At 42.3% G+C, this 113,371-nt stretch carries 138 protein-coding genes and 1 pseudogene (2 of these 139 cut by a window edge); 126 read left to right on the forward strand and 13 right to left on the reverse strand.

The features are described 5' to 3' along the window. Positions 1-216, reverse strand: the beginning of a protein-coding gene (locus D6855_RS10185; protein WP_120740654.1) for an HAD family hydrolase. Its footprint begins 561 nt before the window's first position; 216 of the gene's 777 nt are visible here — the first part of the coding sequence; it begins with the start codon at positions 214-216; its stop codon lies off the left edge, out of view. 90 nt (positions 217-306) lie between these two features. Between D6855_RS10185 and D6855_RS10190 the strand changes: the two genes are divergently transcribed. Both D6855_RS10190 and D6855_RS10195 read left to right on the forward strand, forming a co-directional pair. Then, the gene (locus D6855_RS10190; RefSeq protein ID WP_120740656.1) at positions 307-1,185 is read left to right on the forward strand and encodes a TIGR01212 family radical SAM protein; all 879 of its coding nucleotides are present in this window, start codon (positions 307-309) and stop codon (positions 1,183-1,185) included. 21 nt (positions 1,186-1,206) lie between these two features. Beyond that, positions 1,207-3,123: an EAL domain-containing protein gene (locus D6855_RS10195; RefSeq protein ID WP_120740658.1), complete on the forward strand. Its 1,917-nt coding sequence runs from the start codon at positions 1,207-1,209 to the stop codon at positions 3,121-3,123. Between the two features lie 38 nt (positions 3,124-3,161). Here D6855_RS10195 and D6855_RS10200 read toward each other — a convergent pair whose 3' ends face one another. The 5 genes from D6855_RS10200 to amrA form a co-directional block, all read right to left on the reverse strand. Further along, positions 3,162-3,503 carry a hypothetical protein gene (locus D6855_RS10200; RefSeq protein ID WP_120740660.1) on the reverse strand — a complete coding sequence of 114 codons (342 nt, stop codon included), beginning with the start codon at positions 3,501-3,503 and terminating at the stop codon, positions 3,162-3,164. Between the two features lie 66 nt (positions 3,504-3,569). After that, complete coding sequence (locus tag D6855_RS10205; protein WP_120740662.1) at positions 3,570-4,352, reverse strand: hypothetical protein; 783 nt, start codon at positions 4,350-4,352, stop codon at positions 3,570-3,572. Positions 4,353-4,356: 4 nt separating this feature from the next. Further along, a complete protein-coding gene (locus tag D6855_RS10210) occupies positions 4,357-5,028 on the reverse strand; it encodes a DUF4230 domain-containing protein (protein WP_120740664.1) in 672 nt (223 codons plus the stop codon). A 16-nt stretch (positions 5,029-5,044) separates the two neighbouring features. Continuing rightward, on the reverse strand, positions 5,045-5,890 hold the full coding sequence (gene amrS, locus D6855_RS10215; protein ID WP_120740666.1) for an AmmeMemoRadiSam system radical SAM enzyme: 846 nt from the start codon (positions 5,888-5,890) through the stop codon (positions 5,045-5,047). Between the two features lie 10 nt (positions 5,891-5,900). Further along, positions 5,901-7,343, reverse strand: a complete 1,443-nt coding sequence (gene amrA, locus D6855_RS10220; protein ID WP_120740668.1) for an AmmeMemoRadiSam system protein A — start codon at positions 7,341-7,343, stop codon at positions 5,901-5,903. Positions 7,344-7,448: 105 nt separating this feature from the next. Here amrA and D6855_RS10225 point away from each other — a divergent pair, with 105 nt between their 5' ends. From D6855_RS10225 to D6855_RS10250, 6 genes are read left to right on the forward strand one after another with little or no spacing between them, the layout of a single operon-like run. Continuing rightward, positions 7,449-7,979, forward strand: a complete 531-nt coding sequence (locus tag D6855_RS10225; protein ID WP_199712436.1) for a helix-turn-helix domain-containing protein — start codon at positions 7,449-7,451, stop codon at positions 7,977-7,979. A 9-nt stretch (positions 7,980-7,988) separates the two neighbouring features. Next, complete coding sequence (locus tag D6855_RS10230) at positions 7,989-9,554, forward strand: MBOAT family O-acyltransferase (RefSeq protein WP_120740670.1); 1,566 nt, start codon at positions 7,989-7,991, stop codon at positions 9,552-9,554. Next, a complete protein-coding gene (locus D6855_RS10235) occupies positions 9,541-10,605 on the forward strand; it encodes a hypothetical protein (RefSeq protein ID WP_120740672.1) in 1,065 nt (354 codons plus the stop codon). The genes D6855_RS10230 and D6855_RS10235 overlap by 14 nt, the downstream gene beginning before the upstream one ends. A 2-nt stretch (positions 10,606-10,607) precedes the next feature. Continuing rightward, positions 10,608-12,146 (forward strand): amino acid adenylation domain-containing protein, encoded by a 1,539-nt coding sequence (locus D6855_RS10240; protein WP_120740674.1) that lies wholly within the window; start codon positions 10,608-10,610, stop codon positions 12,144-12,146. After that, a complete protein-coding gene (locus tag D6855_RS10245; protein ID WP_120740676.1) occupies positions 12,143-13,384 on the forward strand; it encodes a diaminopimelate decarboxylase family protein in 1,242 nt (413 codons plus the stop codon). The genes D6855_RS10240 and D6855_RS10245 overlap by 4 nt, the downstream gene beginning before the upstream one ends. Positions 13,385-13,414: 30 nt before the next feature. Continuing rightward, on the forward strand, positions 13,415-13,642 hold the full coding sequence (locus tag D6855_RS10250; RefSeq protein ID WP_120740678.1) for an acyl carrier protein: 228 nt from the start codon (positions 13,415-13,417) through the stop codon (positions 13,640-13,642). Positions 13,643-13,693: 51 nt separating this feature from the next. Here D6855_RS10250 and hflX read toward each other — a convergent pair whose 3' ends face one another. After that, positions 13,694-14,998: a GTPase HflX gene (hflX, locus tag D6855_RS10255; protein WP_120740680.1), complete on the reverse strand. Its 1,305-nt coding sequence runs from the start codon at positions 14,996-14,998 to the stop codon at positions 13,694-13,696. 135 nt (positions 14,999-15,133) lie between these two features. Between hflX and D6855_RS10260 the strand changes: the two genes are divergently transcribed. The 9 genes from D6855_RS10260 (at position 15,134) to D6855_RS10305 (ending at position 21,543) form a co-directional block, all read left to right on the forward strand. Beyond that, positions 15,134-15,379: a hypothetical protein gene (locus D6855_RS10260; protein ID WP_120740682.1), complete on the forward strand. Its 246-nt coding sequence runs from the start codon at positions 15,134-15,136 to the stop codon at positions 15,377-15,379. A 206-nt stretch (positions 15,380-15,585) separates the two neighbouring features. Continuing rightward, on the forward strand, positions 15,586-16,080 hold the full coding sequence (locus D6855_RS10265; RefSeq protein ID WP_120740686.1) for a hypothetical protein: 495 nt from the start codon (positions 15,586-15,588) through the stop codon (positions 16,078-16,080). Positions 16,081-16,477: 397 nt separating this feature from the next. Further along, positions 16,478-16,867, forward strand: a complete 390-nt coding sequence (locus tag D6855_RS10275) for a DUF4342 domain-containing protein (protein WP_120740690.1) — start codon at positions 16,478-16,480, stop codon at positions 16,865-16,867. A 96-nt stretch (positions 16,868-16,963) separates the two neighbouring features. Continuing rightward, the gene (locus D6855_RS10280; protein WP_120740692.1) at positions 16,964-17,581 is read left to right on the forward strand and encodes a sugar O-acetyltransferase; all 618 of its coding nucleotides are present in this window, start codon (positions 16,964-16,966) and stop codon (positions 17,579-17,581) included. 27 nt (positions 17,582-17,608) lie between these two features. Then, positions 17,609-19,051, forward strand: a complete 1,443-nt coding sequence (gene xseA / locus D6855_RS10285; RefSeq protein WP_120740694.1) for an exodeoxyribonuclease VII large subunit — start codon at positions 17,609-17,611, stop codon at positions 19,049-19,051. Positions 19,052-19,062: 11 nt separating this feature from the next. Beyond that, the gene (xseB, locus tag D6855_RS10290; protein ID WP_120740696.1) at positions 19,063-19,260 is read left to right on the forward strand and encodes an exodeoxyribonuclease VII small subunit; all 198 of its coding nucleotides are present in this window, start codon (positions 19,063-19,065) and stop codon (positions 19,258-19,260) included. Positions 19,261-19,281: 21 nt separating this feature from the next. Next, the gene (locus D6855_RS10295) at positions 19,282-19,752 is read left to right on the forward strand and encodes a methylglyoxal synthase (RefSeq protein ID WP_120740698.1); all 471 of its coding nucleotides are present in this window, start codon (positions 19,282-19,284) and stop codon (positions 19,750-19,752) included. A gap of 22 nt (positions 19,753-19,774) precedes the next feature. Continuing rightward, positions 19,775-21,187 (forward strand): GGDEF domain-containing protein, encoded by a 1,413-nt coding sequence (locus D6855_RS10300; protein WP_120740700.1) that lies wholly within the window; start codon positions 19,775-19,777, stop codon positions 21,185-21,187. A 131-nt stretch (positions 21,188-21,318) separates the two neighbouring features. Next, entirely contained in the window at positions 21,319-21,543 is a 225-nt protein-coding gene (locus D6855_RS10305) for a PspC domain-containing protein (protein ID WP_120740702.1), read from the forward strand. Positions 21,544-21,798: 255 nt separating this feature from the next. On the opposite strand, the gene D6855_RS10310 is transcribed toward D6855_RS10305, so the two are convergent. Next, entirely contained in the window at positions 21,799-22,845 is a 1,047-nt protein-coding gene (locus D6855_RS10310) for a M42 family metallopeptidase (protein ID WP_120740704.1), read from the reverse strand. Between the two features lie 130 nt (positions 22,846-22,975). Here D6855_RS10310 and D6855_RS10315 point away from each other — a divergent pair, with 130 nt between their 5' ends. The 7 genes from D6855_RS10315 (at position 22,976) to D6855_RS10345 (ending at position 28,808) form a co-directional block, all read left to right on the forward strand. Next, positions 22,976-23,851 carry an aldose 1-epimerase family protein gene (locus D6855_RS10315; RefSeq protein ID WP_120740706.1) on the forward strand — a complete coding sequence of 292 codons (876 nt, stop codon included), beginning with the start codon at positions 22,976-22,978 and terminating at the stop codon, positions 23,849-23,851. A 156-nt stretch (positions 23,852-24,007) separates the two neighbouring features. Continuing rightward, positions 24,008-24,325, forward strand: coding sequence for a PadR family transcriptional regulator (locus D6855_RS10320; RefSeq protein ID WP_120740707.1), 318 nt, complete (start codon positions 24,008-24,010; stop codon positions 24,323-24,325). Continuing rightward, positions 24,318-24,917: a DUF1700 domain-containing protein gene (locus D6855_RS10325; protein ID WP_120740709.1), complete on the forward strand. Its 600-nt coding sequence runs from the start codon at positions 24,318-24,320 to the stop codon at positions 24,915-24,917. The genes D6855_RS10320 and D6855_RS10325 overlap by 8 nt, the downstream gene beginning before the upstream one ends. After that, positions 24,907-25,698 carry a DUF4097 family beta strand repeat-containing protein gene (locus D6855_RS10330; RefSeq protein ID WP_120740711.1) on the forward strand — a complete coding sequence of 264 codons (792 nt, stop codon included), beginning with the start codon at positions 24,907-24,909 and terminating at the stop codon, positions 25,696-25,698. The genes D6855_RS10325 and D6855_RS10330 overlap by 11 nt, the downstream gene beginning before the upstream one ends. Before the next feature lie 231 nt (positions 25,699-25,929). Further along, the gene (locus D6855_RS10335) at positions 25,930-26,433 is read left to right on the forward strand and encodes a YgjV family protein (RefSeq protein WP_120740713.1); all 504 of its coding nucleotides are present in this window, start codon (positions 25,930-25,932) and stop codon (positions 26,431-26,433) included. Next, the gene (locus D6855_RS10340; RefSeq protein WP_120740715.1) at positions 26,430-27,104 is read left to right on the forward strand and encodes a YczE/YyaS/YitT family protein; all 675 of its coding nucleotides are present in this window, start codon (positions 26,430-26,432) and stop codon (positions 27,102-27,104) included. Before D6855_RS10335 ends, D6855_RS10340 begins: the two co-directional genes overlap by 4 nt. Positions 27,105-27,278: 174 nt before the next feature. Then, positions 27,279-28,808, forward strand: coding sequence for a flotillin family protein (locus tag D6855_RS10345; protein WP_120740717.1), 1,530 nt, complete (start codon positions 27,279-27,281; stop codon positions 28,806-28,808). Positions 28,809-28,861: 53 nt separating this feature from the next. Here D6855_RS10345 and nagE read toward each other — a convergent pair whose 3' ends face one another. Continuing rightward, complete coding sequence (gene nagE, locus D6855_RS10350; protein ID WP_199712437.1) at positions 28,862-30,301, reverse strand: N-acetylglucosamine-specific PTS transporter subunit IIBC; 1,440 nt, start codon at positions 30,299-30,301, stop codon at positions 28,862-28,864. 29 nt (positions 30,302-30,330) lie between these two features. Next, positions 30,331-30,813: a PTS sugar transporter subunit IIA gene (locus D6855_RS10355; RefSeq protein WP_120740719.1), complete on the reverse strand. Its 483-nt coding sequence runs from the start codon at positions 30,811-30,813 to the stop codon at positions 30,331-30,333. 177 nt (positions 30,814-30,990) lie between these two features. Here D6855_RS10355 and D6855_RS10360 point away from each other — a divergent pair, with 177 nt between their 5' ends. Genes D6855_RS10360 through D6855_RS10380 form a run of 5 tightly spaced genes read left to right on the forward strand, consistent with a single transcriptional unit; the run spans position 30,991 to position 35,402 of the window. Continuing rightward, positions 30,991-31,812, forward strand: a complete 822-nt coding sequence (locus tag D6855_RS10360; RefSeq protein ID WP_120740720.1) for an MBL fold metallo-hydrolase — start codon at positions 30,991-30,993, stop codon at positions 31,810-31,812. Then, on the forward strand, positions 31,775-32,593 hold the full coding sequence (locus tag D6855_RS10365) for a prolyl oligopeptidase family serine peptidase (RefSeq protein ID WP_120740722.1): 819 nt from the start codon (positions 31,775-31,777) through the stop codon (positions 32,591-32,593). The genes D6855_RS10360 and D6855_RS10365 overlap by 38 nt, the downstream gene beginning before the upstream one ends. A gap of 15 nt (positions 32,594-32,608) precedes the next feature. Next, positions 32,609-33,610 carry an asparaginase gene (locus D6855_RS10370; protein WP_120740724.1) on the forward strand — a complete coding sequence of 334 codons (1,002 nt, stop codon included), beginning with the start codon at positions 32,609-32,611 and terminating at the stop codon, positions 33,608-33,610. A gap of 12 nt (positions 33,611-33,622) precedes the next feature. Continuing rightward, a complete protein-coding gene (locus tag D6855_RS10375) occupies positions 33,623-34,798 on the forward strand; it encodes an MFS transporter (RefSeq protein WP_120740726.1) in 1,176 nt (391 codons plus the stop codon). Between the two features lie 4 nt (positions 34,799-34,802). Continuing rightward, positions 34,803-35,402: an SGNH/GDSL hydrolase family protein gene (locus D6855_RS10380; RefSeq protein ID WP_120740728.1), complete on the forward strand. Its 600-nt coding sequence runs from the start codon at positions 34,803-34,805 to the stop codon at positions 35,400-35,402. Here D6855_RS10380 and D6855_RS10385 read toward each other — a convergent pair. Beyond that, positions 35,386-36,303 (reverse strand): magnesium transporter CorA family protein, encoded by a 918-nt coding sequence (locus D6855_RS10385; protein WP_120740730.1) that lies wholly within the window; start codon positions 36,301-36,303, stop codon positions 35,386-35,388. The two genes, D6855_RS10380 and D6855_RS10385, sit on opposite strands and share 17 nt — an antisense overlap. 166 nt (positions 36,304-36,469) lie before the next feature. Here D6855_RS10385 and D6855_RS10390 point away from each other — a divergent pair, with 166 nt between their 5' ends. The 95 genes and pseudogenes from D6855_RS10390 to D6855_RS10865 all read left to right on the forward strand — a co-directional run. Continuing rightward, positions 36,470-37,834, forward strand: a complete 1,365-nt coding sequence (locus D6855_RS10390) for an MATE family efflux transporter (protein ID WP_120740731.1) — start codon at positions 36,470-36,472, stop codon at positions 37,832-37,834. Between the two features lie 66 nt (positions 37,835-37,900). Beyond that, on the forward strand, positions 37,901-38,935 hold the full coding sequence (locus D6855_RS10395; protein WP_120740733.1) for a LacI family DNA-binding transcriptional regulator: 1,035 nt from the start codon (positions 37,901-37,903) through the stop codon (positions 38,933-38,935). Between the two features lie 203 nt (positions 38,936-39,138). Beyond that, entirely contained in the window at positions 39,139-40,779 is a 1,641-nt protein-coding gene (locus tag D6855_RS10400; protein WP_120740735.1) for an ABC transporter substrate-binding protein, read from the forward strand. 72 nt (positions 40,780-40,851) lie between these two features. Then, entirely contained in the window at positions 40,852-41,781 is a 930-nt protein-coding gene (locus D6855_RS10405; RefSeq protein ID WP_243111877.1) for an ABC transporter permease, read from the forward strand. 24 nt (positions 41,782-41,805) lie between these two features. Then, entirely contained in the window at positions 41,806-42,702 is an 897-nt protein-coding gene (locus D6855_RS10410) for a carbohydrate ABC transporter permease (RefSeq protein ID WP_120740737.1), read from the forward strand. A gap of 12 nt (positions 42,703-42,714) precedes the next feature. Beyond that, entirely contained in the window at positions 42,715-44,226 is a 1,512-nt protein-coding gene (locus tag D6855_RS10415) for an alpha-N-arabinofuranosidase (protein ID WP_120740739.1), read from the forward strand. Between the two features lie 123 nt (positions 44,227-44,349). Continuing rightward, a complete protein-coding gene (locus D6855_RS10420; RefSeq protein WP_120740741.1) occupies positions 44,350-46,548 on the forward strand; it encodes an HD-GYP domain-containing protein in 2,199 nt (732 codons plus the stop codon). A 217-nt stretch (positions 46,549-46,765) separates the two neighbouring features. Then, complete coding sequence (locus D6855_RS10425) at positions 46,766-47,278, forward strand: GNAT family N-acetyltransferase (RefSeq protein ID WP_120740743.1); 513 nt, start codon at positions 46,766-46,768, stop codon at positions 47,276-47,278. Beyond that, entirely contained in the window at positions 47,271-47,951 is a 681-nt protein-coding gene (locus D6855_RS10430) for a hypothetical protein (RefSeq protein ID WP_120740745.1), read from the forward strand. Before D6855_RS10425 ends, D6855_RS10430 begins: the two co-directional genes overlap by 8 nt. 382 nt (positions 47,952-48,333) lie before the next feature. Further along, positions 48,334-48,777: a GNAT family N-acetyltransferase gene (locus D6855_RS10435; RefSeq protein WP_199712438.1), complete on the forward strand. Its 444-nt coding sequence runs from the start codon at positions 48,334-48,336 to the stop codon at positions 48,775-48,777. 37 nt (positions 48,778-48,814) lie between these two features. Beyond that, on the forward strand, positions 48,815-49,837 hold the full coding sequence (locus D6855_RS10440) for a S66 family peptidase (protein WP_120740748.1): 1,023 nt from the start codon (positions 48,815-48,817) through the stop codon (positions 49,835-49,837). A gap of 153 nt (positions 49,838-49,990) precedes the next feature. Then, positions 49,991-50,650: a hypothetical protein gene (locus D6855_RS10445; protein ID WP_120740750.1), complete on the forward strand. Its 660-nt coding sequence runs from the start codon at positions 49,991-49,993 to the stop codon at positions 50,648-50,650. 26 nt (positions 50,651-50,676) lie between these two features. Then, the gene (locus tag D6855_RS10450) at positions 50,677-51,348 is read left to right on the forward strand and encodes a methyltransferase family protein (RefSeq protein ID WP_120740752.1); all 672 of its coding nucleotides are present in this window, start codon (positions 50,677-50,679) and stop codon (positions 51,346-51,348) included. 85 nt (positions 51,349-51,433) lie between these two features. Next, positions 51,434-52,036, forward strand: a complete 603-nt coding sequence (locus D6855_RS10455) for a CPBP family intramembrane glutamic endopeptidase (protein WP_243111898.1) — start codon at positions 51,434-51,436, stop codon at positions 52,034-52,036. A gap of 92 nt (positions 52,037-52,128) precedes the next feature. Then, entirely contained in the window at positions 52,129-52,749 is a 621-nt protein-coding gene (locus D6855_RS10460) for a class I SAM-dependent methyltransferase (protein WP_120740757.1), read from the forward strand. A gap of 22 nt (positions 52,750-52,771) precedes the next feature. After that, complete coding sequence (locus D6855_RS17095; protein ID WP_120740759.1) at positions 52,772-54,289, forward strand: methyltransferase domain-containing protein; 1,518 nt, start codon at positions 52,772-52,774, stop codon at positions 54,287-54,289. Between the two features lie 177 nt (positions 54,290-54,466). Beyond that, positions 54,467-55,048 carry a TetR/AcrR family transcriptional regulator gene (locus tag D6855_RS10470; protein WP_120740761.1) on the forward strand — a complete coding sequence of 194 codons (582 nt, stop codon included), beginning with the start codon at positions 54,467-54,469 and terminating at the stop codon, positions 55,046-55,048. Between the two features lie 21 nt (positions 55,049-55,069). Continuing rightward, complete coding sequence (locus tag D6855_RS10475) at positions 55,070-55,561, forward strand: hypothetical protein (protein ID WP_120740762.1); 492 nt, start codon at positions 55,070-55,072, stop codon at positions 55,559-55,561. A 166-nt stretch (positions 55,562-55,727) separates the two neighbouring features. Beyond that, positions 55,728-56,804, forward strand: coding sequence for an acyltransferase family protein (locus D6855_RS10480; protein ID WP_120741053.1), 1,077 nt, complete (start codon positions 55,728-55,730; stop codon positions 56,802-56,804). Continuing rightward, entirely contained in the window at positions 56,801-57,235 is a 435-nt protein-coding gene (locus D6855_RS10485; protein ID WP_120740765.1) for a helix-turn-helix domain-containing protein, read from the forward strand. Before D6855_RS10480 ends, D6855_RS10485 begins: the two co-directional genes overlap by 4 nt. 17 nt (positions 57,236-57,252) lie before the next feature. Continuing rightward, entirely contained in the window at positions 57,253-57,690 is a 438-nt protein-coding gene (locus D6855_RS10490) for a GNAT family N-acetyltransferase (RefSeq protein WP_120740767.1), read from the forward strand. Positions 57,691-57,860: 170 nt separating this feature from the next. After that, positions 57,861-58,466, forward strand: coding sequence for a helix-turn-helix domain-containing protein (locus D6855_RS10495; protein ID WP_120740769.1), 606 nt, complete (start codon positions 57,861-57,863; stop codon positions 58,464-58,466). Between the two features lie 70 nt (positions 58,467-58,536). Then, positions 58,537-59,007, forward strand: a complete 471-nt coding sequence (locus tag D6855_RS10500; RefSeq protein ID WP_243111879.1) for a GNAT family N-acetyltransferase — start codon at positions 58,537-58,539, stop codon at positions 59,005-59,007. A gap of 127 nt (positions 59,008-59,134) precedes the next feature. Beyond that, entirely contained in the window at positions 59,135-59,797 is a 663-nt protein-coding gene (locus D6855_RS10505; protein ID WP_120740771.1) for a TetR/AcrR family transcriptional regulator, read from the forward strand. Further along, positions 59,794-60,510: a flavodoxin family protein gene (locus D6855_RS10510; protein ID WP_120740773.1), complete on the forward strand. Its 717-nt coding sequence runs from the start codon at positions 59,794-59,796 to the stop codon at positions 60,508-60,510. The genes D6855_RS10505 and D6855_RS10510 overlap by 4 nt, the downstream gene beginning before the upstream one ends. Before the next feature lie 7 nt (positions 60,511-60,517). Then, positions 60,518-60,661 (forward strand): CPBP family glutamic-type intramembrane protease, encoded by a 144-nt coding sequence (locus D6855_RS17175; protein ID WP_442861349.1) that lies wholly within the window; start codon positions 60,518-60,520, stop codon positions 60,659-60,661. 9 nt (positions 60,662-60,670) lie between these two features. Then, positions 60,671-61,087, forward strand: a complete 417-nt coding sequence (locus D6855_RS10520; protein WP_120740777.1) for a hypothetical protein — start codon at positions 60,671-60,673, stop codon at positions 61,085-61,087. A 197-nt stretch (positions 61,088-61,284) separates the two neighbouring features. Continuing rightward, positions 61,285-62,046, forward strand: a complete 762-nt coding sequence (locus D6855_RS10525; RefSeq protein WP_120740779.1) for an alpha/beta hydrolase — start codon at positions 61,285-61,287, stop codon at positions 62,044-62,046. 171 nt (positions 62,047-62,217) lie between these two features. Next, positions 62,218-63,081, forward strand: a complete 864-nt coding sequence (locus D6855_RS10530) for an ABC transporter ATP-binding protein (RefSeq protein WP_120740781.1) — start codon at positions 62,218-62,220, stop codon at positions 63,079-63,081. Next, positions 63,066-63,752, forward strand: a complete 687-nt coding sequence (locus D6855_RS10535) for an ABC transporter permease (protein ID WP_120740783.1) — start codon at positions 63,066-63,068, stop codon at positions 63,750-63,752. Before D6855_RS10530 ends, D6855_RS10535 begins: the two co-directional genes overlap by 16 nt. Beyond that, entirely contained in the window at positions 63,753-64,193 is a 441-nt protein-coding gene (locus D6855_RS10540; RefSeq protein WP_120740785.1) for a LytTR family DNA-binding domain-containing protein, read from the forward strand. Then, positions 64,190-64,663, forward strand: coding sequence for a hypothetical protein (locus tag D6855_RS10545; RefSeq protein WP_147368137.1), 474 nt, complete (start codon positions 64,190-64,192; stop codon positions 64,661-64,663). The genes D6855_RS10540 and D6855_RS10545 overlap by 4 nt, the downstream gene beginning before the upstream one ends. A gap of 41 nt (positions 64,664-64,704) precedes the next feature. Then, the gene (locus D6855_RS10550; RefSeq protein WP_120740789.1) at positions 64,705-65,523 is read left to right on the forward strand and encodes a 4Fe-4S binding protein; all 819 of its coding nucleotides are present in this window, start codon (positions 64,705-64,707) and stop codon (positions 65,521-65,523) included. 66 nt (positions 65,524-65,589) lie between these two features. Beyond that, a complete protein-coding gene (locus D6855_RS10555; protein WP_158589507.1) occupies positions 65,590-66,252 on the forward strand; it encodes a GNAT family N-acetyltransferase in 663 nt (220 codons plus the stop codon). A 4-nt stretch (positions 66,253-66,256) separates the two neighbouring features. Next, complete coding sequence (locus D6855_RS10560; RefSeq protein ID WP_120740793.1) at positions 66,257-67,027, forward strand: class I SAM-dependent methyltransferase; 771 nt, start codon at positions 66,257-66,259, stop codon at positions 67,025-67,027. Positions 67,028-67,059: 32 nt separating this feature from the next. Next, positions 67,060-67,446: a VOC family protein gene (locus D6855_RS10565; RefSeq protein WP_093243825.1), complete on the forward strand. Its 387-nt coding sequence runs from the start codon at positions 67,060-67,062 to the stop codon at positions 67,444-67,446. A 143-nt stretch (positions 67,447-67,589) separates the two neighbouring features. Beyond that, positions 67,590-68,432, forward strand: a complete 843-nt coding sequence (locus tag D6855_RS10570; protein WP_120740795.1) for a DegV family protein — start codon at positions 67,590-67,592, stop codon at positions 68,430-68,432. A gap of 166 nt (positions 68,433-68,598) precedes the next feature. Then, on the forward strand, positions 68,599-69,519 hold the full coding sequence (locus D6855_RS10575; RefSeq protein WP_158589508.1) for a glycosyltransferase family 32 protein: 921 nt from the start codon (positions 68,599-68,601) through the stop codon (positions 69,517-69,519). Beyond that, entirely contained in the window at positions 69,516-70,289 is a 774-nt protein-coding gene (locus tag D6855_RS10580) for a class I SAM-dependent methyltransferase (protein ID WP_120740798.1), read from the forward strand. The genes D6855_RS10575 and D6855_RS10580 overlap by 4 nt, the downstream gene beginning before the upstream one ends. Before the next feature lie 200 nt (positions 70,290-70,489). Then, the gene (locus D6855_RS10585; protein WP_120740800.1) at positions 70,490-71,155 is read left to right on the forward strand and encodes a phosphatase PAP2 family protein; all 666 of its coding nucleotides are present in this window, start codon (positions 70,490-70,492) and stop codon (positions 71,153-71,155) included. Beyond that, entirely contained in the window at positions 71,152-71,775 is a 624-nt protein-coding gene (locus D6855_RS10590; RefSeq protein ID WP_243111882.1) for a helix-turn-helix domain-containing protein, read from the forward strand. The genes D6855_RS10585 and D6855_RS10590 overlap by 4 nt, the downstream gene beginning before the upstream one ends. An 18-nt stretch (positions 71,776-71,793) precedes the next feature. Beyond that, complete coding sequence (locus D6855_RS10595) at positions 71,794-72,417, forward strand: GNAT family N-acetyltransferase (protein WP_120740802.1); 624 nt, start codon at positions 71,794-71,796, stop codon at positions 72,415-72,417. Between the two features lie 40 nt (positions 72,418-72,457). Beyond that, complete coding sequence (locus tag D6855_RS10600) at positions 72,458-73,006, forward strand: GNAT family N-acetyltransferase (RefSeq protein WP_120740804.1); 549 nt, start codon at positions 72,458-72,460, stop codon at positions 73,004-73,006. Positions 73,007-73,025: 19 nt separating this feature from the next. Next, a complete protein-coding gene (locus tag D6855_RS10605; protein WP_120740806.1) occupies positions 73,026-73,856 on the forward strand; it encodes a hypothetical protein in 831 nt (276 codons plus the stop codon). A 27-nt stretch (positions 73,857-73,883) separates the two neighbouring features. Then, positions 73,884-74,333, forward strand: a complete 450-nt coding sequence (locus D6855_RS10610) for a GNAT family N-acetyltransferase (protein ID WP_120740808.1) — start codon at positions 73,884-73,886, stop codon at positions 74,331-74,333. Between the two features lie 25 nt (positions 74,334-74,358). Beyond that, positions 74,359-74,793 carry a GNAT family N-acetyltransferase gene (locus tag D6855_RS10615; protein WP_120740810.1) on the forward strand — a complete coding sequence of 145 codons (435 nt, stop codon included), beginning with the start codon at positions 74,359-74,361 and terminating at the stop codon, positions 74,791-74,793. A 217-nt stretch (positions 74,794-75,010) separates the two neighbouring features. After that, positions 75,011-75,577, forward strand: coding sequence for an HD domain-containing protein (locus tag D6855_RS10620; protein ID WP_120740812.1), 567 nt, complete (start codon positions 75,011-75,013; stop codon positions 75,575-75,577). Positions 75,578-75,604: 27 nt separating this feature from the next. Then, the gene (locus tag D6855_RS10625) at positions 75,605-76,378 is read left to right on the forward strand and encodes a hypothetical protein (protein ID WP_120740814.1); all 774 of its coding nucleotides are present in this window, start codon (positions 75,605-75,607) and stop codon (positions 76,376-76,378) included. A gap of 36 nt (positions 76,379-76,414) precedes the next feature. Next, positions 76,415-76,954: a flavodoxin family protein gene (locus D6855_RS10630; protein WP_120740816.1), complete on the forward strand. Its 540-nt coding sequence runs from the start codon at positions 76,415-76,417 to the stop codon at positions 76,952-76,954. Then, the gene (locus D6855_RS10635) at positions 76,955-77,368 is read left to right on the forward strand and encodes a GNAT family N-acetyltransferase (RefSeq protein WP_120740818.1); all 414 of its coding nucleotides are present in this window, start codon (positions 76,955-76,957) and stop codon (positions 77,366-77,368) included. Positions 77,369-77,381: 13 nt separating this feature from the next. Continuing rightward, positions 77,382-77,903, forward strand: coding sequence for an NUDIX domain-containing protein (locus D6855_RS10640; protein WP_120740819.1), 522 nt, complete (start codon positions 77,382-77,384; stop codon positions 77,901-77,903). A gap of 71 nt (positions 77,904-77,974) precedes the next feature. Then, a complete protein-coding gene (locus tag D6855_RS10645; RefSeq protein WP_120740821.1) occupies positions 77,975-78,367 on the forward strand; it encodes a GNAT family N-acetyltransferase in 393 nt (130 codons plus the stop codon). Positions 78,368-78,398: 31 nt separating this feature from the next. Continuing rightward, a complete protein-coding gene (locus D6855_RS10650) occupies positions 78,399-78,713 on the forward strand; it encodes a TfoX/Sxy family protein (protein ID WP_120740823.1) in 315 nt (104 codons plus the stop codon). 91 nt (positions 78,714-78,804) lie between these two features. Beyond that, complete coding sequence (locus D6855_RS10655; RefSeq protein WP_120740825.1) at positions 78,805-79,401, forward strand: NAD(P)H-dependent oxidoreductase; 597 nt, start codon at positions 78,805-78,807, stop codon at positions 79,399-79,401. 51 nt (positions 79,402-79,452) lie between these two features. After that, complete coding sequence (locus tag D6855_RS10660) at positions 79,453-79,911, forward strand: GNAT family N-acetyltransferase (protein ID WP_120740827.1); 459 nt, start codon at positions 79,453-79,455, stop codon at positions 79,909-79,911. 148 nt (positions 79,912-80,059) lie between these two features. Further along, positions 80,060-80,506: a hypothetical protein gene (locus tag D6855_RS10665; protein ID WP_120741059.1), complete on the forward strand. Its 447-nt coding sequence runs from the start codon at positions 80,060-80,062 to the stop codon at positions 80,504-80,506. Positions 80,507-80,573: 67 nt separating this feature from the next. Further along, positions 80,574-81,410 (forward strand): CPBP family intramembrane glutamic endopeptidase, encoded by an 837-nt coding sequence (locus tag D6855_RS10670; RefSeq protein WP_120740829.1) that lies wholly within the window; start codon positions 80,574-80,576, stop codon positions 81,408-81,410. A 29-nt stretch (positions 81,411-81,439) separates the two neighbouring features. After that, complete coding sequence (locus tag D6855_RS10675) at positions 81,440-82,054, forward strand: DUF6796 family protein (protein WP_026663075.1); 615 nt, start codon at positions 81,440-81,442, stop codon at positions 82,052-82,054. Between the two features lie 79 nt (positions 82,055-82,133). Then, complete coding sequence (locus D6855_RS10680; RefSeq protein WP_120740831.1) at positions 82,134-83,033, forward strand: alpha/beta hydrolase; 900 nt, start codon at positions 82,134-82,136, stop codon at positions 83,031-83,033. A 20-nt stretch (positions 83,034-83,053) separates the two neighbouring features. Then, a complete protein-coding gene (gene crcB, locus D6855_RS10685) occupies positions 83,054-83,419 on the forward strand; it encodes a fluoride efflux transporter CrcB (RefSeq protein WP_120741061.1) in 366 nt (121 codons plus the stop codon). Between the two features lie 84 nt (positions 83,420-83,503). Continuing rightward, positions 83,504-84,181 (forward strand): Fic family protein, encoded by a 678-nt coding sequence (locus tag D6855_RS10690; RefSeq protein ID WP_120740833.1) that lies wholly within the window; start codon positions 83,504-83,506, stop codon positions 84,179-84,181. Between the two features lie 217 nt (positions 84,182-84,398). Continuing rightward, positions 84,399-84,608: an aspartate dehydrogenase gene (locus D6855_RS10695; protein ID WP_243111884.1), complete on the forward strand. Its 210-nt coding sequence runs from the start codon at positions 84,399-84,401 to the stop codon at positions 84,606-84,608. A gap of 77 nt (positions 84,609-84,685) precedes the next feature. Continuing rightward, the gene (locus D6855_RS10700; RefSeq protein ID WP_120740837.1) at positions 84,686-84,994 is read left to right on the forward strand and encodes a hypothetical protein; all 309 of its coding nucleotides are present in this window, start codon (positions 84,686-84,688) and stop codon (positions 84,992-84,994) included. Positions 84,995-85,045: 51 nt separating this feature from the next. Then, complete coding sequence (locus tag D6855_RS10705; RefSeq protein WP_120740839.1) at positions 85,046-85,879, forward strand: alpha/beta hydrolase; 834 nt, start codon at positions 85,046-85,048, stop codon at positions 85,877-85,879. A gap of 163 nt (positions 85,880-86,042) precedes the next feature. Beyond that, positions 86,043-86,549 carry a GNAT family N-acetyltransferase gene (locus D6855_RS10710; RefSeq protein ID WP_120740841.1) on the forward strand — a complete coding sequence of 169 codons (507 nt, stop codon included), beginning with the start codon at positions 86,043-86,045 and terminating at the stop codon, positions 86,547-86,549. A gap of 107 nt (positions 86,550-86,656) precedes the next feature. Beyond that, positions 86,657-87,118 carry a GNAT family N-acetyltransferase gene (locus D6855_RS10715; RefSeq protein ID WP_120740843.1) on the forward strand — a complete coding sequence of 154 codons (462 nt, stop codon included), beginning with the start codon at positions 86,657-86,659 and terminating at the stop codon, positions 87,116-87,118. A 64-nt stretch (positions 87,119-87,182) separates the two neighbouring features. Further along, positions 87,183-87,602 (forward strand): pyridoxamine 5'-phosphate oxidase family protein, encoded by a 420-nt coding sequence (locus tag D6855_RS10720; RefSeq protein WP_120740845.1) that lies wholly within the window; start codon positions 87,183-87,185, stop codon positions 87,600-87,602. Positions 87,603-87,647: 45 nt separating this feature from the next. Continuing rightward, on the forward strand, positions 87,648-88,181 hold the full coding sequence (locus D6855_RS10725) for a flavodoxin family protein (protein ID WP_120740847.1): 534 nt from the start codon (positions 87,648-87,650) through the stop codon (positions 88,179-88,181). 297 nt (positions 88,182-88,478) lie between these two features. Continuing rightward, positions 88,479-88,799 (forward strand): putative quinol monooxygenase, encoded by a 321-nt coding sequence (locus tag D6855_RS10735; protein ID WP_120740849.1) that lies wholly within the window; start codon positions 88,479-88,481, stop codon positions 88,797-88,799. A 28-nt stretch (positions 88,800-88,827) separates the two neighbouring features. Further along, positions 88,828-89,448 (forward strand): nucleotidyltransferase domain-containing protein, encoded by a 621-nt coding sequence (locus D6855_RS10740; RefSeq protein ID WP_120740851.1) that lies wholly within the window; start codon positions 88,828-88,830, stop codon positions 89,446-89,448. 42 nt (positions 89,449-89,490) lie between these two features. Beyond that, the gene (locus tag D6855_RS10745) at positions 89,491-89,940 is read left to right on the forward strand and encodes a GNAT family N-acetyltransferase (protein ID WP_120740853.1); all 450 of its coding nucleotides are present in this window, start codon (positions 89,491-89,493) and stop codon (positions 89,938-89,940) included. Positions 89,941-89,982: 42 nt separating this feature from the next. Next, the gene (locus tag D6855_RS10750) at positions 89,983-90,363 is read left to right on the forward strand and encodes a TIGR04076 family protein (RefSeq protein WP_120740855.1); all 381 of its coding nucleotides are present in this window, start codon (positions 89,983-89,985) and stop codon (positions 90,361-90,363) included. 8 nt (positions 90,364-90,371) lie between these two features. After that, positions 90,372-90,833 (forward strand): GNAT family N-acetyltransferase, encoded by a 462-nt coding sequence (locus D6855_RS10755; protein ID WP_120740857.1) that lies wholly within the window; start codon positions 90,372-90,374, stop codon positions 90,831-90,833. Positions 90,834-90,893: 60 nt separating this feature from the next. Beyond that, complete coding sequence (locus D6855_RS10760; RefSeq protein WP_120740859.1) at positions 90,894-91,754, forward strand: alpha/beta fold hydrolase; 861 nt, start codon at positions 90,894-90,896, stop codon at positions 91,752-91,754. 27 nt (positions 91,755-91,781) lie between these two features. Then, a complete protein-coding gene (locus D6855_RS10765; protein WP_120740861.1) occupies positions 91,782-92,027 on the forward strand; it encodes a DUF3781 domain-containing protein in 246 nt (81 codons plus the stop codon). Between the two features lie 6 nt (positions 92,028-92,033). Continuing rightward, positions 92,034-92,636, forward strand: a complete 603-nt coding sequence (locus D6855_RS10770) for an SAP domain-containing protein (protein WP_120740864.1) — start codon at positions 92,034-92,036, stop codon at positions 92,634-92,636. 12 nt (positions 92,637-92,648) lie between these two features. After that, positions 92,649-92,867, forward strand: coding sequence for a GNAT family N-acetyltransferase (locus tag D6855_RS17180; RefSeq protein WP_120740866.1), 219 nt, complete (start codon positions 92,649-92,651; stop codon positions 92,865-92,867). Positions 92,868-92,892: 25 nt separating this feature from the next. Then, positions 92,893-93,693 carry an MBL fold metallo-hydrolase gene (locus tag D6855_RS10780; RefSeq protein WP_158589509.1) on the forward strand — a complete coding sequence of 267 codons (801 nt, stop codon included), beginning with the start codon at positions 92,893-92,895 and terminating at the stop codon, positions 93,691-93,693. A 103-nt stretch (positions 93,694-93,796) separates the two neighbouring features. Further along, positions 93,797-94,855, forward strand: coding sequence for a DUF3795 domain-containing protein (locus D6855_RS17100; protein ID WP_120740870.1), 1,059 nt, complete (start codon positions 93,797-93,799; stop codon positions 94,853-94,855). Positions 94,856-94,992: 137 nt separating this feature from the next. Next, complete coding sequence (locus D6855_RS10790; RefSeq protein ID WP_120740872.1) at positions 94,993-95,388, forward strand: hypothetical protein; 396 nt, start codon at positions 94,993-94,995, stop codon at positions 95,386-95,388. 53 nt (positions 95,389-95,441) lie between these two features. Further along, positions 95,442-95,798 (forward strand): hypothetical protein, encoded by a 357-nt coding sequence (locus tag D6855_RS10795; RefSeq protein ID WP_120740874.1) that lies wholly within the window; start codon positions 95,442-95,444, stop codon positions 95,796-95,798. A gap of 92 nt (positions 95,799-95,890) precedes the next feature. After that, on the forward strand, positions 95,891-96,892 hold the full coding sequence (locus tag D6855_RS10800; RefSeq protein WP_243111889.1) for an alpha/beta fold hydrolase: 1,002 nt from the start codon (positions 95,891-95,893) through the stop codon (positions 96,890-96,892). A 12-nt stretch (positions 96,893-96,904) separates the two neighbouring features. After that, entirely contained in the window at positions 96,905-97,357 is a 453-nt protein-coding gene (locus D6855_RS10805) for a GNAT family N-acetyltransferase (RefSeq protein ID WP_120740878.1), read from the forward strand. Positions 97,358-97,592: 235 nt separating this feature from the next. Further along, the gene (locus D6855_RS10810; RefSeq protein ID WP_120740880.1) at positions 97,593-98,681 is read left to right on the forward strand and encodes an MFS transporter; all 1,089 of its coding nucleotides are present in this window, start codon (positions 97,593-97,595) and stop codon (positions 98,679-98,681) included. A 75-nt stretch (positions 98,682-98,756) separates the two neighbouring features. Next, positions 98,757-99,182, forward strand: coding sequence for a YjdF family protein (locus D6855_RS10815; protein WP_120741063.1), 426 nt, complete (start codon positions 98,757-98,759; stop codon positions 99,180-99,182). Between the two features lie 15 nt (positions 99,183-99,197). Next, positions 99,198-99,983: a PhzF family phenazine biosynthesis protein gene (locus D6855_RS10820; protein WP_120740882.1), complete on the forward strand. Its 786-nt coding sequence runs from the start codon at positions 99,198-99,200 to the stop codon at positions 99,981-99,983. 39 nt (positions 99,984-100,022) lie between these two features. Beyond that, on the forward strand, positions 100,023-100,793 hold the full coding sequence (locus D6855_RS10825; protein ID WP_120740884.1) for a class I SAM-dependent methyltransferase: 771 nt from the start codon (positions 100,023-100,025) through the stop codon (positions 100,791-100,793). A gap of 12 nt (positions 100,794-100,805) precedes the next feature. Then, positions 100,806-101,426 (forward strand): flavodoxin family protein, encoded by a 621-nt coding sequence (locus tag D6855_RS10830; protein ID WP_120740886.1) that lies wholly within the window; start codon positions 100,806-100,808, stop codon positions 101,424-101,426. 83 nt (positions 101,427-101,509) lie between these two features. Next, the gene (locus D6855_RS10835; RefSeq protein WP_120740888.1) at positions 101,510-101,980 is read left to right on the forward strand and encodes a hypothetical protein; all 471 of its coding nucleotides are present in this window, start codon (positions 101,510-101,512) and stop codon (positions 101,978-101,980) included. Then, positions 101,977-102,216: a helix-turn-helix transcriptional regulator gene (locus D6855_RS10840; protein ID WP_120740890.1), complete on the forward strand. Its 240-nt coding sequence runs from the start codon at positions 101,977-101,979 to the stop codon at positions 102,214-102,216. The genes D6855_RS10835 and D6855_RS10840 overlap by 4 nt, the downstream gene beginning before the upstream one ends. Positions 102,217-102,236: 20 nt before the next feature. Continuing rightward, complete coding sequence (locus tag D6855_RS10845; protein WP_120740892.1) at positions 102,237-103,277, forward strand: DUF3089 domain-containing protein; 1,041 nt, start codon at positions 102,237-102,239, stop codon at positions 103,275-103,277. 160 nt (positions 103,278-103,437) lie between these two features. Then, positions 103,438-105,696, forward strand: a complete 2,259-nt coding sequence (gene pflB, locus D6855_RS10850; protein WP_120740894.1) for a formate C-acetyltransferase — start codon at positions 103,438-103,440, stop codon at positions 105,694-105,696. Positions 105,697-105,741: 45 nt separating this feature from the next. After that, positions 105,742-106,476 carry a pyruvate formate-lyase-activating protein gene (gene pflA / locus D6855_RS10855; RefSeq protein ID WP_120740896.1) on the forward strand — a complete coding sequence of 245 codons (735 nt, stop codon included), beginning with the start codon at positions 105,742-105,744 and terminating at the stop codon, positions 106,474-106,476. Between the two features lie 208 nt (positions 106,477-106,684). After that, on the forward strand, positions 106,685-106,867 hold the full coding sequence (locus tag D6855_RS16630; RefSeq protein WP_147368138.1) for a hypothetical protein: 183 nt from the start codon (positions 106,685-106,687) through the stop codon (positions 106,865-106,867). An 86-nt stretch (positions 106,868-106,953) separates the two neighbouring features. Then, positions 106,954-107,778, forward strand: a pseudogene (locus D6855_RS10865) (tRNA 2-thiocytidine biosynthesis TtcA family protein); the annotation flags it as partial. A 9-nt stretch (positions 107,779-107,787) separates the two neighbouring features. Here D6855_RS10865 and D6855_RS10870 read toward each other — a convergent pair. Next, complete coding sequence (locus D6855_RS10870) at positions 107,788-109,092, reverse strand: sensor histidine kinase (protein ID WP_120740902.1); 1,305 nt, start codon at positions 109,090-109,092, stop codon at positions 107,788-107,790. 9 nt (positions 109,093-109,101) lie between these two features. Beyond that, positions 109,102-109,818, reverse strand: a complete 717-nt coding sequence (locus D6855_RS10875) for a LytR/AlgR family response regulator transcription factor (RefSeq protein ID WP_120740904.1) — start codon at positions 109,816-109,818, stop codon at positions 109,102-109,104. A gap of 177 nt (positions 109,819-109,995) precedes the next feature. Here D6855_RS10875 and D6855_RS10880 point away from each other — a divergent pair, with 177 nt between their 5' ends. Together D6855_RS10880 and D6855_RS10885 are read left to right on the forward strand one after the other, a co-directional pair. Beyond that, the gene (locus tag D6855_RS10880; RefSeq protein ID WP_120740906.1) at positions 109,996-112,998 is read left to right on the forward strand and encodes a glycoside hydrolase family 3 protein; all 3,003 of its coding nucleotides are present in this window, start codon (positions 109,996-109,998) and stop codon (positions 112,996-112,998) included. A gap of 4 nt (positions 112,999-113,002) precedes the next feature. Continuing rightward, positions 113,003-113,371, forward strand: the beginning of a protein-coding gene (locus D6855_RS10885; protein WP_120740908.1) for a glycoside hydrolase family 3 C-terminal domain-containing protein. Its footprint extends 2,049 nt past the window's final position; only the first 369 of its 2,418 coding nucleotides appear in the window; its start codon is at positions 113,003-113,005; its stop codon lies off the right edge, out of view.

Consider the following 113,371-nt stretch of genomic DNA (forward strand, 5'->3'; position numbering starts at 1 on the left):
TCCCTTATATTCGATCATGCATCCGCAGGCGGATACAATCCCATCAAATCCAATACTGAGAAGGTCCTCGTTGTGTACGAAGGCTCTTGCACGTCCTGTGTTGATAAAGCAGTGATGCCCGTTTTCCTGGGCAATCTTTATAGCTCTCCTTGTGCTGTCCGGGATGTAGTTCTTGTAATCCCACAAAGTTCCGTCGATGTCAAAAAACAAAATCATAAATAAATCTCCAATATTTCTATGCTATGATTATTATAGCCTAATATATGGTCGGAAAAATGTAAAATTTTTACGCGGGAGCATGTTAATTTGAGCGGGAAAGTTACTCTCTTAAACGAATACCTAAGGGACAGATTTGGCTGTAAGGTCTATAAAATAGCCCTAAATGGCGGTTTTACCTGCCCCAACAGGGATGGGAAGATCGATACGAGGGGATGTATCTTTTGTTCAGAGGGCGGAAGCGGAGAGTTCGCCCAAAGTGCCAGGTTGTCTGTAACTGAGCAGATCGAGCTTGGGAAAAGAAAAGTCGAAAAGAAGATAAAGGATGGCAAATACATAGCGTATTTCCAGGCCTATACGGGAACATACGATAAAGTGGAACGGCTCAGAGCTCTTTTTACTGAGGCTATTGATCACCCTGATATTGTGGTGTTGTCTGTGGCCACAAGGCCAGACTGCCTGCCAGAGGAGGTTCTGGACCTTTTAGAGGAGCTAAACAGGATAAAACCTGTGTGGGTGGAACTGGGGCTTCAGACTATACATGAACAGTCTGCAAGATACATCAGAAGGGGATATGAGCTTTCTGTGTATGATGAGGCGATAGCTGCCCTTAGAAGCAGGGGAATAGAAGTCATAACTCACCTTATCATCGGACTTCCGGGGGAGAGTAAGAGCGACATATTAGAATCTGTGGACTATGTCTGCAAAAGCGGCGCAAATGGCATAAAGCTTCAGCTTCTTCACATACTTAAGGGGACAGATCTGCAAAAAGAGTACGAACAAGGCCGCGTAACTGTTCTTTCAGAAGATGAATATGTCGATATATTGAAAGAGTGTGTGGAAATAATCCCGGAAAACGTGGTGATCCACAGACTGACTGGGGATGGGGATAAAAAGATACTGATCGCCCCTATGTGGAGCGGAAATAAAAAACATGTTTGGAATCACATTCAAAAAGACGTGTTATAATGTTTTTAGGAGAGAAACATTATGCTAGTTGCTACAGACGTGCTGAACAATAGCAGTTATACTCCAGTCGGGGATATACTTGTTATGGCGATAATAGGTATTTTCCTGATACTAATTCGTGCGGCCTTTATCAAGAAGACCAGAGAATTTAGGATATTCAAGCATATCCTGATCACTCTTTGTCTTGCGGCGGTTGCGGATATCCTCTATCACGTATTTTTAGTGAATGTAGGTCATGTCCCCAATTATGCCATCTATATTCTCAGATTTGCTTACCATTTTCTTTTATTCCAGGAATTTGTTTTATACGTAAGGTACTTTGAGTATACGCTTCAGCTCACCAGAAAGGGCGAGAAGATATACTGGTATCTGGCTCTGGCTGGATTTGTGATCTTTTGCTTGATCGATATCTTTGGAAGTATCTTTGGATTTGGCTTCCGTATCACGAACGATTTCGTGGCTGTTTCTGGTGTAAATATCTTTGCCCTTGAGTACTTCTTCTTTGTGGGAATTGTGATCTTTGAGATGCTATGGTACAGAAACCGCGTGTACAAGCCTATCATCGGAGCTTTTGTGGGCTCTGAGGTTGTGGCTCTTATTGTTATGTACCTGCAGGGATCACATCATCAGCAGTCCTTTACTACTGCGACATTTCTTTTCCCGGCGTTCTGCATACTGTACCTCTTGCATGCAAACCCATACGATCCGGAAATGGGCACGCTGCGCCTGGATTCCTTCGAGGCTGCCATATCCTATGCCTCACAGCACAAGCATAAACTCATTATCCTAAGTCTCTTCCTTCATGAGTTTGACGAGGCGGGGCGCAAGTATCCAAAAGAGATCAAGGACACCATAAGGAAATACATAGAGAATTACTTCAAAAATGCCACCATTTTTCAGATTTCAGGCGGAAGACTTATCCTTACTGCAGATATGGCGGCAAACCCCGACCACGAGGCAAAAACCGAAGAAATCCTCGGGGTATTCAGGGGCCAGTACAAGACCTATGGCCATGACTACAAGGTGGTTATCCTTCGAAGCTTTGACAGCATAACTGATCCTGATGACTATATAAGCCTTATCCAGTACGTTGAGAACAGGATGTTTGAAAATGAGATAAAGTTCGTAGATGACACTGATCTGGACAAGTTCTTCAGCCACAAGTATATAGTGGACGAGCTTGTAGATATCAACGAAAAGAAAGATCTCTTCGACGACAGGGTAGTGGTATTCTGCCAGCCTGTTTATAACTTAAGGACCCACAAGTTCGACACAGCTGAGGCCCTTATGAGGATGAGGCTTGAGAAAACCGGAATGGTATTCCCTGACAGGTTTATCCCTATCGCGGAAAAGCACAACAGTATTCATCAGCTGAGTTTGATCATCCTGGCCAAGACCTGTAGGGAGGTAAAAAGACTTCTCGATGAAGGTTACGATGTTCAGAGAATTTCAGTTAACTTTTCCATCATGGATGTCAGAGAGAGGCAGTTTTCTGAGAATGTAAGAAAGATCGTGGCTGACAGTGGAATTCCATTCGAGAAGATAGCCATAGAAATTACAGAGAGCCAGAACGAGCGAGATTTCTCCATCGTAAAAGAGAAGATCTCAGAGCTTAAGGCAAGTGGAATCACCTTCTATCTGGATGACTTTGGAACAGGATATTCCAGCTTTGAGAGGATCATGCAGCTGCCATTTGATATCATCAAGTTCGATAAGTCCATGGTCAGCGCCAGCAGGCAGAGCCCCAAGTCAGAGACCATGGTATCTTACCTGGCTCATATGTTTACAGATATGAACTATGCAGTTCTGTACGAGGGAATAGAAGATGAGGCTGATGAAGAGCTTTGTAACCGCATGTATGCAAGATATCTGCAGGGTTACAAGTACTCTAAGCCGATACCTATCGAAGAGCTAACAAACTTTTTTGAGAAAAAATAAACGGTAACTGATCTTTAGATCAGTTACCGTAATTTATTTTAGAGAACTGCGCTGTTTATTGCGCTGTGAACCTTAGCTGTCATCTCGTCGGAAAGCTGGATGTTCAGCATATCTATCACTCTGTTGTCTATAGAGTATCCAAGCCTGTTGGCATGGAATCTGAAATCGTCTTGGTGGGCAGCTTCATAGCTGTTTTTCATGCTATCGCTGAGTGCCTTGGTAGCAACCATTGAATCATAGGCCTGCTCAAAGGCTTCACCAAACTTTCTTTTGGTCTCTTCATCAAGTCCTGTAAGTTCCTTCACAGACTGAGAAGCAACGTTCTGATTGAGATATTTACTTGCTATTCCGTTAGCAGTCGCCAAGAAGTTAAAATCCATTTTATACCCTCGCTTAAAACATTGTCGAAATATATATCGGAGGGCTCAGGAAAAAATTAAGGGGTTTTAGTTGTCTTTTTTTAATGTCAGTTTCTTCACCAGATTATCAACACTGGAAGCGTCGATAGTCAGTACATTTGTGGAGAAAATGGTCTTAACAAGCCATACCAGGAACACAAAAACAAGGATCGGAACCACGCAGGCTGTGACTATCATTACAGCCAGAGATTCCAGTAAACTTGTGGCAAAATCAGTAATCTTCTGAACGGTATCAGTTGTTATTGTTGTGAGATTTCCAATGATTCCGTCGTCTGAATCCCCATCGATTTCCAGTTCGTTGTATTCATTTATTGTGCTCTCGACCTGCTTTGCCTGGGTTTGATATATTTTATCCGACAAAAGAACGCTTGCAGGTACGATAAGGTAGATAACAAAGCCGATGACCATGATCTTTCCTGCCACTGAGTAGAACTTCTCCTTGCTAGATGCGATACCTACGCAGATCAGGATACATGCTATTGGGATAAGTACTGCAAAGGTGATGTATCCGGCGATGGTGATAAGGAATTTCTCCAGATACAGTGCGCTTAAGATCAATAGGAAATACTTGGCAAGCTCAGCCATCTGCTCAGCAAGTGGTGTGCAGAGGTCTCCTGGAAGAAGGGACAGGGTTGCTGATGTTCCTGCTGCGCCTCCAGAAAGTGTCATGACTGTGGCGATCTTGTCATCAGTCTGCTCTATGGAATGAGTGTGGTTAGCCGGGTCAGCAGACCAGGGCGCAACCTTGGTCAGGGATATAACTGCGATCAGCAGTATTATGGCGATAAGGGTTATTTTCTTAAGATTCATGAGCTTACTCCTTAGTGCGGAAATCTACCTGGTAATCTGATACTGAGGCGAAATTCTTGATAAAGTTTGTAATAAGGACTCTGGCGTGGTCATCGCTCTTTTTAAGGATGCCATTGTCCAGGGCCTTTTGCTTGGCAGCTTCTTCAAAGTCCGTGAGAGAAGCGTTGAAATCCTCAAGCTTCATGGGATTCCAGATGGAATCCTTTTCTGAATACACCTGGAAGGTGTTTGTATCTATGTTTACTGTCTGTATCTCAGACTCTGGGATATCCACAGTGATGGTCTTGTTTTCGTCGTCCTTAGTCAGTGTAATCCCGCCAAAATCAATGCCTGCAGATACACTTCCGTCGTAGCTGTAGATAAATTCTGAGGAAGAGTTGATCATGTTGAGGATCTTCTTTTCCTTGGTGTACTTCTCAACTTGGGTAAAGTAGTACTCCTGGGTTATGAGAACGCCCATGTCCCTAAGGCCGTCTTCGATAGTCTCTGTGCTTGTGGTCACAAGGACTTTTTCCTTCTTTGGTGCCAGGGTAGCGTGGGCCGTGGCAGAATCTGTATCGCTACCTGACTTATCCTTCAGGAACCCTGTAAAAAGAACTATCATCGCGATTACAGAGATCCCTATGACGCTAAGATAAAAGATATTCTTTGGTGATCTGAAGTCAAAATCTTTCATGATGCTTCCTCCAAGTTTAGTTTCCTACAAAGACGTGGTCCAGATACTTCGATGCAGCAGCTTTAAGCTCTGCCATTTTCTCGTAGGTAGGGGCAGGTATATCCGTTAAGTGAAAACGCGGGAAATAGCGGGTTACGTGAAGGGCGATGGACTCTTTTCCCTTGCCATGGTTAAGACCTGCTATCCACTCTGCGATCTGGGCTATCTCTTCTGGATTATCGTTATGGGTTGGGACGATGAGGGTAGTGACCTCTACGTGGCACTTTTCAGAGGCCATTTCGATAAAGTCCATGACCATCTGCCTGTTGCCCTTTAGGAAATCCGTGTAATAGGTATCTGTAAAGCCCTTAAGGTCGATGTTCATGGCATCTATGTGGGGAATGACCTTTTCTGCGATCTCCTTTGTCACATTTCCGTTGGAGACAAGGACAGTTTTCATTCCCTTTTTGTGCACCTGTAGCGACGCATCGATGACATATTCATAGCCTACAAGGGGCTCATTATAGGTAAATGCAACGCCTATATTGCCGTGAGGCTTGTACTGCTCCGCGATGTCCGCCAGGTCCTGTGGCGAAATGTAGCGATAGCCCATGTCGTACTCCTGACCGAACCCGTAAGAGATCTCATGGTTCTGGCAGAAGGGACAGCGAAGGTTACACCCGTAGCTTCCCACAGATACGATATTTGAGCCCGGGAAAAAGAGATTTAGAGGCTTTTTCTCTATCGGATCTAAGGCAATGGATGTTACAAGCCCGTAGTTTGTGCACTTTATCTCGCCGGCATCGCAAATGCGAGCCCGGCAAAGACCAGTGTCTCCATCATTAAGATAACAAGCGTTATGGCAAACATTACATCTGGGCATGGCTTTCCTCTTAGTAGTGTCTTATAACTTCGAATCTCTCAAGGCTGTAATCTTCGTCCTCTGATATGCCTGCTTTCTGGCGGGCGATATCAATCTGATCTTCGATGGTGTCTACTCCGTCAAGATTTGGAAGAAGGAGACCCCGCTTACGACCGTGGGTTACGATGACTCCGTAGCGCTTAACATCCAGTTGATCCGGGCTGTCTATAGGCTCCGGGGTATCAAGAACGTCAACGCTCATCTCAAGACTTGCCAGCTCATCTTCCCTGATCATAGGAAATCTTGGGTCATTGGTGCCTGCACTTATGGCGTTTTGCATGATCTCATCAGCAACGTTCCTGCAGGTTGGAAGGATAGTTCCAATGCAGCCCCTCAGAGCTCCGTCTTTATGGATAGAAACAAAGGCTCCAGCCTGCTGCGAAAACATTTCAGAAGGCATATCTGCCCATTTTTCCCCGGTCAGGTCTGATTTTGAGATCCTTTTTCCCATGGTGATAAAGCTCTCTAAGGAAAATCTTGCAAGACGAACGTAAGGGTCTTCATCGGCTTTCCTTTTTTCAAGTTCCTCAGCCTTTTTGGCTCTCCAGACCTCCAAAAAACGCCTTGAATCGTCGGCTTCGCCGACTTCAAATCTGCAGATGCCATATCCTACGCCAAAGGTAGCCTCGTGAGAGAGCTTTTCAGCTCTTACAGAAAGCCCGTCAAGAGCCCCGGCCATCATGACAAAGGACCTGTGTCCGCACTCAGCAGCTCTTTCACAGAAGATATCATCAAAATCAAGGAGCCTGTCAAACTGGCCACTGGCTAGGGTTTCCATAATTCGGTCGTCGTATTCAGGGCCTTCCTTGGCAAAGCCGTAAGGGCCCTCTGCCTTCATCTTGTGGGAGAGGTCTCCGCTTGCTACGTAAACAACCCTTCTGCCAGTGTTTTCTATAGCCTTTTGCATTATCTGGCCCATTTCATAGTGCATTGGGAGAGTAAGGCCTGAAAGACCGATCCTTACGATCTTAAAGTCCTTGTAGAATTTTCTTATGTAGTAAAGAGGGATCATGGTTCCGTGGTCCAAGCTAGCATCACGCTCGCCAAGAGTTCCAGCTGGGAATTCCTGGATCTCGGAGTACTCAGAAGGCGCATCGGCGCCGTAAGATGCAGCGATATCACAGATCTCTTTTACCAGTTCTGTGTCGTACTGCTCGTTAAAAGAAACAGAGGGCGCATTGAACCTTCCCATATCGCCTCTGGCTCCGTCACCTGGAGAAATATGGAAATAATCCCCATACATAATGCTGTGAGGACTTGAGATTATGATGGTTTCAGGCGCAAGGTCCGCTATCTCTTTTGCCACCTGCATGTATGCATCGGTGGTAGCCTGGATCTCTTTTTCCTGGCCGCCTCCAACTTCAGGCAGCATAATAGGTGGATGTGGTACGGCAAAAGCTCCAAGTATTGGCATATTTCCCCCTCCATATAGTCCTTATAGATAAAATATACTACTTCTTATTTTATACTAAATTGGCGATTTTCTGTTATAATCTTTCTGTAAAGGGAGGGCGGTTTTATGCCAAAGGTATCGAATAAAGAGAATAAGAATCCATATTTTAAGAGGAGGGAGGAGCTCAAACTCACCAGAGATCAGGCCAGCGACTTACTTGAGTCCATTCCACCTGAGAGAATAGAGAAGATCGAGAACGAGAGAGTATCTCCACATCCTGACGAGATCATGATCATGGCGGACAAGTATAAGTCCCCGGAGCTTTGCAACTACTACTGTTCCAATCAGTGTCCTATCGGAAAGAGGTACGTTCCTGAGATCAAGATGCAGGACCTGTCCCAGATAGTGCTCAACACTGTGGATTCACTTAATACAGTTCAGGACCAGCAGCGCAGGTTCATCAATATTGCGGCTGATGGTGTTATTGACGACGCTGAAATCGACGATTTCGTGGACATCCAGAACGAGCTTGAGAAGATCTCAATTGCAGTAGAGACGCTGCAGCTGTGGTCAGAGCAGATGCTTGCTAACGGATCAATCAACGTTGACAAGTACAATGCAAGGAAGAACCTTAAAAAGAAGCCTGGTCAGGAGTGATAGAGGGATATGGATTTTTTATCCTTAGGATATATTGCTTTTACAGCAATTTCTTTAGTTTTATATTATAAGCTTCCAAGGCTTCATCAGTGGAAGGTTCTGCTTGTGGCAAACCTGGTATTCTACCTTCTGGTTGGCAGGCAGAATATCATTTTTATCCTGTTTACAGCATTTACAGTCTGGTACGGAGCCCTTGTCCTTGATAAGTACAAGGCTTCTTTTGCGGAGGAGAAAAAGGCTGCAGAGAGCCGCGAAGCCAAGAAAGCTCTTAAGACCAGATATCAGAATAAGAAAAGACTTGTATTGTTCCTGGTGCTGATCCTTAACTTCGGAGTGCTGGCGTTTATGAAGTACTTCCGCGTCATGGGATCGTGGGGCCAGGGACTTTTGGTGCCACTTGGAATTTCTTTTTACACCTTCCAGGCAACTTCATACATCGTAGATATCCACGGTGAGAAGTACGAGGCGGAAAAGAGCTTTTTCCGGTTCCTTTTGTTTGTCTCCTTCTTTCCACAGCTTATTCAGGGCCCGATTAACCGCTATGACAAGCTGGGAGTTCAGTTTGGCAAGGAGCATACATGGTCAGGAGAGAGGGCAAAAAGAGCTATCATCTTAATCCTCTTTGGTCTAATGAAGAAGTACGCTGTTGCCAACATGCTTACAGACAGCATTGCAAGGATATTTGATTCGCCGGCAGATACGATCCCTGGATCTTTGGTGGTCTGCGGAATCCTTCTGTACTCAGTTCAGCAGTACGCGGACTTTTCCGGCGGAATAGACATTGTTCTTGGTGTTGCACAGCTCTTTGACCTTGAGATGATGCCAAACTTTAGACAGCCATATTTTGCTGTATCTCTTGGAGATTTCTGGAGAAGATGGCATATTTCCCTTGGCGCGTGGATGAGAGACTACGTTTTCTATCCATTTGCGCTTCTTAAACCCATGCAGAACTTTGGAAAGTGGTGCAGTAAGCACCTTGGCAAGCACTTTGGAAGGGTGCTTCCAGCTGGAATAGCCAATATTCTGGTGTTCTTCCTTGTTGGTGTGTGGCACGGAGCTGACATGCACTATGTATGGTGGGGACTTTATAACGGAATTATCATCGCTCTTAGCGATATTTTAGAGCCTTCCTTTGGACGTCTTTCAGAGATATTACACATCCCTGTAAAGAGCAAGGGAATGCATGTTTTCAGGGTTATAAGGACATTTATCATCGTAAACATTGGCTGGTACTTTGACAGGATCGAGGATATGGCCCAGTGTATGGCATGCTTTGGAAGGACTCTTTTCCATTTTCATGGGGATGAGTTCCTGTTCAGCTTTAAAAACGTGTGCCTCAACTCAGATACTGTTAAGCCCATGTACGTCCTTGGCGGAATGGGCATAGCGCTTGTAGGAACCATAGTTATCTTTGTGGTCAGCCTGTGGAAAGAGCGCAATCCTGAGTCAGATATATATGAGAGATACGGAAGTCAGGCCAAGGTGGGCATATCCTGGGTGTTCCTGGCGCTTATGATCCTTGTTTCTTTCGTATTTACAACTTCAACAGGAGGTTTCCTATATGCGAATTTTTAAGAAATATGGAGCCTTCCTGTGCTTCCTTATATTGTTTATAGTGATCAACCTTGGAATGTCCTTTGCCCTCAGACCATTTAGTGGCTCTGGAAGCGAGATGTGGAGAGGCTTTGCTAATAAGGGACAGATCGATATGGTCTATACCGGCACTTCATTTTGTCTCTGCGACATAGATCCAGCACTGGTGGACGCTGAGACTGGCCTTAAATCCTACAACATGGGAACCAACATGCAGTCCATTCAAAGCTCCTATATAGCGCTAAAAGAGGCTATAGAGCGTGGCGGCATAACAAAGGCTATAGTTGGCATAGATCCGGAGATCATGGAGATGAACAGGCAGGACAACTTCAGGGCTGAAGCCTGCTTTGTAAGGAACCTTAGTGATACGCTTTCCCCAGCGGCAAGAGTTAAGGCTGGAGCGAATTTCGTGACATCTAAGGACTTTATCGGGACTCCATCCTCTGTTTTATACTATTTCCCATGGACCTACGACCGCGTAAGCAATATCCCAAATAACATCAGGGAGAAGCTTCAGAGCCAGATCCTTGATATGACTGACCACAGGGATGAGAACGGACACTACGGATCCGATGAGATGTACGGCGAAGGCAGGCACTTTTTAGATCTTACAAGCGTAGTAGCGTGGAACAACGAGGTTGACGACCTGTACTACATAAATGTCAGACAGGATAATCTTGATACCCTTGAGGATATAGCAAAGCTATGCAAGGCAAATGACGTTGAGCTCTTTGTCATTGCATTTCCAACGACCCAGGCCCTGTCCGTATACAGGCTGGACAGCTACAGAGACTACACAGATACTGTAAAAGCGCTGCTCTCAGGCTATGGATATGAGTTTTACGATTACACCCTGGCCAAAGAAGAGTATGTGGATGTATTTAACCTTGAGATATACAGAGACAACGGGCACCTTAACAATGCGGGAACAGAGCAGTTCTCCAGAGCCCTTGGTATTATGGTCAATAAATATGAGGCGGGAGAGGACGTAACTGAGATGTTTTACGACCTTCCAGCATATGAAGGGAACTAAAAATGAGTTATTGTAACAGCGTTCTTGACCTCATCGAAGGTCAGGCAATTCTGAATAAGGACAAGGTGGCATTTACAGATCCGGGGAAAGAGATAACCTTCGGAGAGCTGTATCTCTTTTCCAGAAAAATAGGCACTTTCCTGGCAGATAAGATTGTGAGGAGGAGCCCTGTTTCATTCTACATGGAAAAGAGCTGTGATGCGCTCGTTGGCATGTTTGGCGCAGTTTACGCAGGGGGCTTTTACTCATTTCTTGATGTAAGGCAGCCAGCTGCAAGGGCAGAGAGCATCTTAAATACTCTTAAACCAAGGGTTGTGTTCACTGACGCATCCATGTTTGATAAGGCAAAAGAGCTGTCGCTTCCGGAAGGCACTGAGCTGATCCTTCTTGACGACCTTATCGGGAAAATGGGAGATCTTCCTGTTGATGAGGATAAGCTTGGAGCTATAAGGGACCTTTCACAGGATATTGACCCGCTTTATGTTAACTTTACCAGCGGAAGCACAGGAGTACCAAAGGGCGTTACAGTATGCCACAGGTCTGTGCTTGAGTTTATCGGCTATTTTGTTGATATATTTGGAATCGAAGAAGGCGACGTGCTTGGAAACCAGGCGCCCTTTGACTTTGACGTATCAGTTAAGGACGTTTATTCAGGACTTATGTCCGGAGCAAGGATAGCCCTTATTCCTAGAGAGTACTTTAGCAATCCAATGACTCTTATGGACTATCTTGCTGACCAGAAGGTTACAGTTATTGTCTGGGCTGTCAGCGCCATGTGCTTTGTTTCCATCATGAACGGCCTTGAGTACAGATGTCCTGAGGATATCAGAATGATCATGTTCTCAGGCGAAGTTATGCCTGTTAAGCACTTAAATCACTGGAAAAAGTTCTTTTCCGATGCTACATATGTTAATCTCTATGGACCAACTGAGATTACCTGCAACTGCACATACCACGTTTTAGACAGGGATTACGAGGAAAATGAGGTTATTCCAGCTGGAATCCCATTCCCTAACGAGAGCGTGTTCCTTCTTGATGATGAGGACAAGCTTGTTACAGATCCTGGAAAAGAAGGCGAGATCTGTGTTACAGGCACAAGTCTTGCTCTTGGCTACTACGGCGACAAGGACAAGACCGACGCGGCATTTATGCAGAATCCTCTCAACAACCTGTTCCAGGAGATGATGTACAGGACTGGCGATATCGGAAGGTACGATGAAAAGGGCATTCTCTACTATGTTTCCAGAAAAGACTTCCAGATCAAGCACATGGGCCACAGGATCGAGCTTGGTGAGATCGAGGTTGGCGCAATGGCTGTAGAGGGCGTTACAAGAGCCTGCTGTATCTATGAGCAAGATAAAAAGAAACTTATCCTGTTCTACACAGGTGACAAGGACAAAAAAGAGCTCCTAAGTGGGCTTAAGGAGGACCTTCCTCCATACATGGTGCCATCAACGGTCAAGCAACTTGACGAGATGCCAATAAACAAGAACGGTAAGATCGACAGAACCTATCTGTTAAAAGAATGGAAGAATCTATGACAACTGATAACCTTAAGGAAATTGCAAGTAAATATGGAACTCCGGCATTTCTTTTTGACGAGAAGGCCCTAAAAGACAGGGCTCGCGCCATCAAGGAGATTGTTGGAGATAGTGTTTCTCTATGCTTCAGCATAAAGGCCAATCCATTTCTTATCCCAGCAATGCTTGATGTCACAGAAAAGCTGGAGGTTTGCAGCCCGGGAGAGCTTGATATCTGTAAGAAGCTCTCAGTAGAGCCAGGCAGGATCGTGTATTCCGGAGTTAACAAGACAGAAGTTGACGTTCGAGACGCTGCAGAATACGGCGCTGGCATTTATACCGCCGAATCCCTTAAGCATGTTGTGCTTCTCCAAAACGAGGGAAAACGCCTTGGGAAGATTCTTCCTGTGCTTCTTAGGCTCAACGCCGGAAGCCAGTTTGGCATGTCTAAGAGCGATCTTCTTAAGGCAATTGAGAAAAGAGCTGACCTTTCGAATATAGAGATAGTCGGTATCCACTATTTTGTCGGCACTCAGCGCAAAAAGCTTGAACAGCAAAAGAAGGAACTTTTGATGCTAAAGGACCTCTATAATGAGATAGAGAGCACCTATGGCGTAAGACTTAAGAAGTTAGAGTACGGCCCGGGCCTTCCTGTTCCATACTTTGAAAATGAGGATTTTTCTGATACTTTAGCCCCTGTAAAAGAGCTTTCTGAAGCTCTCAAGGAAACAGCCACCTGGTGCGAGCTCACCATCGAAATGGGCAGATTTTTTACCTCAGAGTGCGGCTATTACTTAACAAAGGTCATGGACATTAAGTCCAACGAGAGCACAAACTACTGCATTATCGACGGTGGAATGAACCATGTGACATATCTTGGCCAGGTTATGGGCATGAAGATACCAGTAATTAAGAAGATTGACAGAGATACGGCGGATGGCGCCGGGGATCAGATAGATAGCTTCTTTGGAGGCGCAGATGTAACAGGCATTTCTGAGGATGGAAGTGCTGATTATGCCCTCTGCGGAAGTCTTTGCACCACTGCAGATGTGCTGGTCAGACAAATTAAGTTGCAGGATTTAAAAATTGGGGATATACTTGCATTCTGTGACATCGGAGCTTATTCTGTAACAGAGGGAATTTACCTGTTCCTTAGTAGGACAATGCCAAGGATCCTTCTTGCAAAAGAAGATGGCAGCGTAGTCATGGCAAGAGACTTTACTGAGAGCAGCGGCCTTAACTGTCAGAACAAGAACTAATTAAAACCAGAATTTAAGGAGATTTATTTAATGGAAGAGCTTTTAAATATCCTTGCAGAGATCAAGGATGATGTGGATTTTGAGACAGAGGACAAGCTTATTGATGATGGAATCCTTGATTCCTTCGATATTCTTCAGATCATAAGCGCACTTAACGATGAGTACGACATTTCAATCCCTGCATCAGAGATCATCCCAGAGAATTTCAACAGTGCTGAGACTTTATGGGACATGGTACAGCGTCTTCAGGAGGACTGATATTCAGTCCTCTTTTTTTGCTCAAAAAAAGCCCCCTGACGGGGGCTTATATCATTCGATATATTCACTGTATCTACCATAGTTTTCTGATGTGAGATAGGCTTCCATTGTGATACCGTCGCCTTCGTAGGCTACAGATACCACCTGGGAGCTGTTTCTTATCTGACTTTCAATGCCGGATTTATCATATGGGATCTTTAAGGTACAGCGCCTTAGGGATTCGTTAAGCTTCTTTTCTATGAGATTTACAAGCTCTCTTATTCCAATCCCGCTCTTGGCTGAGATAAATATCTTATCGCCGCGGACCAGAGGAATCTCAACGTTTTCAAGCCTTTCAGCCTTGTTCATAACCGTGATCCTGGGGATATTCCCAGCTCCAAGCTGCTGCAGAGTCCTTGCTGTAACCTCGGAATGCATCATATGGTTTTCATCTGACGAATCTATCACTTCCACGATAAGGTCGGCGTAAAGGGCTTCTTCGAGAGTGGAGTGGAAGGCATTGACCAGGTCAGTGGGAAGATCATTGATGAAGCCAACTGTGTCAGAAAGAAGAAAGGCTCTGCCACTGGTTGTTTCAAGCTTTCTGACAGTGGTGTCAAGGGTTGCAAATAGCATATCCTCAACAAATACCTTCTGACCGGAATCTGTTCCATAATCGTCGATCAGCCTGTTCATAAGGGTGGATTTACCGGCGTTTGTATAGCCAACAAGGGCAACTAAGGGGATTCCAGCTGATGAGCGTCTTCCACGCTGCAACTGCCTTGTCTTTTCAACATCTTCAAGCTCACGCCTTAAAAAGGCCATTTCCTTCTCAATCTTACGTCTGTCCAGCTCGATCTGCTTCTCACCAGAACCCTTGTTGGACAAGGATCCGCCAGTTCCTCCCTGTCTTGAGAGGTTGGCTCTAAGTCCCACAAGCCTTGGGAGCATGTATTTAAGCTGGGCATAGTCTACCTGAAGCCTTGCTTCCTTGGTCTTAGCCCTTTCTGCAAAGATATTGAGAATAAGACCTGTGCGGTCAATTACCTCAACATCAAGGGCTTTTGACAGGTTTGCAAGCTGTGAAGGGGACAGAGTATTGTTAAATATGGCTGTATCGATGTCGTACATCTCTATTACAGCCTTTATTTCTTCGATTTTACCGGAACCTATGTAGGTTGCTGCGTCCTCTGCCACAAGGTTCTGAGTGGCATTCATTACTGGCTCTATATCGCAGGCCTTTGCAAGGCCCTTAAGTTCATACATTCCTACTTCGAACTCTTCTTCACTGGTCCGTCCGGTTCTAGCTCCCACGAGGACAGCGCGTCTCTTCTTATCACTTCCGGTCTCATATAGTTGTGTGTTACTCAAATTCATTTACCTCAAAACATATAAAATATAGATACATCTTACGATTTTTTGTATAATCAGTACATAAGAAAATTTTCATTGCCACAAATTTAAGATATTCGTATAAAGAGTCAGAGACCAATATTAAGGAGGTATAAGGCGATGGGATCAGAAAAGGATATCAACAATAACATACTTGATGATGATGCTCTTGAGTCAGTAGCTGGCGGTATGGAAGAAGTGAACAATCTTGTTTATTCCGATAAGACCAAGAAGAAGTTGGCGAAGACTATTGACAAGAATACTAAGAAAACAAGAACTAATCTTGTTCATGTTGAAAAGAAATCTAAGACAGTCGATAAGAGTCTTTTCTCCGGCGATGTTATTGATAAGGGCACATATTGCTGAGATAAACACCAGTGTTTATCAGGGTTTGAATTTGTGAAGAGGTGTAGAAACCGCATGGTTTCTGCACCTTTTTTGTTTCTCTTCATCAATTCTTCCGTTTTTCTTTCCTGTTTTTTAATAGTGAGTTTATCCATTTTATAATTATGAACCGTATAATTATTTATAAGATAACGAAAACGATTGAGATGAATTTAGGGGAAAAAATCATGCAGGGGAAAATTGTTAGATTAAGAGGAATCGATGATATCACACTTGGATTTTTGCTTTTGGGCATGTCAGCACTGGTAATCGGTGTAGCAATGCTGATCGGTAGCATAAGTGGTATTGCTTATTTTGAGACAAGGGGCTTGAGAGTATCAAGTACAATGGTGAACACTATGTATAATGGAATCGCATTTGTAATCTGCTCAGCAACTTCACTTCTTATGACTTCAATGTTAGTTTTTCCAATAAGAAATACAGTTATTCTTAAAGGAATCGAATATCTGGGACTTATGGCAGTACTATTTAATGCATCCAATGCCATCAGAGAATTATTCTTTGGAACAGATTTCTTTGAATTTGGAATCGCTCTTGTAGCACTGGTGATCTGCGGAGCACTGTTCTATGCAATCATCAATATCAAAAAGAGGATCGAGCACATGCTTGAGCTTCAGAAGCTCAGCGATACTTTTGAGGAAGCCTTAAGAGACGCAGGCTGATATATAAAAATGATAAACGGACTGATTTTTCTCTAAAAAGAGAGAAATCAGTCTTATTTTTTGCTCTTTTTATCATGTATTCCTGATCCTTGCTTATATATAATGACAATATCAACAAAGAACTGATAACAATGGTTAATTAAAGAAAGGATGGTGAGGATCATGTTATCATTCCTGTTTACTATAATGTTTTTCGTAATATTCTGGAAAATGATTGGTTTTGCGTTAAGAGCCAGCTGGGGCATCTTCAAGATCGTGATGTACCTGGTATTCCTTCCAGCCATCCTGATCGGTTTGGCAGTGGGAGGTCTGGTATATGTAGCGCTTCCAATATTGTTGGTGGCAGGTTTATTTAGCTTACTTGCACATGCTTAACTAAAGAAAGGGGACAAACATCATGGAAATCACATTAGAAGCAGTAGAAAAGGTAATGGAGCAGACAGGCGTTGAATTTAAGGCAGCAAAGGAAGCCCTGGTTAAGACAGATGGCGACGTTGATGCAGCTATCAAGCTTATTCAGCCAGACACAAAGGATGTCAGCGAAGAGATCAAGGATATGATGGATAAGCTCAAAAAGAAGGTTGAAGACGGAAACGTTGACAGAATTCAGATTAAGAAGGGTGACGAGGTAGTTTTCAGTGTTCCAGTTAACGTAGGGATTGTTGGCGGAATACTTGGTCTTGCAGCAGCACCCTGGGCACTGATCGCTGGATCAGTTGCAGCATTTGGACTTGGCTGCAGACTTGAGGTGGTTAAGAAAGACGGAACCACAGACGAGATTAAATAAATAATGTAAAGGTAGGGCGGCTTGCATAGGCAGGTCGCCTTATTTTTCGTATAATAGAAGCGTATAAGAATTAAAATATTTCGGGGAGTTACAACAATGACACAGTACGAAAGAATGGTAAAAGGCCTTATTTATGACCCGGGAGATCCTGAGATCATGGCTAAGCAGCTTCCATATCAGGACAAGCTCTGGGAACTTAATAAGCTTAAACCCTCTGATATTGAGGGAAAAGAGAAATACATGAAGGAAGTTTTTGCTGAGTGCGGCGATAACTGCTACATTGAGTTGCCACTTAGAGCCAACTGGGGCGGACATCACGTTCATTTTGGCTCAAATATCTATGCAAACTACAACCTTACACTGGTTGATGATGGACATATCTACATTGGCGACATGGTAATGTTTGGACCAAATGTAACTATTGCCACAGCCAATCATCCGATAAACGCTGAGCTTCGCGCTAAGGCCCTTCAGTACAACAAGGACGTTCACATTGGAGAAAATACCTGGATCGGTGCTAACACTGTTATCGTTCCTGGTGTCACTATTGGTAAGAACGCCATAATAGGCGCTGGAAGCGTAGTAACCAAGGATATTCCGGATAATGTAGTAGCTGTTGGCAACCCATGCAGGGTTTTAAGGGAAGTATCAGAGCACGACAGAGAATACTACTACAAGGACGAGAAAATAGACTGGGAAAATATTATAATATAATCAGATTAAATAAGACGGAGTACTACATTGAGTTATAGATTAAACGTTCCCTTTAGAGAAAAGGATGAGGCTAAGGCCCTTGGCGCTAAGTGGAACTGGGAAGGCAAGTACTGGTACTGCAACGCCTTAACTGACGAGCTTAAGCGCTGGTACGATGGCCCGGAGGATGGGACAGTAGAAGCCGGCGCAGATATGGCTAAAACGCCATCTTCTCTCGCCTCGAAGTCATCAGATACCGGAAAAGAGTCTTCTCCAGACGATCCATACGCCAAATACAAGACCGTTTCTGAGATCAACTACCTGATCACAGACCAGTTCGAGATGAATCCGGCCTTCAGAAACATCCTTGTTAAGGGAGAAGTCACCAACTACAAAGGCCCAAATGCTGGCAATTACTACTTCCACATCAAGGATGAGAAATCTCTTTTATCCTGCATATTGTGGAGAAGCACCGCTGCGACTGCCCTTAAATTCGAGCTTGAAGCCGGCAAACAGGTTGCCATAGCGGGAAGCCTTAACTATTCAGAAAAAAGCGGAAAAACTAACCTTATAGTTCGCCAGATCGCCGATATTGGCGCTGGAGAGGCCAATCTTAAGTATTTAGAGCTTAAAGCCAAGCTTGAGGCAGAAGGTCTTTTTGCTCCTGAGCATAAAAAGCCTATACCCAAATTCCCAAAGCAGGTGGGTATTGTAACCTCCAAGAACGGGCAGGCCAGAAACGACATTGAGAAGGTTGCGAAAAAGAGAAATCCCTACATTCAGCTTGTTTTGTACCACGTAAATGTACAGGGCGTAAACGCTGTAAGTACCATCCTTCAGGGTATCAAGGTGCTGGACGATATGGGGCTTGATACCATTATCGTGGGACGAGGCGGAGGATCAGACGAAGAGCTTATCGCTTATAACGACGAATCCCTGGCTAGAGCTGTTTATGAGGCTAAAACCCCCATTATTTCAGCTGTTGGACATGAGGGCAACTGGTCCCTTATAGATTATGTTTCAGATAAAAGGGCAGCAACCCCTTCAGAAGCGGCAGAGGAAGCGGTTCCGGATATCATGACAACTATCCATCACCTTGAGCAGCTTCGTAAGGGAATATCCGACAACATGAGAAGCCGCCTAAACGAGAGAAAGCTCCTTTTACAGACCCAGAAGGCCAAGCTTGAAGGCCATGACCCTGTGCGGCTGTTAAAAGAAAGAAAAGAGAAGTTATCAGTTCTCTCAGATGGGCTAAGGCAAAAGATTCTTGTGATCTACGAAGTTAAAAAGAACCGCTGCAAGGTCCTTATTACAGAGCTTCACGGTCTTTCACCTACAGCCAAGCTTGTCAGGGGCTTTGGATATATCACAACGGAAGATAAGCCTGTAGTTAGCGTTGATGACGTCAAAAAGGGCGATCCTGTAACCATCAGGATCCACGACGGTCAGATCAATACTACAGTTACAGGAACAGAGAAAATATCAGATTAAAGGAGCATAAAATGGCAGAGAATCAGGAATTTAACATAGATGAGGCTTTGACACAACTTGAAGAGATAAACAAGAAGCTTTCAGCCAAGGATATTTCCCTCGACGACTCAATAAAGCTTTATAATGAAGGTACGATCCTTGCTACAAAGTGCCAGGAGCATCTTGCTGGAGTTGAGAAAGAGCTCCAGATAATAAATGACAATAATTAATTACTGATCAAGGAGGCATAAATGTCAGAAACAATCACACTAACCATTAAAAAGCAGAAAAACATCGCGCTTATTGCCCACGATGGCAAGAAAGCTGAGCTTATAAACTGGTGCAAGGACAATGCAGAAGTATTAAAGAAGCACTTTTTATGCGGAACAGGCACTACAGCAAGGATGATCACAGATGCTACAGATCTTCCTGTTCGCGGCTATAACTCAGGTCCTCTTGGTGGAGATCAGCAGATCGGAGCCAAGATCGTAGAAGGAAAGATCGACTTCGTAATCTTCTTCTCAGATCCTCTTACAGCAGCGCCTCATGACCCTGATGTAAAGGCTCTTATGAGAATAGCTCAGGTGTACGATATACCTTTTGCAAACAACAAAGCTACAGCAGATTTCCTCATCCATTCAACATTTATGGATGAAGAGTATGACCACGATGTAATCAACTTTAAACAGAACATAGAGCACAGAGCAGAGACACTTCTTTGATTTGATCAGGAAAGGGAACTGAATGTCTGTCAATAAAAGGCCTCTAAAAAAGAGTATTTTTATCAGCAGCGCTATCTTCTTTATCTTCTTGTGTCTGGTCCTAAGTATCTTAACTTACACCAGTTACACAAGGTCTCTTTATCATGCATATGAGCTTCGTATGACCGATATCATCGAGTATGTGGAGAGCCATATGGATATTGAGGACCTTTCAAACTGCGTGGATACAGGCGTTGAGTCAGAGAAGTACGCGGAGCTGATGGACTTTATGGACAGCATTATGGATGATTTCGACATTCATTTCCTCTATATCGTCCGCCCTATAAGCGCCGAGACCCCCACAGTTATGATGAATATCCTATCTGCGGATACTCATCTGGGAAGACAGACAGATCCTGACGGACTGACCTTAAATTACATGATCGAGGATGGCTACGAGCCTCAGTACCTTAAGCTCTACATGGATGCCATGGAAAGTGAGGGGATAACCTTCTTTAAGGACTTTAGTGACTGGGGATATGACTACACTGGAGTTAAGCCCCTTATCAATGCAAGAGGGGAGAAATTTGCTCTTTTATGCGTAGATATCGAGGTTTCTGATCTTAGAAGTACCATTCGCGAGTATATGATCGTAAACGTAGTCCTCATCGTCATTCTGGGATTTTTGTTTATTCTTTTCTTCATTGCATGGGCTAACAGGAACATCACAGAGCCTATAACCAAGCTTGAGAAGAGCGTAGTCTCTTTTGCTGAGAGAAGTCACGAGCAAAAGGATCCAGACAAGCTTTCCTATGATGATCCACATATCATGACCCACAATGAAGTTGAGTCCCTTTCAAACGCTGTGGCACAGATGTCCAGCGACATGAGAGCTTACGTAAAGAGCATTTTAGATGCCGAGGGACAGGTGGAAGACATGAAGAGCCAGGTGATCCAAATGGATACTGTGGCTTATCAGGATGCCTTAACTCACGTTAAGAACAAGGCCTGGTACGACAAGACCAAGGCCAGAGTTGATGAAGATATCATAAACGGAAAGGCAAAGTTTGCCATCCTCATGATCGATCTTAATAACCTAAAGAAGGTCAATGATACTTATGGTCATGAGCACGGAGATGAGTATATCTCCGGCGCCTGCCATCAGATCTGTATAATTTACAGTCATTCTCCTGTTTTCAGGATTGGCGGCGATGAGTTTGTAGTTCTTTTGGAAAATCAGGATTATGACCACAAGGATCAGCTTCTTACGGCCCTCAGGGCATCCTTTGAGGCGTCATCTATCGACGAAGACAGAGAACCCTGGGACAGATACTCTGCAGCCACTGGAATGGCCATATTTGACGAAGAAAATGATGTTTCAATGGATGATGTATTTAAGAGAGCGGATACACTGATGTATCAGAACAAGCTTGAGTCCAAGATGGCCAGGGAATAAATTATTTTTCCGTAAAAAGAAAAATAACCTCCCAAAAACTCTGAAATAGTCATGTAACACTTTAAATACCTGAAGTATACTGTCAATATATAAAGCAGTTGAGTTTTCAAAGTTATATGGAGGTTAGTGATATGAATAAAAAGTTGTACAGAAGTAACGACAGAAAAATCTTTGGAGTATGCGGCGGTGTTGCCGAGTACTTTGGAATTGATCCTCTTATCGTTAGAATCATCTGGGTCATTTTTGCTTTATCAGGTGGAAGCGGAGCTATCTTTTATCTGATAGCAGCGCTCATTATGGATAACAGACCTGATTATGTCAGCAGATACGATAATAACAACGACCAGAATAGCTGATTATTTCTCTTCCTTTTCTTTCTCCAGCTGCTGGATGAGCTTATCGATCTCAGCCTGTGATAATAATACATTTCCGTTTGATTCGTTAGCCATTTGGTAAACCCTCTCTCCCTCAAATATTTTCACCAGAGATAGTTATATCATAGGCCAGTAGCGATTGGAATAGATTTTCCAGCTATAATTACCTGTTTTGAAATAAAGAAACAAAATGTAAATGATTACACTGAAATTAAGCAAAAGGTAGTCAGCTAAATATCATAAAGCATAAGCGATCAGAAGCCGTAAGACGTTCTCAGCACCGTCCTTATGGCTTCTTTCATATCCATGGGAAGCATAAACACCAGCGCCGATAAGGCCGTGCTTGAGGTCGTTTCCAGCGCCTAGAGTAGCTTCTACGTCACTTCCGTAGTGAGGATAGATATCTACAGCGTAGTCAGCGCCGCTGTCTTTGGCAGCCTTGATAAGGCCCTGGACTATAGGATAGCTGTAAGGGCCGCCACTGTCCTTGGCGCAGATAGATACCTGCTTTTCTGTGCAGGTAAGACCTTCACCTACGCAGCCCATGTCGACAGAAATGGCTTCTGTACAGCCTTCTGGAACGTTTCCGCATCCGCCGTGGCCAACCTCTTCAAAAACAGTGATATGAGCGTAAAGAGCGCGCTTTGGAGTAATCTTGTTGTCCTTGATGTACTTGGCAAGGCCAAGAAGGATTCCAACGCTGAGCTTATCGTCAAGGAAGCGGGATTTGATGTATCCGCTCTTAGTTACTCTTACATTTGGCTCAAAGCAGACAACATCGCCTACTGAGATGCCAAGCTTCTCTGTATCTTCTTTTGTCTTTACATCCTCATCAAGAACAACTTCACAGTTTTCCCAGGTGCGCTTTGTATCGTTATAGTCGCCATTTACATGGATAGAAGCGTTGTTGAGCTGGAAAGTTCCCTCGTAGATGCCATCAAACTTGGTAACGACGCGGACATTCTCTGTCTCTGCGTTATTTGGGTTCATTCCACCAAGGTTTGTAAGCTGAAGTCTTCCGTTAGACTTGATGGTAGCAACCATTCCGCCAAGAGTATCTGTGTGTGCCTCTAAAAGAAGACCATCTTTCTTGTTTTTGCCTGTAAGATCAACAACTACGCCGCCCTTATTGGTGATGTGAGCCTTAAAGCCGAGGCTCTCGAACTCCTTTTTTACCCATGCGCAGGCCTCTTCTGTGTAGCCTGTAGGGGAATCGATGTTAAGAAGGTCAGTAGTCTCTTTTACAATAAAATCAGTATATTTCTTGAGATTTATCTTTTTCATAGTGAAAAGCTCCTTTACTGGTCAATAATTCTAGAGAAAAGTATAGCACAACAGGGCAGAAAGTGGTCATAAACGTGGTACAATTATTGTATGGCACGTAAATCGCATCTTGGATCTGGAGGTAACGAACATGATCTATGAGCTTAAAAACGAGGAAATCACAGTAAAGATCTCGGATCACGGCGCAGAGCTTAAGTCCATTACCAGGAATTATGATGGAAGAGAGTACCTTTGGCAGGCGGATCCTGCGTATTGGGGCAGGACATCACCAGTTCTTTTCCCGGTTGTAGGCTGCTATTATGGCAAGGAATCAAGATATAAGGGCAAGACTTACAGTATGGGCCAGCACGGCTTTGCCAGAGATATGGATTTCGAGCTTGTGGAAGAGACTTCAGACAGCATAGAGTTTAAGCTTGTCGACGCTCCAGAGACTCATGAGAAGTACCCATTTGCCTTTGAGCTTCGCTGTGGATACAAGCTTACGGGAAAAGAGATCCAGGTTATCTGGAAGGTTACTAATACAGATAGCGAGACGTCTTTCTTCTCAATTGGTGCCCATCCAGCGTTCCTGTGCGACATGGATAATGACGTACTTAAGCTTGAAAAGGAAGGTGAGGCCCCAAGTGCCATCCGCACCAACGTGGTAGCTCAGGACGGAAGCGGATGTCTTTCAGACAGGACAAAAGAGTTCTCACTGATCGGCGGAATCCTTGGAATGAGCGATGAACTGTTTGCTGAGGATGCCCTTGTAATAGAGCATAAGCAGATAGATACAATAAGTATTGTAGATGGAAGAGGAAATGCCTTTGTAAAGGTAAGCTTTGATACTCCTCTTGTAGGTGTGTGGTCACCAGTTGGCAAACATGCGCCATTTGTCTGCATCGAACCCTGGTATGGAAGGTGCGACAGAGTGGGATTTTCCGGAGATATTTCAGAGCGTGAGTATGGTAATAAGCTTGATCCTGGAGAGGAATTTAAGGCAAGTTACTATATAGAAATTAAATAACAAACGATATTTATATATACTAAAAAAGCCGCAACCATGCGGCTTTTTTGTTGTTTATAGAGCTGTGATTTGGATATAAATTTACGATTTTTCAAAAATACTGCTTGACACATAATACTATGCGACATATAGTATTACGTGACAGGAGGTATTGAGATGGAAAATCAAATGAAAAGAGGACTCCTTGACGTATGTGTCCTCGCTGCCATCAAAATTGAAGACTCCTACGGATATCAAATCGTAAAAGACATGAGCTCTTTCGTGGAGATTTCCGAGTCAACTCTTTACCCTATTCTGCGAAGGCTTGAAAACCAGCAGCTGCTCACCGTCCGGACCGCTGAGCATAATGGGCGACTTAGAAAGTATTACCACATAACACCAGCAGGCCTGGATAGACTTAAGGCTTTTGAAGAAGAATGGAAAGAACTCAAACAGATTTACGAGTTTGTTACGAGGGAGGAAAAACATGAATAAGGCAGAATTTACACAGCAGCTTCAAACTAGTCTGATCGGCCTTTCTCAGGAAGATATAAACAGGTCGGTAGACTATTATACAGAGATGATAGATGACCGCGTTGAAGATGGTATGACCGAGGAAGATGCAGTAGCAGCCCTTGGCAGCATCGCTGAGATCAGATCTAAGATTCTCGAAGAAGTACCAATTACCAAGATTGTAAAAGAAAAGATAACACCAAAGAGATCATTTAGCGCAGGAGAGATCATTCTTTTGGTCCTGGGATTCCCATTGTGGCTCCCACTTCTGCTTACAGCAATAATTGTTGGCCTGGTGCTCTATATGACATTCTGGATCATCATTCTTTCACTTTATGTTGTTGATTTTTCAGTGTTTATATCAGGCATTGCATCGATCATAGTAGCTATCGTACAGCCCGCGGGATTTTTCCAGGGCATGTGGTTTGCCGGATGCGGAATTGCTGCTATCGGAATCGCAATATTGCTATTTTTTGGATTTAACCAGATTACAAAGGGCATGCTCTTTTTGAGTAAGAGAATTGGCCTTGGAATCAAAAAATTGTTTGTGGGAGGTAGAACAGATGAGACTTGAGAAAAAGATCACGATCCTGGTTGCGATCGTTTTAGTTATCGTAGGTGGTTTAATGGCTTCATTTGCAGTAAAGGCTATGGGAAATGACTTTTCCCAGCTTATATATACAGAAGAATATGAGAAAAAGACATTTGATATCACAGAAGATTTTGAGGATATCAAGGTAGAGCTCCTTTCCGGAGACCTTCAGGTTCTTCCATCAACTGATAATAAAGCTCATTTTATCGGATTTGAGAATGAAAAAGACAAGTTTACAGTAGATGTTCGCGGAACAGAGCTTGTTATCTCAGAAAAAGAGAATTTCAAATGGACAGACCATATCATGGTAAATTATCAGCCAAGGAAGCAGGTTCTTTATCTTCCAAAGGCTGAGTACAGAGACTTTGTGATCTCAACTGGAAGCGGAGATATAGATATTCACGACAGATTCACTTTTGCAGAGCTTGAGATTGGGGTAGGAAGCGGAGATGTTGATCTTGATAACATTCTTTCCAAGGAGAGACTTAAGGTTAAGACAGGTTCTGGACAGATCGATCTTACAAAGTGCGACGCAGCTTCAATGGAGCTTAAGAGCGGAAGCGGAGATATCAGATTTACATCCTGTGAAGGCATGAATATTGAGATCTCAACCGGAAGCGGAGATGTAAGCGGCTCATTCAGGACAGCTAAGAGCTTTGATGCACACTCTGGTTCAGGAGACGTAAGGGTTCCATCAGATGGAAATGGTGGAAACTGCAAGATCAGATGCGGAAGCGGAGATATTGATGTACATATTGGTTAATTGGACTTTAAGGCTACACTTCTAACCGGAGTGTAGTCTTTTTTTACATAAAAAAAGGACCTCCACCGGGAGCCTGCCGCAGTGAAGGTACTTTTATCTTCGTGGAAGATCTTTCCTCATAGGTCATCTTCCTCCTTTCTCTTGCTAATACATATATCGTCATATTATACTTGGTCTTTAGAGTACAATTATTAAACAAAAATAAAGAAATACAGAGGTTTTATTTTTAAAATGACAACAGTAATAATCGCTAATATTATCGACTTTCTGGCTGCGGTGGTCCAGGTTGGAACAGGCGCCATCAAGGAAAAGACCAAGATCCTTATTGTTCAGACAGTGCAGCTCCTTATGCAGGCTGTGAGCATGCTGATCCTGGGCGGTGTTACAGGCGCAATTAGCAACGTCCTTTCATGCTTTAGAAACTATCTTTGTTACAAGGATAAGCTTAATACTGTATGGAAAGTGATACTTATTGCTGCATCCATTGGATTTACCATTATTTTGAATGACCAGGGACTTCTTGGAATCATCCCTGCAGCTGTTTGCACTATCTACATCATCTTTATGGACATCAAGGATCCTATAAAGTTTAAAATTCTTGTGACTTTATCATTTGTTCCGTGGGTAATCTATCATTTCATGATAAAATCATACACAGGAGCAATATTTGACGCAGCAACCGTAGTAACCAGCACGGTTACACTGTTTAGAATGATCAAGGAGAAAAAAGCATGAAATTATCATGGGATGCGGTCGTTACCTTCTTGAAGGAGAGAAAGCGCAGAATAGCGATGTCTCTTGCTGGAGTTATTATCTGCGCCATAAGCGTTGGAATATTCAAGCTTGCGGCCCTTGGAGTTGATCCATTTCAGTCCTTTATGAGCGGAATGGATGCCCTTATTCCCATTGATTTTGGAACTTTGTATGTGATCGTAAACGTGGTACTGCTTCTGTTTAGTATCATTGCAGACAGGCATAACATCGGTATTGCCACATTCATAAACCTGTTTTTGCTTGGCTACATCACACAGTTTACCTATTCCCTTTTGCAAAGGCTCTTCCCTGACCCATCTATTGTTTTCAGGGCAATCTGCCTCATTGTAGGTATAGTGATCATCTGCTTTGGTTCATCCCTTTATATGACAGCTGATCTTGGTGTTTCTACCTACGACGCAGTTGCAATCGTAATGTCATCAAAATGGCACTGGGGCAAGTTTAAATACATAAGGATCTGCACTGATCTTGTATGTGTAATCCTTGGATGCGTCCTCTTTGTAATGGCAGGAAACAGTATCTCCAAGATTCCCACAATAGCGGGCATTGGAACCATCATAACCGCCTTCTTTATGGGCCCGCTCATCGATCTGTTCTGCGAGAAGTTCGCAAAGCCGCTTCTAAAGGGCTGATACAGATATAAAACATAATATCCGGCAGCAAAATAACAATGTTATTTTGCTGCTTTTTTCATGTATTCTTTAGGCGCAAAATCCTACAATTTAAACATAGACAAACACTTATAAAAAGTATTGTTAATGGGTGTTGCGGGTCTCATAAGTGTTCCCGCAGGAAGGAAGGATTTTATGTTACTTAAAGGATCATTTTTAATCGGATTGCTTTTCATCATTGCGTTGGCGATCATAGTTATTGCCGCTGGTTATGTGAAGGCGCCTCCGGATAAGGCGTTCATTATTTCCGGTTTAAGAAAGGTTCCTCGCATATTGATTGGTCGCGCAGGCGTCAAAGTTCCATTCTTTGAGAGAGTCGATAAATTGTATCTTGGACAGATGACAGTAGATATCAAGACAGAACAGTCTGTTCCTACAAATGACTTCATCAATGTTAATGTGGACGCAGTTGCAAAGGTAAGGATTGGTACAACTCCAGAAGCTATTCAGCTGGCAGCCAAGAACTTCCTTAACAAGAATCCAGACCAGATCACCATGGACCTCCAGGATTCATTACAGGGTAACATGCGTGAGATCATCGGTACACTGGCTCTTAAGACTATCAACACAGACCGCGACAGCTTCTCAGATCAGGTAATGGAGAAGGCTTCAAAGGACATGAACAAACTCGGTATCGAGATTCTGTCCTGCAATATCCAGAACGTAACTGACGAGAACGGACTGATCAGCGACCTTGGTATGGATAATACCGCAAAGATCAAAAAGGATGCTGCAATCGCTAAGGCACAGGCAGACAGAGACGTTGCTATTGCTCAGGCTGAAGCCGATAAGGCTGCTAATGATGCGAGAGTACTTGCACAGACTGAGATTGCTGAGAAGAACAATGCACTGGCCATCAAGCAGGCAGAACTTAAGAGAGAAGCTGACACAGCAAGTGCTGTAGCTGATGCAGCTTACGAGATCCAGACACAGGAACAGCAGAAATCCATTCAGACGGCTACTGTAAACGCGCAGATTGCGAGAGCAGAGCGCGAAGCAGAACTTAAGCAGAAAGAAGTAGTTGTAAAACAGCAGGAACTTGCCGCTGAAATTGAGAAGAAAGCTGACGCTGAGAAGTACCAGGCAGAGAAAAAGGCTGAAGCAGAGCTCGTACAGAGACAGAAAAAAGCTGAGGCTGCAAAATATGAGCAGGAGCGTGAAGCTGATGCCAAAAAGGCTCAGGCTGAAGCTCAGAAGTTCGCTGCAGAGCAGGAAGCAGCAGGAATCAAGGCAAAATATGACGCTGAGGCAGCTGGTATCGCTGCAAAAGGTAAGGCAGAAGCCGAGGCCATCAAGGCCAAAGGTATTGCTGAAGCTGAAGCGATGGAAAAGAAAGCAGAGGCCTATAAGAAGTACAACGGCGCTGCTATGGCAGAAATGATGATCAAGATCATGCCTCAGATGGCTGCTGAGATCGCAAAACCTCTCTCACAGATCGACAAGATCAACATCTATGGCACAGGGGATGGCACAACTGGTGCAAGCCAGATTTCAGGCAACATGCCAATTGTTATGAAACAGGTATTTGATACCATGTCAGAAGCAACAGGAGTAGACTTTACAGAAATTATGAAGGCCGGAACCTACGATGCTAAGGTAAATAAGAACATCAACCTGGGAGGGGAAGGAATCAATATAAACGTAGACAACACTAGTAAGGCTTGATAAACAAAAAGGGCGGCGGTACGAAAGTACCGTCGCCCTGTTATTATGCTTAATTAAAGCATCTTCTTGAGCTCGTCGTGTACGAACTGAACCTTAGGTCCAACAATAACCTGAACGTTTGACTTAGAAGGACGAACAACACCAGCTACGCCAGCCTGTTTGATCTTCTTCTCATCAACCTGTGTATAGTCATTGATCTCAAGACGAAGTCTTGTTGCACAGTAGTCAAGTTCCTTGATGTTGTCTTTTCCGCCAAGGCCTTCAAGAACTATCTGAGCGATTCCTGTGAAGTCATCGTTTGCAAGCTCGATCTTCTCTTCATCTTCCTCATCGTCTTCACGACCAGGTGTCTTAAGATCCCACTTCAGGATAACGAACTTGAAGAGGAAGTAGTAGATAACACCAAATACAAGACCGATAGGAAGAAGCAGAAGAGGATTAACTGCCATAGGAGCCTTGAAGCTGAGGATATAGTCTACAAGACCAGCTGAGAAGTTAAATCCAAGTCTGAGTGGAAGCAGTGTACAAATAACTGCTGAAATACCTGTAAGAACAGCATGTACAAGGTAAAGACCAGGAGCCATGAACATGAATGCGAACTCAAGAGGCTCTGTGATACCTGTAAAGAAAGAAGCAAGTGAGCCAGCAAGAAGGAGAGATGCTGCTGCTTTCTTCTTAGTATCTTTTGCTGTGTGATACATTGCAAGAGCTCCGCCAGGAAGACCAAACATCATAACTGGGAAGAATCCTGTCATGTACTGTCCGGTAACACCCTTAACTGCTCCCTCAGCGCCTGACCAGAAGAGGCCAAGATCGTTGATGTTTGCTGTGTCAAACCAGAATACTGCGTTGAGAGCGTGGTGAAGTCCAAGAGGAATGAGTGCTCTGTTGAGCATTGCATAGATACCTGAACCTACAGCGCCAAGGCCGAGGATTGCTTTACCAAAGCCTACGAGACCTGCGAAGATAAGAGGCCATACGAAGTAGAGAACGATAGATGCCAATACGGAAGCACAAGCTGTTACGATAGCAACGCATCTCTTACCACTGAAGAATGCCAGCCAGTCAGGCAGCTTGGTGTCCTTAAATCTGTTGTAGCAGCCTGATCCGATGAGACCTGCAAGGATACCGATGAAGGCATTGCTGATCTTACCAAATGCTGCAGGAACCTCTGAAGCATCAACGCCTCTGTACATAGCAACAGCACCTGTGCTAAGAAGAGTGGTGATCATCAGGAAAGAAACGAGACCTGACAGAGCGCTTGTTCCGTCATGATCTTTTGCCATACCAACTGCGACACCTACTGCGAAAAGAATAGGAATCTGGTCGATAATAGCGGATGCAGCCTTGATCAGGAATGCTGATACAACGCTGTTTGCGCCCCATCCAGTAGGGTCAAGCCAGTATCCTATACCGTACAGGATACCTGCTGCAGGAAGTACTGCAACGGGGAGCATTAGGGATTTTCCAATTTTTTGTAAATACTTCATCATACAATTGTTCCTCCTTTATTGTGGTGTATTTACTTATTTAAAAGGACGACAGCTTCCCCTGCTGTAACGTTTCCGTCCTTTTTTTCTACCTTGGAAAACTTATTTGAATTAGAGATGATGACAGGAGTAACAATGTCATAGCCAGCAGCCTTGATGCCTTCAAGGTCGACTTTAACAATGAGGTCACCCTTTTTAACGGTGTCACCCTGCTTAGCCTGCACATCATAGCATTGTCCGTTTAATTTGACTGTATCGATCCCGATATGGACGAGAACCTCAGCGCCATCATCAGTGTTGAGCGCATATGCATGTCCAGTTGGGAAAAGAGCTACCAGCGTTCCGTCAGCTGGTGCATAGAAATTGCCATCTTCTGGAATGATGGCAACACCTTTACCGATCATCTCCTGGGCGAAAGTAGGATCGCTTACTGTGTCGATTGGCACGATCTTACCATTAACAGGAGAGCCTATTACGACCTTGTTTCCCTGAAAAATCTTATCAAAAATCCCCATATTAATCCCCCAATAAATCGTAATCTTTAACTTATTATATCACAATACTAATTTAAACACATCATGTTGTATAATAATGACAAATAATATGCAAAAAAAGGCAAGATATGCCAAAAACCGACCTATTATTGATATATTATATATGTTATATATAACAGCTTAAGGGAGGCAGAAAGAATGAAGACAACGCTGACAGTAATAGTAGACAACATTTCAAGCGATGGGATGCAGGGCGAATGGGGCCTTTGCGTTCTTGTGGAGTACGGAGATAAAAAGATCCTTCTTGATACAGGAGCGTCAGAGCTCTTTGCTGGCAATATCAAAAAGCTTGGATTTGAATTAAAAGACGTGGATGCAGGTGTTCTCAGCCATGCCCACTACGATCACGGAAACGGAATACCAAGGTTCTTTAAAGAGAACGATAAGGCTAAGTTCTATTTAAGAGAGACAACAGCAGCCAACTGCTACCACAAGAAGGGAATATTCAGAATGTATATTGGAATTCCAAGGAGCGTGGTTAATAAATTCCAGGACAGAATAGAGTATGTATCTGGAGATTATAAGCTCTTTGAGGGCGTATATCTTATCCCGCACAAGACTCCTGGTCTTGATATGATAGGAAAGCGTGAGAGCATGTACCAGAAGATGGGCTTTAGAAACTGGAAGCCAGACGATTTCTCCCACGAACAGAGCCTTGTCCTTGATACAGACAAGGGACTGGTTATCCTTAACAGCTGCTCTCATGGCGGTGCTGTGAACATCATCAATGAGATAAAAGAGACTTTCCCTGACAAGCACATCTATGGCCTGATCGGAGGATTACACCTCTTTAATAAGAGCAGCGACGAAGTAAGAAACGTTGCAAAAGAGATCTTGAAAACCGGAATAGACTACGTATGCACAGGCCACTGCACTAAAGACAGGGCCTATGGAATCATGAAAGAGGAGCTAGGAGATAAACTTGAGCAGCTTAAGGTCGGACTTAAAATGGAGTTCTAATTTCATAAAGATAACAGCTGTTATCGCAATAACCCTGCTGGTTGCCACTTTTTTAGCTGGATGTGGAAAGGGAAAAGTAGACCCTGCTGATGTTGGAGTTTTTAAGCCGATAGAGGTGAATGGAGATATCTCTTTTACCTATCAGCTCTACACACCGGACGCAGAGGAGAAGGTTCCCATTGTCATAGTGTTCCATGGCTATGGGGAGGATGTGAACGTGCCACACTGCAGGATCCCGGATACCCTTTCGGCGGCGGAAAACCAGGCGGTGCGTCCATGCTATGTTATGATGCCACAGGTTGAGAGCAATATCTATCTGGCCGCAAGTAGCAGAGATGCGCTCTATCAGTCCCTTATGGACGAGGCAGATAAGCTTATTAAGGCCGGAAGAGTAGATGGAAACAGGATCTACGCAATGGGTAATTCCTTTGGGGGCCTTGGAACCACTGAGTTTGTGGAGAAGTTCCCGGACAGGGTTGCAGCAGCAATAGTGATGTGCCCGGCTCTTACCTATGACGATAATTCCACCAGAAATCTGGGGCTTATCAAGGATGTGCCTTTGTGGTTTGCACAGGCAACTAACGACAACGTTATTCCCATAACCGTCAGCCGCTCCGCGGTATCTACACTTGAAGCCATGGGGGCAAAAGAGGTACACTTGACTGAGTTCTCAGACGAAGAGATGCTCAGTGCTGGAGCGCTTGTTGGTTATCATCAGGCAGATTTTGCAGTTATGGCGGATGATACGTTCCTTGAGTGGCTGTTTGAGAAATCGAGATAACAAGGAGAAACTTAGGTGAGTAAGAAGATTCTTATCATAAATACAGGCGGAACACTGTCCGCAGTCATGAAGAGTAACGGCCTTATTCCAGGCCTTTCCATTCACGACATGGAAAAAGAGCTAAAGATGGTGTCGGGAGATACTGACATAGAGATCGAGGATTTCTGCTCTTTAGACAGCGCCAACTTCTTTCCGGAGGACTGGAGCGCACTGGCACAGCGGATCAGCGACTGCAGGAATAGCTATGACGGAATCGTTGTGATCCATGGTACTGACACCATGGCTTACACTTCATCAATGCTCTCTTTTATGCTAAGAAACATCGGTATTCCCGTGGTTATTACAGGATCGCAGCTGTCCATCACCAATCCCGTGGCTGATGCAATGGAGAACTGCAGATGCGCTATTCACATGGCAGCAAGCCAGATCCCTGGCGTGTTTGTGGCTTTTAACAGAAAGGTTATGCTGGGCTGCAGGGCTTCCAAGGTTCGTTCCTTAAGCTTTGATGCCTTTGAGAGCATCAATTACCCTGACATTGCAACCATAAGCTCCCTTGGAATGAAGATAAACACAAGGGTTGTGCCTGAAAGGTCAGGAATATTCAAGCTTTCAAACACCTATTCAGATAAGGTCTGCATGCTCAAGATGTTTCCTGGAATGCACAGAAGTCTCATTGAATCCCTGGCGGATCAGGGCTACAAGGGCCTTTACATCGAGGCCTACGGAATTGGCGGAGTGCCATTTTTAAAGCACGATTTCATCGGATCTCTGGATAAGCTCATAAAGGGCGGAATGACCGTAGTTGTTGGAACCCAGTGCAGATACGAGGGTACCAAGATGGATGTTTACGAAACAGGAAAAAGAACTCTTGAAATCGGAGCCCTGGAAGCTTACGATATGACAAGCGAAGCGGCTCTTACCAAGCTCATGTGGATCCTTGGCATGACTGAGGACGTTTCGGAGATCAGAGATTATTACTCTATAAATATGGCGGGGGAGATGACCATTAAAAAGTAATTGGGGAGTGTTATGAGCGACAAGATCAAAAGAAAACAGTTTATTTTATGTTATGCAGTATTTCTGGCAAATGGAATGCTGGCCCTGTCCATAGGGTCACTTCTTCCGTTTCTTAGAGACGCCCACGGGCTTGACTACGCCTTTTGCGGGCTTATCGTAAGTCTTCATTCGGTGGGAAATCTCTTTTCCGGATTCTTTGCTGGGGCACTGCCAATGCTTATTGGCAGGAAAAAGAGTATCCTGCTGTTCGAGATGTTTTTCCCAATAGCGTTTTTACTTATGCTTCTTGGAAGTAACAGATTTCTTCTGGCTTTTGCCTTTTTCGCGACAGGAATAGCAAGGGGAGCATCAAGTAATTACTGCAATACCAAGATCAATTCCATAGCTACAGGAATGGCCTGGGCGCTTAACTGCCTCCATGCTTCATTTGCAGTGGGAGCTTTTGCATTCCCGCTGATCCTTATGCTGATAACCAGGACTCAGAGCGACAACTGGATCTACGCCTGCATCCTTCTTATCATTCTTGGTGTTATCACCTGCATCATGTACTATCTGATCCCAGGAGATGATGAACCAGTGGCAGGCACTGACAAAAAGGAAAATTCAGAAAAAATCGGAGCCTTCGGCTTTTTCAAGGAGCCACTTTTCTATGTGTGCACAGCCACATTGTTCTTCTACCTTTGCGCTGAGCAGGGCGTAATTGGATGGATGATCACATATTTCAAGGACACAGGTCTTCTTCCTCCAAATCTTGCACAGGTTACAGCAAGTATCCTGTGGGTAATGATCCTGTGCGGAAGACTGACAACTGCCTGGGCTTCAACCAAGGTAAAAAAAGAGAACCTCCTTCCAATGATGGGTATTGGAATAGTGCTGTTCTTTGTGGTTCTCATTGTTTCAAGGACTACAGCGCCTATCATTATCGGAATCATGGGCTTTGGATTTTCAATGGCTGGAATCTATGCAACCACAGTATCTTTTGCAGGAGAACTGATAAAGAAATATAGCCTGGCATGGAGCTTTATCCTGACTACAGCAAGCCTTGGCTCAATCATCATGCCATCAATCGTTGGTCTTCTGGCTGAAGACTTTGGCATCTCAATAGGTGTTGGAAGCATTGCAATTGCGCTGTTTATCGATATGGTATTCATTATGATCCTTGTAAGGTTCATCAAGAAGAAGGGGTAAAGGCATGAAAATAGTGTTTTTGGGGTCTTCCGTGACATACGGCTCTGCGGCTGGAGGAGTCTCTTTTGCCGACATTCTGTGTGAAAAGAACGGATATGAGATGGTTAAGGAAGCGGTGTCTGGAACGACACTTGTTGATGAGGACGAGAGCTCCTATGTAAGCAGACTAAAGACTATAGAGACCGATTCTCCAGACCTTTTTATCTGCCAGCTCTCGACCAATGATGCAACGCAGAATAAGCCCCTTGGCAAGATCGCAGAGGGCAAGGATATAGACTCTTTTGACGTTAAGACTGTGGCTGGTGCCATAGAGTATATACTGGCGTACGTTTCAGAAAAATGGGGATGTCCCATGGCGTTCTACACCGGGACAAGATACGATTCCAAGACCTATGAAGAGATGGTCCAGCTGATAAAAGAGATCGCTTCAAAATGGGGAATCCACCTGATAAATCTCTGGGATGAGCCATCCTTTAACGCTGTGAGCGAAGAGGAGTACTGGAGATTCATGCATGATCCTATCCACCCGAATATTGTGGGCTATAGGGAGTGGTGGACTCCGTTTTTTGAAAAGCGTATTAAAGAGATCACAGGATCTTTTTGATCTTAAAGAAGATAAGGCTTCCGGTCACGATGAGGATACTTAAGATGATGACCAGTGGATAGCCTATCTGTGATTCAAGTTCTGGCATATATTTGAAGTTCATGCCATACCATCCAACGATGAGGGTAAGTGGCATAAATATGGTTGTTACCACTGTAAGGACGGTCATTACGCGGTTCTGTCTTACATCGAGCTGTGACTGATACAGGTCGTTAAGCTGGATCGTGTAGTCCCTAAGGTGGGTAGCAGCATTATACAGTCTTTCTACACGGCTTGAGAACATGCTAAAGTAGCGCAGGTTCTCTTCATTAAAGAAGCCGTTCTCGTTTTCTTCCAGTTCCTGTCCAAGATCAAGGAGCTGCTCGTAGTGGATTCGAAGGTCTCTTATGTCGCCTCGGATATCGTTGTTTCTGGACATGTCAGCAGACTCTGCGTCGTCCATGATGTCTTTTTCCAGACGATCAAGCTCGCGCTCGTAGCCCTGCATGGTAAGAAGGTCGTTGTGGATTATAAGTTCCAAAAAGTCATAGAAAAATCGCTCAAGAGAGGGCTTTTTCCACTTCTTAAGTCTCTGGATCCTCTTAACTATTGAGAGGACAGTGTCTCCGCTATCTATAAAAACTATTCCGGTCTCATCAAGTGCATAGGAAAAACGCTGAGGAACTGATGAATGGGAGGACTGCACTGGTATGCAGAAGGTCCCTGTCAGTGAATCGTAGTTGACTTCGGCTTTTGTGGTGTATATATCATCGTTACTGATATCGAAGTCGATACCCATATCAAAATTCTCGTACTGCTCAGCCCACTGGGCGGGAGTAAGGATAGCTACATAGGGAACCGCCGCGTCGTGACACTGCTCGGCGCTGCATTCTTCAAGGACGTTGTTGATAAGATAGTACATGTGTCACCTCCGGAAAAAGTAATTATCCAAAGATTATTATAGCAACTGACGCAAGTATTATGAAAACATTATTTTTGATGAATTAATGGCAAGATAACTAGGTGACCGTAGATGAAAGAACTTCTATAATTGCCTTATGGGTAAAGTCAGAAAGGGTTAAGTTGTTATGAGTAACAGGCAGAAATCAGCGGTTCTTAACATGACCGAAGGCAATACGGTCTCGTTGATCATAAAGTTTTCAATACCAATGCTGATTGGTAATCTGTTCCAGCAGTTTTATAACCTGGTGGATTCAGTTATTGTGGGCCAGGTCGTAGGAGCTGACGCTCTTGCGGCCATTGGAGCCACAGGCTCTGTAACGTTTCTTTTCTTTGCGTTGTGTAACGGAATTGGAAGTGGAGGCGGTATTGTCACCTCCCAGTTCTTTGGCAGTGGCAATGTAAGGGGCGTTAAGCGCTGTGTCTCCAATACGGGCTATATCATGATCATCTTCCCAACAGTGGTTGGAATAATTGCATATTTTCTTACAGCGCCAGTCCTTGAACTTCTAAAGACCCCGGCAGATATCATGGGGGATGCAGTTGCGTATATGAAGATCATGTGTCTGGGGCTTGTTTTTGTGTCCCTTTATAACTACGCATCTTCAATGCTTAGAGCTCTTGGAGATTCAAAAACACCGCTGTATTTCCTTATTTTCTCCTGCCTTTTAAATGCTGCCCTGGACCTTTTGTTTGTGTGCGCATTGCACATGAGCGTTGTGGGTGCAGGAATAGCAACTGTTATTTCACAGCTGGTGTCAGGCATTAGCTGTCTGATATACGCTTTTCTTAAAAATGAGTACTTCCACCTTCAAAAGGACGACCTTAAGTTTGATATGGGTATCTTTGTTAAGGTTTTACAGCTTGGAGTTCCGCTATCTCTCCAGTTTTCCCTTATCGCCATATCAACCATGGCTCTCCAGAGAGTAGTCAATTCCTTTGGAAAAGTGGCAGTGGCAGCCTTTACTGCAACTGGCAGGATAGAGCAGATAATCCACCAGCCTTATCAGACCCTTGGTGCAGCCCTTGCTACATATACAGGGCAGAATTACGGCGCGAATAAGAACGACAGGATAATCACCGGATACAGAAAGAGCCTTATGCTGATGGCGATCTTTACAGTGATCATGCTACCTGTAATGCAGTATTTTGGTGGTCCTATCACCAGTATCTTTGTTGAGGACGTGGAAGTAATAGATATGGGCGCTAAGGCTCTTCAGATCACCAGCCTTTTCTACATCATGCTTGGTGTTATCTATGTGGTAAGGGGCGTACTAAACGGCCTTGGAGACTCATTTTTCGCTTTGCTTAACGGAATAGTAGAAGTAATTGGAAGATTTATTGTGCCTGTAATGCTGACCAGGATCCCTTCCATAGGTCTTTGGGGCATATGGTGGTCAGTAGGCATCGTTTGGGCTATCAGCGGGCTTACAGCCTGGATGAGATACGTGTCATGTAAAACCCATATTGCAATATCACAGCAATCAGTATAAAATTATTAAAACGATTAACTGTGCGTAAACGCTGTGATGTTCCAACAAACTTATGGGTGAGGTAAAATGATAACACTAAAAGAGATAGCAAAAGAGTGCGGAGTATCCACTGCTACCGTCTCCAATATCCTCAATGACAAGAAAAATGTCAGCGAAGAGACCAGGCAGAAGGTGCTTAGCGTGGTAAAAGAGAGGGGCTACAAGCTCAACTATGTTGCCCAGGGACTCCGCAAGCAAAAGACCCAGACTATCGGCGTTATCGCTGAAGATATAGCACAGTTCACAACCCCTGCAATTATCGAGGGTATTATGGAGCTGTGCGAGGAAAACGGCTACAGGACTATTGTTCAGAACCTGCGTCTTTACTCCAGATGGCAGGATGCATGGTTTGATAACGACAAGATGTACTACTCAGTAATGGATCCGGCTGTCCAGGAGATGGCTTCCATCAGGGTAGATGGCATTATCTATGTTGCGGGTCACGCCCGTAACATCCACAGATTCCCCAAGGATTACGATATCCCTGCGGTTCTTGCATACGCTTATTCTCAGGAAGAGGATGTACCATCAGTGGTAATCGATGATGAAGAAGCTGCCAAGAATGCGGTGGAGTATCTTATCAAGAAGGGACACACCAAGATCGGTGTAATGGCCGGTGAACAGGAGAATATCCACACCAAGCTCAGAATCCTGGGCTATCAGAGGGCTTTATTTGAAGCTGGGATCTTATACAATCCTGAGCTTGTTATGTACGCAGGTTGGAGCAAGGAACTCAGCTACAAGAGTGCAGAAGCTCTTTTGTCCAAGGATATCACTGCAGTATTCTGCATGAGTGACAGGAACGCAGGCGGTGTATATAAGTATCTGTTCGAACAGGGCAAGCAGGCTGGAAAAGACATCTCGGTTATGGGATTCGATAACGAGATGATAGCTGATTACATGACCCCTGGTCTTTCTACCATGAAGATCGAGCTGGGTATGATAGGCAAAAAAGCTGTGGAACTTCTCTTTGATAAGATGGCAGAAAAGCCCGTGGCAGACCAGATCAAGGTGCCTTGTAGCTTAATTGAAAGAGGGTCTGTGGCTAAAATTAAGGGTTAAACGTTTAAGATTTGTGCATTTTGTACATAAATGCATTTGAATAATCATAGACAATTAACAACATGTATATTTTTAGACGAAAAAAGATTGACAATCCAAATGGATTGTCATATATTCGTATCAAACAGTTAATCGATTAACAAAACTGAATAGGAATATCACATTACTTACGCACGGAAAAATGTAAATTGTGGGAGGATACCATGAAAAAGAAAATTGCTTCTTTGTTACTTAGTGTGACAACTGCAGCTATGATCCTCGGTGGATGTGGTAGCGCAGCTGAGACAGCAGTAGACACAAGTTCACAGACTGCTGAGACAACAACTACTACAGACGCTGGTGCTTCATCAGACGCAGCAGCAACATCAGACAAGGCCGCACAGGCTATCGCAGATCGTAAGGCAGAGGCTGAGAAGAGCGGCGAGTATGAAAAGGTTATCATTTCTTTCTTTGACTGGACTGGAAGACCAGCCGGACTTGATAGAATTAACGAAGCTTTATCAGAGCATACAAGAGAGACTCTTGGACTTGATGTTGAACTTCAGATCATTGACTCCGCAGCATACGGCGATGACATGAAGCTTATGCTTTCATCAGGAGAGCAGGTAGATATTTTCTCAACATGTATTTTAGGTTACAACCCTTCAATCAATAACGGATATGTTCTTGATCTTGAAGAGGATGGAATGTTTGATGATTACTGCAACGGTATCAAAGAGAAGGTAAGAGCTGATTACCTCGATGCCTGCAGAGTTGGCGGCGTATTATACGGAACACCTCCAATCAAGGACTACGCTATTGAGACATGCGCTGTAGTTGTAGGTCAGGAGTACCTTGATGCTATCGGATATGACACATCCAAGCTTTCAGTTGGCGATCTTGGATATCCTAAGGCTACATGGGATGACATCAACGATATTTTCGCACAGCTCCACGAGAAGTTCCCTGATAAGTACGTATTTGCTATCCAGGACAACGAACTTACACAGGGCAGCTCAGTAGATAACATCGCTGGTGATTACTTCGGAACACTTCTTGATCCTCAGAATTCTCTTAAGATCGAAGATGTTTATTCATCAGATATCTTCAAAGAGTGGGTTCAGAGAGCATATGACTGGAATCAGGCTGGATACCTTTCACAGGATGCTCTTACAGATCAGACTGGTGCATCTGCAAAGGTTAAGTCAGGTTCTTACATGGCAATGATGGCTTGCTGCAAGCCTGGTTACAAGACACAGATCTCTGGTGAGTGCGGAAGAGACATGGCTGTATTTGATGTAGGCGAGAGCTTCATGAGCTCATCATCTGTTTCTTCATTCCCATGGTGTGTTAATCAGAACACAGAGGATCCTGTAGCTACACTTCAGGTTCTCGACGCTCTTTACACAGACTCAGTTATCGAGGGTCTTATGTGCTGGGGCCAGGAAGGCAAAGAGTACAAGGTTAACGCTGACGGAACAATCACATACGCTGACGGCGTAGATGCTAACAATTCTGAGTACTATCCAAACGTTCTTTGGCTTATGCCTAACCCATATGTAACATATGTATGGGAAGGTGATCCACTTGATCTTGGCGTACAGATGGCAGCATTCAACGACAACTGCACATGTAAGTCAAAGGCTCTTGGATTCACATGGGACAACACAGATTATGCTTCAGAGTACACAGCTCTTAAGAACGCATATGACGAGTACGGACCAAAGGTTGTTTACGGCTTTGTTGAGCCTGAACAGGGTATTGCTGAGCTTGAGGAAGCTTTAAAGGCTGCTGGACTTGATACATACATGCAGGGCAAGCAGGAAGCTCTTGATGCTTGGGCAAAAGAGAACGGAATACAGTAATTAGATGACAATAGCTCCGGCTATCAAGGCTTTATAGATAGCCGGAGTTTTTTTACCTAAACGAGGCAGATTATGGCAGCAAACAGGACAAAGACTAAGAAAAAGAGCATAAAGAGATACATTCCACTTTATCTGATGGCACTTCCGGGGCTTGTATATCTTTTTATCAATAATTACTTGCCACTTCCGGGACTTGTGCTGGCATTTAAGAAATTCAATGCAAAGAAGGGTATTTATGGCTCGCCATTTGTGGGCTTTAAAAACTTCAAATACCTCTTTGCCACCAAGGATGCGTTCATTATTACAAGGAACACCATCCTTTATAATCTTGTGTTTATCATAGTTAACACAATCCTGGCCATATTCGTGGCTATACTTCTGGCGGAGATGACATCCAAGGTCAAGAAGGCATACCAGTCCTTCATTCTACTGCCTTACATGATCTCAATGGTTATCGTAAGCTACCTGGTTTTTGGTTTCCTTTCAACTGAGAACGGCTTTTTTAATAACACGATCCTGAGAGCCCTCGGCAAGGACCCGATCTCCTGGTACATGGAAAAGAAATACTGGCCCTTTATTCTGGTGTTTGTAAGCGCCTGGAAGGGTATTGGCTACAACTGCGTTATCTATCTGGCCAGCATTCTTGGAATAGACAGAAGTATCTACGAGTCAGCCTCCATTGACGGAGCTTCCAAATGGCAACAGATCTTTAAGATCACAATTCCTCTTCTTAAGCCAACCATCATCATGATGACACTTCTGGCAGTAGGAAGGATCTTTTATTCAGACTTCGGACTCTTTTACCAGGTTCCACAGAACCAGGGCGCGCTTTTTAGCGTAACCAACACCATCGATACCTACGTTTACAGAGGACTTTTAGAGCTTGGCGACATGTCCATGTCATCAGCTGCTGGTCTCTACCAGTCAATCGTAGGATTTATCCTGGTTCTCGGATCAAACCTTATTGTAAAAAAGATCGATCCGGAATATGCGTTGTTCTAAGCAAAGACTATGAGGTGAATTCAGATGAGGACACGAGAGGAAAAAAGATTTCAGATATTTGCTCATATTGTGATGATTATATTGTCACTTCTGGCTGTGGTGCCATTTGTACTGCTGGTGATTTCGTCCTTTACGGACAACGATACGCTTATTGCTAACGGATACTCTTTTACACCAGAAAAATGGAGCCTCTACGCATATGAGTACATTTTTAAGACAGGTAATTCTGTCCTTCATGCATATTGGATTTCCATATGCCTGACAATAGTGGGAACGATAGTAGCTCTTTCCATCACTACCATGCTGGCATATGCGCTGTCAAAGCCGGATCTTCCAGGCAGAAATGTGTTTATGTTCCTGGTATTCTTCACACTTCTGTTTAACGGCGGACTGGTTCCAACCTACATCGTTTACACAAACATGCTTGGAATCAAGAACAGCTTCTGGGCGCTGCTGATCCCTGGACTTTTGATGAACGGCTTTAACGTAATGCTGATGAAGTCTTACTTTAGCAGCAGTATCCCAGCAGAGATACTTGATGCAGCGTACATTGACGGTGCTACTGAGTTTAAGACATTTACATCCGTTGTGCTTCCTTTGTCAAAGCCTATCGTTGCGACAATAGGTCTTTTCGCAGGAATCGCGTACTGGAACGACTGGATGAATGGTTATATCTACCTGACAAAGAGAACTGACCTATACTCTGTACAGAATCTTCTTAACAGAATGATGCAGAATATCCAGTATCTGTCACAGAATAGCGCCAGGGTGCAGGATGCAGGCGTAGGTCTTGCTTCCATTCCATCGGCCTCTGTAAGAATGGCTATGGCTACAGTTGGCGTTCTGCCAATTCTGATAACCTATCCTTTCATTCAGGGCAACTTTGTAAAGGGTATTACGCTTGGCGGCGTAAAAGGCTAAAAAGGGGGATTTATGAAGCTTCACATTAACGAAAATCGCGTTTTAAGTCATATAGAACCAGAGGTTTACGGCCATTTTAGTGAGCATCTCGGAAGATGCATCTATGGCGGCCTCTACGCAGGAGATAACTCCGATATCGCCAATGTTAACGGAATGCGCAAGGATGTTGTTGATGCGTTAAAAGAGATCAAGGTTCCGGTACTTCGCTGGCCAGGCGGCAATTTCGCCGATGAATATCACTGGATGGACGGTGTTGGACCAAAGGATAAGAGAAAGAAAATGATCAATACCCACTGGGGCGGAGTAATTGAGGACAACAGCTTCGGAACCCATGAGTATTTTGAGCTTTGTAAGCAGCTTGGCTGCAAGACCTATGTAAATGGCAACGTGGGAAGTGGCAATGTCAGAGAGATGAGCGAGTGGGTTGAGTACATGACCTTTAACGGCGTATCTCCAATGGCGGAGCTGCGCAAGCAGAATGGCCACGAAGAGCCATGGACTCTGGACTATTTTGGAATTGGCAACGAGAACTGGGGATGCGGCGGAAATATGACCGCAGACTACTATGGCAACAAATACAGGGATTTCCAGACTTATGTCCGCATCTACGACAGCAACAAGCCAGTTAAGAAGGTGTGCTGCGGTCCTAACGGAGACGATTACAAGTGGACAAAAGAGGTAATGGAGACCTGCTACAGACATCCCGCACCTCCACAGACTCATGGCTTTATGGACGGCTTCTCAGTTCACTACTACGTTGTAGTAAACACCTGGGAGAACAAGGGAAGTGCCAAGGAGTTCAGCGAAGAAGAGTACTACAGAGCAGTCAGAAAAGCTTACTACATGGACGACATCATCACAGGTAATGACCACATCATGTCACAGTTCGATCCTGAAAAGAAGATTGCTATGCTGGTTGATGAGTGGGGCTGCTGGCATGACGTTGAAGAGGGCACCAACCCTGGATTCCTCTATCAGCAGAACTCCATGAGAGATGCTCAGGTTGCTGGAGCTACTCTCAACATCTTCAACAAGCACTCAGACAGGGTTAAGATGGGATGTCTTGCACAGATCGTAAACGTACTTCAGTCCGTTATCCTTACTGAGGACGACAAGATGCTCCTTACTCCTACTTACCACGTGTTCCATATGTACAGATTCCATCAGGATGCTGATCTTCTTGACAGCTACCTTGAAGGAAGTAAGCGTGTTGGTCAGGGCGAGGATGAGTGCGACGGCATAAACGAGTCTGTTTCAGTTGATAAGGACGGCATTGTTACTATCACTTTGAACAACGTGGATGCTACTAATACCACTGAAGTTGATATCGATTTCAGAAGAAAAGAGATCGAGAAAGTGGAAGGATACGTCCTTAGCGGAACCATGACAGACTACAACACCTTTGAAAACCCTGATAAGGTTCAGGAAAAGAGCTTCGACGGCTTCGAGTTTTCTGGCGTTGACCTCAAGGTCAAAATGCCACCTTGCAGCTGCGTAACTCTCAGGGTTTCACTAAAAAAATAATATATTTCCTGGATTTAGTTAAAAAATTATCATTTCCGTTTGTAAATGTACAAAATTGCGTTATTATATAAGTATACCCTTATCATTATGGCGTTTTGTATGAGACAAAAAGGAGAATGAGACATGAAACTGGGGAAGGCAAATGGGCCGGTAGATTTAAAGAACAACAAGTACTTTTTCTGCCAGCTCATTTTCTTTTTATGTACCATTGCAATAAACTTTATACTTCCAAGAACTGCGTCGCTTCTCAATATCCCGCTATATCTTGATAACGTGGGTACGCTGCTTGCGGCGGTCCTCGGAGGATATCTTCCGGGCATTTTTGTGGGATACCTAAACAACATCATCAACATGAGAGGCAATCCTGGAAATGCTTATTACGTTGTGCTCTCAACAATGATCGCTGCCTGTGGTAGCTGGTTTGGCAAGAAGGGCTATTTTGACAAGTTCCACAAGGCCATCATGACTATCCCTGTGTTTGCGTTCATCGGAGGCGTCCTGGGCTCCATCCTCACATTCCTTCTTTATGGATATGGAATGGGAGAGGGAATCTCAGCTCCCTTTGCGAGAGCTCTTTTGGATAGCGGTAAGCTAAACGTATTCTGGGCCCAAATGCTTTCGGATGTGGCCATAGACGTGGTCGACAAGGGCATTACAGTAATTTTGGTATTTATCATTATCAGGTTTATCCCTGAAAAGAACAGAAAAGAGCTGCTGATGACCGGATGGAGGCAGACTCCTCTTACCAGGGATGCGATGCTTGACGTTAAGAACAACGTTACCAGATCATTTTCCCTTAGAAGCAAGATCATAGCTATCATTTCTGTGATAATGGTCTGCGTTGCGGTTGTTACTACAATAATCAGCTACATTCTTTTCCAGATGTTTGCCATGAAGCAGTACACCTACAGCTGCACCAGTGCTGCAAGCCTTGCGGCTCAGGCTATTGATGGGGATAAGGTTCAGGAATATCTGGACAAGGGCAGAGCTGCACCGGGCTACGACGATGTGGTGCAAAACCTTGAGAAGATCAGAACTGGTAATCCCGATATTGAATTTATCTATGCTTATAAGTTTGAGGAAGATGGAGTCCATGTGCTGTTCGACCTTGATACTCCTGATGTAAAGGGCAGAGAGCCTGGAACTGTTGTACAGATGGAACAGTATCTTTTGCCATACAAGGATGATTTCCTTGCGGGAAAAGAGATTACTCCTCTTAAGGACAATACTGAATTTGGTAATCTTCTTACTGTGTTTGTACCGGTCCTTGATTCAAAAGGAAACTGCGCATGCTACGCTGCAGCAGATATCCTGGTTGAGGATATCAGGCTTACGACCCTCAACTATATGACCAAGGTATTCTCCCTGTTCATGGGATTCTATATCTTTATTCTGGCGCTGTGTATCTGGCTTGTGGATTATCATCTGATATTCCCAATAGCTGCCATGACAATGTCAGCAAGAAAGTTTGCCTATGATTCAGAGGAAGGTCGTGATACCAGCGTGGAGAGGCTCCAGAATCTTAGTATCGCCACCGGTGATGAGATTGAGAACCTCTACGAATCCCTTTCAAAGACAATTGCTGAGACCGTTGGATATCTTCAGGATGTGAAGACCAAGGGTGATGAGATCGCCCACATGCAGAACGGACTTATCTACGTTCTTGCGGATATGGTGGAGAGTAGAGATAAAAACACCGGCGATCATGTAAGAAAGACAGCGGCTTATGTTCGTCTCATCATGATGAAGATGAAGGAAAAAGGCCTCTATCCTGATATTCTGACGGATTCTTATATCGAAGATGTGGCTAATTCAGCGCCACTTCACGACGTAGGTAAGATCCAGGTATCTGACGTTATCTTAAATAAGCCTGGAAAGCTTACAGATGAAGAATACGCCATCATGAAGACCCATACCACAGCAGGTAGGGGAATTATCCAGAACGCTATGTCACTGGTTTCAGATAGTGGATACCTGAAGGAAGCTCAGAACCTTGCCAACTACCATCACGAGAGGTGGGATGGAAAGGGCTATCCAAGCGGACTCTCCGGAGAGGATATCCCTCTTTCAGCAAGGATCATGGCTGTTGCGGATGTATTTGACGCCCTTGTTTCCAAGCGAAGCTACAAGGAGCCATTCTCGGTAGAGGATGCAATGAAGATAATCGTGGAGGGTGGAGGATCTCAGTTTGATCCTCAGATCGCACAGCTCTTTGTGGAATCTGAAGATGAGGTTCGCAAGATCCTTGAGACTCACGAAGCTATGTTTGACCCTGGCAATTACAATGTGCATTTTGATTTCTCAGATATGATGGAGAAGTAAAAACTTGCTCATAAGGAATTAACATTTTGTTCAAATCCTGTTCAGTATTTGTTAAGGCGTATCTGTTAGTATTAAAACATAGCAGATGTACATAACTTAGAAGTTTCTTTTTCATAAAAGGCCGCCAGGTGATAAACCTAGGCGGCCTCCTCCTTTTTATGGCGCAAATGCGCTGTATGTGGTAGATTAACTAAGACGAGATAAGTGGGGAGGATGTATGGGTAAAATAAGTATCGTTCCGTTTGATATGGAGTATTTAGAGGATTATTACAGAGGATTTAGCCAGGAGATCGTTAAATATCAATGGCCGGATACCTTTGACAGCATAGATGACGCAAGGGCTGTCCTTCAGGATTTCATGGATGAGATGAAAAGGGAGGAAACACTTCTTTTTTCAGTAGTTGATGAAAATGGTAAATTCGTGGGAAGCGTTGAAATGCACGGGCTTTCTGAAGACTGTCCAGAGCTTGGAGTGTGGATCTTAGAGCAGCAACAGGGAAAAGGCTATGCATTTGAGGCTCTGAACTATGTTCTGGACCTTGCCAGAGAAAAATACGGCAAGCGAAAGTTCTTTTACGAAGCAGATATCAGAAACGAGGGCAGCAACAAGCTTCTTGGTAAGCTCTCTGGCAACTATGAGATCACTAGGCTGGAAACAGAAGAGCTTGTGACGGATTCCGGAAAAGAGCTAAAGCTTAGGGGAAATATTTTAGAGGCGAGACATGAGTAAAGTGAAAGTATGTCTTAGGCATATTTCAGAACTGTTTTTATATGAATATTACTGCCTTGGGGATGATGAGTACGAGATCTCAGGTGATGACACCCTGACAGAGCATAAATCCAGAGCAAAAGAGCTTCTGGCAGCTGCAGATTACGCTAATTCCCAACAGGAGTGGATCAGCGCCAATCTTGATAACCCAGTGGATATGGAATCCATTCTGGGTATAATTCTGTGCTGCAAGCAGCTTGGAGATGTGGATGGAGAGTATAAATACACCACAGAATCCTACAATTACTGCTGCACCAGGGCTGAACTTGCTGCATATTACAGAAACCTTGGCTGGTACTACCTCGAGAAATATAAGCCTGAGGTAGCTTCTGCGTGCTATATGTACAGTAACTACTTCGAAGAGTCCCAGCAGGCGGCAGCGGAGCTGGAGTTTTTAGAAAAGGCTATCGGTAAAAAGGTAACCAAGAAGGACCTTAAACAGATACAAAAGATCTTAGATGACAACGACATTCCAACCCAGGCTAACCCTGTTACGCTTGCATTATTGTATAGAGCAGCCCAGGAGGCCAGTGAAGCCGGAGACAGCCAGCAGGCTCTTGATTGCTACAGGATGGTCTTCGACCTTACAGCAGATGAAGAGATTGGCAGAATCATCAGCGAAATGGAATCTTAAAATAACGTGTAAAACAGACCTATTTCCGTGCAAGGAGAGGTCTGTTTTTTGTGTTTTGCTAGAATTATCTTTGGAAAGATGGAGACGATGGATCTGGGCTTCATGCACAGCTCCGAGTGATAAAGTCCCTTGAAAAGTGAAAAAAGTGACTAAGACACTAGATCTTCTGTGATTTAGTCACTCATTTTGGAAGTTTTTGACGATTAGAGTGACTAAGGAGCCAAGAAAGGGGTGATTTAGTCACTCGTGAAGCTATATATTTTGGTGTACAAGGTAAAAATGAATGAAAAAAGTGACTAAGACGATGAAAAAAGGAGTGTTTAGTCACTTTTGGTCCCATCATCCATCAGGAGAAAATGGAAACAGTCAAAGGAGAAAACTATTGGTAGAACTTAGAGCTATTACAGAGGATAATTTTATTGATGCGTTTAATTTGAAGCTTACGCCAGGGCAGGAGGAGTTTGTTTCACATCCTATCCGCAGCTTGGCTCAGGCCTATGTTTACAGGAATCAGTGCCAGCCATTTGGAATCTATGAAGGAGAGAAAATGGTGGGCTACGTCATGGTGATCTACGATTATGATATTCCTGAGTATGATATCTGGCACATGATGATAGACCAGAATGAGCAGGGAAAAGGCTATGGCAGCGCTGCTCTGGATGAGGCAATCAAGTATATTAAGACAAAGCCCTTTGGGGATTCAAACAGAGTGGTCCTTACCTGCAACAAAGGCAATTCCGTAGCCATGAAACTCTATGAGAACAAGGGATTTTCAGCTACCGGCAATGAGGATGAGGACGAGATAGAGATGCTTATGCTAGTGTGACAGCATACGAAATAGAAAAAGAGGGAGGACCAGTAAAATGATTGAGAACGTAGCGATTGTAAGCCTTTCAAGAGGAATAATAGGAGAACCTTTCATCGCATTTGAGAAGAATATTGGTGTTAAGAGACTTGAGGATTTTGGTCTTAATGTAAGATTCATGCCCCATGCTCTTTCTGGCCTTGATTATGTTCAGAAACATCCTGAGAAAAGAGCGCAGGACCTTATCGAAGCTCTTAAAGACCCTGAGATAGACATGATCCTGTGCGCTATTGGCGGCGATGATACTTACCGTCTGCTTCCTTATCTTTTTGACAATGACGAGCTTAAGAAAGCCGCTACAGATAAGGTGTTCCTGGGCTATTCAGACACTACAATCAACCACTTCATGCTCCATAAGGTTGGAATGCGCACTTTCTACGGACAGGCGTTCCTGTCAGATATTTGCGAAATAGATAAGGATATGCTTCCTTACACCAAGAAATACTTCGAGGAGCTCATCACAACAGGAACTATCCATGAGGTTACTCCAAGTGATGTATGGGTGGAGGAGAGAACTGAGTACGCAGAAGATCAGGTTGGAACTTCAATGCCATCCCATCCGGACCACGGCTTTGAGCTTCTTCAGGGACCTGCAGTTTTCTCTGGCAAGATCCTGGGCGGCTGTGTGGATTCAATGTATGACTTCTTCGACGGCGAGCGCTACGAGGACATGCCAGTACTGTGCCAGAAGTACCATCTTTTCCCTGATGCCAAGGACTGGGAGGGTCGCATCTTCCTGATGGAGACCAGCGAAGAAAAGCCTACTCCAGAAAAGTACAGGAAGGCTTTGGAATACTTCAAGTCTACAGGAGTGTTTGACGCTGTTTCCGGCGTTCTTGTAGGAAAGCCACAGGATGAAGTTTATGCTGAGGAGTACAAGAAGCTTCTTGTGGAAGTTATTGATAACCCAGAACTTCCAATTCTCTTTAACGTTAACATCGGACACGCTAAACCTCGCTGCATCATCCCCTTTGGCGTAGAAGCCACAGTTGATGCAAACGCGCAGGTCATCAGGTTCTAACAGAAAAATGAAGAAGCAGAGTCTTATTGAGACCATAAGAATGGATTCTATAAGATAAGTGTAAAACAGACCAAATCTGGTGCAATGGTGAGGTCTGTTTTTTTTATGTGTTAATTTTAGCACTGGGGAAATAAAAAGTTGGAGGACAAAGTAATGAGAGATTTTTCAAAGATTATTCTATGGATAGGGCTGGCGGTTTTGCTGGCTGGTATCGGTTATAAGGGATATCAGATGTTTATCAGCAAAGATGCAGATGTAGAGATTCAGGAGACCGACACCATGTTTGAGAGTGTGGAGGAAATTCCTAATGTTGCTGAAGAGGTAAACAGTCAGGAGACGGTAGCTGAAGGGGAGTACAAGTACATGGAGAAGTTCCCTGAAGCGGGAAATCCTGATTTTGACCTGGAAAGAGCGGATGAGTGGTTCTATTCGTCAAAACCTGAGGATTTTGAAGATGATGTAATCAGGAATCTGGCAGCTGAGTATATAAATAAAGGATATGACATCACTGATGCCAGGATCATCATGGACAAGACGGGAGCAGGTGTTGGATTTGGCGATTACGGTTTCGTCAACGGGTTTGAAGTAGCTGATCCCAAAGATGACTTTGGTACAACATGTGCCATGGTATATAAGGCTACCCGCGAAGAGTTTGATCTTTTTGCAGAAGAATTCTTCGATGGTGAGGAATACGAAGAAAAAAGTGATGGAAATGCAACTGTTTTAAAGTCCGGAGGCTATACGCTTACTTATCGCCCAGATGACGAACTATTTATTTATGATATTGATTTGTCAGCTGGAAGCGTTGGATAATTAACATATTCTAAGGAGGTGTACCTATGAACAAGAAACTTTTTGGTCAGGCAATTGGAAAAGTGGTAGCTGGAATAGTCCTGGTAGGGCTTTTATTGTTTGTGCCCGCAGGATCCTTTGCTTACTGGCAGGGATGGCTTCTTATGGGAATCCTGTTTATTCCTATGCTTATTGCAGGGTTTGTGATGATGGCAAAGAGTCCGGAGCTTTTGAAAAAGCGCCTCAATGCCAAAGAAGAGCAGTCCGAGCAAAAGCAGGTGGTACTGTTTAGCGGGATCATGTTTCTTGCGGCCTTTATCGTGGCTGGGCTCAATTTCAGATTTGGATGGATCGTCCTGCCAAACTGGGTGGTTTTCGCAGGTGCTGTGATATTCCTTCTTGGCTACGGCCTCTATGCTGAGGTTCTTAAAGAGAACGAATATCTGTCCCGCACTATTGAGATACAGGAAAATCAGAAGGTCGTTGATACAGGTCTTTATGGTATTGTTCGCCATCCTATGTATATGTGTACGCTCCTCATGTTTCTGGCTATGCCAGTAGTGCTGGGGTCAGTGATATCTCTTTTGATCATGCTGCTGTATATCCCTATTATCGCTAAGAGAATTGGCAACGAGGAAAAGGTGCTGGAAGAAGGCCTTGAGGGCTATAGGGATTACAAAAAGCGCATAAAGTATAGAGTTATTCCGTTTATTTGGTAAAATGGTTGAGGTGCGGAATCCCGCAGTTCATACTTTTGCAACTATACTGACGACGGAAATGGGAGGAACGTGAAGATTGTTTGGAATGTTTATTAGTGAATTCATTGGCGCATTATTACAGGTGTTGTTGTTTTCTTTGATCCCGCTGATCTTTTGGCTTGCATTTGCCAGAAAAAAACAGGGCTTTTTTAGGTGGATAGGTATTAAAAAGGTAAAGCATGAAGGGAAATGGTGGATCACAGCATGTGCAATCCTTATTGCGACAGGACTATATGTTGGTTTAACAATATTTGTAATCCGTTTTCTTCCCGAAGGAGTGACCACAGCAGGTAGTAACTTCGCAGGTAAAGGATTCTCTGCATTTCCTGCAGTGTTGGCATATGGCTTTATTCGTACCGGATTATCCGAAGAAATAGTTTTCAGAGGGTTTTTATTAAAACGTTTTGGTGAAAAATTTGGGATGATCGCCGGAAATATCATACAGGCAATTCTGTTTGGTATGATGCATGGAATCCCTTTTGGTTTAGCAACACACAATATAGTGGTGGCTATAGCGATGACTGTACTTCCTGGGGCGTTTGGATGGTTTCAGGGATGGCTTAATGAGAAAAGATGTGATGGGAGTATTATTCCAAGCTGGCTTTTGCATGGAATGATCAATGTAATAGTAGCGACGAAAACACTATAACGCGAGTAATATGAATTGGGCAGGGGGCTTTTCTTTTGCCCAATTTATGTTATCATGTTGTTAGCCAACGCTAACAAAGGAGGGGTATCGAAATGGGACTTTTTAAAAACTATGTCAATCAGACCAGAAAACCTGAAGGATTCCTGGGAAAAATGATGATTGATAACATGAACAGCGGACATGCCAAAATGGCTGACTGGGGGATGTCACATCTGGATGTGAATCCCAGCGAGATGGTTGAACTGGGCTGCGGAGGTGGAAGAAATGCAGGGGAGCTGATGAAACGTTACTCTTCAGCCAATATGACTGCAATTGATTATTCGCCGCTTTCTGTTGAAAAGGCCACTGAGTACAACCAGGAGATGATAAAGGGTGGAAGATGCAAAGTGGAGCAGGGAGATGTATCAAATCTTCACCTTCCAGAAGGAAAGTATGATCTGGCAACTGCATTTGAGACCATCTATTTCTGGCCAGGGCTTGAGAAGTGCTTTTCGGAAGTAAATAAGGTTCTAAAGCCCGGCGGAACATTTATGATTGTTAATGAGTCTGATGGCTGCGATAAAGCCAGTCTTAATTTTGAGAAGATAATTGATGGTATGAGATGCCATACAGCTACAGAAATTGTAACTTCTTTGAAGAATGCGGGATTTTCCAAAGTCATTACTGATCATCATGAATCTAAACCTTGGATAACCGTCATTGCAGAGAAATGAGGCTGATTTCGGGAGGAAAGAAATGTCTAGAAAAGCATCAAATTTCCAGAAAGTTGTAATGTCCTGGGGATATCGCGGAAAAGAAATATTTAAGCCGCTAAATACGGGATGGATTGATGATAATGTGGCCTGTGTAAGGGAATGGATCGCAAATATCTTCTTTTATACCAAAAATGGCACAACAATCATGATCGATGCCGGATATAACTACGAGCGTCTTGCAGAGAAGATGAAATGGCTTGATATAGAGCCATCGAGCATAAAAGATATTCTGATAACACACCAGGATACTGATCATGTCGGTGCTGTAGAGAGAGATTCTGACGGACTATTCAGGAATGCGAAACTTTATATAAGTGAAATTGAGAACAGGTATATGACGGGCGAGAAGCACCGCAAGGTAATCTTTGGACTGTATAAGCTTCCTATGGTGAAAAGCGATAACGAGAGAAAGCTGCTAAAAGATGGCGACGTATTTTACATTAAGGACATCAAGGTAGAAGTGATCCTTGTTCCGGGACACACATGGGGGCATATGGTTTATCTTATTGATGATTCATATCTTTTTACCGGAGATACGATATGGTTTGGCGCAGATGGCGGCTACAGCTTTATCAATGCTTTGGCAGAGGATAATGAAGTGTCAAAAAAGTCCCTGGCAAAGCTTGAGAAGCTTCTTCGCGATAGGGGTATAAGTCCGAAGGTGATAACAGGACATACAGGATGGTCTGATGATCTGGATTTTGTATTCGCGCATAGAGACCAGGTCTGCAACAGTATGAAGAGGCAAAAACCTCATGATCCCAACGCTCCGTACGATGGATATGATGAGAGGGAAGATACCGAAGAAAAGGCAAGAACTGAGCGGTTAAAAAAGGCAGTTCCTGTATCTGACAGAATCCAGAGCGCTTATCATGATTCAAAAAATATTTATGATGATGTACTTACACAGGGGAGCTTTCTGAGCAGGCAGTACATCCGCTTTTTCTGGAGTGGAACTGATGACAATGAGATTGCAAGGAAGGTACTAAGCTATGTACCGGATGATTTCTCTGGAACGCTTCTGGATGTACCTGTAGGAACGGCGGTATTTACAGAAAAGAAGTGGAGAGACCTATCTGATGCGCAGATAACCTGCCTTGATTACAGTGTTGATATGCTGGAGCAGGCAAAGAGAAGGCTTGAGGATTGTAAGCATATTTCTTTTGTTCAGGGAGACGTGGGAAAGCTTCCTCTTGCTGATGGCAGCCAGGATATTGTTATGAGTATGAATGGATTTCACGCATTTCCTGACAAATACAAAGCTTTTAAAGAGACTTTTCGTGTCCTTAAGAAGGGAGGCAGGTTTATTGCCTGTTTCTATATTAAGGGAAAATGCGGGCGCACAGACTGGCTCGTAAAGAATATTCTGTCCAGGAAGGGCTGGTTTACACCGCCATTCCCTACAGAAGAGCAGCTCCTTCGTATTCTTCATAAGCTTTACTCAGAGGTGGAATACCATGTGGATGGTTCCATGGTGTATTTTATGGGTAAAAAATAAGAAGGAATTGCTGGAAGATGGCGTGATAAACAAGAGCTTGGCGAAGAGCCAGGCTCTTGTTATGTGTACAAATCTCCTGACATTACCATTGACCTGTGAATATTTATATAGTAATATTCATGGTGAACATATACATATAAATGTTCACGCAAATTTTCGAACGAAAGGATAATCTATATGTCCGGTGGTTTTACTGAAAAAGAAAGGGAAGAAATACGAAAAAAGCTTCTAAACTCGGGATATGAACTGGGTACCGAAATTGGTCTCAAGAAAATGACTGTAGCCATGATCGCCAAAAGTACAGGTATTGCGGTAGGTTCATTTTATAACTTTTATGCATCTAAGGAAGAGTTTGTGGTCGCGATGATAAGGGATACCGAAGCGAGATTCGAAAGGGAAATGACATCGTATTTTTCCAAGGATGGTACCATCACCCTGAAGAAGTTTTTGGAGGTTTTCCGTGGGAACTTTAAACCTGAGAACAACTTTCTTCTTAGGATGAAACTGGATGACTGGGTATGGCTAAAATCACACATCACGGACAGCATTTACCTTAATAAAACCAATGAACTTAATAAATTTGAGACCATATTTACAAAGATCAAAGGGATCAGACAGGATGTCGAACCGGGTGTGGCAGTCAATTTCATCAAGTCTATTTATGCCCTGTATCAGAACAGAGATACGTTGTTTGAAGATTCACTTCAGACGAATGTGGATCTTATATTTGAGACTTTATACAGATATTTGAAAGATTGATAAAGGGAGAGGAGTAAATATATGTTATTAGCGGTTATCGAAGGAATATTACTTAGTTTTACACTGCTTATGATCTGTGTGATAAATATTAAGAACGGTCCGGTGGGAGGAGTACATTACTACGAAAAAGATGTACGGGACAGAGTTGTGGAAATGGGACTTTTAACGGAAAAAGAGATTAAAAGAAATAAGAGCCTTTCATGTATTCCGTTCTTTGTTATGATGATATTAGTATGCCCGGTCATGGTGTTTTTCCTGAATGGGGCTTCAGGTTTTATGGAGGGTTTCATTCAGCTTCTTACTGCTTACATGATATGTAATCTTTTTGACCGTCTTTTCATTGACTGGTATTGGGTTGGACATACAAAAGCCTGGATCATTCCGGGAACCGAGGATCTTATGCCTTATATACCTAAGAATGCATTGATCAGAAAATGGGTGATATCCATGATCATGTATCCGGTATTTGCGGCGCTTCTGTCATTTGTTTTTACAAAGCTAGCCTTGTATTGATTATTTCGGTCTGATGGCACCAATGAGCGCTTTTATAAAACTATGCGCTCGCAACCAAATTTAACAAAAAATAGCAAAATATGTAAGCTTCGCTTGGTAGACAGGTGGAGCTTACTTTTTTATGATTGAGAAAAATGTTAAAATATTTAGCAAAGGTGGTAGAAACATGAGAAAGGTATATTTGGATAATATTCGCTGGATAACAGTGGTGCTGGTTGTAATCTATCATGTGATTTACATATTCAACGGCGTTATACAACACGGAATTATCGGCCCCTTCAGTGAACATCAGCCCCAGGATACATACCAGTACATTGTATATCCTTGGTTTATGTTACTTCTGTTTGTGGTATCCGGCATGTCAGCCCGCTATGAACTAATTAAACGAACAGAAAAGGAATTTATCAGCGTAAGGACGAGAAAGTATCTTGTACCATCAACAATCGGCCTTCTGGTTTTCGGTTGGATTCTTGGCTATTACAACATGCTGATGTCTGGTGCATTTAATTCCATGAACAACGTACCGGGACCAATCCTTTTCCTGATAATGGCAGTCAGCGGCGCAGGCCCTCTGTGGTACGTTCAGATGCTTTGGCTCTTCAGCCTGATACTGGTACTGATCAGAAGGATTGAAAAAGACAGATTCTATAATATCTGTGGTAAAGCAAATCTTTTGACACTTATACTTCTTGTTATACCCGTATATGGAGCGGCGCAGATACTTAACACACCGATGATTGTGGTATACAGATTCGGTATCTACGGACTGGGCTTTATGATCGGCTACTTTGTATTGTCCCATGACGAAGTGATGGATCGACTTGGTAAAAACTGGCTGTTATTAAGCATCCTTGCCTTCGCATCCTGCATAGCCTTTGTGATTTTATATAAAGGTCAGCCTTATCCGGATCACGTAGTTCTGGACACAATCATGTGCAATGTATACGCATGGTTTGGAACTCTCGGTATACTTGCCTTCATGAAAAAATGGGGAAATTTCACGAATGCTTTCTCAAAGTGGATGTGCCGAAAATCATGGGGCCTCTACGTATTCCATTATCTGATGATAGCGGTCAGCGGATGGTATCTGCATACATTATGTCCGTTCCTTGCCCCTGTCATCGTATACCTGTTGGTTGCAATAGCAGCATTCGCAGGCTCCTACCTTCTGTATGAAATCATGAGCCGCATACCTTTCATAAGGTGGTGTGTTCTGGGAATAAAAAAGGAGAAGAAAGAATGAGTTTTGCAGACAATCTTATGGAATTAAGAAAGATTAATAACCTGTCACAGGAGGAAATTGCTGAGAAGATAGGCGTATCCAGACAGACGCTTTCAAAATATGAGACCGGAGAGTCGCTGCCGGACATAAAGAGATGTAAGATGCTGGCTGACCTCTTTGGTGTATCCATGGACGACCTTATCTCATATGAAAAGAATGATTCGGACAACCTGGGATATGCTATACCGCCGAAAGGAAAACATATCTTTGGAATGGTCAAAGTGGGAGATAAGGGTCAGATCGTCATTCCTGCCAAAGCAAGAAAGATCTTCGATATTAAAACAGGCGACAATCTGATTGTCCTCGGAGATGAATTCCAGGGTATAGCTCTTATTAAGGAGACGGGCCTTCTCGGTCTTATCAACAGTGCGAAAGAAAGTATAACTGACTAAAAGAATGTAGGAAGAATATGAGAGAAATAACACATAACGAAGTAAGCAAACTATATGACTGTATTCATGAGCTTTCAGAATATCACAATAAAACATCTGTGAATTTCAAGGGGTATTATCCTTTGAATCCATACGAAAATACCCTGGAATCTTTTAAAAATGCATTACGAAAAAAAGAATCCTATATTGCAGTCACTGAAATTGAAGACCGGATTATCGGCTTCTGCAAAGTCGATATTAAAGGAGAAATCGGTAAACTGGACTATTTGGTGGTAAAAGAGAAATTCAGGGGAAAAGGTTTTGGAAAGGAACTCATGGACTGGGCGATGCTAGTGTTTGACCAAAACAATGTCAGACATATCGAAGTTAAAGTGGTTGATGGCAACAAGGCGATTCATTTGTATGAAAAGTATGGTTTCAAAATGAAATCTCACATATTGGGGATTGAGCGATAAATTTTAATATAACATATTACAGAAGAGAATCATTGGTATAACAAGTTCTAAAATTCAAGTTATTCACTCTACGGAGCGTAGAAACCGCTTAAAATCACCATATTCTACGATGCGTGGGTGTGATTGAAAATCAAGTTATAGAATAATCAAGCCAGAAAGGAGGAAAACAGATGGACCAAATAAAGATTGGAAAATTTATCGCTGATGAAAGAAAAAGAAAAGGATATACACAAAAGCAATTATCAGAAAAATTAGAAATCAGTGATAAAACAATTTCCAAGTGGGAAAGAGGAAATGGTTTTCCAGAAGTATCGCTGTTATTTCCATTATGTAATGAACTTGAGATAACAGTAAATGAATTATTATCTGGTGAAAGAGTATCTGAAGAAGACTATCGTAAGAAAGCGGAGGAAAATATGGTGAATTTAGTGAGAGAAGCAGAGGAAAGCAAAAAGAAAATAATACTATCTGCAATAGTTGCAGGACTTACAATTATTGCTGCGTTACCATTGTTTATGATATCGGGAATGCTCGAGATGGAGAATTGGCTTAGAGTTACAATTATCATTATAGGGGGTGTGGTAGTTTTCGGAGGAATAGCAGTGGCCTGCGTTCTGGATAGAGATGCTGGAGCTTTTGAGTGTCCTGAATGCAATAATAGATTTGTACCTGATATGAAGGCATATGTTATGGGACCACATACAATAACAAAGCGAAAATTAGTATGTCCTCATTGTGGTGCGCACAAGTATTGTAAAAAAGTGCTTACAAAGTAAAATCGGAAGATAAAGAGGTTATCAGATGTATTCCGTGGCGTAGAAATGCGACTGGACTAAGAGGTGAAAAATGAAAGAGTTCATAAAACTGGATGAATCTTATTTATCTCCTATAGCTGAATTATATCGACAGGCTTTCATGGGCGCTCCATGGAATGATGATTGGAGTGATAGGAGGCAACTTGAAGAGTATATAAAGGATGTGTCCGGACACTTCCGGGGGCTTAATTATGGGCTTCTGATAGACGGTAAACTGGTAGCAGTATCCTTGGGAACGGTCCGTCATTGGTGGGAAGGAACAAATTACAATATCGAAGAGTTCTGCGTCGACCCGGGGCTTCAAGGAAAGGGCATAGGCTCTGAGTTTATGAAAATGATCGAGAGTGAAATACAAAAGCAGGGGATTGCCGGCATCTTTCTTCAGACAGATGAGGATAAACCGTCGTACGGATTTTATCTCAAGAACGGATACAAAGACCTTGATCTGCATGTTAGCTTATATAAAAGCGTTGTGCAACGAATTTCAGAGGATGAAAAATGAAAACATTTATTATGATTGGCGGCTTGGAGGGCTTTGCTCTTCGGGCCGTTTTTTTGCCCTTGACGGCTAATTTAAATTAGCCTATAATTTAGCTAATTCAAATTAGCTAAATTATAGAGGAAACAAAATGGATACCAAACAAAGAATACTGGATGAAGCATTGACGCTGTTTTCAGAAAAGGGATATGCAAATGTTTTTGTTGCGGATATTGCGGAAAGGGTTGGTATTAAAGCGCCATCTCTTTATAAGCATTACAAAAACAAGCAGGCCATTTTTGATGCGATCATTGAAGAGATGAACAGGCGATTTTTAGAGGAAGCAGGTGCTCTTAAGATCAACGGGGCGGATGCTGCGGAAGATGCTGAGATCTATAAGCATATATCGGAAGAGCAGCTGATCACACTGGGGAACAATCTGTTTCTTTATTTCCTGCATGATGACTATACAAGACGGTTTCGCAAGATGCTTACCATTGAACAGTTTCATGATAAAAAACTTGCAGCTGCATATATGAAGCAGTATGTGGATGATCCGCTTTCATATCAGGGAATGCTTTTTGGCCTGATGGTTTCATCGGGTGTATTACAGACCGAGAATGTAGAGATCATGACGTTACATTTTTACGCGCCGATCTACATGCTTCTGACCATATGCGATCGGGATCCAGAGCGTGAGAAAGAGGCACTTAAGACAATGGAAGCGCATGTTCGGCAGTTTAATAAACTATACGCAAGAGATGAAAAAAACATGCAGAATAATAAGAGGAGATCGCCGAGGAGAACAAAATGAAGATCACAGTGATAAACGGAACTGAAAAACGCGGTGTTACATACAGAATGAAGGAAATGTTTTTAGAGCAGTTCAGAGACGATTCAAAGATCACGGAATATTATCTTCCCAAGGATGGTCCGGGTTTCTGCATAGGATGTACTGCGTGCTTCAGGAATGATCAGAAGCGTTGTAAGGATGCCGAGAAGGTGCAGAAGATTGAGAAATCCTTGCTTGAAGCGGATCTGCTTGTTTTTACATCACCCGCGTATGTTTTCCATACAACCGGCGCAATGAAGGCTATGCTTGACCATTTCGGTTACAGGTGGATGCCTCACCGTCCGGCGAAGGAAATGTTCGGGAAGCGGGCGGTGATAATCACACAGTGCCTGGGGGCCGGTGGAAGATCCACAGCAAAAGATATTAAGGACAGCCTTTCCTGGTGGGGCATTTCGGACATCAAAGTAGTAAGTTTCAAGTTGATGTCCGAAATTGACTGGGACAAGATCGAGGACAAGAGAAAAGCATCCTTTCAAAAGAAGCTGAGCAGTGTCGCACGAAAAATGCATGCCATAAATTATGACAAACCGGCTCATACAAATGTTATGATAAAAACAAAGTTCTACATGGTAAGAATGCTGCAGACAAGCCTTGGTAAAAAGAATCCTGAGTACACCGATTTTAAGTATTGGAATGAGAACGGCTGGATCGGCAAAGTAAGACCATGGAAATAGATTAATGATGCCGTTAGGATTTCTTATTATGCTTCCATTAGTTGGTTTCGCTGAGGAAACCGGCTGGCGTGGCTTTTTGCAACCTATGTTGGAGAAAAGATTTCCCTTCCCGGTTGCAACTACTATTGTGGCGGTGATTTGGTATGATTAAGGAGGAACGATGGACAGGCAGGAAATTCTGAACCGGCTAATGGCATTCCCCTACGACCGGGATGAATACTGGGTGATTACAGGCAGCGCAATGGTGATGTACGGAATCAAAGAACATGCCGGTGATATCGACCTTGGCTGCAGCGTGAAAATGGCTGACCTTCTTGAATCGGACGGGTATTTATATGGTCGGACAAAAGACGGAAACAGATGGTTCAAAGTGGGAGAATCCATCGAGATTTTTGAGTCATGGTTGTACGGCTCCACGATAAAAATGGAAGGATTCCGGGTCATTTCGCTGAACGGATTGATTGAGATGAAGGAGAAGATCGGCCGGGAAAAAGATTTCAAGGACATTGCATTGATCAAATCTTTTCTGAAGGTTAAAGAGGAATTGTATTCTGGCGATCTGCCGCAAACGAGGTAAAGAAAATGGTGTGTTTCCTGACAAGCAGTCCGATTATTCCGGGAACAGATACGCTGAATCCGACGAATTCCTTTATTGAGGAATTGCATCGCCACTTCCCTAAAGACTATCAGGCTTTGACGACCGCACGGAAGCCCGAAGAATATATTTAAAGCTAATTGACCAAGTCAAATCGACATTTGTAGGGATACGAAGATATGATCATTAAGGAATATGGTACTGAACACAAAGAGACGATCATTCTGTTACACGGTGGTGGATTGTCATGGTGGAACTATCGGGATGTTGCAGATTTTTTGCAAGATGAGTATCACGTCATCCTTCCAATTCTTGATGGGCACGCAGGAAGTGACCAATCATTTACCTCCATTGAAGAAAATGCATCCGAGATCATCAAATTTATCGACAAGGATTTGGGTGGATCGGTTTTGCTGATTGGAGGTCTTTCTCTTGGAGGACAGATTCTGCTTGAGATGTTGTCACAAAGCAAAGATATCTGTACCTTTGCTTTGGTTGAGAGTGCAGCTGTTATTCCATCAAAGTTGACAAATGCATTGATTGGTCCGGCATTTGGCAGTAGTTATGGTCTGATCAGAAACAGAGGGTTTGCCAGACTACAGTTTCAGTCTCTGCATATAAAACCGGATCTTTTTGAGGAATACTATCGGGACACATGTCAAATAAGCAAGCAGGATATGATTGCCTTTTTAAAGGCCAATACGTCCTATGTGCTGAAGGATTCTTTCTGCAAAACAGATGCTGAGGTACATGTTTATGTCGGTGAAGAGGAGACCAGAGAGATCTTGCGCTCAGCAGATGCTATTTGTAAAATGCTTCCATCTGTAAGGCTACACCGTATGAAAGGTCTCAAACATGGGGAATTCTCCATTAACTATGCTGACAAATATGCTGATGCAATACAGAAAATAATAAAATCCAGGCAAATTCTCGATAGATGATGTGATATACATGCGTAAGGCACTTTGAATTACAGTATAACGACCTATGGTAATCTGTTTATTTACAAATGTGCATCTTATGTACTGTATATGGCATCTTGCGTAATGAGCTATTGAACGTTCCCGATTTCCTTGGTATCTTGTGCCTAAGATTTATAAAGGAGGTCGGGAATGATACGTTGTAATGATGTTTACAAAAGTTTTTCAGGAAAGACGGTTCTGTCGGGAATAGATTTTGAAATAGGAGACGGAGAAATATTTGGGCTCCTCGGACCATCCGGAGCAGGTAAAACCACACTCATTAGGATCCTGACAGGACAGCTTTCATTTGACAAGGGCTTGGTGACTGTCTTCGATAAAGATATTTCCTCTTTGTCAGGAGAGGATAAAAAAAGTATAGGGATCATGATGGATCAGTTCGGAGTATATGAAAGACTATCCTGTATTGATAACCTGAAGGTTTTCGCTGATATATACGGAGTTCCTACAGACATAATAAAAAGTACTCTTCAACAGGTCGGGTTAAAGGATGCGGGAGGCAAATCAGCATCGACTCTTTCCAAAGGCATGAGAGCCAGACTTTCTCTTGCGAGAGTGTTCATGCATTCTCCGAAGCTGATCTTCTTAGACGAGCCGACAAGCGGGCTGGATCCACAGAACATGCGTCAGATCCATAAGATCATACTAGAAAAGAAAAAAGAAGGCTGCACGATCTTCCTTACCACTCATAACATGGAAGAAGCCTATAAGCTCTGCGACAGGGTTGCATTGCTTAATGAAGGAGTGATCGTTGAAAATGGGGCGCCCGAGGAAATATGCAGAAAGTATAATCATCAGAAAACGATAAAAATGCACTTATCATCCGGTGAGGATGTTGTAATCCCTCATGAAAGCGGATCTGCTGAAAGGATTAGCCGCTTTTTGTCAGATGGAAGCATTGAAACGATCCATTCGTCAGAACCAAATCTTGAAACAGTCTTTTTGGAACTGACGGGAAGAAAAATAGAGGAGGATGAAATATGCGCAACAGTCTGATAATTCTAAAAAAGCAGCTAAAGGATACTCTTAAGAACAAAACGGTTTTGATACAGTTTATTCTCTTCCCGGTCATGACGCTTATCATGGAAAATGCCATTAAGATCGATGGAATGCCGGAACTGTTTTTCACAAAGCTGTTTTCTGTAATGTATATCGGTATGGCACCTTTGACATCGGTAGCATCAATCATATCCGAGGAAAAGGAAAAGAACACCTTACGAGTACTGACAATGGCAAATGTTAAGCCATGGCAGTATCTCATCGGAGTTGGCTTTTATGTATGGTTTATTTGTATGCTCGGAGCCGGTGTGATGGCAACCGGCCTAAAGAAAGAAGACATACCGTTTTATCTGCTGGTGATGGCTGCTGGATTTGCTATTTCGATTCTGGCGGGAGCTTGTATAGGTGTTTTTTCAAAGAACCAGATGACCGCTACTTCTATTGTAATGCCGGTGATGCTCATATTTGCTTTTTCTCCAATGCTTGCAATGTTCAACGAAAATATAGAAAAAGTAGCCAGGTTTGCTTATACTCAGCAGTTTAAGAAGATCATGGATGATATGTCATTTGCCGGGATAAAGATAGACAATATCTGTATTCTGGCAATAAACGCAATGCTGATGATGGCTTTATTCTTTATCGCATTCAGGAAAAAAGGACTGGAATAAATGAAGATTGAGATCGATATTGACGAGAAATATCCGGATACGGAAGTCGTGATCCGGGCAAATAAACTGGATAGCGATGTCGAAAGACTTGTTGCAATGATGCGCATGGTGAACATGCAGATCGGTGTACGCAAAAATGATGAAACCTATCTGCTGGATGTGGAGAAAATTCTATACATAGAGGCTGTTGAGAGAAAGACATTTGTGTACACCTCGGATGAAACTTATGAATCGGATCTTAAACTGTATGAGATAGAGCAGGAACTTCTTGAACGAGATTTCTTCAGGATCAGCAAGCATAGCATTGTGAACATCAGGATGATCAAAAGCTTAAAATCCGACATAAACAGAAAAATCAGGATAACATTAAGGAATGACGAACAGATAGTCGTATCACGCATGTATTCTGACGAACTTCGAAGAAAGTTGGGGCTTAAATGATGGAAGAAAAGAAAACCGTATTTTATTATGTAAGGCAGGCATTTGCGACATATGGAGTCATTGTGTTGGTCTTTGCCATAATGAGTATCGTAATAGGTGAAAGAACGAAAGATTATGCAGCTCTTTTTTCCATGGGAAATGCCGGGATGTCAATACCGATATTGATGGAATTGCTTTTGTTGGCTGTAATAATCACGCTTGCGCAAGTGGTTTTTCTGACGGACACATGGATCATGAATATGTCAATGATGATCAGAAATGTGCTCTTTTTTGTGTCGGTACTGATTGTGATCGTATTTATGATTGTGGCATTTAATTGGTTTCCCACAAGAGATATGACTGCGTGGTTAGGATTTATCATATCGTATGCGCTTAGCATGATCATCAGTGCGCTTATAACTATACTAAAAGAAAGAGCCGAAAATACAAAAATGCAGGAGGCTTTGGATAAGTATAACAGAAGAAAATAGAGGGCTTCAAACGCTATTCAAAAGCTTTTAGGGAGATGATCATGAAAAAATACAGATTACCGATAATCTTGCTGACAGTGTTTGAGGCAGTAGCAATAACGCTGTGGCTGACAAAGAACAACCTGTTTTACCTGTTCAACTTCAGCTATATAGGCCTATCCATATCGTTGGGAGTGTTTCTTTTCATAAGGAGATATAACTATGCCCGCCGCATAGTGCAGCTTCTTGTCGGTTTATATATGCTGATCTACCTGGGGCTCATCTGTCAGGAAAATATGCAGATAGAAGGTTTCTGGTATTACCTCTTTACAGGAGTATTTGAGGCAGCGACTATACATTATGCTGTTGCAAAAATATTCGGACCATTGATCTTCGGCCGCGGATGGTGCGGATATGCCTGCTGGACAGCGATGGTGCTGGATTTCCTTCCGTATAAGGAACCGAATGAGCCAAGGCGAAACCTGGGGTGGATCCGGTATATCACTTTTGCAGTATCGCTTATATTTGTATCGGGATTATTCCTTGCAAAGGTAGGAAATATCGAACGTATCATGTTCCTGGCGTTTGTAATCGGGAATATCGCGTATTACGGAACCGGCATAGCACTGGCATTTGCTTTTAAGGATAACAGAGCATTTTGCAAATACATCTGTCCGATCACTGTATTCTTAAAGCCGATGAGCTACTTTTCAATGATCCGGATAAAATGTGATAAAGAGAAATGTATATCCTGTGGGAAGTGCAAGCGGGTATGCCCTATGAATGTAGATGTGACGGATAATTCAAGAAAACGTAAAAATGGAACAGAGTGTATTCTGTGCATGGAATGTGTGAAGAACTGTCCGAAGAATGCACTTTGAACTTCGGAATAACTTAGAACGACAATGGCCGGATTGGTAACGCCGGGCCATGGAAAGGAACCTAGAATGATAGATAATTTGATCATAAGGTCAGAAACGCCTGCAGATTATAAAGAGACAGAGCTAATGACAATGCGTAGTTTTTGGAATAAGTACTGGCCCGGATGCACCGAGCATTTCCTGATTCGCATTATCAGGGGATCGGAGGATTACATTCCCGAGATAAGCCGTATAGCTGAGGTTGACGGCAAAATTGTCGGAGCAGTTTATTATACAAAGGCATGGATTGATGATGGAAATGTCAGACATGAAATAGCTACGTTCGGGCCACTTGCTGTTGAACCAACTATGGAAGGAAATGATATAGGTGGTGCTCTTATGCGAGAAACCATAAAGCTTGCCAAGGAAGCCGGAATAAAAGCGATCGCACTCATGGGAGAGCCAAATTACTATCCGAGATTTGGGCTTAGGCGAGGCGCAGAATGCGGAATTACGGATGCCCAGGGAAATACATTTGATGCCCTTATGTGCCTTCCGCTTAGTGATGATTTTTCAAACATAAAAGGGAAGCTGATTGAGAGTGCAGACTTTGAAAAGCTTGAAGATGAAAACCGCCTCGAGGAGATTAACAAAGAACCTTCTGTTGGAAGCGATGTGAAGTTTATCTGGAATCATAAAGGCGAATCAAAAATAACACAGGTGTTCAAAAACTTGCTTGAGGAAGGATGATGCCATGGACATCAAAGAAAGTATAAATGATACCCGAAAAGGGTTTGAAGAAAGCTTTGCTACTGGTGACTTTTATAACAGACAGACACAAGATACAGAGCATTTGGAAAAAATACTCGGATTTTTGAAAATAAGTGATGGAATGAGGATTCTTGACCTCGGAACCGGGAGTGGATATCTTTCTTTTCCTATTGCGAAGAACAATCCCGGCTGTGATGTGATCGGGCTGGATATCGTGAATGCCGCACTTGAGGCAAACCGAACAAGAGCAGATGTCGAAGGAATTAAAAATCTGTCGTTTGTAAGTTATGACGGAATCGATTTTCCATTTGAAGATGATACCTTTGATCTTGTGGTGACAAGATACGCTTTGCATCATTTTCCTGATATAGAGCATAGCGTTGGTGAAGTGAGCAGAGTTTTAAAGAATGGTGGTAAATTCTTCATTTCAGATCCATGCCCTAACGAATGTGATTCGAATAGATTTGTTGATGATTATATGCGGCTTAAGAAGGATGGGCATATTAAGTTTTATACCAAGGAAGAGTGGAATGCAATTTGTAGCAGGCAGGGTCTCGTTACTGTGGACAGTTTTGACAGTTCAATACGATTTCCTAAGAAGAAGGACACAGCTTTAGGGTACGAGGAAGTACTGGAGAAGCACGATAAGGCTGTAATAGAGAGCTATGATTTGGTAGAGACAGATACAGAACTGTATATTACAGAGCGTGTGAACAATCTTTTGTTCACGAAGATTTTACTTTCAGTTTTATAGACGATGACAAATCGATGTTTGTGGGGGTTGCGATGAAGAATTATACACAGGTATATGTTAAAAACAGTTTTGAAGCAGCAAAAACATACTGCAAAGCCTTTGGAGCAGAAATAACCCGGGAGTTTAAAAACGAAGATAACACTGCTTATGAGCACTGTGAGCTATCTGTAAACGGGGAAGGTTTTTTGGCATTGGCAGAAGCGAAAAATCCCTGTGATATAGATGTAGTACACAAAAACAAGTGGGAAACTATGACTTTTAACGTTTTTGAAATGGGAACAGAAGAAGCTGTTTATAATGCTTTTCAGGTTTTGAGCGATGGGGGCGTAATTATCGAACCTATCGGAGAACTTCCATGGAGTAAATGTTGCGCCACCATTATTGATAAATATGGTGTATGCTGGTGGATATCAATTTAACAAATTCAGGTTTGTCGGGATTAGGGCATAGCCTTTTAACTAGGAAAATGATTTCCATCATCTAATATGTTGTTGTAGCGATGAAGAAAAGTTGGTAAATTGTTAAGAAGATACTAATTTACAGTTTGCTGGGGGAAAAGGCAATGATAAAAATTCTGTCAGATAGCACGTGCGATCTTTCAAAGGAGCTGGTCCAGAAGTATGACTTGGGCATAATTCCGCTGTACGTAAGGCTTGGGGATGAGGAATATCTGGATGGTGTGAATATTTCTCCGGAAGAGCTCTATAAATGGTCTGATGAGCACGGAGAAACTCCCAAGACAGCTGCGGCAAGTGTTGAGGATATCTCGAAATACCTGGACCCTGACAGCTCAGATGAATACATCATATTTACAATCTCATCTTCAATGTCAGCAAGTTTCAACAATGTAAGGCTTGCTGCTGAGGATCTTGAGATGTCTGACAGGGTCTATGTTATAGATTCCGCCAATCTTTCTACCGGTATTGGCCTGTTGGTATTATATGCCGCTGAAATGGCAAAAGCTGGAAAGTCTGCAAAAGAAATCGTTCAGGAAATAGAAAATACAAAAGCTAAAGTCTGTGCAAGCTTTGTTATTGATACCCTTGTATATCTCCACAGAGGAGGCCGCTGCTCTGGGGTTGCAGCTCTTCTTGGAACGGCGCTTAAGCTTCATCCACGTATCGCAGTGGCAGATGGAGCAATGCACCCAGAAAAGAAATATCGCGGACCCAGCAAGCGATTTGTGCTTGACTATGTAAAGGACATGGAGGCTGAACTAAAGAACGCAAGACCTGAGAGAGTATTCATAACCCACTCTGGATGCGACAGGGAGATAGTTGAAGCAGTAAGAGACTATTTAAGTGGTCTTGGCGTATTTGATGAAATCCTCGAGACCAGGGCAGGAGGAGTTGTTTCATCCCACTGCGGCCCTGGAACACTGGGAGTATTATTTATAGCTAAGTGACATGAAAATTTCTGAATATTTTGAAGTACTAAAAACTAAAGATATAGTTTGCTGGGGTAGTGGTAAGCATTTTAAAAACATCACTACCCCCTTCTTACGCAAAAGTGGCCTGATAGATAATTTAAAGGGCTTTGTATCAGCAACGGATAAAGTAGAGCTGGCTAAAATGGATAGCAGCAAGACTGTTATTCTGATTGCTGTGACAGGGCATGAAGAAATCCTGTCTCAGCTTCGATCTGACGTCAGATTGTCCAGGTTTGAAGCTGTTCCAGCAATTTATCTGGAATCTCTTTATGAGGATATGCTTCTTTTATCTGCTGGCAAGCCACCTGTAAACTATCGTAAGCATGACAAACCAGTGATTCCCAGGATTATTCATGCTATATGGTTTTCGGGCGAGCCGATGCCTGAGCTGTATTTAAAGTGCCTTGAATCCTGGAAAAAGTATGCTCCTGATTACGAAATAAAGATCTGGGATATGCAGACGTATAAACCGGATCACTGCTTGTTTTTTGAGCAGGCAATTGGGGATAGGAACTGGTCATTTGCATCAGATTATGCCCGTGCGGATCTGCTTCGTAGATATGGCGGAGTGTATATGGACCTTGATGTGGAGATGCTTCGTCCCATCGATGATCTGCTGTGCAATGATGCCTATATGAGCTTTGAATCTCTGGACCGAATAGAGTGTGGTTCTGGAATGGGAGCAAGGCCTGGTCATCCCATCATGCAGGAAATCTGCGAAAGCTATGAAGAGAGACCCTACTTTAAGGCCGATGGAACATGGGATAATTCCACCTGTCCAGTGCGTTACACTCAGGTCATAGAAAAGCACGGCCTTAAAAAGGATGGCGGTTTCCAGCAGGTAGATGATATCACTATCTATCCATTTGAAGTTCTGACCTGTAAAAGCTTTGATACAGGAATAGTCTATAATACAGAATTAAGCTATACCGTACATCATCACAATGGAAGCTGGATTCCGGATTCTGCCCATAATGCGATGAATGAGCGGTATGCCAAGATACAAGAGTTTCTTGAATCGAGAGGCATAACAGACTATTATTTGAAAAAGGAGCAGATATGAACACAGAAAGAATAAATGAACTTAGAAAAGAATGGGAAGCTGAGGAGAAGATCGCACACATTCATGGATGGGACTTCTCTCATATCCATGACAGATATGAAGAGGAAGATGATCTTCCCTGGGACTACAAAAAGATAATAGATGAGTATCTTCTTCCTGACATGAAGCTGATGGATTTTGACACGGGTGGTGGCGAGTTCCTGTTATCATTGGGACATCCCTACAAGAACACAGCAGCGACAGAAGGATATGCCCCTAATGTCGAGCTTTGCAAGGAGACATTGTTGCCCCTTGGAATTGATTTCAAGCCCTGCAGTGACGAATCAAACATTCCCTTTGCCGACAGTTCTTTTGACATAATGATAAACAGGCATGGAAGCTTCGACCCAGTGGAGGCGCGAAGACTCCTTAAACCTGAAGGAATCTTTATTACTCAGCAGGTAGGAAGCAAAAATGACAGAGATCTGGTTGAGATGGTTCTTCCAGATGTTCCGATGCCTTTCCCTGACCTTGAATTATCCATTCAGCGCAAGAGATTTGAGGATGCTGGTTTTGAGATAATCCAGGCAGATGAAGTTTTCAAGCCAATCAGGTTCTTTAATATTGGAGCATTTGTATGGTTTGCGCACATAATTGAATGGGAATTCCCGGGATTCTCTGTAGAGAAGTGCTTTGATGAGCTTCTCAAAATGCAGGAAGTGATCGACAGAGATGGCTTTGTGGAGGGAACCATTCACAGATACCTGATCGTTGCCAAGAAAAACAGCTGATATTTTTAGCTAAAATAGTTAAGTGTAAAACAGACCTTTTTCCGTGTAGAGAAGGTCTGTTTTTTCTTTTGGATTATGATAAATATGCGGATGATACGAATCGTGTCTGTCATGTTACCAAGCGTTTCTTTACGTTTTTCATGTGTGTTGCTACTTTTGGACTAGCTCCTGAACAAAATAGCACAGAAAGGAAATGAAAAATGAAAGAAACAGGAAAAAAGAACTTAAAATTTGGAATGATTTTTATGATGGCATTTATTATCTGGACATTCCTGATCCAGACTGTAGATGTTAAACCTGCAGGACAGAATGGAACAGATATAGGATTTGCCACCATCAACTGTATGTTCCACAAATTAACAGGCGTACATATGGCTATATACACAATCACTGACTGGCTTGGACTGGTACCAATATGTATATGCCTGATATTTGCAGGAATAGGATTTATGCAGCTGGTAAAGAGAAGAGATCTTCGTAAAGTCGATACCGACATAGTAGTACTTGGGATATACTATATTATAGTGATATTTGGCTATCTGTTATTTGAGATGATACCAATAAACTACAGACCAGTACTTATTGAGGGCATATTGGAAGCTTCTTATCCATCCTCAACTACACTGTTGGTACTGAGCGTTATGCCAACCCTCTATTTCCAGGCAAAAAGAAGAATGAAGGATGGAGCAGGAGTAAAAGTTGTATGTGCATTTTCCATTCTGTTTTCTCTTTTTATGGTAGTTGGAAGAACAGTAGCTGGAGTGCACTGGCTGACAGATATTGTGGGATCAATTCTTTTGAGTGCAGGGCTTTTCCTTATCTATAAGGCGGTAGTTCTGATCACAGATGAGAAGGCCAGTGTATGAGCGGGAGTTATGATATGGAGTTTAGTGAAAAACTGCAGGAACTGAGAAAGAAAAAGGATATGACCCAGGAAGAACTGGCAGAGGCTTTGTATGTATCAAGAACTGCCATTTCCAAGTGGGAGTCTGGTCGAGGTTATCCCAGTATAGATTCATTAAAAGAGATATCAAAGTTCTTTTCAGTATCGATAGACGAGCTTCTATCGGCTGAAAAGATGGTATCTATTGCTGAGAAAGAGAATAGAGACAATATCCGTCACATCTGCAATATGTTATTTGGAGCCGTGGATCTTATGGCTGTGGCACTTATTGTGCTGCCAATTTATCCAAATCTGAGAGACGGCTTTTATTATGCAGTGAGCCTGCCTTACTACACTCAAACTAGCAATCTTAACCTTAGCGGGTATTGGGTCTTGTTCGTTTTATTAGTGATCATAGGGGCGGTTAAGGTTCTTTTGACCAAACTAAGAGTAGAAAAAGGCCAGAGCGCAGTAACGGCTGTGTCGATGATTGTTGGAGTTCTGGCAGTTCTATTCCTTGGCATGGCGAGGGAAGCCTACGGGGTTACAATTTTATTTTTGATGATAATCGCAAAGGGAATTCTCATCTATAAGATGAGATGATTTAGAAAGGAGACAACAATGAGTAATTACACAATTCGTTTAGAAGAAAAGAAAGAATACAGAGAAGTAGAAAATCTTGTAAGAGAGTCATTTTGGAACGTATATCGCCCAGGTTGCAGTGAGCATTATGTCATCCATGTGCTCAGGGACGATCCTGCATTTATTCCAGAGCTTGATTTTGTAATGGAGCAGGATGGCAAGCTGATCGGGCAGAACATATTCATGAAGACCGTTATTGAAGCAGATGATGGAAGGACAATCGACGTTCTTACAATGGGACCAATCGGCATCACACCAGAACTCAAGCGCAAGGGCTATGGAAAGGCTCTGCTGGACTTTTGCCTTGAAAAAGCGACAGAAATGGGCTTTGGAGCAGTGCTCTTTGAAGGAAATATCGGTTTTTATAGTAATTGCGGGTTTGATTATGCAAGCAAGTTTGGAATCCGCTATCACGATCTGCCTGAGGATGCTGATGCTTCATTCTTCCTGTGCAAAGAGCTGATCCCAGGATATCTTGATGATGTAACTGGTGTTTACCAGACACCTCAGGGCTATTATGTAAAAGATGAGGATGTAGAGGAATTCGACAAGCAGTTCCCACCTAAGGAAAAGCTTAAACTTCCCGGACAGTTATTTGACTAAATAATGCGGACTACTTCTATTACCTTTCGGAGATACAGTAATGATAAGACTTGAAACAGAAAGATTATGCCTACGTGACTACGTAGAATCTGACTTTGAGGCATATTATAAATTGAAAACTGATGACGAGACTATGTACTACATGCAGGATATAAGGCTTGACGACCTCGAAACAGCTAAGGCTGAGTTCGAGGAAGTCCTTGCTGATATGGAGAGTGAGCATCGCAAGTTCTATTTTCTTCACATGGAGACCAAAGATACTCATGAGCAGGTAGGAAGCATAGGCTATACATTAGTTGATGAAACCCCTGTAGGAAAGATTGTTCATCTCGGATACTTCATATATCCGAAGTTCTGGGGAAATGGATATACTACCGAGGCTCTTAAGAAGGTTTTTGAGTTCGCATTTACTGAAAACAACGTGTACAGAGTCACAACAGGTTGTCTTAAAGAGAATACCCGCTCCGAGAGAGTCATGCAAAAGAATGGCATGATAAAAGAAGCGGAACACGTTGATTATGAATGGCACGATGGACGTATGAAAACCCGTCTGGAGTACAGACTTTTGAAAAAAGAATGGGAACAGTAAACTGGGAGAGATGATGAGTATGAAAAGAGTATTGGCTTTAATGATTGCGGGAGTAGTGCTTTGCGTCGGAATAACAGCGTGTGGAAAAGGCTCTGAATCTAGCAATAACGTAGTTACAGTCGAAAAAGAAAGTGTACCCAGTGCGGAAGCTTCAAAAGAGACTTCTGCGGATACAGGACTTTCCATACCAGGCCTCTGGCAGACAGCATCTATTGGATATGACGATGGGGAATCCATGCAGCCAGAATACTATGTACAGTTTACAGATTCTGAGATTCAGTATGGACACATGAAGGATGGAGAGTTTTCTCTGGACCACGCGGACAAAATCAGCACTATTGAAAAAACTGCCAGTGGTGGTATTAGAGTACAGGCTGAGAATTCTAATGGATTTAAGTACACATATCAGACCTGTGAGACGGACAGCAATATCCTGGAATACTATGGAACATGGGATGAAAGCGAATTTGCTGATACATACAGTGGATCCTCATCACTGAGTATCTGCGTATCAGATCAGGCAAAAGAGCCTACGGTATCAGCAGATTTTCTTGATGATGATATCGTGTTTCATACGGACGAGAGCGTAGAGGACTTCAGGGTATATTCTCTGGAGCTGGACATCCATGACGATGGCACTGTGGATTACATTCCTACAGAGGTGTACCGTGAGGCGGAACTTACGAAAGACTCTCCGGCGACTGTTCATTTAGAATTCCCTGGAGATATGTCCCTTAACGGTTTTTCCTATAAAGGACCAGATGGTAGCGTAAAGACATTTACCATTGGAATAAGCGGCATGGACGGCTCTTTAGTGATTAATGCTGAAGACTATGAATTGCCGGACTGACCATAACTTTGTTTAAGGAGACCAACTATGGCAATTTTTGAGGTGAAAGAGTATAACGACATCGAAGTGGTAAAAGAGTTGTTCAAAGAGTATTCGCAGATCAAAGGCGCAGAAAGCTGCTTTGTTTCTTTTGATAAGGAACTGGCTGATCTGGAAGCCTTCTACAGTGGAGGAGCGCTTCTTGTTGGCTATGAAGATAATACTCCTGTAGCGTGTATAGCAATAAAGAAGCTGGATGATACTACTTGTGAGGCGAAACGATTATTCATTAAACCAGAGTATCGAGGCAAAGGATATGCCAGAATAATGTTAAACACCATGCTTGAAAAGGCAAAAGAGCTTGGATTTGCGGAGGTTACATTTACAACGAAGCCTTCTGTAATGCAGATAGGATATGGCCTTTACAAGAGAATGGGATTTGAAGAAACTGGTGAAAAAGAAGGGATTGTCAGCATGAGGATGGCAGTCAGGGAGTAAGTAAAACAAAACAGTGAGGCGTTAGATGAAGCAAGAAAAAGACTTTAAGCTTAGAATTACTGATGATGGGAACGAGCAAGATATTAACGATATTCATGCGATGTTAAAGGAGTACAACCTTAGTAAACGAGAAGCATCAAAGAATGTCCCTATTGGTTTGTTTTTAGAGGATGAAAAAAATAAAAAGGTAGCAGGACTTACTGGCGAAATTTTTGGGAACTGGTTGTGCATACATTATCTCTTTGTTGCTGAAGAATTCAGGAAAGAGGGTATGGGAAGCAAATTGTTATTATCTGCAGAAACGGAAGCCGTAAAACGCGGATGTAAATATGCGTTTGTTGATACATTTTCGTTCCAGGCACCGGAGTTTTACAAAATGCATGGATATAAAGAGGTTTTTACTCTTAATGACTATCCTTATTCTGGCAAAAGGCATTACTACACAAAAGACTTAGTATAATGAATTTGAACCAGACGCTATCTAAAGTAGGATCTGCAATCGTAACAGTGACAGTAGTTCTGTTTGCATTTTTTCTGATTATTGACTTTTTATTTTCTGCCCGTCGGTATACTTTCATTTCTTCATTTTAGTTTGAGAAAAAAATAGTGAACCACTAACCCCGTCCCTGGGGGGTCATGCAACTGGCAGGGTAAAACTTTTACTTGGGAGGATTAGTATGAACGCTAGAGAATACCTGGATATTTTACACATTGCTGAGAGATTGAAAGATACGCCACGCCATTGCACTACTACAAAAAGGCGGACAGAGAGCGTTGCTGAACATAGTTGGCGTATTTCGCTGATGGCATTTCTTCTAAGGCACGAGTTTCCGGATCTGGATATGGATAAAGTTGTAGACATGTGCCTCATCCATGATCTTGGGGAATGCTTTACTGGTGATATTCCAACCTTTATCAAGACAGATGATGACAGAGAAGTTGAGGATTCGCTTCTCAACAAGTGGGTGCAATCACTGCCGGAGGAATTATCCAGAGATATCGCCGAGTTATACAAAGAGATGGATGCGCAGAAAACTAAGGAAGCAAAGTTATACAAGTCTCTTGATAAGCTCGAAGCTCTTATACAGCACAATGAATCTCCTATAGATACATGGTCAGAAAACGAGTTTGAGCTTAATAAAACATATGCATTTGATACTGTTGCATTCTCGGATTGGCTTACTGAACTGAGAAAAGAAATTTTGGATGATACCCTAAAAAAGATAGAAGCTGAGAAGCAGTAACTTTAAATATATCGGAGGAGCGAACCAATGAATTATTTTATAGAAGGTCTACAAGGAAGTGGCAAAAGTACTTTGCTAGAAAAGTTGGCCAGAAGATATACAACTTGCGTAGTTTTACGTGAAGGTGATTATTCACCTGTAGAATTGGCTTGGTGTGCCCTCGTAACAAAAGAACAATATTCTGACATACTCGAGAAGTATGCTGGTATTCGTTCAATGATTGAAGATAATAGCTATGCTGAAGGCGATAATAAAATCATTTGCTATACGAAGATTCTCACGGATGTTCCGGGATTTCATAAAGACCTTGAAAAATACGAAATCTATAATGGTCGTCTTGTTTTTGACGAGTTTAAGAGGATTGTATTTAACAGGTTTAATAATTGGAACGGCGATAACATGATTTTTGAGTGCTCATTATTCCAGAATATTGTTGAAGATATGATACTTTACAGGAATGCTTCAGATCAGGCAATACTGGACTTTTATAAGGAACTTGCGGACTTGATTGAGAAAACACCGTTTCGTATATTTTATTTAGAAACAGAGAATGTTGCCGATAATATCGGGGTCATCAGAAAGGAGCGTTCCGATGAGAATGGGAATGAGATGTGGTTTCCCCTTATGATGAGGTATTTTGATGAGTCACCTTATGCCAAAATTAATGGGATATCAGGTGAGGAAGAGTTGTTAAAACACTTTTCGCACAGGCAAGAATTGGAACTTCGAATATGCAGAGAATTCTTCCGGGATAAGGTGACAGTGCTTAAATCAAAAGCATATTCGGATAAAGAATTATAAGCAAGTGCTAAATATCTTGTAAAGATGGAGAGATGGATGAAAGCATTGGTGATTAACTGCAGTCCTGTCAGACATGGAGCTACAGCTGAGATAGTCAGTATTGTTTCACAGGAACTGTCAAAGAAATATGATGTTAAGAATATTTGCATTGATGACTATACCTTCAGTTTTTGCAAAGGATGCCGTTCGTGCCACAGCACTGCTAAGTGCGTGATAGAGGATGATATTCCGGTAATCATGGATGAATTTGATGCTGCAGATGTGATAGTTTCAGTTTCTCCATCGTACTGGGCTGATATTCCCGGACAATATAAAGCTTTTATAGACAGATGTACCCCATGGTGTAATACCCATGAGCCACATGCAACGATTAGACCAGGTAAAAGAGGCTACTCTATAGCCCTTAGAACAGGGCCGAGTATGCCTGAATGTGAGCGGATTATTCATAGTATCGAGCACTTTTACGGACATTTAGAGATTCAAGCGGTGAAGAGCCTGGGATTGTGTTCTGTAGAATACAAGGAAAATGTGGAGCCAAGAATAGAGGAAATAAAAGAATTTTGTGAGGATATATAAATGGTGATAAAAAGAGTATCTGAAACTGATGATAGAGCAGGCCTGTTTATAAATGAAGCATTCACAGATTATGCGATAAAGAGCAATGTGAAGCTGAATTTTGAGGAATACTGCTTTGCTGCAGAGAATGATGAGGGAGAAATCATAGGAGTAATAACCGGAAGAGCATATTACAACGAGGTTCATATCGGTGATCTGATAATTGATGAGAAGTATAGAAGGCTTAGGCTCGGATCAGAGCTTGTTAAGAAAGTTGAGGAGGAGTATTCGGGAAAGGGATTTGAGAAAATCACCCTGACGACCTTTGGATTCCAGGCACCGGAATTTTATAAGAAGCTTGGATACTCTTTGGAATTTGTTAGAGAAGACAAGGATCCTAAACTGAGCAAGTATTTCTATTCAAAGGCAATCTGAGTAATGGAGCATTATGAAACAGTTATTTGAAATAGATCTTAAGGATTATAAAGAAACAGATACGGTTTTTCGCAGACCTTCAGCGAGGGCCATCATTATAAAAGATGATAAGATAGCTCTCGTTTACAGCAAGAAAGAGAAGTATTACAAGTTCCCTGGCGGAGGAATCCATGATGACGAAGATAAGAAAGAAGCTCTCATCAGAGAGGTTCGGGAAGAAGTGGGTCTTGTAGTAATTCCTGAATCTATCAGGGAATATGGAAGTGTATTGCGAAGACAGAAGAGCACTGTAAAGGATGGCGAAATCTTTGAACAGGAGAACTATTACTATTTCTGTGATGTTGAGGACAGAGTTGTCGGACAGGATTTGGATGCTTATGAGGACAAAGCGGGGTTTGTGCTGAAAATAGTGGATATCGATGAGGCTATTGCGACTAATGCAGCGTATTCTAGTGAAGATTATTTCAATGAAATTATGATCAAAAGAGATAGAAGAATGCTTGAAATGGCAAAGCAGGAGTTAGGATGGAAATAAGATTTGCTGACAAAAAAGATATTGTGAAGACTTCTGAGAATGCATGGTATTGGTAAAGAAATGAGGATGATATGGACTACAGAATAATAGATGGCGCAGAGAGTATGAAGATGGAAGATATACAGAGGCTTCTTAAGATGACATACTGGGCAGATAAGCGTTCACCTGAGACGGTTGAGAAGTCTGTGAAAAATGCTTCCTGTTATGGAATCTATATTGATGCAGAAGAAAAGCTTGTGGGATTTGCAAGGATAATCAGTGACTATGCAACTACTTTCTATCTTGCAGATGTAATCATCGATCCTGAATATCAGCATCAGGGACTAGGAACCGCATTGGTTTCATATGCAGTATCCAGACCGGTATATCAAGGGCTTAGAGGAATTCTTCTAACCAAGAATGCTCATGGTTTGTACAGAAAGTTTGGGTTTGAGTTAAACACAGAGCGCGCAATGATTAAGTAGAGGGTAAGAAACATGAGTGAAAGAGGGAAGGATGGCATCAACTAAAGAGTATCTGGAATTCATATTAGAACAGCTTTCTGAGCTGGATGAAATAACATATAAGGCTATGATGGGCGAATACATCATCTATTATCGTGGCAAGATTGTTGGCGGAATCTATGATGACCGTTTTCTCGTAAAGAATATTAAGGCAGCTGCAGATAAGATGCCAGATGCGGATCTAGAGCTTCCTTACGAAGGGGCAAAAAAGATGCTGCTTGTTGATGATGTTGATAATAAGGAGTTTCTTAGAAATCTTTTGGAAGCAATGTATGATGAGCTTCCTGTTCCGAAGAAAAAGAAATGATGATGAGACTGAGTACTATTTTGCAATAGTTCTGAAAGAATCCGGGAGTTGATCAGACAGAATCAGGGTTAGATGAGATAACGGAGATGTTATGAAAGTATTAGTTGTATATTGTCATCCAAGTAAAAACAGTTTTACACATACGATAAAGGAATCCTTTATACGAGGGCTCGAGGATGCAGGCCACTCTTATGAGGTCTCTGATTTGTATGCACAGGGATTTAATCCAGTCATGTCAGAAAGTGAATATATTAGAGAAGGATTTTATCGATTAGAGGATCCTGTAGAGAAAGACATTCTTAATGAGCAGGCGAAGATTAATTCGGCCGACATTGTTGTATTTATTTATCCTGATTTTTGGACGGCTTCTCCGGCTATGCTTGAGGGATGGTTCCAGAGGGTGTGGACATATGGTTTTGCCTATGGAGATAAAACTTCGATGAAAACTTTGGAAAAAGCCATGTTTCTTATTACAATGGGAGGCTCATTAAAGGATGATATCAGGTTGCAGCAACTTGAAGCCATGAAGACTGTTATGGTTGGTGACCGAATTCGTAACAGGGCAAAAAAATGCGAAGTGTATGCTTTTGACGAAATGACCCGAGGCTATGGTAATGATATAAATAGAGAAGAAAGAATCGAAACATTTTCACAAAGGGCATATGATTTGGCAAAAGGATTAAGATAAGGAAAGCCTTTTATATCGATATTATCTTTGAAGATAAACGAGGAGGGCATTATGGATATTGAGTATCGTTGGACTGGCGGTAGTAACGAAGATTTCAGATGCTTTTATGAAAAGACGGAAGAATATTACTGTAAGATTGTAGGTGGAATTTCCAATAGATCGGGATTTGTTCCATATAATTTGTCTGACAGCATTTCGGATGTTATAATCGCATATTCTGATGGTACAGCAGTTGGATGTGCCGGATTAAAGAGATATTCCGATGCTGATGTTGAGATAAAAAGAGTCTGGGTAGAACCTGATTATCGAGGTAAAAAGATCGCAACACAAATAATGGAACGTGTTGAGGAAAAGGCCAGGCGAATGGGATTTAAAAGGGCAATTCTGCAAACGAGACCGATTATGCTTGATGCCGTTGGGTTATATGAGAAGAGAGGTTATGTTCTGATTGATAACTATCCCCCTTATGACAAGCTGGAAGGCGCCATTTGTATGGCGTTAAACTTATAATACATATCTTTCGACTCTTCCTGCGAAGATTAACAAGTCAATTATAGACTATCAGGAATGGAAAAATGCGGGCCTGCTCGGTTGGGTTTGAAATAGTTGGGACTCATCCGTGGTATAAGAGTGAAAAGTGATGGAGATTTGTAAAGCCATGATAGTAATAAAAACTTCTATTTTTCCGGCATCAAGGGAAGAAATGTTTAACAAACTGCAGAAGCTGAAACTATTACAGTATATAGCCTGGCCATATGCAACATTTACGCCTGTGGGTGAAAAGATCTCCGAGTGGCGAGCCGGGACAAGTTCAGTTTACATGTTCAAACTCTTTGGGATTATACCATTCGGAACGCATAAGATAAATGTCGTCAGTTTTGATAAGGATGATGGCATATATACTCATGAAGGAAATGAATATGTTCCAACATGGAATCACAGGATTGTTTTAGAGGAAATTTCACCGGATCAATGTCTATACTCTGATATTGTTGAGATAGAAGCCGGTTGGAAGACGATATTCGTTTACTTATGGGCTAGGTGTTTTTATGCGCACAGACAGAGAAAGTGGATCAGGCTCCTGAGCAAAGGAACGAAAAGCTGATTTAGGGACTCTGATTATCTTTAAAAATAGCGTGCTAAAGAAGTCGAAGATTGTAGGAGAAAGTGACATGAGTGAAAATATTAAACAGAAAACCGTGTTATCATGTTGGATCATATTCGCAATATTGATCTTTGTACATGGATTTGAAGCAATCGTTCTTCGTATGGATGAGACGGTGCTTGGTGAAAACTGTATAAACAAGCTGTTTGGCATTTTTGCTGTCTTTGTTGTCCTGCGTCTTCTCAATTGGAAGTGGGAGGATATAGGTTTTGCAAAAAACGGGTTTTCGAAAGGCATCTGTATCGGTCTTATCCTCGGCATCAGTTCATTCTTGATATCATATACGATTGAGATTCTTATGTTAAGAAATCAGGGGTTGAAAGCCCATCTTGGAGTGTTTACTACCGGTTTTTCTCTTACGGGAGAAGCCTCAGTACATACTGGTATCGGTTTCATATTGATGTGTGTGTTCTTTAACGTTATAAACGTGATCATGGAGGAAGGGACATTTCGTGGGTTGTTCTATAAGATCGTGGATATGGATCATTCCATGAGATTTGCCCTCTTATTTCAGGCATTTTTGTTTGGAATCTGGCATATAGTAACCCCGCTGCATAATCTCATCGATGGTGATATTAACACCGCATCTTTTGTCGCCCTTGGAGTAGGATATATCATTCTCGCGGGGATGATGGGAATAAAATGGGGACTTTTGTACCGGATGACCGGAAACCTGTATGCCGGTATGGCCGACCACTTTTTTAACAACTGTATTGCGACGAATCTACTCCATGTGATAACCGATACAGGAACAGATGATATGATGATCGTTCGAGTTATTATTGCGCAGCTTTTGTCATTTGCAGTTGTGATAGCAGTGTGGTTAAAAAGAAAGTCTGCGTAAGGAAAGATTTCAATCACGAGGATACGAATATGCTGAAGGGATTATTGATATTGGCTTGCGTAGCACACGTTTTATGTGGATATAGTGACTGCCTGTTGAGCTATGGAAAGAACGGACGACTGAACTTAAAAGAAATAAATGATCCGGCGAAGATGTCAAAGATGTTTGACGCTATGCCGCTTTGGCAGCCGATGGCATCTATTCTGATAGGCACATTTTCTATCACAGCATTTACATTTGGCTATTTGGCACTGGCAAGTTGGATGCATGGGTATAATACTGTAACTGCTTATATCATGCTGGCCAGCACTGTGCTATTTGTAGTTCCCATAGTTACACACCATATTATATGCGGCTTGGTAGAGTGGTTTTATATCAAACTCGGAAGAACTGAAGAAGCCCGGGAATTGGTACTGGATTTCCAGAAAAAGACGATCGTTACCATGATTATAGGATACCTCGGAGAGCTTTTGTTTTTAATAAGCTTTCTGGTTATGGTAGTTTCGAAACAGACAAGCTTGCCTCAGTGGGCATGTATTGTTAATACTTTGCCTATTATGCTTCTGATCTTGCCAACGAAGATACCGGCAAAAGGAAACGTTGCTGGGGCAATTATGTTTCTTGGCTTGACAATATTGTTGTAATCTTGAATCTGGCAGAATAAGGGCATAGCCTTTTATCTCGCAATTTAATGTATTATGAGGAACGAGAGGATATCATACTTTGGGGAAATATCCTATAGACAAAGAATTGGTAAAATTAAGAAATCTCCATTTGCCAAATAACAGATTTGTTGTAATGGCCATTAATACATATCTTTCGACTCTTCCTGCGAAGATTAACAAGTCAATTATAGACTATCAGGAATGGAAAAATGGCGATGTAACCATGCACATGTTTACACCGGTATCGCTAAAGGGAGAGATTTCACCGTGCTTATATTATATTCATGGCGGAGGATTTGTTTTTAAAGCAACGGATGTTCAATATCATTATGAACAGCAATATGCATTAAAATGCGGTTGCAGAGTTATCGGGATAGATTACAAACTAATGCCTAAACACATTTGGCCCGATGCTATGAATGATTGCATTAATGGATATAAATATCTCCTTGAATATTCTGACAGGCTAGGGATTGATCCTAAACGGACTGTTATCGGGGGCGACTCGGCAGGAGGCCTTTTGTCGCTTGAAAGCTATTTGGGTATAAAAGAAATTGGACTAATTAAACCCAGTGGATTGATGTTAATATATCCAGTCACGGATCATACGAGTAGTACGGAATCCGTCAAAAGATATACAGATACTCCGGTGTGGGATGGAAAGGCAAATAAACTGTTCTGGAAACAGTTCTTAAATGGACAGGAGTATATTTCACCAATTCAGAGGGCTGAAGAACTTGATGTGGACAATCTCTTTGTAGAGATTGAGGAATTTGATTGCCTGCACGATGAAGGAAAATTGCTATATGAAAAGGCAAAAGAAACTGTTACAAATGCAACCTTGCTGGATAATCATGGGACGTTCCATGCCTTCGATTCCAATTATGATGCAAGAATAGCCCAAAGTACATTGGAGGCAAGATGCAGTTTTATCAATCAATGCTTTCAATCAAAATAATTGTTAAAAGAGGAAATGAAATGAGTTTTGTTTTCGTGGCACTTGGTGGCGCATTGGGAGCGGTAGCTAGATATGCAATAAGTCTTATACCGGTAAAAGGACAGTTTCCAATACTGACGTTGGTAACTAATATGCTTGGTGCGATTCTGATAGGTTTCATAGTTGGATTAACAGATAAAAAAGATGAAATATCACCCAATACGGTACTCTTCTGGAAGACAGGTGTATGCGGTGGCTTCACAACATTTTCAACGTTTTCGCTTGAGGCATATAAGTTGCTTGAAAACAAAGCATATGCCCTTGGAGGAGTATATGTAGCGTTAAGCGTTTGCTGCTGTATTTTCGGTATCTTATTAGGAAAAAAACTGGCGACAATAATTGGATAATCGTAAGTTATCTCGCAAGATAATGAGAATTTTTCTGTATAAGTTCAACATAGGTAGTTCATATCATAGATTTAGAGGAAAGAGATGAAACTTCCGGGAGGACTATATCACGAGCTACAGGTCAGGATGACATATAATTCCAATCATATTGAGGGAAGTAAACTATCTGAGGATCAGACAAGGATGATTTTTGAGACAAACACCCTTGATGTGGGTGACGGCATTCCTGTAGATGATGTGTTGGAAACAGTACATCATTTTCGAGCAATCGATTATGTAATAGATATTGCGGAGGATGAACTGACCGAGGATATTATCAAACAGCTGCATTTTATCTTAAAGCATGATACGAAGGATTCAACGCTTGGATGGTTTGCTGTTGGTGATTATAAAAAACGTGCGAATGTAGTAGGTGGTCGGGAAACATCCAAACCATCGGATGTCCATAAGCACATGATGGATTTGCTTAAAGAGTACAACACCAAAGAAAATGTCACAGTAGAGGATATCATAGCTTTGCATGCCGAGTTTGAGTATATACATCCATTTCAGAATGGAAACGGCAGAGTCGGACGCCTTGTAGCACTAAAGGAGTGCCTGCGGCATGGTGTGATACCTTTTATCATCGGGGATGCGAAGAAAAATTACTATTACAGAGGCCTCTCCGAATGGAGAAATGAAAAGGGCTGGCTTACTGATATCTGCTTGGACGGGCAGGATACATTTAAAAGACTTATGGATATGTTGGAAATTCAGTACTGATAGTGATTTCAAAAATTTCACTTGATGTACCAAAGAACAAGATTTCTTGCTCACGGCTTGTTAAAACAAAATAAGTGTAAAAGAGGCCATTTCTCGTGCGTGTGAGAGTGGCCTCTTATTTTTCTATGGTATAGTATGATTGTAATTAACGGTAAACAGTGAGGCGTTAGATGAAGCAAGAAAAAGACTTTATGGAATTTGTATGGGGGGATTAGCAATGAGTAAGTTAAGGATGCCAAAAATATCTTTTGATCCGGAAAAACAGATAGCTGTAATTAAGTGCAGTATCTGCACTGGAGAGCAAGTAGCAGGATTTAAAAGTAAAGAAGATGGCCATTTCACTGAGGTAATGTTAATAAGAGATGCTAAGGATCTAGAGAAGTTTAAAAAAACGTACAAAATAACAGAGATAAAAAAGGAATACTAAAAGAATAGACACTATAAAAATATCTGTCCTTACTATCATGATTTGTAGGAGTATCTTGCAGTTTACAGGAGGTCGTTGTGGGAAATAAAGGAACTAAATTATGCGTCATTTCATTGATTTGTATGTTTTTGGCACCAATAGTTATTTTTTTGATCGTGGGAAGATTTATGAGCGGGGACATTTCGGGAGCAACAGCTGATGCCTACGGTGTGATGATACCGCTTGATATTGCATCTTATATTGCAGCTTGGGCTCTTGCGATTATAGCAAGAGTTAAGTATAAAGACAGATTCAGCTTGGTTCTGATAATTTTATATGGATTATTACTTGCTCTTTCCGTAATCGGAATCATTGTATTATTATGTGTTTTTATCGGTATGTTCTAGCACTATATTTTTAATATAACGTACTATGAGAAATTGGCAGGAAGAAGAAATATGAACGATTATTTGCGTGAGAGTTTCAGTTATTTTGGAATATATAAGCGACTCTTTTCAGCAAAGAAATACACATCCCCTGAGAGAGTATGTTTTGGTTCGGATAAGGAGCAGTATTTTCTGTATTATGAACCTGATAATGCCATAAGCAATAAGATCATATACTGGGTTCATGGCGGAGGATGGAACGCAGGGAATCCTAAATTCTTTGATTATGTAGGACAGCATATTTCAAAAGCTGGATACAGGATTATATCTGCAGGTTACAGGCTCTCGCCAAAGCATAAGTATCCCATCCAGATTGAGGATGTATGTTCCTGCTATAACAAGACGATAGAATTCCTGAAAGAAAAATGTATAGATACTTCACAAATAATTGTTGTCGGACCTTCAGCCGGAGCTCATCTGACATCAATAATGTGCTATAGCAAGAAAGTACAGGAAGAGTATGACGTAGACATATCCTCAATAATTGGATTTATAGGGTTCGGAGGTCCTTATAGTTTTAGAAGCGATCAATCCAAAACTATCAAGCTGTTGCTTGGTCAGTTGTTTGAAAAGGAATATAGCAGAAAAGATGCAGAACCGGTTTCGTTAATGTCCAAAAACAATATACCTATGCTGCTTATTCAGAGCAAGCATGATGGCCTCATCCAATATGAGTGCGCTGAGGATTTTGCATTACGTGCCCGAGAATTAGGCAATACCTGCGAATTATACAGTGTAGAAGACAAGAAGAATACTCATTCGTGGTATACTGCCGGGTTGTTTTTGGAAACAAGGGAAGAAAACAAGGGATTAGACAAATTCTTTACATGGATTGAAGAACTGTAACGGGAAAGGTGGAAAATAGAAAAGCCCTGTTCCGATATTTATTGTATCTAATATTGATACATCAGATATTATGGATGCTTTTGATGTTTTAGGATAATAAATTCAAGTTTGTAGAAATCTTTATCTTTCAGAATAATCAAAATAAAGGAGCAAAGTAGAAGAAATGAATCTTTCTATAAGAAAATGGAGAATCGAAGACAAGTCAGATCTCGCAATAAACCTAAATAATCTAAAGGTTTTGAATAACCTTAGGGATGGACTGCCATATCCGTACACAGAAGATGATGCAGAGGATTTTATCCGGATGATGCTATCGGCTGACCCGGACAGTACATTTGCGTTTGCTATAACACTTGATGATAAGGTAATTGGAAGCATTGGAGTATTTCGGAAGGATAATATTCATAGCAGGACCGCTGAAATGGGATATTATATAGGTGAGCCATACTGGGGGAATGGCTATATGACTAATGCTATAAAACAGGTCTGTGAGTATGTACTTGGGAATACAGATATTATTCGTATATTTGCTGAACCATTTGCGCATAATATAGCTTCATGTAAAGCATTGGAAAAGGCGGGATTCCAATATGAAGGGACATTAAAGTGCAATGCTATAAAATGTGGCAATATCATTGATATGAAAATGTATGCACTGGTAAGAGAGTGATTCCCGTTTGCCTGGATAATGTGTTAGTGCGTTATCTTTGAATATAAATGAGTATGACAAATCGCAATTTGATAAAACAATTATCTTACAGTTAATAGGAGTGAAAAGTGATTCTTCGATTAGCAAATAAAAAAGATATTAAGGGATTACAGCCATTATATTTTGAATTGGAAAAAGATGCTGTTAAATTTCAACCAGAGCATTTTGTTATTGGAAATCGTGATGAAGAATTCTTTAATACTATTTTCGACAGTGATAATAAAGACATTATTGTAGCGGAAGAAGACGGAAATATTATTGGATTTGCTCATGTTATGATTCTTGAACAAAAAAAGGTTCCTTGCTTGAAAGATGAAAGGGTTCTTTATTTGCAAGATATTGATGTCGCAGAAGAAATGCGCAGTAAGGGGATAGGATCAAAACTTATTGATGCATGTAAGAATTATGGAAAAGATAAAGGCGCTGATTTCATGAGGACTCAAGTTTTCCCACAAAATATGCGTGGCATGGAGTTCTATGAAAGAGCTGGTTTCGCTGAAAAAATGAAAACTATAGAAATCTATCTTTAAACAATAATACAAATTCCCATTTTTCGGGATGAGGCAATACAAATTTTAGGATACGGGAACAAATATGGATTTAAATAAAATAGAGAGTTTTATAAGAAAACAAAAAGTTGCGTTTATTTGTTCAGTTGACGAAGAAGGTTTTCCCAATGTAAAGGCAATGTTAAAACCAAGAAAGATGGAAGGACTTCACCGGTTTTATCTTTCGACGAATACTTCTTCCATGAGAGTAAAGCAGTATATTAATAATCCGAACGCTTGTATTTATTTCTATCACAAAGGCTTGATTAAATACACGGGAGTTATGCTGAAAGGAAAAATGGAAGTATTAACCGATCAGGATACCAAAGATATGATATGGCGAAAAGGAGATACGATGTTTTACAAGGGCGGTGTTACAGATCCGGACTACTGTGTTTTGAGATTTACGGCAGAAAATGGTAGATACTATTGTGATTTGGAAACTGAGAGTTTTACGATAGAGTGATATAAATCGGAGTTTATCAAGATTATATTACACGGAGGAAGAAAAATGAGTAACGTCTTAATCTTATCAGGAAGCCCAAGAAAAAACGGAAATACGGATCTGTTAGTTTCTTCTTTCGCAAACGGGGCAAAAATAAATCATGAGGTTGAGATAGTTTCAATTCATGATTATAAAATAAATCCTTGCATTGGATGTAATACATGTTTTACCAGGGAAAAGAATGATTGTTTTCAGAATGATGATATGTCATTAATCTATGACAAATTAGCTGTTACAGATATTCTTGTTATTGCATCGCCGGTATATTTTTATGGAATCAGTTCACAGCTTAAAGCAGTAATAGACAGGCTTCATACTCCAAAAAGAAATCAGTTTCCGATTAAAAGAACTGCTTTGATTTTGGTTGGAGCGGCAAATTTGCCTGAATTGTTCGATGCTATATTGTCACAATACAAGTTGATTTTATCATTCTTTCATCTTGAAGATGCCGGAACGGTTTTGGTAAGAGGAGCAAAAGATAAAGGTGAAGTAACCGAAGAAGATTTAGATAAAGCATATAGACTTGGAGAAACAATGTGAACTACTCCGACTTAATGCTTCGCATTTGAAGTCGGAGCTTCCTGCTTCAACCACTACCGCGTTGGCTACGATATTACGTAACTCAATGACTTACACAATGTCCACAGGCGTATAAGTTCGGGCTATTCCATCCCTACTTATATTTGGTTTTTATGCTACTTCAACAAGTAGGCGTAATCCTTCGTTTAGGATATTGATAGCAGCGTTCTGGTCACGGCTAATTGTAAGACCGCAATCACAAGTCATTTTACGGATTTGCAAGTTCTTCATTTCAGGATAACTTACTAAGGAGATCTTATGATAACAGTAAACCTTTACTATAAGGGAATAAACGGAAATGCACGTGCATTTGTGGATGAAATGGAATCATCAGGTATCGCTGATGCTATTCGAGCAGAAGAAGGAAATCTGAGGTATGAATACTTTCAACCTCTCAAGGACCCCGAGACTGTATTGCTCATTGATTCGTGGTTAGATCAGGAGGCTATAGATGTTCATCATGCATCATCGATGATGAAGCAACTTGCCGAGCTTCGCGATAAGTATGATCTTCACATGGCAGTGGAACGATTTGTTAGCGAAGAATATGAATCGGATGAGAAGTACTTAAGGAAATAATAACTTTCAGAATAAAGGAGCATGAAGTATGATTTCAATCAAGGAAGAAGAAATAGTAAAGTATTTAAAAGAATCTTACAATCCTATAGCTATTATTAAATATGGTTCTTTTGCAGATGGAAGTGCTAATGAGAACAGTGACTTTGATGCGTTAGTAATTACCACAGATGTTGAAAAGCATGATTCATCCGTTGTTGCAGATACTGTATTGGACGTTTGGGTATATCCAGAAAATAAGTTTTCTTCTGGATATGATCCGGATGAATTTCTGCAGGTATTTGATGGCATCATAATTCAGGATCAGAGAGGATTAGCGAAAAAACTGATAGATAGAGTAAATGATTATATAGATCAAACACCGGCAAAATCTGATGAAGATATAATACAGGAGGTTGCATGGTGCGAAAAGATGCTAGCCAGAACTGTCAGAGAAGATGCTGAAGGCTATTACAGGTGGCACTGGCTACTTATGGATAGTTTGGAAATATATTTTGATATAAAGCATTTGTATTATCACGGTCCAAAGAAGGCTCTCAAATATATGCAGAATAATGATTCAGAAACATTCGATATATACTTGTGTGCATTAAAAGAAATGAATCAAGATAATCTTGCACAGTGGATTGGAGTGCTTAAGGCTTTAAAATAAATAATTATATTGCAGTTTTATATACGAAAGGAAATAACCTATATGAATATTATGAGGGCCGATAATACTGATCTTCAGGAGATTTTAGATCTTCAGTACCTGGCGTATCAGAGTGAGGCAGCTCTGTTTGGAAGTAAAGACATACCTCCGCTTAAAGAGACGCTATCCGAACTTGAGGCAGAATTCAAAAAAGGAATAATTCTGAAGATGGTCGATGATAAAGGAAACATCATAGGCTCAGTACGCTCTAAGTCTAATGAGAATACAGTATATATCGGTAAGCTTATGGTACATCCGGACGAACAGAAAAAAGGATATGGTAAAAAACTTCTTTGCGAGATAGAAAGGTATTATCCAAATAAGCGTTTTGAACTCTTTACGAGCACAAGAAGCATAGATAATATTAGGCTTTATGAGAAGATGGGATATAAGAAGTTCAAAGAAGAAAAGATTACAGATGAACTCATATTTGTCTATATGGAAAAGGAATAGTGCATTAAATTTGAATATAACTGACCAATAATAGGGGGGAATATGAAAAAGTGGTATGACGAAGAATATGAATTTACCGTAGAAGTAACGGGCTTTTTGCATGGAGATCATACAGAAAGGTATTGTCGTAATGGTGAAGAAATAGGTGATGTATATAAATGTACCTACGGATGTCCAGTTAATAAGGACGGTTATGGGATCTGTTCAAAGACAATGATGATGTTGTATCCCTTGATGGAAGCTGTAAGAAGCGGCGGTAATCTTAGAAAAGTAGGTGGCGATGGGGAATACTCTAAAACGGTTGTGTGCCCGGATGGATGTGTGATCTTCAAACTGACTGCAAAACCTTTGGGTAATGAAAACTTCCATACAGGCGGTTTCTGGGATTATCCAGACGAAACACAGATACAAAGTGGTGAATAGGAGAGAGAATGTTGATTGTTGAGATTACGGATTCTAATGAAAAGCAGGCTATTGCAAGAGAAATACTTGAGGCTCTTACTGACTGGTTTGGTATAGAAGAGAGCAGGGAAGAATACATTTCCGGAAGTGCCGGTTGGACATTCTTTGCAGCTAAGGGAACGGAGGGACCTATAGGATTCCTCTGTTTAAAAGAAACAGGGAAGTCTACAGTTGAACTGGCTGTTATGGGTGTTTTAATGGAGCATCACAGGAGCGGTGTTGGCAGGCGGCTGGTAGAAAAGGCAATAGAAACTGCCAGATTACAAGGATATGAGTTCATGCAGGTCAAGACTGTGAAGATGGGAATATATGAGGATTATGACAGAACGAATCTCTTTTACACAAGCTGTGGTTTCAAAGAGTTCGAGGTATTTCCGCTCCTTTGGGATGAAGCAAATCCCTGTCAGATCTATGTGATGTCTTTAAAATAACTTTGGTCTGATGGCTTGGTACATAATATTTTTATATAACATGCTACGGATGTTTTGAAAATGAAGTCGATTTACAGAAGTGAAGAAGGAAAAAATAAAATAATTGAACTGTATGACAGTCAACTTTCCAGATTGTCTGTACCATGGAAGGATGTCTATGTTCAAACCTCGTTTGGAAGCACACATCTGATAGAGACAGGAAAGCACGATGGAGAACCGTTGCTTGTTTTTCATGGTGGTAATGCAACTACGGCATATAATCTGCTATGTTGTGATTTCCTTTTTGATGATTTTCATATATATGCAGTTGATATAATTGGACATCCGGGGAAAAGCGACGAGGTCAGTCTGCCGGCAAGCGGATACGCATATGGTAAATGGACAGGGGAAGTGATTGATGCACTTGGATTTGATAGTATCAGTCTGTTCGGAGGATCTTTCGGAGGTGGCATCATTGCAAAGACAATGTGCGAGGTTCCAAAGAAGGTAAAGAAGGCTGTGATGTATATTCCTTCAGGCATCAATAATGCTCCTGCAATCAATAATTCCAGCATGATGATACCCATGATCATGTATTGGATTACAGGTAAAGAAAAGTGGTTTAAGAAATGCTTTATGCCAATGGCGATCACAGAAGACAATATTACTGATGACATTCTTCAGACTGCAAAACTTAGCATAGACTATATGAAAGTTAAGACAGCTATGCCGAGCAATGTAGATGAAGACAGGATGAAAAAATGTGATGCACCTGCTCTGGTTATGGGAGCTGAAAAAGACTGTCTTTTCCCTGGACCTAAAGTAATCGAAAGAGCAAAAAAGATTATCCCGAATTGTCAGACCTATCTTCTGCAAGATCGAGGGCATATGCATTTTCTGACGGATAATGAAAAGAAAATGATTGTTGAGTTTTTAAAATAACTTTTAAAAGATATGAGGATGACAAGTATGAAAAATGCTTTAATTGAGAATATCGGTAGGGTTCATACCACGGAGATGGGAGTTGAACGTATAAAGAAGAACCTTGGTCTCGGAACTATTGATGTTGTTGAATGGTGCCGAGAAAGAATTCTTGATAAGAATGCCCGAATTGAAAGGAATGGAAAAAACTGGTATGTGGTGATTGATGATAGTGTTATCACAGTAAATGCAAGCAGTTACACGATAATAACTGCACATAAGGAAAAGAAATAATAGCCTATGGAAAGACCAGATTTCAACAGTATTCAGGATTACGAAGAATTCAGTAAATACTATTGGTATCGTGATGAACTGATCAAAATATGCAGGGAACACGGGCTGAAAGCACCGAGCGGAAAGATAGAGCTGAACAAAGTAATTGAAGCATATTTCGCAGGAGAAAGAATCTTGCCGGAAAAGAAGCGGATAAAGAAAAAGAAGCCGTTAACTGATGAGCTTACACTTGATACCGGACTTATAGCGTGCGATTTTACTTTCGGCAATCAGTTTAGGAAATTCTTTTCAGAACAAACAGGAGAAAAACATTTCAAATTCAATGTTGATATGGTAGCAACAGTTAAGGCGGTGAAGGAAAGAGAAGATGAATCGTTCACGCTGGGTGACTTACTGGATGTATATTACGGAAAGAAGATCTATGCGAGGTATGATAAGTCAGTGCTTCAATGGAATAAGTTTGTGAAGGATTTCTGCGCGGACGATGCAACAAAGGAGTTTGGAGAGCGTCTAAAGGCAGCTGCCACGCTATGGAAAATAGTCAGGGATTCAGATGTGGAGAAGATATACTCGAGAGAATTGCTTGAGAAATACCGGGATAGATTATAACTTTTTATATAAATGGTTAAGCAAATCGGGATTTGGTTTACGCCGATTCAGGTAGCAACAGTTCATCTGCTTGCGGTTTCTCCTTCATATCAGGGAAGATCACTGGGGATCAAGATTCTTGAGGAAGCGATGAAGATTGCAGTCAGGAATGGGAAAAAGGCGCTTCGCCTTGATGTGCCGAAAACACCGGCGTTACAGATTTTTTGTACTATGAAAAAATACCGGAATTAGATTTGTTTAAGGAAGGATGATCGAAATGAAGGTTCATCAGATAAAGATTGATTTTAATGTAACTGAACAGATTAAAAGGTTTGTCTATGTTTATATTCTTGAAGCAGAGTCACTTTACCTTATTGATTCGGGTGTTTACGGCTCTGAGACTAAGATAATGGATTATCTGGATTCGATTGGAAGGAATACTTCTGAGATTAAGGGAGTATTTCTTACGCATGCGCATCCTGATCATATCGGATCGGCGGCGTGGTTCCGGGAACATTCAGGATGTAAGATTTATGCCAGCGAAGGTGAAAGGCTTTGGATTGAGGATATCGATCTGCAATTCAAGGAAAGACCCATTCCGAATTTCTATAATCTCGCAGGAAAATCATCAAAAGTTGATTTTGTGGTTAAGGACGGCGATGAGATTCGGCTGGAAGGCGGCGCGGTGATCAAAGTCATTCGGACGGCGGGACATTCATGTGATGAAGTGTCATATCTTGTGGGAGACTGTCTTTTCATAGGAGACGCTGTTCCGGTAAAGGGTGATATACCTATCTTCATTGATGAACAGGAAATAAGGAAAACGATGAATATCCTGGAGACACTGGAAGGCATTGAAACCTATTATCCTGCCTGGGATCGGACCTATGACCGCGAGATGATGAAGAGCAGGCTTGCTGATGCAGTGGAGATTATAGATATGCTTAAAAACACAGTTTTGGAGTTGGACGATGGGACAGATTTGGAAACCTTGACATCCCAGGTATGTGACAGGCTGAATATGCAGATGCTGAAGACTAATCCGCTTTTTTGCAGGACCATAAATTGTTTACGATAGGGGAAGTATGGGATGCTTGTTTTGCTTCTGAAGAGTACAGGCATATCATGCATGAACGGGTGGATAATGTAGATGCCAGGGCATTGATCGTGGAGGGTGAGACATGAATAAGGAATGGTCGGAAAAAAACAGGAGAATGCAGTCTCTGATCGGAAAGAAAGAGAGCTTTGATGAGGGCATTGCCCTTCTTCTTGAACTTAGGGAGGATCTTTTTGGTCAGATAACATCAATAGTGAATACATATCCGAAAGAAGCATTTTTCCAGATGCCTTTTGCCAAAGCGAAGGGGTATCACAGCAAAACCCTCGGTTATTCTCTGTGGCATATATTCCGGATTGAAGATATTGTGGCGCATACACTGATCTGTCAGGACAGTCAGGTTCTTTATTCAGAGGATTGGAACCGCGAGATAAACAGTCCGATCATCACTACCGGTAATGAGTTAAAGGGGGAGGGGATCGCAGAGTTTTCCGCAGCACTTGATGTGAGAGCATTGTATGATTATTGCAGATCTGTGATGGATTCAACAAATGAGCTGCTGAAGAATCTGCAATACAAAGACCTGAGAAAAAAATTTACAGATGATGACAGGGAAAGACTTATCGAAAGCGGCTCGGTCAGTAAAGATGAAGATGCCCTCTGGCTGATCGATTATTGGTGCGGAAAAGATGTAAAAGGACTTATCCAAATGCCATTTTCCAGACACTGGATCATGCATATCGAAGCAATGTGCCGGATTAAGAACGAGCTTTGCCGGAAAGCAAGAAAAGGCGTAGATTTCATAGCGTTCTGCGGTCTTTCCTGTAATCATTGTTTCCTTAAAGAATGGTGCGGCGGCTGCAGGACATCCTATAATACCTGCTCCTACGCAACCTGCAGTCCTGATCGTGTATGTCCAAATGCTGCATGTTGTGAGGAAAAAGGTCTCGACGGTTGCTATGATTGTGATAGTTTGGCAGGCTGTCTTACCGGATTTTATTCAGGTGGAAATGATACAAATGCTGTGAAAGCAATGGCAATGTTTATTCGAAAGCATGGTAAGAAGGAATTGGCAGCTGCTCTTGATAATCTGCATGAGAAGTATGATTTTCAGAAGATTCAGGAAATACTTGGGTTTGATCTTAATGAGGGATTAAAGATTCTGGAAGAGAATAGATACTAAATCAAAACAAATCCGTGCAGAACTTGCTGAAATCAGTGTAATTTCAGTCGGTTCTGTTTTTTGCTATATATTAAATGCAGATAAGCTGAATTATTGTATTTTTATGGGAAAAATAAAAGAAAATGAGGAGAGAAAAAATGATGTATGTAGTAATCGGACTTATTATTGCTGTAGCTGTGGTTGTGGTGGCCATGATCGCAAAGAAAGATTCAAAAGAGAGAGACGAAATGGTGTCGAAGCTCACTGAAGAGCAGAAGGAATTCTTAAAGGCTACGGAAGTTGAGTACGTTGAGAAGAATGCCTGGACGCAGGATGCCATTGTAGCTAAGGTAGTCGATAAAGGCTCCAAGACAGATGTTCGCATGCTGTGGTACAACAAGACCATTGATAACAACGAATATATGACAATTACGATCGCTGATGCAAGCATCAAGAAGTCTGAGCAGGAAGTTCACCACTTAAAAGTCGGTGATCGCGTAAAAATGTACTTTGCACCTGAAAAGACCGTAGGAAGCGTTATAATAGTTTTCTAGTATATAGCAACAATTGAAATATTCAGTAGGAATATCTTGAGGGAGAGTCAATCATGAATGTACTAAAGAGAATAGTTAGAGTAATGGACATCGCAGTATTTGTATTTACTACGATCGCTATAGGTGGAGTCTTTTACGAAGGTATGACATTAAAGTGGTATGACATAGTAGGTATTTTTGTGATATGCATGGATTACTCTTTTATGCCGACTACTATTCTACATCTCATAGTGGATAGGAAAGAAAAGTGGTATCCTGTGCACATATTTTCAATGGTCTTGATTATTGTGGCAATAGTAATGAAGATAGCTGGCATAGCATACCCTGCTATAACGTTATTGCTTTGGTACTTCTACTTGTGGTTTTTATGCGGCTGCATTTTAGTTGGACGATATGTAGTGAAGAAATGACTCTTTTAGGGCAATGTGTGAAGGAACACATGTGACAAATTGTTATGAACAATAAAATTCTATGGATAACAGTTTTATTGGTTTTAATACTGTTGGCAGTATTGATAGTACTTCCTCCAAGTCTTGGTAAACTTCCAAATGGGCACCTATTAAGCGAAAAGACATTTTTGGAAGCTGATGGTGCTCAGATAGGTCTGACATTACTGTCTGATAACACAGATAATCCGGTGCTTCTTGTGTGCGGAGGTGGTCCGGGAATTCCGCAGTATCTCATGGAGAGCTTGTATCCTTCAGTTTTGCCGGAGTATTTCACGGTATGCTATTTTGACTATAGGGGAACTGGACTGTCATTTGATAGCAGTACTAATCCCGATGCCATGACGACAGACAGGTTTATCGATGATACCGTGCTGGTGACAAGCTATCTTAAGGAGAGATTTGGCCAGGATAAGATCTATATCATGGGGCATTCATTTGGAACTTATATTGCTCTCAATACAGTGGATAGGTATCCAGAGCACTATATCGCATATCTAGCAATGTCTCAGAACTGTGATCAGCATAAATCGGAATTATTGGCTTATGATTACATGCGAGACTGCTATAAAGAGCAGGGCAACAGTTCCATGGTGGCCAAGTTTGATGAATATAACATACTGGAGTCGGAAGAAGATTACAGAAGATATACTAATTCAGGCCTTCGCGACAAGGCCATGCATGCCCTGGGAGTAGGGACGACGTCGGATATGGACAATGTTATAACGGGATTATTCTTTCCAAGCCTACGGATCAAAGCTTATACTCCTATTGAGCGTATCAATATATGGAGAGGTAAGGCAGCTTCCGGAAAGTTTGCGGTACATAATGAATCCAGGCTGTTTAATGCTTTTGAATCGGTTCCAAGCATAGACATACCAATCTATTTCTTTGCTGGAGAAAAAGATATGACGTGCTGCACCTCTTTGCAGAAAGAGTATTATGAGTTCGTTATAGCTCCGGGAAAAGAGTTCTTTCTCTATGAAGGATGCGCTCATAGCCCAATCTATGAAGATGGAGAGAAAACAAGAGAAATTCTGAAAATGATAGTCAGATAGAAGAGAAACTGTATGAGTGAATATAATTATGTTAATTTGAGAGAAAAGCAGGAACTGAGGGAAGTAGCAGCTAACTGGTTCCATGAAAAATGGGGAGTACCAACTGAAGCATATCAGGAATGCATTGACGCATATATTGCTGGTGAAACAGAATTTGGCTGGTATGTGTGCCTTGATGGAGAGAAAATTGTTGGAGGTCTTGGAGTTATAGAAAATGATTTCCATGACAGGAAGGACCTTACTCCCAATGTTTGCGCGGTTTACACCGAGGAAGATTATCGCTGCCAGGGCATTTCTGGAAAGCTGCTTAACATGGTAGTGGATGATATGAAGTCCAAGGGTATTACTCCAATCTATCTGGTTACAGATCATGTTGGATTTTACGAAAGATATGGATGGGAGTTCTTCTGCATGGCACAGGGAGACGGAGAGCCAGAGCCTACAAGGCTTTACATCCATAGATGATTTAAATATAATACATATTGATAGATAGACTAAAGAAAACACAAGAAAGGAGCACATAAATGACCTGGAAAACAAGCAACATTCATCTGATGAAGGGTAATGTATTAGCTGTTTACGGGGATAGTGCGCTCTTTTTTAGGTGAAAATCGACAGATGTGTCGGTGATCATACAAAAATATACGAGGCATTATCTCCTTATTCATTATACAAATGCAAAGATTAAGGAGATTTTTTTATGGAAAAGAAAACAGCTAGAAAACAGACTAATAAACTGCTGGGAATAGATGCAGTATCTGGACTTGCCATTGCAGGAGCAGCCTGGGTGGCACTACTTGCCGCGAGAGGATTCAGCATCATTGAGATTGGACTTCTTGAGAGCATTTTTCACATAACCAGTATGACTTTTGAAATACCATCAGGTGTAATCGCTGATGTATTTGGGAGACGAAAGACTATGGTTGCAAGCAGGGTCATGGTCATTATCTCTTCTATTTTGATGATCCTGTCCACGGATTTCTTCACGATAGCAATTGCTATAGCAGTAAACGCGCTCAGCTACAATCTGGCTTCCGGAACAAGAGAAGCGCTTGCCTACGACAGCCTTAAGGCTGCAGGGATAGAAAATGAGTATGACAGCTTCGCGGCTAATGATATGATGATATATCAGATATTCAGTTCTGCTGGAACACTTCTGGCAGGAGTAGCTCTTTTGCTGGGATATAAAAAAGCCCATATGGTGGATGCGATAGTGGGTGCCATTACAGTTGTGATAGCTCTTTCGCTTACTGACGTACACACCAAGTTGCAGGGCGACAACTCAGTATCTGCGCGTTTTAAACAGGTAGTCTGCCAAAGTGCGGCATTTATCAAAGGAAACAGAAAAGCCAGGCTCATAATCATCTTCAATGCGTTGATTGGAGCAGTGGATATTTTGATCTTGTTCTTTTTGCAGGCTAAGCTTCCTGAGGTCGGAATGAACAAATTGTGGCTGGGTCCAGCTCTTTTCATCATGGGAATGGGAGCGGCTGTTGGCGCTAAGGTAACGGAGATTTTTCCGGAAAAGAGATATCGAAGGATTGCAGTAATGAGTGCAATTGGAGTGACTCTTGCCTTTGCTTCAGTGTTTACAGGCAATTATTATGTCATGATAATCGGAGGCTTTGTTGGAGCCTTCGCTGACAATTTCATTCAGGTAAGGTCTGATATACTGCTCAATACAATGATCCCTTCAGATCAGAGAGCTACGCTTATGTCAGTGAATTCATTTACGTTTTCAGTGATAATGATCGTATTGTCACCAATATTTGGAGTATTATTCTCATAATAATCGGTGCAGAACCGGCTGAAATTAGTGTAATTTCGGCCGGTTTTATTGTTGTAATTTATGATTTTCATTATCATGAAAGATGTAGAAAGATTAAGCAATAAATTAACTGTATATTTTGATGACCCTTTCTGGGTTGGAGTTTTTGAGCGTATAGATAATGGGAAACTGTCTGTGGCAAAAGTGACTTTTGGCGCTGAGCCCAAGGATTATGAAGTTCAGGAATTTGTAGATAGGTACTACTATCAACTGAAATTCAGTCCGACCGTGGATGCTGAGATCAAGGAGAGCAAGAAGAATCCCAAGAGATTACAGCGTGACGCCAAGAAAACAGTTCTGGAAAAGGGCATTGGCACCAAGTCTCAGCAGGCGCTTAAGCTCCAACAGGAGGAGAACAAGATGGAACGCAAGGTCAAAAGCCGTGAACAGAAAGAAGCAGAAGCGTTAAGGCTGTTCGAGCTTAAGCAGCAGAAAAAGAAAGAGAAGCATAAAGGTCATTGATGTGGGAGGAACTTTATGAAGCAGTACATTGTTGATGCGTTTACAGATAAGGTTTTTAGCGGAAATCCGGCAGCTGTCTGCATTTTAGAAGCATGGATTACTGAAGACCTGATGAAGAACATCGCAAAAGAGAATAATCTCGCAGAGACAGCATTTGCCGTAAAGGAAGGAAATGTATATCACCTTCGCTGGTTTACTCCTGCTGGAGAGATAGATTTTTGCGGGCATGCAACCCTTGGAACAGCTTTTGTACTGTTTCAGTTCTATGAAACAGACTCTTCAAGAATTGTATTTTGCACTCAGGTTGGCGAGCTTACAGTAGAAAAGCAAGGTGATACGATCCAAATGGATTTCCCGGCATATGAGTGTAAGCCAATAGAAGTAACAGATGTGATTGAAGAGGCTATCGGTGTAAGACCCAAAGAGGCCTATTTAGACAGGGATATGCTTCTTATTTTAGAAAACGCTGACCAGGTGCGAAAGCTGAGCCCTGATCAGAGCAGATTAAAGAATCTGGATGGTCTGTGCATAGTAGTAACGGCGGCATCAGACAACCCAGACTATGATTGCATAAGTCGTGTTTTTACTCCAGATATAGGTATTTTGGAGGATCCGGTAACAGGAAGCTCGCATTGTATGATAGTCCCATACTGGTGCGATCAGTTGGGAAAAGAAAAACTGGTGTGCTTTCAGGCATCAGAGAGAACCGGAGTGTTATACGCTGAGCGCAGCGTAGATAGAATCATCATTTCAGGAAAGGCAGTGCTTTTTTCTGAGGGGAATATAGTAAACGAAGCTTAAGCGATAGACAAAGCTGCCTCAACATGCGAGAATTCTAGTATGCATGATGAAGAAATAATCGAAAAGAACAAGAAATATTGGGATGAACATGCGGATCTGTGGTTTGGAACGACAGCTCTTCCAGAGTATGGGGTGCGTTTTCCTACCGAAGATGAACTGCACCTGTTCGGAGATGTAAGAGACAAGAGGATGTTGGAAATATGCTGTGGAAGCGGACATTCTCTTGTTTATAATGCAAAAAAGGGAGCAAAAGAGCTGTGGGGAATTGATATTTCCAGAAAACAGCTTGATAATGCCTCAAAACTTCTTGAAGAGAAGGGCTATTTGGCAAAGCTCATCTGTTCCAAAATGGAAGATGAATTAGATGTACCCAAAGAATACTTCGACTACGTATATTCAATTTACGGAATTGGCTGGACTACAGACCTTCAAGGTACTTTTGATAAGATTGCGTCGTACCTTAAAAGAGATGGTATCTTCATATTCAGCTGGCATCACACATTGAATTATTGTGTGGCCTGGTCCTGTGATGAGCGCAAGGATGTCTTTGAAGATGATAAGCTTGTTATGTCAAAAAGCTATTTTGATGAATCATACTTTAAAATGCCAGTGCATGACAGCGAGATTGTTTTATGCAATCGTAAGATTTCCACCTATATAAATGCCCTGGCAAAAGCGGGTTTTGTAATAGAGCAGCTTGTGGAAGAGAGTGATAAGAACTCATTGGAAGCGGTTGGAGACATTGATCCAAAAACAAGAAAAGCAAAGATGCTGCCGCTTTCATTTTGTATAAAAGCAAGAAAACTGTAAGGAGGTTTGGTTATGGCAAAGGTACTTATTATCAATGGAAGCCCTCGTGTTGGCGGAAACACTAGTATCGCATTAGATGAAATGGTAAAGGTGTTTGAGGCAGAGGGAGTAGAGGCAGAGGTTGTTCAGATCGGAAATAGCGATATCAGAGGCTGTATCGCCTGTGGTTCCTGCGGCGAAAAGGGCAAGTGTGTATTTGATGACGCAGTAAATGAGCTGGCGCCTAAGTTCGAAGCAGCTGACGGACTTGTAGTGGCATCTCCTGTTTACTACGCTTCAGCCAATGCAACTCTTATAGCCTGCCTTGACAGACTTTTCTACAGTACAAGTTTTGATAAGACCATGAAGGTTGGAGCAAGCGTTGTTGTGGCACGTAGAGGCGGACTTTCTGCTACATTTGATGAACTTAACAAGTATTTCACCATCAGCGGAATGCCAGTTGCATCCAGCCAGTATTGGAACAGTGTTCATGGCGGAGCAAAGGGGCAGGCGCAGCAGGATCTTGAAGGCTTACAGACCGTGCGTGTTCTTGCAAGAAACATGTCTTTCCTGATTAAGAGCATAGCCCTTGGTAAGGAAAAGTACGGACTTCCTGAAAAGGAAGAACATCAGTGGACGAATTTTATTCGATGATGGAAAAAGGTACTATATAATCCCCAAATTGCATGTGATACAGTAAATGTATAAAGAAAACATGCAAAAGAAAGGGGATTGCTATGAAAAATATCAGATTAGTTTTACTTGGAGAGTTTTTACTGTTCTTAGGGATATTTGTGTTTAATGTCTTAATTGAATCTGGAGGATTATCCGCTGTAGTATGGTATATTGACCTTCCTTCTATATTGATAATTGCATTAGTGCTTATCCCAGGACTGCTCATAATGGGAGCATGGAAGGATTTCACCAAGGCTTTTTCAGTTGGAATCAAACCTTATAGCCTGCTAGAACTCAAGAACATAATCGAAGCTGTGGATGCAGCCCAGAAACTTACAGTATTTGGAGCGCTTTTTGCGATTGTAATATCTGGTGTGCAGATAATGGGCAGACTTGATCCTTCTATGATGGGGCCTGGTCTGGCGGTGTGCTTCCTTTCAGGATTCTATGCCGTTATTATTGAGTTCCTGCTTCTGCCACTTAGGTTGAATGCAGAGCGCAAGATGAACGAGGAAATGGATCTGGGTGAATGATGAAATCTGAGATTACCAAAGAAAAATATCTCAAAATTGCTCAGGGATTTGGCCTGACAAAACGAGAACTTGAACTGGGCTATCTTAAGGTGTCTGGTTTCTCAAACAGAAGGATAGCATACATGCTTGGAATCTCAGAGCAGACCGTTAAAAATCATTTCACACATATCTATGAAAAAGCTTGGGTTCCAGGGAGAAATGAGTTTAAGGAATTGTTTGAAGTAACTAAAGAGTGATTTGGAAAAGGAGAAAGCAAATGAGAAATAAAGGCCTTAAGTTGCTTGTTACAGTACTTTTGATCCTGGCAGTTGCATTTCCGTACAAAATTACTGCCAAGGCAGTGAGCGTGGTTCCATTCACGAGTCCGATAGACTATTCGATTTCTGATAACTGGCTCTATGACGGCGCTTATCCCGAAAACGCAGTAGATGTTTTCATTGTAGCGCCAACAGTAGATACCATCAGCGATAGCAATTCAACGATCACACCTAAGTTCAAAACAATCTTTAGAAACGCCATGAATCAACAACAGGCCATCTTTGCTCCAACAGCCAGAGTTTATGCGCCTTATTACAGACAGGCTTCCATCAAAGTTTATGCTATGACAGATCCTGTGGCTAAAGAGCAGGCCATGAAGAACGCATATATGGACGTGTCAGCAGCCTTTAAGTATTACTTAGAGCACAAAAACAACGGAAGGCCCATTATCCTTGCAGGTTTTTCTCAGGGTGCTGATATGTGCTACAGACTGCTTGAGGAATATTATGGTGGAAATGGTGAGAGAGCAGTAAAGCTTAGAGATAACCTCATAGCCGTTTATGCTATTGGCTGGACCATGACAGAGGAAATGATCACCAAGTATCCTCAGATCGTTCCAGCAACCGGAGAGACTGATACAGGCGTTGTAGTAAGCTATGACTGCGAGGATGGAAAAGTCACAGATTCATTCATAACACCTGCTGGAACAAAGGCTATTTCCATAAATCCGCTTAACTGGAGAACAGACAGTGTAGTGGCATCAAAGTCACTTAACAAGGGAACTGTTACTCAGGACAGCAAGACAGGAGCAATCCTTTCTATGGAGAAGGGTAAGTTTGGAGCATACATTGATCCGGATAGAGGAACTCTTGTTGTAACAGACGTTGATACCAGCCAGTATCCTAAGGTTCTTGATATTTTCCCTGATGGAAGCCTTCATTTGTACGATAATTTCTTCTTCTTTGTGAATCTTCAGGAGAACGTACAAAAGAGGACTGAAAGCTTTCTTCAGAAGAAATTAGCTTCTGACGCTGCATAAATTTGATCAAGTTGCCCAACATTATTCCCGATAAATGAGATTAATTGTCACATTCTCCGAAAGGAGAAAAATTCCCAATATTTTCGTTAATATTTTGACGACCCTGTGGTATAGTATGTGATGGCTATTTGATATTTATATTAGTAGAAAGGGAATAAAAATGGCAAATCACGAATTTACCCAGTGGGAAGGTTTCGTAGGTCGCGTTTGGAAAGATAACGTAGACGTACGTGACTTCATTCAGAACAACTATACTCCATATGATGGAGATGAGTCTTTCCTTGCAGCTCCAACAGAGGCTACTAACAAGCTCTGGGGCAAGCTTCAGGAACTTCAGGCACAGGAGCGTGCAAAAGGCGGCGTCCTTGACATGGATACAGATATTGTATCTTCACTTACTTCTCATGGCGCAGGCTATATTTCAGAAGATCTCAAGGATTTAGAGCAGATCGTTGGTCTTCAGACAGACAAGCCTCTTAAGAGAGCATTCATGCCTTTTGGTGGCATCACAATGGCAGAGCAGTCATGCAAAATGTATGGCTATGAGCCAAGTGAGAAGCTCCATGAGATCTTTACAAAATATCACAAGACACACAACCAGGGTGTATTTGATATCTACACACCTGAGATGAAGAAGGCCCGTCACAACAAGATCCTTACAGGTCTTCCTGATACATACGGACGTGGTCGTATCGTAGGCGATTACAGAAGAGTTGCTCTTTACGGTATCGATTACCTTATCGAGAAGAAGCAGGCTGATTTTGCAGCAACAGAGCGTCAGGGCATGCGTCGTTATGATTTCCAGCTTCGTGAGGAGATCACTGATCAGATCAATGCTCTTAAGGGCATGAAGGAAATGGCTGCTATCTACGGCATCGACATTTCAAAGCCAGCTGCTACAGCTAAGGAAGCTGTTCAGTGGCTCTACTTCGGATATCTTGCAGCTATCAAGACACAGAACGGTGCTGCTATGTCAGTAGGACGTGTTTCTACATTCCTTGATATCTATTTCTCACGTGACCTTGCAAAGGGCATCATCACAGAGGAAGAGGCACAGGAGATCATCGACCACTTCACAATGAAGTGCCGTATGGTTAAGTTTGCTCGTATCGAGTCTTACAACCAGCTCTTCTCTGGTGATCCAGTTTGGGCTACTCTTGAGGTTGGTGGTATTGGTCTTGACGGACGTCATCAGGTTACAAAGACCTGCTACAGATTCCTTCATACACTTGAGAACATGGGACCTTCACCTGAGCCAAACCTTACAGTTATGTATTCAAGCCGTCTTCCTGAGTCATTCAAGAAGTACGCTTCAAAGATTTCTGTTACTACATCTTCAATCCAGTACGAGAACGATGATGTAATGCGTGTAACATGGGGCGATGACTACTCAATCTGCTGCTGCGTATCTGCAACAGAGACAGGTAAGGAGCTTCAGTTCTTCGGTGCTCGTGCTAACCTTGCTAAGTGCCTTCTTTACGCTATCAACGGTGGTGTTGATGAGAAGTCTGGAGACCAGGTTGGACCAGAGTACAAGGCTATCACATCTGAGTACCTTGATTATGATGAGGTTATGCACAAGTTCGACCAGATGATGGATTGGCTTGCACACCTCTATGTTGGAACACTTAACATGATCCATTACATGCACGACAAGTACTACTACGAGGCATCTCAGATGGCTCTTATTGATACACACGTACGTCGTTCATTTGCTACAGGTATCGCTGGATTCTCACACTGTGTAGATTCACTTTCAGCTATCAAGTACGCTAAGGTTAAGGCTATCCGTGATGAGAACGGCATCACTAAGGACTTTGAGATCGAGGGAGATTTCCCACGTTACGGTAACGATGATGACAGAGCAGATGAAATTGCTATCTGGCTTCTTCGTACATTCATGGGCAAGCTTCGTCACATCCACACATACAGAGATTCAGAGCCTACAACATCTATCCTTACAATCACATCAAACGTTGTTTATGGTAAGGCTACAGGTGCTCTTCCTGATGGACGTCCTGCTGGTGAGCCACTTTCACCTGGTGCTAACCCAGCATACGGCGCAGAGGTAAATGGTCTTATCGCATCACTTAACTCTGTAGCTAAGCTTCCTTATGAAGAGGCTCTTGATGGAATTTCTAACACACAGACAATCAACCCTGGTGCCCTTGGACACACAGAGGAAGAGCGTGTGAACAACCTTGTTAACGTACTTGACGGTTACTTCGATCAGGGTGCACATCACCTCAACGTCAACGTATTTGGCAAGGAGAAGCTTATCGATGCTATGGAGCATCCTGAGAAGCCTGAGTATGCTAACTTCACTATCCGTGTTTCTGGATACGCAGTTAAGTTCATCGACTTAACTAAGGAGCAGCAGCTCGATGTTATTTCTCGTACTTGCCACGAGGCGCTTTAATTTAAAGCTCAATGTATCAAGTACCGGAAGTATTGGAGGTACGAAATGAGTGATATTATTGGATATGTAAATAAGCTTGAGAGCTTTGGGGCTGTTGATGGTCCGGGCGTCAGATATCTGATTTTTTTAAGCGGATGCAGGATGAGATGTGCCTTTTGCCACAATCCTGAGACATGGAATGAGGGCGAAGGACAGCAGTATACAGCTGATGAGCTTTTGAAAAAGGCGCTTCGTTTTAAACCCTATTGGAAAAATGGCGGAGGTATCACTGTAAGTGGTGGAGAGCCACTTCTTCAGATTGATTTTTTGCTTGATCTTTTCAGAAAAGCAAAGGCAGCTGGAGTGAGCACCTGCATAGATACAGCCGGAGAGCCTTTCACTCATGAAGAACCTTTTTATTCCAAATGGAAAGAGCTGATGAGTCTTACAGACACAGTTCTTTTAGATATCAAGAATATTGATCCTGAAGCCCACAAGGAGCTTACTGGCGTTGATAACGCCAATATCCTTGAGATGGCAAAAGAGATCTCGGATATGTCTATACCTATCTGGATACGCCACGTACTGGTTCCCGGAGGAAGCGATAATGACGACTTCCTTCGCCGTACCAAGCAGTTCATAGATACATTGTCATCTGTGGAAAAAGTGGAGGTGCTTCCATATCACACCCTGGGAGTCCCCAAATATCAGGAGCTTGGACTTAAGTACCGCCTTGAAGGCGTGGAATCACCAACTCAGGATCGAATTGAAAATGCAAAGAAAATCTTAGGTGCTATCTAAGAACAGGCGCCAGCTCGTAACCGTAAAATCAGTTGTGAGCTGGCGCTTTTTTGTATATTATTTGATGTAGGACTTTTTTAAAATATTCAAATGGAAGGTGAAAATGGAACAGTATAATCAGCAGCAACATAATCCCACGTTTTTAAGAGACTTGGTATTTAGCATAATTCAACTTATCTTTGTACCTTGCCTGTACGGACTCATACCGATGATAATCACGATAGTAGCTAACGGCGCCTGGAAGAAGGGTGACTACGTGTCTTATGAGAAGCACACGAAAACTGCATTCGTATTCCTTGTCATTGGCTGGGTATTACTTGGAATCTTTGCTTTTGTAGTACTTGGCGGATTTGCGTACCTTTTCTATTCAATGGTGACTTCTGGATTCTAATCTGATATTATAAGGCGTATTACGAAAAAAGAGGAAGTTAGATGAAGGAAATAACAAACGAAGAGCGCAGGCAGGACGAAAGAGGGGAAAGACAAAAGCGCGCGGAAGAGAGCATACAGAAGAAGTTCCACAAACAGCTCTTTTCACCCTTTGCCAAGGCCTGTAAGATATATAAACTTATAGAGGAAGGGGATCACATTGCAGTCTGCATATCAGGCGGCAAGGATTCCATGCTGATGGCCAAGTTATTTCAGGAGATTCAGCGTCACAGGCATGTGAACTTTGAACTGACATTTCTTGTTATGGATCCGGGATATATCAAGGAGAACAGAGAGCTTATTGAGAGTAACGCTAAAGCCCTTGGAATTCCTGTAACGATATTTGAGAGCACTATATTTGATACAGTTGATCATATAGATACGAGCCCATGTTATCTGTGCGCAAGAATGAGGCGTGGATACCTGTACAGCAAGGCAAAAGAGCTTGGATGCAACAAGATAGCTCTTGGACATCACTATGACGATGTTATCGAGACAATACTTATGGGAATGCTCCACGGAGGACAGATCCAGTCCATGATGCCCAAACTTCACAGCACCAACTTTGAAGGTATGGAGCTGATAAGGCCAATGTATCTTTTAAGAGAAGCGGATATATGCGCATGGAGAGACTACAATGAACTTCGATTCCTTCAGTGTGCATGCCATTTCACGGAAACATGTTCAACATTAAATGAAGATGGCACATCCAACAGCAAGAGACTTGAAACCAAGAAGCTCATTGCGGAGCTCAAAAAGACCAATCCTTATGTTGAGTCCAATATTTTCAGAAGTGTAGAGAATGTTCAGCTGGATACTATAATCGAGTACAAGAAGGATGGTGTGAGACACAACTTCCTGGATGAATACTGATAATTACAGTCATGCATTGGAAATAGGGATCATGAATTTGGCTGTAAAGTAGTTTCCATCAACTGAGGTCTGGAACATACCATCGCAGTTTTCAATGGTTTCTTTTACAATCTTAAGGCCAAGACCGTGGCTTTCGCTATCAGGCTTGGTGGTCTCAAGATCAGGGTTTTCCCTTAGAGAGTCAACGTTGGCTTTATTCTTGATCTCGCAGCAAAGATAGTTTTCAATGACCTTAAGGATGATATGGATATCGGGAGATGATACATACTCACAGGCTTCCATGGCGTTGTTGAAGAGATTAAGGAACACCGTGCAGAAGCACTCATCATTTATCTGGATGTTGCTGGGGAGCGTGATCTCCGTATATATCTTGATGTGGTTTCGCTGGGCTTCGGAGATCTTCCTGTTAAGGATGTAGTCCAGCATTAGGTTTCCAGTGGAAATACTGGATATCTGATCCATCTTTTCACCAATTGATTCATAAATATAAGAGTTTAACTCGTCATATCTCTTTTCATGTAAGAGTGTCTGAATGTAAAGATAGTTGTTCTTTAGTTCGTGGCGCTCTTTTTTTATGCGCTCGTCAATCTCCAGGGAATATCGGTATCTGAAGATCTGCGCCCTCGTCTCCGTAAGAGCTGTATCAAGCTTTCGCTGCTGCTCAAAGGACTCTGTCATGGTAACAAATAGATCATAGAGAATAGGAAGAGCAGGGATGATGGCAAGGGCCAGTATCGCATCTCTGTAGTTATCAAACACAGGAATATCAATCAGGTCGATGGAATAATAAAGAAGCAGGGCTATAGGGAAGTATGTAAGCAAGAACAGCCTGTTTCCTACAGTTCCTGAAATCTTGGAAATGGATTTCCTTGTGAGCATGTAAAAGGCATACAAAAGAACTATAAGAAGAACAAAGGACAGAATATCCCAGAAAATATACTGGGAATCAGGGATCCGTCCCTCGACGGAATAAAGCGGACTCCACACCATCTTGTACAGTTGAACAAAGGATACGTACAGGAGTGTATAAAGAAGCTTACCTGCCACGTGTCCAGGGAGAAACAGGATCGATGTGATAAATGGGATAATAAGGAGCAAAAACAGTGAATACCAGTAATGGTGCGGGTGTGGCGAAATAGGAAGAAGATATGTAGCATATTGAAGCGCCACATAAAGAGCCAGACTGACTCCAAGATAAATGGAAGTTTCCCGTGCTGGCATTTTGGGCGCATAGATGCGCCTTAGAGTAAGGACCATGAAAATAAAGACTACCAGTCCGTCAAATTCAGTTAATCTAAATAATGAATAGAGCATTGATTCACCTTACGATAATGAGTGGTTTAGAAAGGCCTGTTTTACCTGATCTCTCATATTTCTTGATAGTGGAAGCTCGTGGCCGTTTTTAAGAAGGACCGAATCCTTCTGTATCTTGGTGATACATGAGAGATTAACCAGAAAGCTTCGGTGGATCTTAATAAAATCCTGTCCTGCCAGCATATCTTCAAGGGTCATAAGTTTGGAGCGAAGAGTAGTGAGGCCATCTTCAGTAACTATGGCGCAGTCCTTGCGCTGAGCTTCTATATACAGGATCTTTCGTACGTCAAAAGAGTATACATCCCCTCCGGAAGCTTCCTCGATCTTAATTATCTTTTGCTGGCGCCTTGATAGCTCAGCCAGGATGGAATCAACCAGGGAAAAGACCATTTCATCCAGCTCACTTTTTCTGATAAACCTGAAGGGCTGAACCTCGAAAGTCTGGAAAACCAGGGATTCCTTATTGGAGATAAACACCACAAGAGCATCAGGGGATATTTTCCTGATCTTTCTGCAGACTTCGATGCCATCCATTCCTGGCATCTCTATATCAAGAAAAATAATGTCATAGTGGAAGTGTTGTTCCATCATAGGAAGGAACTCTTCACCTGACATAAAGAAATCAAATGCAACATCGGCTTTTTTTTCTTTGAAAGTGTTAGCCAATAGCTCTTTTGACCTGTTAAGGAAGATCTCTTCGTCTTCTACAATAGCCGCCTGGTACATGTTTTAGCCCTCATGTGCGTTATTTCCTATACAATAATTATATAGAATATAACAAAATAATTGTACGCATTTCATACCATATTTTTGCATTTCGTACCAAAAATCAAAAATCTCATTTTTTCCTGCTATCTTATGATCACAAGAAACTGATCGGAAAGGTATCAGAGGAGGATAAAAATGAGTACAAAGAAATTTACACGAATCTGGACTGCAATAATCGCTGTTGTTGCAGTGCTGGCAATTGTGGCAACAGTTGTTCTTACTGGACCACTGTACACAGTTATGAATATGTATTTTGGAAAGGGCGACGTGGTTGTTAGGACCAACCCAGAGGCTGCAAATCTTGATGCAGAGTATTACAAGGCTGAGCACGCTGATGCGGAGAGCCTTCTTGCAGCCAGCCAGGAACTGGCAGAGAAAGTTGAGGCAGAGGGAATTGTTCTTTTAAAGAATGATAACCAGACACTTCCTCTTTCAGCTTCAGAAAATAAGGTTTCAATGTTTGGACGTACTTCTGTAGATCCTATCTACACAGGAGCAGGAAGTGCAGCAACAGAGAGTTCACCAGTTGACTACAAGACAGCAATGGAAGCCAACGGATTCTCTATCAACACAGATCTCTACAATTTCTACGCTAATCATGAGATCTCAACAAAGTCCATCAAGGTTTCAATGCAGACAGGTATGGGACCTATGGATGTTGAGTATACAGGTCGTGGATTCATCTCAGCTATGGGTGCTGCAATGTTCACAGGCGATATCATCGCTGAGGTACCACTTGAGGATTACCCAGAGTCCCTTGAGAGCACATACGCTCAGTACGGCGATGCAGCTATCGTGGTTATCGGAAGAGTTGGCGGCGAGGGCTGCGACCTTCCTAGAGATATGAGCGAGTTTGCTACAACTGCAGCTGACAAGAACAAGACTTACCTTGAGCTTGATAGCAGAGAGATGGATATGCTCTCATATGTAAAGGCTCAGAAGGATTCAGGCAAGATCAAGAAGATCGTTGTAGTTCTTAACACAGCTAACGCTCTTGAGGTTGATTTCCTCAACGACCCTGCATACGGGATCGACGCTGCTATGTGGGTAAGCTGTATTGGAGACCAGGGCGCAAACGCAGTAGCTAAGGCCCTTAACGGAACAGTTAATCCTTCAGGAAGAACTGTAGATACTTATGTAAAAGATCTTACAAAGGACCCTACTTTTGTTAACTTCGATGACATTTATTACTCAAACGTTGATGGAACAATCGGTGGATACGAGTCAGGAAGCTTCATCGAGTACGAAGAAGGAATCTATGTAGGTTACAGATATTACGAGACTGCAGCTGCAGAGGCTATGGATGGCAATTATGCTGGCTTTGACTATGACAGCGCAGTAGTTTATCCATTCGGATACGGTCTTTCTTACACAACATTTGATAAGACATTTGAGGGAACACCTACTTATAACGACGGAACATATACATTCAACGTAACAGTAACAAACACTGGTGATGTAGCTGGTAAGGACGTTGTTGAGATCTACGCAGAGACTCCTTACACAAAGGGCGGAATCGAGAAGAGCAAGGTAGTACTTGCTGGATTTGCCAAGACAAGCGAGCTTGCACCAGGCGCATCAGAGACAGTTACAATCTCTTTTGCCGACGAAGATCTTGCATCATACGACTACAAGAACAACAAGTGCTACGTACTTGATGCAGGAACATATGGATTCTACTTAAGTGACAACTCACACAGCTGGGCAGAGATCGACCAGGCTGATGCTGGTAAGTACTTCTCAAATGAGCTTTCAGGAGAGGTATTTGGCGAGAGCAACAAGAGAGATTCTGATATGACAGCAGCTGTAAACCAGTTTGATGAGGTTTCAGCAGAGCTTACAGATACAAAGACTGAGGGCAAGGCCCTTAACTTCAGCAGAAGTGATTTTGCTGGAACATTCCCTACAGCACCTACAGATGCTGATATCACAGCAGAAGACTACATCAAGACAGCTATTGAGACTGTATTTGATGAGAATACAGATACAAAGACAGGAAACGTAGAAGGAAGCCTTGTTTACACAGCAGATATGCCTGTAACAGGCGCTAGCAATGGCCTTCAGCTTATCAATGTTCGTGGTCTTTCATATGACGATCCAGCATGGGAGCAGCTTCTTGATGAGCTCAACATGGATGATGTAGCAAATATGCTTGCTAACGCTGGTTACAACACAGCAGAGATCCTTAACATCGGAAAGCCTGCAACACTTGATTACGACGGACCTATGGGATGGTCAACATGGGTATCAGCAAGCGGATCAGACGCTATCTGCATCGGATTCCCAGCTGAGGAGCTCCTTGCAGCAACATGGAACGTAGATATCGCAAGAGAACTTGGTGAGATGGTTGGTGAGCAGGGTCTCTACAACGGATTCAACGGCTGGTATGCACCTGCCATGAACACGCACAGAAATGCATTTGCAGGACGTAACTACGAGTACTACTCAGAGGATGGCCTGCTTGGTGGTAAGATCGCAGCTGCTGAGATCAGCGGAACAATGAAGTATGGTGTTTACACATACATCAAGCACTTTGCAGTAAACGACAAGGAAGACGGAAGAAATGGTATCGCAACATGGCTCAATGAGCAGGCTCTCAGAGAGATCTACCTCCGCCCTTACGAGATCGCTGTAAAAGAGGCTAAGGCAGACGTTAACTACTACAACGAGAACAACCAGCTTGTTTCAAATACTATCAACGCTACAACAGCTATCATGAGCGCATACAACAGAATCGGTACAGTTTGGGCAGGCGGTCAGTACGGCCTCCAGACACAGATCCTTAGAAACGAGTGGGGATTCAGAGGTGCCGTTGAATCTGATTACTTCGGAGGAAACGCATACATGGATCCAGATCTTGGACTTAGAGCAGGTAACGACCTGATGCTCAACACATTCGCTGATGGTAACCTCTCAGACAAGAGCTCAGCTACTGGTGTTGCAGCTATGAGAAGAGCAGCTCACAACGTACTTTACATGGTTGCTAACTCAAACGCTATGCAGGGCATCGTATCAGGATCAACAGTTTCTTATAAGATGGCTGGATGGCAGAAAGCCCTCCTTGCTGGAGACATCGTAGCAGCACTTATAGTAGTTCTTGGAATCACACTTATCGTAAGAAAGAGAAAGAACGCGTAAGCTTATGAAACATCAGGAAATCATTGAAAAGATGACATTAAAAGAAAAGGCGGCATTCCTTAACGGAAAAGGCGTGTGGCAGACAAGGGATTTTAAAAGGCTTGGCATCCCATCCGTATTCTGCTCAGACGGACCTCACGGTCTTCGCAAGCAGGCAGCGGCTGGTGACCACCTTGGTTTAAATGAATCTCTGCCCTCCACATGCTTCCCGACAGCAGCCACTGTTGCCAACAGCTGGGATACTTCCCTTGGCGAAGCTGTGGGAGAGGCCCTCGGTGATGAAGCTATGGCCCTTGGAGTAAATATACTCCTGGGCCCTGGCCTTAACATCAAGAGAAGCCCCCTTTGCGGCCGCAATTTCGAGTATTTTTCC

The organism is Butyrivibrio sp. CB08, assembly GCF_003625485.1.
GTDB lineage: Bacteria > Bacillota > Clostridia > Lachnospirales > Lachnospiraceae > Butyrivibrio.

Bases quoted from the DNA above. Each gene is read 5' to 3' on its own strand.
- D6855_RS10550 (WP_120740789.1), top strand. From the start codon at position 64,705: ATGAAAAAATACAGATTACCGATAATCTTGCTGACAGTGTTTGAGGCA.
- D6855_RS10655 (WP_120740825.1), top strand. From the start codon at position 78,805: ATGAAAGTATTAGTTGTATATTGTCATCCAAGTAAAAACAGTTTTACA.
- D6855_RS10315 (WP_120740706.1), top strand. From the start codon at position 22,976: ATGATCTATGAGCTTAAAAACGAGGAAATCACAGTAAAGATCTCGGAT.
- D6855_RS10275 (WP_120740690.1), top strand. From the start codon at position 16,478: ATGGAAATCACATTAGAAGCAGTAGAAAAGGTAATGGAGCAGACAGGC.
- D6855_RS10225 (WP_199712436.1), top strand. From the start codon at position 7,449: ATGCCAAAGGTATCGAATAAAGAGAATAAGAATCCATATTTTAAGAGG.
- D6855_RS10300 (WP_120740700.1), top strand. From the start codon at position 19,775: ATGTCTGTCAATAAAAGGCCTCTAAAAAAGAGTATTTTTATCAGCAGC.
- hflX (WP_120740680.1), bottom strand. From the start codon at position 14,998: ATGAATTTGAGTAACACACAACTATATGAGACCGGAAGTGATAAGAAG.
- D6855_RS10770 (WP_120740864.1), top strand. From the start codon at position 92,034: ATGGAAAGACCAGATTTCAACAGTATTCAGGATTACGAAGAATTCAGT.
- D6855_RS10675 (WP_026663075.1), top strand. From the start codon at position 81,440: ATGCTGAAGGGATTATTGATATTGGCTTGCGTAGCACACGTTTTATGT.
- D6855_RS10815 (WP_120741063.1), top strand. From the start codon at position 98,757: ATGAAAGATGTAGAAAGATTAAGCAATAAATTAACTGTATATTTTGAT.
- D6855_RS10460 (WP_120740757.1), top strand. From the start codon at position 52,129: ATGGGACTTTTTAAAAACTATGTCAATCAGACCAGAAAACCTGAAGGA.
- D6855_RS10805 (WP_120740878.1), top strand. From the start codon at position 96,905: ATGAGTGAATATAATTATGTTAATTTGAGAGAAAAGCAGGAACTGAGG.
- pflB (WP_120740894.1), top strand. From the start codon at position 103,438: ATGGCAAATCACGAATTTACCCAGTGGGAAGGTTTCGTAGGTCGCGTT.
- D6855_RS10420 (WP_120740741.1), top strand. From the start codon at position 44,350: ATGAAACTGGGGAAGGCAAATGGGCCGGTAGATTTAAAGAACAACAAG.
- D6855_RS10360 (WP_120740720.1), top strand. From the start codon at position 30,991: ATGAAGACAACGCTGACAGTAATAGTAGACAACATTTCAAGCGATGGG.
- D6855_RS10625 (WP_120740814.1), top strand. From the start codon at position 75,605: ATGAATTATTTTATAGAAGGTCTACAAGGAAGTGGCAAAAGTACTTTG.
- D6855_RS17175 (WP_442861349.1), top strand. From the start codon at position 60,518: ATGCCGTTAGGATTTCTTATTATGCTTCCATTAGTTGGTTTCGCTGAG.
- D6855_RS10755 (WP_120740857.1), top strand. From the start codon at position 90,372: ATGTTGATTGTTGAGATTACGGATTCTAATGAAAAGCAGGCTATTGCA.
- D6855_RS10450 (WP_120740752.1), top strand. From the start codon at position 50,677: ATGAACAAGAAACTTTTTGGTCAGGCAATTGGAAAAGTGGTAGCTGGA.
- crcB (WP_120741061.1), top strand. From the start codon at position 83,054: ATGAGTTTTGTTTTCGTGGCACTTGGTGGCGCATTGGGAGCGGTAGCT.
- D6855_RS10645 (WP_120740821.1), top strand. From the start codon at position 77,975: ATGGACTACAGAATAATAGATGGCGCAGAGAGTATGAAGATGGAAGAT.
- D6855_RS10485 (WP_120740765.1), top strand. From the start codon at position 56,801: ATGAGTTTTGCAGACAATCTTATGGAATTAAGAAAGATTAATAACCTG.
- D6855_RS10480 (WP_120741053.1), top strand. From the start codon at position 55,728: ATGAGAAAGGTATATTTGGATAATATTCGCTGGATAACAGTGGTGCTG.
- D6855_RS10610 (WP_120740808.1), top strand. From the start codon at position 73,884: ATGGCAATTTTTGAGGTGAAAGAGTATAACGACATCGAAGTGGTAAAA.
- D6855_RS10835 (WP_120740888.1), top strand. From the start codon at position 101,510: ATGAAAAATATCAGATTAGTTTTACTTGGAGAGTTTTTACTGTTCTTA.
- D6855_RS10825 (WP_120740884.1), top strand. From the start codon at position 100,023: ATGCATGATGAAGAAATAATCGAAAAGAACAAGAAATATTGGGATGAA.
- D6855_RS10585 (WP_120740800.1), top strand. From the start codon at position 70,490: ATGAAAGAAACAGGAAAAAAGAACTTAAAATTTGGAATGATTTTTATG.
- D6855_RS10425 (WP_120740743.1), top strand. From the start codon at position 46,766: ATGGGTAAAATAAGTATCGTTCCGTTTGATATGGAGTATTTAGAGGAT.
- D6855_RS10760 (WP_120740859.1), top strand. From the start codon at position 90,894: ATGAAGTCGATTTACAGAAGTGAAGAAGGAAAAAATAAAATAATTGAA.
- D6855_RS10795 (WP_120740874.1), top strand. From the start codon at position 95,442: ATGAATGTACTAAAGAGAATAGTTAGAGTAATGGACATCGCAGTATTT.
- D6855_RS10320 (WP_120740707.1), top strand. From the start codon at position 24,008: ATGGAAAATCAAATGAAAAGAGGACTCCTTGACGTATGTGTCCTCGCT.
- D6855_RS10335 (WP_120740713.1), top strand. From the start codon at position 25,930: ATGACAACAGTAATAATCGCTAATATTATCGACTTTCTGGCTGCGGTG.
- D6855_RS10205 (WP_120740662.1), bottom strand. From the start codon at position 4,352: ATGAATCTTAAGAAAATAACCCTTATCGCCATAATACTGCTGATCGCA.
- D6855_RS10545 (WP_147368137.1), top strand. From the start codon at position 64,190: ATGATGGAAGAAAAGAAAACCGTATTTTATTATGTAAGGCAGGCATTT.
- D6855_RS10260 (WP_120740682.1), top strand. From the start codon at position 15,134: ATGGGATCAGAAAAGGATATCAACAATAACATACTTGATGATGATGCT.
- D6855_RS10440 (WP_120740748.1), top strand. From the start codon at position 48,815: ATGATTGAGAACGTAGCGATTGTAAGCCTTTCAAGAGGAATAATAGGA.
- nagE (WP_199712437.1), bottom strand. From the start codon at position 30,301: ATGATGAAGTATTTACAAAAAATTGGAAAATCCCTAATGCTCCCCGTT.
- D6855_RS10280 (WP_120740692.1), top strand. From the start codon at position 16,964: ATGACACAGTACGAAAGAATGGTAAAAGGCCTTATTTATGACCCGGGA.
- D6855_RS17100 (WP_120740870.1), top strand. From the start codon at position 93,797: ATGAATAAGGAATGGTCGGAAAAAAACAGGAGAATGCAGTCTCTGATC.
- D6855_RS10740 (WP_120740851.1), top strand. From the start codon at position 88,828: ATGATTTCAATCAAGGAAGAAGAAATAGTAAAGTATTTAAAAGAATCT.
- D6855_RS10475 (WP_120740762.1), top strand. From the start codon at position 55,070: ATGTTATTAGCGGTTATCGAAGGAATATTACTTAGTTTTACACTGCTT.
- D6855_RS10310 (WP_120740704.1), bottom strand. From the start codon at position 22,845: ATGAAAAAGATAAATCTCAAGAAATATACTGATTTTATTGTAAAAGAG.
- D6855_RS10630 (WP_120740816.1), top strand. From the start codon at position 76,415: ATGAAAGCATTGGTGATTAACTGCAGTCCTGTCAGACATGGAGCTACA.
- D6855_RS10575 (WP_158589508.1), top strand. From the start codon at position 68,599: ATGGATAGCAGCAAGACTGTTATTCTGATTGCTGTGACAGGGCATGAA.
- D6855_RS10845 (WP_120740892.1), top strand. From the start codon at position 102,237: ATGAGAAATAAAGGCCTTAAGTTGCTTGTTACAGTACTTTTGATCCTG.
- D6855_RS10430 (WP_120740745.1), top strand. From the start codon at position 47,271: ATGAGTAAAGTGAAAGTATGTCTTAGGCATATTTCAGAACTGTTTTTA.
- D6855_RS10640 (WP_120740819.1), top strand. From the start codon at position 77,382: ATGAAACAGTTATTTGAAATAGATCTTAAGGATTATAAAGAAACAGAT.
- xseB (WP_120740696.1), top strand. From the start codon at position 19,063: ATGGCAGAGAATCAGGAATTTAACATAGATGAGGCTTTGACACAACTT.
- D6855_RS10245 (WP_120740676.1), top strand. From the start codon at position 12,143: ATGACAACTGATAACCTTAAGGAAATTGCAAGTAAATATGGAACTCCG.
- D6855_RS10665 (WP_120741059.1), top strand. From the start codon at position 80,060: ATGATAGTAATAAAAACTTCTATTTTTCCGGCATCAAGGGAAGAAATG.
- D6855_RS10565 (WP_093243825.1), top strand. From the start codon at position 67,060: ATGAAGAATTATACACAGGTATATGTTAAAAACAGTTTTGAAGCAGCA.
- D6855_RS10375 (WP_120740726.1), top strand. From the start codon at position 33,623: ATGAGCGACAAGATCAAAAGAAAACAGTTTATTTTATGTTATGCAGTA.
- D6855_RS10380 (WP_120740728.1), top strand. From the start codon at position 34,803: ATGAAAATAGTGTTTTTGGGGTCTTCCGTGACATACGGCTCTGCGGCT.
- D6855_RS10340 (WP_120740715.1), top strand. From the start codon at position 26,430: ATGAAATTATCATGGGATGCGGTCGTTACCTTCTTGAAGGAGAGAAAG.
- D6855_RS10235 (WP_120740672.1), top strand. From the start codon at position 9,541: ATGCGAATTTTTAAGAAATATGGAGCCTTCCTGTGCTTCCTTATATTG.
- D6855_RS10250 (WP_120740678.1), top strand. From the start codon at position 13,415: ATGGAAGAGCTTTTAAATATCCTTGCAGAGATCAAGGATGATGTGGAT.
- amrA (WP_120740668.1), bottom strand. From the start codon at position 7,343: ATGCCAATACTTGGAGCTTTTGCCGTACCACATCCACCTATTATGCTG.
- D6855_RS10510 (WP_120740773.1), top strand. From the start codon at position 59,794: ATGAAGATCACAGTGATAAACGGAACTGAAAAACGCGGTGTTACATAC.
- D6855_RS10560 (WP_120740793.1), top strand. From the start codon at position 66,257: ATGGACATCAAAGAAAGTATAAATGATACCCGAAAAGGGTTTGAAGAA.
- D6855_RS10490 (WP_120740767.1), top strand. From the start codon at position 57,253: ATGAGAGAAATAACACATAACGAAGTAAGCAAACTATATGACTGTATT.
- D6855_RS10580 (WP_120740798.1), top strand. From the start codon at position 69,516: ATGAACACAGAAAGAATAAATGAACTTAGAAAAGAATGGGAAGCTGAG.
- D6855_RS10500 (WP_243111879.1), top strand. From the start codon at position 58,537: ATGAAAGAGTTCATAAAACTGGATGAATCTTATTTATCTCCTATAGCT.
- D6855_RS10595 (WP_120740802.1), top strand. From the start codon at position 71,794: ATGAGTAATTACACAATTCGTTTAGAAGAAAAGAAAGAATACAGAGAA.
- D6855_RS10345 (WP_120740717.1), top strand. From the start codon at position 27,279: ATGTTACTTAAAGGATCATTTTTAATCGGATTGCTTTTCATCATTGCG.
- D6855_RS10210 (WP_120740664.1), bottom strand. From the start codon at position 5,028: ATGAAAGATTTTGACTTCAGATCACCAAAGAATATCTTTTATCTTAGC.
- D6855_RS10620 (WP_120740812.1), top strand. From the start codon at position 75,011: ATGAACGCTAGAGAATACCTGGATATTTTACACATTGCTGAGAGATTG.
- pflA (WP_120740896.1), top strand. From the start codon at position 105,742: ATGAGTGATATTATTGGATATGTAAATAAGCTTGAGAGCTTTGGGGCT.
- D6855_RS10840 (WP_120740890.1), top strand. From the start codon at position 101,977: ATGATGAAATCTGAGATTACCAAAGAAAAATATCTCAAAATTGCTCAG.
- D6855_RS10325 (WP_120740709.1), top strand. From the start codon at position 24,318: ATGAATAAGGCAGAATTTACACAGCAGCTTCAAACTAGTCTGATCGGC.
- D6855_RS10635 (WP_120740818.1), top strand. From the start codon at position 76,955: ATGGTGATAAAAAGAGTATCTGAAACTGATGATAGAGCAGGCCTGTTT.
- D6855_RS10355 (WP_120740719.1), bottom strand. From the start codon at position 30,813: ATGGGGATTTTTGATAAGATTTTTCAGGGAAACAAGGTCGTAATAGGC.
- D6855_RS10265 (WP_120740686.1), top strand. From the start codon at position 15,586: ATGCAGGGGAAAATTGTTAGATTAAGAGGAATCGATGATATCACACTT.
- D6855_RS10745 (WP_120740853.1), top strand. From the start codon at position 89,491: ATGAATATTATGAGGGCCGATAATACTGATCTTCAGGAGATTTTAGAT.
- D6855_RS10705 (WP_120740839.1), top strand. From the start codon at position 85,046: ATGAACGATTATTTGCGTGAGAGTTTCAGTTATTTTGGAATATATAAG.
- D6855_RS10870 (WP_120740902.1), bottom strand. From the start codon at position 109,092: ATGCTCTATTCATTATTTAGATTAACTGAATTTGACGGACTGGTAGTC.
- D6855_RS10395 (WP_120740733.1), top strand. From the start codon at position 37,901: ATGATAACACTAAAAGAGATAGCAAAAGAGTGCGGAGTATCCACTGCT.
- D6855_RS10810 (WP_120740880.1), top strand. From the start codon at position 97,593: ATGGAAAAGAAAACAGCTAGAAAACAGACTAATAAACTGCTGGGAATA.
- D6855_RS10880 (WP_120740906.1), top strand. From the start codon at position 109,996: ATGAGTACAAAGAAATTTACACGAATCTGGACTGCAATAATCGCTGTT.
- D6855_RS10200 (WP_120740660.1), bottom strand. From the start codon at position 3,503: ATGGATTTTAACTTCTTGGCGACTGCTAACGGAATAGCAAGTAAATAT.
- D6855_RS10410 (WP_120740737.1), top strand. From the start codon at position 41,806: ATGAGGACACGAGAGGAAAAAAGATTTCAGATATTTGCTCATATTGTG.
- D6855_RS10735 (WP_120740849.1), top strand. From the start codon at position 88,479: ATGATAACAGTAAACCTTTACTATAAGGGAATAAACGGAAATGCACGT.
- D6855_RS17095 (WP_120740759.1), top strand. From the start codon at position 52,772: ATGTCTAGAAAAGCATCAAATTTCCAGAAAGTTGTAATGTCCTGGGGA.
- D6855_RS10790 (WP_120740872.1), top strand. From the start codon at position 94,993: ATGATGTATGTAGTAATCGGACTTATTATTGCTGTAGCTGTGGTTGTG.
- D6855_RS10830 (WP_120740886.1), top strand. From the start codon at position 100,806: ATGGCAAAGGTACTTATTATCAATGGAAGCCCTCGTGTTGGCGGAAAC.
- D6855_RS10530 (WP_120740781.1), top strand. From the start codon at position 62,218: ATGATACGTTGTAATGATGTTTACAAAAGTTTTTCAGGAAAGACGGTT.
- D6855_RS10390 (WP_120740731.1), top strand. From the start codon at position 36,470: ATGAGTAACAGGCAGAAATCAGCGGTTCTTAACATGACCGAAGGCAAT.
- D6855_RS10540 (WP_120740785.1), top strand. From the start codon at position 63,753: ATGAAGATTGAGATCGATATTGACGAGAAATATCCGGATACGGAAGTC.
- D6855_RS10690 (WP_120740833.1), top strand. From the start codon at position 83,504: ATGAAACTTCCGGGAGGACTATATCACGAGCTACAGGTCAGGATGACA.
- D6855_RS10875 (WP_120740904.1), bottom strand. From the start codon at position 109,818: ATGTACCAGGCGGCTATTGTAGAAGACGAAGAGATCTTCCTTAACAGG.
- D6855_RS10605 (WP_120740806.1), top strand. From the start codon at position 73,026: ATGAAAAGAGTATTGGCTTTAATGATTGCGGGAGTAGTGCTTTGCGTC.
- D6855_RS10660 (WP_120740827.1), top strand. From the start codon at position 79,453: ATGGATATTGAGTATCGTTGGACTGGCGGTAGTAACGAAGATTTCAGA.
- D6855_RS10385 (WP_120740730.1), bottom strand. From the start codon at position 36,303: ATGTACTATCTTATCAACAACGTCCTTGAAGAATGCAGCGCCGAGCAG.
- amrS (WP_120740666.1), bottom strand. From the start codon at position 5,890: ATGCCCAGATGTAATGTTTGCCATAACGCTTGTTATCTTAATGATGGA.
- D6855_RS10570 (WP_120740795.1), top strand. From the start codon at position 67,590: ATGATAAAAATTCTGTCAGATAGCACGTGCGATCTTTCAAAGGAGCTG.
- D6855_RS10555 (WP_158589507.1), top strand. From the start codon at position 65,590: ATGATAGATAATTTGATCATAAGGTCAGAAACGCCTGCAGATTATAAA.
- D6855_RS16630 (WP_147368138.1), top strand. From the start codon at position 106,685: ATGATAATCACGATAGTAGCTAACGGCGCCTGGAAGAAGGGTGACTAC.
- D6855_RS10455 (WP_243111898.1), top strand. From the start codon at position 51,434: ATGTTTATTAGTGAATTCATTGGCGCATTATTACAGGTGTTGTTGTTT.
- D6855_RS10330 (WP_120740711.1), top strand. From the start codon at position 24,907: ATGAGACTTGAGAAAAAGATCACGATCCTGGTTGCGATCGTTTTAGTT.
- D6855_RS10820 (WP_120740882.1), top strand. From the start codon at position 99,198: ATGAAGCAGTACATTGTTGATGCGTTTACAGATAAGGTTTTTAGCGGA.
- D6855_RS10295 (WP_120740698.1), top strand. From the start codon at position 19,282: ATGTCAGAAACAATCACACTAACCATTAAAAAGCAGAAAAACATCGCG.
- D6855_RS10670 (WP_120740829.1), top strand. From the start codon at position 80,574: ATGAGTGAAAATATTAAACAGAAAACCGTGTTATCATGTTGGATCATA.
- D6855_RS10600 (WP_120740804.1), top strand. From the start codon at position 72,458: ATGATAAGACTTGAAACAGAAAGATTATGCCTACGTGACTACGTAGAA.
- D6855_RS10305 (WP_120740702.1), top strand. From the start codon at position 21,319: ATGAATAAAAAGTTGTACAGAAGTAACGACAGAAAAATCTTTGGAGTA.
- D6855_RS10230 (WP_120740670.1), top strand. From the start codon at position 7,989: ATGGATTTTTTATCCTTAGGATATATTGCTTTTACAGCAATTTCTTTA.
- D6855_RS10400 (WP_120740735.1), top strand. From the start codon at position 39,139: ATGAAAAAGAAAATTGCTTCTTTGTTACTTAGTGTGACAACTGCAGCT.
- D6855_RS10650 (WP_120740823.1), top strand. From the start codon at position 78,399: ATGGCATCAACTAAAGAGTATCTGGAATTCATATTAGAACAGCTTTCT.
- D6855_RS17180 (WP_120740866.1), top strand. From the start codon at position 92,649: ATGGTTAAGCAAATCGGGATTTGGTTTACGCCGATTCAGGTAGCAACA.
- D6855_RS10615 (WP_120740810.1), top strand. From the start codon at position 74,359: ATGAAGCAAGAAAAAGACTTTAAGCTTAGAATTACTGATGATGGGAAC.
- D6855_RS10415 (WP_120740739.1), top strand. From the start codon at position 42,715: ATGAAGCTTCACATTAACGAAAATCGCGTTTTAAGTCATATAGAACCA.
- D6855_RS10520 (WP_120740777.1), top strand. From the start codon at position 60,671: ATGGACAGGCAGGAAATTCTGAACCGGCTAATGGCATTCCCCTACGAC.
- D6855_RS10405 (WP_243111877.1), top strand. From the start codon at position 40,852: ATGGCAGCAAACAGGACAAAGACTAAGAAAAAGAGCATAAAGAGATAC.
- D6855_RS10495 (WP_120740769.1), top strand. From the start codon at position 57,861: ATGGACCAAATAAAGATTGGAAAATTTATCGCTGATGAAAGAAAAAGA.
- D6855_RS10445 (WP_120740750.1), top strand. From the start codon at position 49,991: ATGAGAGATTTTTCAAAGATTATTCTATGGATAGGGCTGGCGGTTTTG.
- D6855_RS10535 (WP_120740783.1), top strand. From the start codon at position 63,066: ATGCGCAACAGTCTGATAATTCTAAAAAAGCAGCTAAAGGATACTCTT.
- D6855_RS10720 (WP_120740845.1), top strand. From the start codon at position 87,183: ATGGATTTAAATAAAATAGAGAGTTTTATAAGAAAACAAAAAGTTGCG.
- D6855_RS10505 (WP_120740771.1), top strand. From the start codon at position 59,135: ATGGATACCAAACAAAGAATACTGGATGAAGCATTGACGCTGTTTTCA.
- D6855_RS10710 (WP_120740841.1), top strand. From the start codon at position 86,043: ATGAATCTTTCTATAAGAAAATGGAGAATCGAAGACAAGTCAGATCTC.
- D6855_RS10195 (WP_120740658.1), top strand. From the start codon at position 1,207: ATGCTAGTTGCTACAGACGTGCTGAACAATAGCAGTTATACTCCAGTC.
- D6855_RS10470 (WP_120740761.1), top strand. From the start codon at position 54,467: ATGTCCGGTGGTTTTACTGAAAAAGAAAGGGAAGAAATACGAAAAAAG.
- D6855_RS10695 (WP_243111884.1), top strand. From the start codon at position 84,399: ATGAGTAAGTTAAGGATGCCAAAAATATCTTTTGATCCGGAAAAACAG.
- D6855_RS10750 (WP_120740855.1), top strand. From the start codon at position 89,983: ATGAAAAAGTGGTATGACGAAGAATATGAATTTACCGTAGAAGTAACG.
- D6855_RS10590 (WP_243111882.1), top strand. From the start codon at position 71,152: ATGAGCGGGAGTTATGATATGGAGTTTAGTGAAAAACTGCAGGAACTG.
- D6855_RS10765 (WP_120740861.1), top strand. From the start codon at position 91,782: ATGAAAAATGCTTTAATTGAGAATATCGGTAGGGTTCATACCACGGAG.
- D6855_RS10240 (WP_120740674.1), top strand. From the start codon at position 10,608: ATGAGTTATTGTAACAGCGTTCTTGACCTCATCGAAGGTCAGGCAATT.
- D6855_RS10525 (WP_120740779.1), top strand. From the start codon at position 61,285: ATGATCATTAAGGAATATGGTACTGAACACAAAGAGACGATCATTCTG.
- D6855_RS10725 (WP_120740847.1), top strand. From the start codon at position 87,648: ATGAGTAACGTCTTAATCTTATCAGGAAGCCCAAGAAAAAACGGAAAT.
- D6855_RS10780 (WP_158589509.1), top strand. From the start codon at position 92,893: ATGAAGGTTCATCAGATAAAGATTGATTTTAATGTAACTGAACAGATT.